The sequence below is a fragment of the Brevibacillus sp. NSP2.1 genome (assembly GCF_000470975.2).
In the GTDB taxonomy this organism is placed as follows: domain Bacteria; phylum Bacillota; class Bacilli; order Brevibacillales; family Brevibacillaceae; genus Brevibacillus; species Brevibacillus agri.
In genome coordinates, this window is sequence record NZ_CP048274.1 from 57,672 (window position 1) to 172,327 (window position 114,656).

Genomic DNA, 114,656 nt, shown 5'->3' on the forward strand with positions numbered 1-114,656 from the left:
TCGCTTTGCATGTCTCACATTGATTGCACGGCTCGCCATCAATCGGCTGCTCGCAGTTCACTGCCTTGGCCATAATTTTGGCCGCACTTGTCTTTCCCGTACCTCGGGGACCGTTGAACAAATAAGCATGAGAAAGCCTATTTTCGCGTAAAGCATTACGCAAGGTTATCGTCACATGTTCTTGTCCGACTACATCCTGAAACGTCTGCGGCCGGTATACGCGGTATAGCGCGGTATAAGCCATGTTCGTGTGACACTCCCCATCTGCACAGTCCTCTTCCATATCCTATTCATTATACACGATTGGTACCGTTCATACAAAGAAAACGCCCCGTTCACAAGTGTGCGGGACGCTTTTGTCGAGACTGGACCTTTACAGATACGGCAGCATGATGTGGAAGGTCGTCCCGTACCCTTTGGACGACACGCGAATCTGGCCGCCGATGTCGTGGATGATTTTTTGACAGACAGACAAGCCAAGCCCTGTCCCTTCTTCTTTTGTCGTAAAAAACGGATCGAAAATCTTGTCGATAATGTAGAGCGGAATACCCGGCCCTGTATCGTGGATGTCGATGCTCATCTTGTCTCCGTCCTGGTCGAGATGATGGGAAATTTGCAAAGTTCCCTGCTCGCCCATCGCTTCGATTCCGTTTTTGCATATGTTGATGAATACTTGCTTCAGCAGCTCGGTATCGCCCACTACCATCGGAAGCTTGCCGCGAGAGGTGAACCGAACTTCGATTCCGTACAGGAGTGCCTGCGATTCGACAATCGGCATGATTTCATCAAAAACCGTATTGAGGTCGACCATGGCATATTGAATATCACGCGGCTTGCTCAGGAGCAAAAACTCGCTGACCAGCGAATTGATCCGATTGATTTCCGTCAGCATGATTTCCGTATAAGTCTTTTCCCGATCCATGCCGCTGTCGGTAAAAGACTTGAGAAACATCTGCAAAAACCCTTTGATGGAGGTCAGCGGATTGCGAATTTCATGGGCCGTGCCAGCGGCAATCTGCCCGATCATCGCCAACCGCTCGTTCCGCTCGATTTTTTGCTCAAAAGAACGCAGGTTGGTAATGTCTTTAAACAGGATAAAAGCTCCGACCGTTTTGCCCGACTCGTCCTGCAGCGTATTGGCGTCGACGATCAGCTCATAGCGCTGATTGTCATTCGTCCAGGACGTCGCGACGTTTTGCAGCTTCACGCCTTCCAGAAGCTCTTTTTTAATCAGCCGATGCGGCTCCGGAATCCCGCTGAATACTTCATCCACGTGCTTGTTGATGACATTGAGCCGCTCCATCCCCAAAAGCTTGCAGGCTGTCTGACTGGCCTCGACAATGCGCGAACGCTCATCGAGAATAAACAGCCCTATGCTCGTATCGTAGGTCAGCTTGGTCATGAGCCGCTGAGACAAGACCTGATCGGTTTCTTTAGCCAATTGGTAAAAATGAACCAAGTACAAGGGATTCTCTGCTTGCTGAACCAGTATCATCACAGGCGTTTTCCTGCTTTTCCCCTGTTTGTCACGCCATTCTACTTCCACATTCGCTCCCGTCTCCTCTTCTCTTTGCAAAAGCTCCTCGTACATCTGCTCCATGGAGCCCTGATAAGGGAGAATGGTCGCTACGGGTTGCTTGATAAGCTGATCGCGTGAATATCCGGTAACACGAAGCAGTTGTTCGTTTACTTCCACGATACTACCCGATTGATTCACCAATAAAACGGCAGTAGGCAGTTGATGCATGAACCGCTGCAATCGTCCGGACGAGCCAACGAGATGTAACGAAAAAGGTGCACTCACAGCTTGTCCCTCCTGGCCTATGACGTACTTCATGAGCAAAGAAACCCATGTCATTTCTCAACTATTATGAAACTTCGTGAAAAAAAGCTCAACACCTGCCCTCCAAGGCAAACCTCTCCAGAGAAATGTTTCGCTAGTTATCGTCAAATTCCAACAAAAAATATATGGATCGGCAAATAAAAATAGCATGCTTCCCGCAGGAAACATGCTATTGAACGTTCGTATAGGTACCGTGCACCTATCTTCGATAATTCTTATCCAAGCGTTACTCATGGTAGCAGCTCAGAGCAGGCTACCCTGCGGCACACGCGATGATCCACTTATGGCTGCTTCCTTCCGGACCTGACCAGGTTCATGGGTTCGCGTTGCACAGGACCCGCTCCTCAACACCGCCGCCATAAGGCAGCCTCACATAAGAAAACCTAGGATAGGAATTCAACCCTGCTATTGCGGATTGCAGGTTACAGGGCACCGCAACCTCCCCGTCTAGCACGGTACGATTAGAATACCAAAGATACGAGCCGATAGCAAGGTGAAAAGCCATCCAATACTAGGTAGCGGCTTTTTCCTTGACAATACTGTCACTGTTTTCGGTCGGCTGTGGCACCTGAATGGCGCCGCTCAAATACGCCCTTTGAAAAATGGCGACGATCTCCGGATCAAACTGGGTTCCTTTGCAGCGCATGATTTCCTCGTACGCCTCTTTTCCCGACATGGCATTGCGGTAGGAACGGGTGGAGGTCATGGCATCAAACGTATCGGCGACTGCCAGTATTCGGCCGATCAGGGGAATATTTTCTCCCTTCAACTGGTACGGATAGCCTTTTCCGTCCCAGCGCTCATGATGGTGCCTGATGCCCGGACTGACATGAGCCAGGCTCTCTATCTGCTCCACGATATCGGCCCCAATCGACGGATGCCGCTTCATAAATTCGTATTCCTCGTAGGTGAGCTTGCCCGTTTTCAGCAGCACGTGATCGGGAATCGCCACTTTGCCAATATCGTGCATCAGACCGGCATAGCGCAAATCATCACGGGTAAATCCAAGCTGCTCCTTGTCCAGCATTTGATCGTAAATAATGAGTGCGTACTGGGTCACCCTCTCTGTGTGCCCGGCTGTATAAGGGTCCTTCATCTCCACCGCCAAGTAAAAGCTGCGGACAATCTGATCGAGCCCTTTTTGGGAGTATTCCCGCTCCCGTTCGATCAGCGACTGTATCTGGGCCGCCATCATGTTGAACTTCTTTTCCAAAAACGTGATCTCGCGCATGCCTTCAATCGGTACGCGTATGGAAAAGTCGCCCTTTAACAAAGCATCGGTTGCGTCAACCAGCGTGTAGATCGGCTTGCTAATCCAGCGGGAAATGCGGTGGGCCACATAACCGGAGAAGATGACCACGAGACAGATCGTGAACCACAAAATGAATTTCATCCGTTCCAGCCGATTGGCGATATCCTGGTCGGGCAGCCATTCCACATAGGTGATCCCGCTCGTTGGCGACGTCTGATGGTACGCGTACACACTCTCGTTGCGAAGGTGGACAGCAAACACTTTTTTCTCCTCGGATTCGAGCAAGTGCTTGCTCAGGCTTCCGTACTCGGGCGCTACGGAAACGTTTTTCCCGATCAGCTCCATATCCGGGTGAACCAATATTTTCCCGGAAGGCATCAGCACCATCAGGTTGTTGTACTTGGCGATCGGGCTGTTGTTCACCCAACTGGCCAGCTCGTCTAGCTTGATCTCAACGAACAAGAGTCCTGACACCTCTTCGCTGTGGCCTTCCACGCGCTGCGAAACAAACAGCGATTTCGGGTTCCCTTGTTCATCTGTGCGGCTGAGCAGCCAAATCTGGCTCTCTCCGGTCCCCCACGCCTCTTTTTTCAACTCCGACGGCTGTCGCTTCTCCTCCCAGCCATCCTCCGGCTGCAAGGAAATGACTTGCTTATCATCGCGCACAAAATGTACGTTGCGGATCAGATTGCGAAAGTATGTAAAATTTTCGAAGGCATCCCGTACCTTGCTTCGTTGAGCTTCCCGATCGCTTGCGGCGAGAGGGTCCTCCAGTCGATTCTCCTGAGACTTGGGTATTGACATTCGCAAGACCGGATCGTTTGCCAACTGATTCGTGTCGTGTTGGATCGTCTGAAAAATCGTGTTCAGCCGCCTGTCAACAGAATCGAGATGCCCCCCGATGCTCGTTTCGTATTGCTCAAAAACTGCCTTCTGGGCTTCCTTGTAGAAGAGAAAACAGATGAGCAGGATGGGGAACAGGCTCAGCAATAAAAAGGTTGCAAATAATCGGTCTTTCAACTTCAATAACACAAGCCTCCCCCTTTTTCTTCTGGTTGATCGCGCTCACAAAGCTATACCTTCTGCTGTTGGGTATGCTTATTTTGTGTCCTTATCCCTATTACCGCGTTAGCACGAAACGTAAACCTTTAATTTACCAGATTTGGCTTCTTTTCTTCACACAAATAGACAAAGCTGTCTCATGCATATTATCCTAGCTAAGAATTACTGTCTAATAGTAAGGAGATCCATCCCATGCGATATATTTTTCTTGTTTTTCTGGGGGCATGCAGCTACGGCATTTTGTCGACAATCGTCAAGCTTGCCTACGGTCAAGGGTATTCCCCGGCAGAAGTCATCGGCGGCCAGATGTTCTTCGGCTTCGTCCTCACCTGGATACCCGCTCTCTTTTTCCTGCGGACAAAACCGGGAAAAAAACAACTGCTGCTTCTGGTCGGCGTCGGCTTGGCTGTCGGCTCCACGGGCATTTTGTACTACAATGCCTTGCGCTTCATTCCGGCCTCGATTGCGATCGTCCTGCTGTTTCAGTTCACCTGGATGGGAGTGCTGGCCGAGGCGATTTTGACCAAGCGGATTCCGGATAAGCCCACGCTGTTTTCGCTTGTCCTGCTGCTGTTCGGAACATTGCTTGCCGGCGGAGTATGGGAAACAGGCGGAATCGCCCAATTTCACATCATGGGTGTGGTGCTCGGACTGCTGTCTGGCGTCTCCTACACGCTGTTTTTGCTGTTCAGCGGCAAAGCTGCGGTCAGCGTCAATCTATGGGTGCGCAGCGCGAGCATGTCTACCGGGTCGTTTTTGCTGGCGGCGCTCGTCTACACGCCTGTGTTTCTCTGGAACGGCTCGCTTTTGGACGGATTGTTTCCGTACGTATTTTTACTGGCCCTTTTCGGCATCTTCATTCCGACAGTCTGCTTCAACTTCGGCATTCCGCATACCGGACCGGGGATGGCTGCGATCCTCGGTGCGGCCGAGCTGCCTATGGCAGTATTTTCTTCGTACATCATCCTGCATGAGTCCGTATCGGCGCTGCAGGTGGCAGGCGTCGCCGTCATCCTGCTCGGAATCGTGCTCCCGGAGTGGCTGCGCCAGCGCCAAAGGCAAAAACAGCGCAGTTCCTCCCTCCGCTGAATACGCAAAAAACCCATCCTGTGCAGAAAAATCTGCGCGGGATGGGTTTCTTTATTCGGTTCCTTCGCGTTTTACCGTCAGCGAGGCCGCACCTGGAGCCTGGCTCCTTTGTCTTTTCCATAGCGAATATCCGTAATAGCTGATGGCAGCCAAAATAAGCAGACCTGCCGCTGCCACGATCATCGTTTGATTGAACATGCCCACAAATGCGTTGAGATGCTCGACGTTGTTGCCCAGCAGGTTGCCGGCGAAAAACAAAACCAGCGTCCAGACAAGTCCCGTCGTGTAGGAAAACAGAGCGTAACGGCGGAACGTCATTTTTCCGATGCCCACCAAATACGGCACCACATGCCGGACGACAGGCAAAAAGTAGCTGATGCACAAGGCGTAGCTGCCGTAACGGTCCAGCAGCACCTGCGCCCGGTCCACGTACTTGTGCATCCCTTTTTTCTTGCCGATCCAGTTCAGCGCCGGAGCGCCGAGCCATCTCCCCAGCACGTATCCGAGCGACAGACCGGAGACAACCCCCAGATAGGTCGCTACAAAAGCCGGAAACACATTCAAGATTCCGAGCGAGGTCAATACGCCCGCCGACAGCACAATCACTTCATCCGGAATCGGCATTCCGACAATCCCTAGCCATAACATGAAAAAAAGGGCAAAATAGCCAAACTGACCAACCGATTCGGTCAGCATCTCCACAATCATCGCTTGTCCTCCTATCCGGCTGCTACTCGTGCCCTTTGCGGCAGACGTAGACAAATGCCGGCGGCAGATTGAGCGGAACGAGCTTCACGGTCATGTTTTCAAACACGCTGGACAGTTGCTTTTTCATCTGGAGCGAATATTGAAAGGTGACAAATACCCCGCCCGGCTTCAACGCAGCATATACTTCATCCATAATTTGATCGCGCAGCTCCTGCGGGAAGTTGGCAAACGGCAGCCCCGACACAATACAGTCAGCCTTGCCCAAACCGGCTTCACCCAGCACGCGGGTCAGATCGACCGCATCTTCATGAAAAAGCACGTTGGGGAATTGCTGCTCTAGCTTTTCGCGCATTTTGTTTTCTTTTTCAAAGGAAACCAGTGTCGCCTCCGGCCGCTTCATCTGCTCGATCCAGGTAGTAAAAATCCCTGTACCCGCGCCCAGCTCTACAATCGTATGGGCCTGGCTCCAGTCAATCGGCTTCATCATCTGCTTTGCCAACGCTCGGGAGCTAGGTGTAATGCTACCTACTTGCCCGGGTGACTGTAAAAAATTATAGAAAAACATCAGCCGGTCCTTGATGCTAACCGGATGATGACAATCGATCATCATGTAAGACGCTCCCTTCGTCGTTTCCTTACCTCTCATCATATCCAGAAAACATTTAGAATTATCTTTCCAAAAACGAAAGATTTTCTTAATACTATAACAGTAAACGTTTGGAAATCAAAACGCCTCCGTCTGGGGTCGGAGTTACAGATCACGCTTTTGATGGTTACGATCGGATCGACATGTGCGTTACAATAAGGTCAACAAGATCATTCGTCACACAAGACGAGGAGGACTATTCCATGGATTATAGAGGGGTAAAAGCAATCACTCACGCCAGCGCATTTTTCGCACCGTTTCTGGTGCCCATCGTCGTCTGGGTGCTCATGCAAGAACGCGACGCGAAAAATATGGCTCTCCAAGCCTTGCTGTTCCATCTGTTCATGAGTATTCTCATCAGCATTTCCTGGGTTCTCTCCTTCGTGCTGATCGGGATTCCGTTTTTGATCGTGTTTGGCTTGATGGCGATTTACTACCCGATCAAAGGGATCATCTATTCGTTGCAAGGCCGACCGTTCCGTTACCCGGTCATCGGTTCGATCGTGGGGTAAGCCTAGTCCGTGTCAAACGCAAAAATGCCAGCGCCCGTCTTAGGGTCGCTGGTCTTTTTGCTGTGCTGCCTGCTTGTCTTTTATTATTTGGAACCGACTGTGAAACGTTGGTTCAGATGCTGCGGATTTTCGATTTCATCGAGTACCGCAATCGCGTAGTCCGCGTAGCTCACATAGCTTTGTCCGCTGCTGTTGACCAGCAGGTGGTCTTTTCCGAGCTGGTACGTGCCTGTTCGCTCGCCCTCAGGATCGAAGAAGGCGGAAGGACTGATGAAGGTCCATTGAATCCCTTCCGTTGCTTGCAGGATGCGAAGGTTCTCTCCCTGATTTTGCGCAGTCGCCAGGTACGCCTCTGGAAAATCAGGCGCTTCCATCACGCGCGTCGTTTTCGCTTCGTCGACGAACAAGCTGCCTGCGCCGCCAACTACGAGCAAGCGAGTCGCCGGAGCGCCCTTCATCGCTTCGATCAAAACATTGCCAGCCTCGACATGCAGATGTTCTTTGCCAGCAGGAGCGCCGAACGCGTTCACCACTGCGTCAAAGTCCTTCAAGTCTGCTGCTGTCAGCGCGAAAATATCTTTTTCCACAACGGCTGCTTTTGGCTCGTCGATTTTGGACGCGTCACGGACGATCGCCTTTACTTCATGCCCGCGATCCAATGCTTCCTTCATAATCAGCTTACCAGCTTTACCGCTTGCGCCTACAATTGCAATTTTCATCGTTTTGTTCCCTCCATTGAAATAGAATGAGTGGTCATGCGTGCGAATATAAGCGATTGGCCGCTTTTTGTTGTAACTAAAACAGTTACAGCATGCACAAAAAAATTTGCGGCCTGGACTTGCTTGTCTTGTTGTAATCATTTTAGTTACAACAAAATCATCTGTCAATACTGTTTTTTCCCGCCTGTACGCCTGTATGTAAAAGCATCTGCCTTACCCGGAAATGCGGCTGCTGAATGTTGCTTACAGCCTCACTTTTTGCCCGGATGCGGCAGATGCCCTGATTCGTAGCGTCACTTTTGTTTTGTCGGCCCCTGCCAGGTAATCAGCCCGCCCTGGAGGTGCGCCATTTGCGTAAAGCCGTGTTTCTTCAAAATTTTTGCCGCCTGCTTGCTGCGCAGCCCGCTGCGGCAGTAGAGGAGAATGTCGTTTTTCGGAGAAATCTCCTTCACTCTGTTGTTCAACTGGGAGAGGGGAATATTAACAGCCGTAGGGATATGCCCGTTTTTAAATTCATGCGGCTCGCGCACATCAATCAGCATTACTCTGCTTTTTTGGTTTACCCGTTCCTTGAATTGCTCTGCCCGCAAATTTTCCAGCCCTTTGACGGGCATGAAGCGGGAGATCAAATACCAGGTTGTCAAAGCATACGCGATAATAAGCAAAATCGTCGTGAAGTCCATGTGAACATCCTTCCTAATGAATTAGCGACTTTTCACCAAAAGCTCAACCGCTTCTTTTACCATCTTGCTCGTGTCGCCGCCGTTCGCCTGCTCCTCCAGCAGACAGCGCTGCAAGTTCTCTGCTACGATCTGCGCGATGGCCTTGTCAGACGCGTTGCGGACTGCAGACAACTGAGCGACTACTTCCTTGCAGCTTTTCTGCTCGTCCATCATTTTCAACACGCCGCGGATTTGTCCTTCAATTTTGCGCAAACGTCTTTTGATATCGTCACCGTAGTTGTAATCCATGTGAAGTCCTCCTCCTGTTTTTAGGATCGCGGATACATATACAGGTATCTTATGCGAAAAGCAGGCTTTGTCAAGCGAGCGCGCATGCTTTGTCCCTTCGAATTGTCCGTTCAAATAAACAGATTGACTTTTGCCTGTGTCGCATCGCCCAGGTAGGCTGCCACGCCCGCGTACTCCATCCCGTCGATCAGCTCCTCCTGCTTCAACCCCAACAGGTCCATCGTCATCGTGCAGGCGACCAGCTTGACTCCTTGCTCCTGTGCAAGCTCAATGAGCTGGGGCAGCGTCAGGGCGTTGTGCTTTTTCATGACATGCTTAATCATTTCCGGGCCCATCCCGAGCATATTCATTTTGGACAGCCCCAGCTTCTTCGCCCCTCTCGGCATCATCCAGCCAAACATTTTCTCCAAAAAGCCCTTTTTGACCTTGACGATCTCGTTCTTGCGCATCGTGTTCAAGCCCCAGAAGGTAAAGAAAATCGTCACGTCGTGGTCGTAGGCGGCTGCCCCGTTTGCGATGATAAACGCTGCGATCGCTTTGTCCAAATCGCCGCTGAACAGAACAATCGTCGTTTTTTCTTTCTGGTTTTGGTTTTCCATCATTGCAGAATCCTCCCTTATACTATTACTCCTATAGGTATTCAAGCGGACAAAAAGAAGCTTCCTTAAAAAGAAAGACCTCTTCTTCGCGTTACAAAATATCGCTCCAAACCTTGATGGCCGTCGCAGCAATCAGCACGATCAAGCCATAGCGCAAATATTTGACGTCCATATTGGCGCTGACCATACTGCCAAGCGGCGCTCCGAGGATGCTGCCAATGACCGTGAACAACACCGGAAGCAACGGGATGTGCCCCGCGTACAGCTTGCCTGCGACACCACCGATGGCAGAAATGAATACGATAGCCAGTGACGAAGCGATGGTGACGCGTGTAGGAATCTTGAGAACCGTCAGCATGATCGGAATGAGGATGAAGGCGCCGCCCGCTCCCACAATTCCGGAGACAATTCCCACGACGAAGGCTGCCGGAATCGCTACGGCGCGATTGTATTCGATCTCATCCGCTTGTTCCTGCGTCCCCTTGTTCTTTTTCAGCATCAAAATGACGGCGACGACAGCCAAAATCCCGTACACCAGGTTGATACTGTCGCCTGACATGTACTTGGAAGTCAGGCCGCCCAGGAGGCTTCCGACCAAAATGCTGATTCCCATGTCTCTGACAAGTCCTTTGTGCACCAGAGGCGAGCCTTTGCCGTTGCGCTTGCGAAAAGCAATAACCCCGGACAGGGACGCGAAAAACACCTGGAACATCGAGATGGACGATACCTCCTGCGCGGAGAAATGAGCGAGTCCAAGCCCTGCCGGAACGAACAGAAGCAATGGATAGTTGATGATCGCTCCGCCAATCCCCAGCATCCCGGAGAAAAAGGAACCGACAAAGCCAAGAGTAATCATGAGTAAAAACAGCAAGATGTCCATAAGTCCTCCCCGCATTCCACGCAAAAATGACACGGGAATGCCCTAGCCACTTTTCAAATGCTCACTCGTCAGGTAAAATAAAACCAAGTAAATAACTGTGATTAAGGTGATATAAATGGTCCGTTATTTAAAAACCATTTTTCAGCATCGCTGCCCCACTTGCAAAGAACCGCTGCGCTCCCAGCGCAACAACCTGCTTTGCGAAAAAATTTGCCCCAACGGCCATTTTCGCGAGGAAGTCTACCCTCACCTCGGCGTTCGCATTGTCTATGAAAATAAGGACTAAGCGAACACTTCTTGCGCGTGCCCGCTTAGTCTTTTCGCTTACAGCTTTTTCACCAAAAACTTGTACACCCCGTTCTCTACTTCATGAGCCACCAGCTCGTTATTGGTCTGCTTCACCCATGCGGTAAAGTCCTGGAGCGATCCTTTGTCCGTCGAAAGCACTTCCATGGTTTGCCCCGGCTTCAGCGTATCGAGCGCCTTTTTCGCTCTCACAATCGGCATTGGGCAAGCGAGACCTTTTGTATCTACAACGATATCTGCCATGTCTGTTTTCCCCCTTATTTATCGTGAACGGCGCAACGATTCGGCCCCGTTTCCATCTCGCGCTGCTCTTCTTCGTCCGGCTGCAATCTGCCCATGTTGACTTGACGGATTTCCTGATAGGCGTTAGGCTGCGGCGGCAACTGCTCGGTAACGACGCGCCGGAACTCGGCTTCATTCGCAATGTTCAAGCCTGGATTGTCTCGGTACAAATCGCCCAAGCGCGCTGATACGACTCCATCCGGCCCCAGCTCGACATAGCTGCCAAAATGAGCGGGCAAAACCAGCAGCTCTTTGGACAGCTCTTGATAACGATTATACAAGGTGTCGCGCAGGTCTCCTACCCAATCTTGCGCTTTGCCAGCCAAATCGGGCCGCCCGATTGATGCCACGAACAAAATGTCGCCTGTGAGAAAGTACGTGTCGTCTACAAGCAAGGACGTGCTGCCGATTGTATGTCCCGGGGAATAGATCGGCAAAATCGAAATGCTGGTCGTGCCGACCTGAATGATTTTTCCTTCCTCCAGCTTTTCATAGGAAAAGGTGACTTCTTCCGCGTCTTTTTCCGGGAGCCAGTAGGTTGCGCCTGTGCTTGTAGCGAGCTTCCTGCCGCCTGATATATGGTCGGCGTGCAAATGCGTGTCAATCGTATGGGTGATGGTCAGGTTGCGCTCTTTGGCAAACGCTTTATAGACGCCTGTCATGCGCACCGAATCGACAATGGCTGCTTCCTGGCCGGAGACGATCATATAGGACAGGCACCCTTTTCCGATGCGGACAAATTGATAAATCTCCCCGCCATCGCGCAAGTCGCCCACTTTGACAGGCTCCAGATGCTCGCTCCACTCCTTCATCCCGCCTTGCAGGTAGTACACGTCGTCCAGTCCCGCTTCCGCCAGTTGCTCCGCCACGAAAACGGACGAGCCTTCCTTGGCGCAGACCACGAGTATTTTTTGATTCACCGGGAGCTTGCCGACGATCTCTTCCACTCCGTCCATCAGCTCGAAATACGGGGCATTGACGCTCTCGACCCGGTGGCCTTCGATGCGCCAGTTTTCATAATCCTCTCTGTTGCGCACGTCGAGAATGAATAGCTCCTCCTGCGCAAAAAGCAGCCGGGTCAATTCGTGCGCGGTCATTTTTTTCACTTTTGTTTGTTGGTGTTGCAGGTTGCTCATGCCAATCTCCCCCTCACTGGCTTTCTACCGGGCCACCCCAACCAGCCATGCCCGGAACGACGTTTTTGACACGGGAAAAGCCTTTGCCCGCAAGCAACTGGCACGCCAGATCGCTGCGGTTGCCAGAACGGCAGATGACAAACATGTCGCGGTCCGTCGGCAGCTCATCGAGATGCTGCTCCAATACCCCTAGGGGTATTGATTTGGCCGCAGGAATCCGTTGGAACGCGTATTCGGCAGGTTCACGCACGTCTATCAGCAGAAACGGTTCCGGGGATTGCAGCCTGGCATGCAGCTCTTCGTTCGTGATCGTGTGCGGGTATTTCGTCTCTGCCTTCGTCTCCTGGGGACTGGCTTTTCTGAGAAAATGCCTCATAACATCACCCTCCTGGATCGAACCTAAATAGTGGTGCCCGGTATTGTTTGCCCAGCCCTTCATGTCAGCGAGCGAACCTTTGTCAGTAGCTTGCACCTCAATGACCTGGCCTGGAGCGATTTGTTCCATCGCTTTTTTGGTGCGGACGACAGGCATCGGGCAAGCCAGCCCTTTGCAGTCCAAAACCTTATCGACAGAAAAATTCGGTCGTGCTTGTGCAGACATGCTGTGTTTCCTCCTTGCGTTTTGAATGGGGTTTTTGGTTGAAAGACAGGTTTCGGTTTACAGCGTCTGTTTTATACATATACCCCTATGGGTATTATAATATGTGCAGAGGTTTTCTTTGTCAACAGGGATTCGCTTTGTTTTTGGCAAGGGGGTGTTGTCCGGTGCAAGGGTGACAGGTGACGGCTGGCGGGCTGTTGCTGGCGGCTGTCACGAATCCGTCCATTCCGGCATTTTGTTGATTTGTCTGCGGAGGAAACGGATGTGTACGTGGTAGACAAACAGTTTGCGTGAACGTATGTGCGGACGCATGAGGCGGGATGGTGTGGGCCTTATTTTTGCAGGAGGTGAGGAAACAAAAAAGACAGCTTTCGTTCACTGTCCTTTTGACATTCATTTGATGCTGGATTTGTTCGGCAATAAGTAAAACAAAAATATGCCCTCGACAATGGAGAACAAGTCATTGTAATAATAATTAGGGAATCGGGTTTGATGCTGTTTATTAAGCTTTTCCGTTACATATAATCTGGAGTTGTCGGAAAAGACAATGGTTGCTCGTTGGGCGAATATCGAGCTTCGCATGCCTGTGCCGTCCGTGTCATGTATAAATTGTATCGCATGTCCAAAAGTCTTTTTCAAAACCTCCAAATTTGTGGCAGGGTTGCCGATCATAAATCACCAATCTCTTTAAGAAGGGATTTCCATTCCTTTCCTTCCCTCGCCCAAATCCAATCCTCGGAGTCATCCGGATTTCCTTTTTCGCTTACGACCTCTTGATATGGCTTCGCATAGCGTTTTTCAAAGTAATTTATCGTCTCTACTATGAAGCGGATACGACTTAAATTCCCGCCATGAGAAGGAGAAGACAATTCCCCCATTTTCTCTTTTTGTTCATAGATTTCAACTATTTCACGAACCGGGATTCTTTCTTCTGTCGGTGAGATCCACAACGTATTTTCACATATTCGCGCTTGCTTGTTTCTCCGGGAGCGCTCTACTCCAACAAAAAATGACCCAACGGATTTATCCGTTGAGCCACTTTGTAAGCGGAGAGAGTGGGATTCGAACCCACGCACGCCTCACGACGCCTAACGCATTTCGAGTGCGTCCCCTTATGACCACTTGGGTATCTCTCCATATTTGTTTGTCAGAAACATCACTAACTATAGCAAATCCGAGAAAAAAGTGCAAGAGCTAACTTCTGTGCTTCCCCTTGATTTGCTCGCCGCATTAGGCCAAACTAATAACAACACCTAGTATGGGGATTTTTGACCAGAAGAAAAGCGAGGAACATACATGAAACGAGAACGTTTGGACAAGGTGCTGGCAAATATGGCGTTCGGCACACGCAAGGAAGTGAAGGCGCTGGTGAAGCAAGGACTGGTCGTCGTGGACGGCGTGGTCGCGACCGATCCTGGCATGCACGTCATTGCCGAAGAGCAGGATATCACCGTAGACGGGGAGCCGCTCAACTTCAAGCGCTGGGTTTACGTCCTGTTAAACAAACCCCCTGGGGTAGTTTCCGCGACCGAAGACAATGTGCATCAAACCGTAGTCGACCTGCTTCCTTATGAATGGGCGGTCAAGGTGCACCCGGTAGGCAGGCTGGACATCGACACAGAAGGGCTGCTGCTTTTGACCAACGACGGCCAGCTTTCACACAGCCTGCTGTCCCCGAAAAAGAAAGTGGACAAGGAGTATTTTGCCCGCATCGACGGCCCGGTCACAGAGCGGCATGTACAAGAGTTCGCCAAAGGGGTGGAACTGGAGGATTTCACCACGCTGCCTGCAAAGCTGGAGATTTTGTCTTCGGGAGAAACTTCCGAGGTACGCGTGACGATTATGGAAGGAAAGTTCCACCAGGTAAAACGGATGTTTGCCGCCTTCGGTCTGCATGTCACCTACCTCCAACGCATCCGCATGGGCCCGCTCCACCTCGACCCGGCACTCGCTCCCGGTGAATACCGCGAGCTGACCGAGGAAGAGCTGCACCTGCTGCAAAACGTAAACAAATAATTAGGCGCCAGATGCCCGGCATGCTGCCTGCAAGCGAGCCGGACGGCGCCCGCGACAGTCGGATCAGCACTTTTCCGACTGTCTTTTTTTGCGCAAACCGCGGAAAAAGTCTTTGAGCATCTGGGCACATTCCTCCGCCAAAACGCCCGCCAAAACAGGCACCTGGTGATTGAAGCGCGGCTCGGCCAGCAGATTCATCAATGTCCCGGCACACCCTGCCTTTGGATCGCCCGCTCCGTACACTACCTGCTCGATGCGGCTTTGCACGATCGCCCCGGCGCACATCGGACAAGGCTCTAGTGTGACGTACAGCGTGCAGCCGATCAGCCGCCAGCCGCCCAGCCGTTCGCTGGCCTCGCGGATCGCGATCATTTCCGCGTGCAGCGTAGGGTCTTTTTGCGTTTCCCGCAAATTGTAGCCGCGCCCGACAATTACCCCGTCGCGGACGATGACAGCGCCAATCGGCACCTCGCCGAGCGCCGCCGCCTTTTGCGCCTCTTCCATGGCGGCTCGCATGTATGCTTCGTGTTTGTTTGCTTCCATCACGATGGTTAAAACTCCTTTATAGACATTTTCAAATTACGGTCAGAGAACAGCCTGCCTTTTCCCGGTCGATTGTGCGCTTGTATGCGCTTGCCGGCAGCATGGCATTCGATCACTTGAAGCGCTAAGAACGCTTCATATGACCAGCCAATCCCCGCATAAATCAGCAGCAATCCGGGCAAATTGTGGCATCGCGAAGTTTTTGTCCATACCTGCTCACATACTCTCTGCGAGATTACATACATTAATGATGTACGGAAGATGTTTGTAATTCACAGATAGCCTCTATCTGGAGGGATGCGAGTGGGCTTAACCTCTGCAAGCACTTTGTTTGATCGTTTTCACAGTCCGACGAGAGGGCAACTGGCCAAAGAAGACGTGTTTTCCCACATTGAACAAACTCTCTCTTCAATGAATGGACCGTTTGAGATTATTGTGGGAGCCGATTCCCAGTTGAAAAGTCGCGGAACGTTTTTCGCCTTGGTCATTACGGTGATTCGCCCCGGACATGGTGGGACCTTCTTTTATCACAAGTTTCAGGAACGGCGCTATTCATCCTTGCAGCAGCGGATTTTTCAAGAGGCCATGTACGCGGTAGGTCTGGCTACGGAGGTTCGGCAATATTTGCGCGATCATCAGCTCGATGCCCCCATCCGCTTGCACTTTGACATCGGCAGGAATGGCCCTACCCGTAAGTTTATCCAGTCGCTTCTGAGCCTAGCAGAAACCAACCACTTCCGGGCGGAAATCAAACCAAACTCCTTCTGTGCGTCTACGATTGCTGACAAGTTCACGAAGTAATGAAGAGCATCCATTCTTCCTTGAACAAAGCGTGCAGGCGGATTGCTGTTGGACGCATCCGCCCGCTTTGTTTGGATTCTTCGCTCATCGGGTCACGTACTTCTGGACAAGCAGGCGAAAATCCTTCTGCCAGGTCCATAATCGGATACATAGACTGTTTTTTGGTACACATCCTGTATAAAACAGGGTGATTGACAACGCTCGGGCATGTAAGCTATTATAAGCATTAATTGAAGCGTTTTCACAAGGCGTGTTACTGGTAATGCAGGCATGAGCCGAGAAGATCTTTTTCTTGAAAAAGGTTTTTTCGGCTCTTTTTTGTCTAAAGGTGGTGGAATTACGTGTCCCGTGAACAGGAAAAAACATATGCGATTACGCGTGTGTTGAACCATAACGTCGTACTGGTGGAAGAACCCGGCACCAAGCTGGAAATTGTGCTGTTCGGAAAAGGAATCGGTTTTGGCGCAAAGCCTGGGAACACGATCCCCGCCCATGACCCTCGTGTGGAGAAGCGCTTCAGGCTGGAAAATGAAAGCCACCAAAAACAGTACCAAACCATACTCAGTCAGGTCGATCCTGCTGTGGTAGGGATCGCGGAAGAAATTATCGCGCTCATCGCCAGTGAAATTACACCGCAGCTCAACGAACACGTCCACGTCGCTCTGCCCGACCATATCCAGTTCGCGATTTACCGCTTGCGCAACGGCATGGAGATCGTGAATCCGTTCCTGTTTGAAATCCAGACGCTCTACACAAAAGAGTACACGCTGGCAAAACGGGCAGCGGACATGATTAAAAAGGCATTCGATCTGGATATTCCAGATAGCGAAATCGGTTTTCTCGCCTTGCACATTCACTCGGCGATCAGTTACTTGCCTGTCAAAAAGGCGGTACAGTTTACGAACGTCATCAGCGAATTGGTCAGCATGATCGAGCAGCGGACAGACAGAACCATCGAACGAAGCACCGTCGACTACGTCCGGCTCATTACCCATCTGCGTTTTGCTGTGGAGCGCATCCGCCAGCAAAAGACCATTCACAACCCGCTTCTCGACCGGGTCAAAACGACGATTCCGGAAGCCTACGAGCTGGCGTCCGAGCTGGCTGCCTATATTTCCAACCGGCTGGAGGTCACTGTCCCGGAAGACGAGGTCGGCTACATGGCCTTGCATGTTTATCGCTTGTTGCAGCAACAACCGTAATCCCACAAATTCAAATTGATGATAATCCTGCGTGTTACTAGTTCGACTAGGCATGAGCGGTGAGATCATACGGACATAGTAAGTATGTCGTCGTATGGATCAGACCGTATCATGCCTATTTTCGTTCAGACGCAAAAGGAGGAACTTATGCTACGCAGTCTGTTTTCCCGTAAAAAACAACAACAAGAAATCACTTTCCTCGCTCCTTTGACCGGGAGTGTTGTCCCTTTGTCGGAAGTGCCCGATCCCGTCTTTGCCGGGAAGGTCGTAGGCGACGGCGCTGCGATTCTGCCTGCGGAGGGCGTCTTGTACGCTCCTGTCGACGCAAAGGTCACTCATCTGTTCCCTACCCATCACGCCATTGGCTTGTCGACAGACAGCGGCGTGGAGCTGCTCATGCATATCGGGATTGATACCGTGAAATTGCAGGGCAAAGGCTTTACCCCGTTCGTCTCGGTAGGTGACCAGGTGAAAGCAGGCGACAAGCTGATTCAGTTCGATATCGCCGTCTTGCAGGAGGCAGGATGCCCGATCGTCACCCCGATCGTCATTACCAACGGCGATGTCGTCGCGGAAAAAAACGTGGTAGCACAAGGCAATGTCGCGGCAGGCCAGGAGCCGCTGATGACTGTCGTCCTGAAATAGAAGAAGCACCTGTTGGGGGAGGTACACCATGATTCAATTCGAAGTAACGGTCACGGTTGAAGGCGGGCTGCACGCTCGCCCGGCCGCTCTTTTGGTAAATCGCTCGGCGCAATCCCAAGCGAAAATCACCTTGAGCAAAGGTGACAAGCAAGCGGACGGCCGCAGCATTTTGGGGATCATGACCTTGGGCGTGACCCAAGGCGACAAGCTGATCGTCTCGGTGGAGGGAGAAGATGAGGAAAAAGTAGCTTCCTCGCTCCAGCAATTTTTTGAACAGTCTTTTGAGAGCGAATGAGCGGTGAAAGAAGGTGAAACAGGCATGTTAAAAGGAATCCCGGTTTCTTCTGGCATCGCGATCGCTCCTGTCGTCATTTTGGCACACGATGCTCCGGCTGCTTCGGCTGTGACCGCGCAAGGCGCGCCGACAGACACAAGCAAAGAGCTGGAACTGCTCGCCAGAAGCGTGGAGCAGTCGCGCGAACAGTTGGAAAAGTTGAGAGAGCAAACAGAGGAGCAATTAGGCGCAGAAAAAGCAGCGATTCTCTCCGCGCATATTGCTTTTCTGGAGGACCCCGCTTTTGTCGGGGAAATGACCTCTCTGATCGAAAACAGGCAGGTGGCCGCTGCTGCTGCCGTACAGCAAGTGTCCGACCAGTTTGTCGCCCTGTTTGAAAGCATGGACGACGCCTATATGAAAGAACGGGCGGACGATATTCGCGATGTGAGCCGCCGCCTGATTCGCAACCTCTCCGGCACAGGACAGGAGGCAGTCTTCCCGGAAGAACCGTTTATTTTGGCCGCGTGGGATGTCACTCCTTCGGAAACGCTGCAGCTTCCGCTCGCATTTGTGCGGGGCATTGTCACGGCAAAAGGCGGCGCGACCTCGCACGCAGCGATTTTGGCCCTTTCTCTGGGGATTCCGGCTGTCATGGGCGCCGGGGAACAACTGCTGGAAAAAGTAGCTGCTGGCAGCCTGCTGATTCTCGATGGCGCTACAGGCGAGCTGATCGCAGCGCCAGACGCGAAAACATTGGCACGCTACGAGGAAAAAGCCGCCAAGGAAGCCGCTGAGCGTGCAGCCTACGCGGTATTGAAGGAATTGCCCGCCGAAACGATCGACGGCCATCGCGTTCATTTAATGGCCAACATGGCGGTTCCCGAAGAGGCAGCAGCGCTCGCCGCTTCCGGCGTAGAAGGAATCGGTTTGTTCCGCTCCGAGTTTTTGTTCATGGACCGCAGCACGCTGCCAGACGAGGAAGAACAGTTTGCGGCCTACAAGCAGGTCGCTACAGCCTTTGGCGAAAAACCTGTCATCATTCGCACGCTCGACGTCGGCGGCGACAAGCATTTGCCGGCTCTCGAACTGCCGCAGGAAGATAATCCGTTCCTCGGCTTTCGGGCGATGCGCATTTCCCTGGCCCGGCCAGAGCTGTTCCTCGTTCAGTTACGGGCGCTATTGCGCGCCAGTGCCTTTGGACGCCTGCTCATCATGTTCCCGATGATTTCCCACCTGGAGCAGTTGCGGCAAGCCAAGCAATTGTTCGAACAGGCAAAAGCGGAGCTGCGGGAAAAAGGGATCGCTTTTGACGAACAGATCGCAGTCGGCATGATGATGGAGATTCCGGGCGCTTGCCTGCAAGCGGACGCCTTTGCCAAAGAGGTAGACTTCTTCAGCATCGGGACCAACGATCTCGTGCAATACACGCTCGCCGTAGACCGAATGAACGCGAACGTAGCCAGCCTCTACAGCTACTACCACCCTGCGGTGCTGCGCCTCATCTCGCACGTCATCGAAGCCTCTCACCGCGCGGGAATATGGACCGGGCTATGCGGAGAGATGGCGGGCGATTCGCTCGCGACCGAGCTTTTGCTTGGCCTGGGCCTCGACGAGTTCAGCGGTGCGGCCTCGGTAATGCCAAAGGTCAAGGAGCGCATTCGTGCCACAAGCATGGAAAAAGCGAAGCGACTCGCAGAGTACGCTCTGACGCTTTCGACCGTGGAAGAGGTCGTGCAGTTTTTGCGAGACAAAACCGAATAAATGGTTTTGTCCCTCATTGTTTGTAAGCGATTTCACCGTTCTTTTTCCGATCAAAACAGTTTCTCTCCGGCCTGTTTGTTATGTCCTCATCTCTTGTACTCATCCGGAGAGCAGCTTTTTTGATAGACATCTCATTCCAAGGAGGTTTTACTTATGCTTGCCTTTTTGCAACGGATTGGGAAAGCACTCATGCTTCCCGTCGCCACCTTGCCAGCAGCGGCGCTTTTGCTCCGCTTTGGCGCCATCAACTACGTGACTGAATTTCGTCTCGGCGAATCTGTTGGCGGTTTTTTGAATCAGTACATCGCGCCCTTTTTGTTCGCAGGCGGATCGGCCATCTTTGACAACCTGCCGCTGATTTTCGCCGTCGGTGTCGCGATCGGGCTTGCCGGGGATGCCGTCGCCGCACTGGCTGCCGTGATCGCCTACATGGTGTTAACCTCGGTGCTTTCCAAAGTTCCCGCTGCCATGCCGTTTATCGCGGACGACGTCAAGCTGAACATGGGAGTGCTTGGCGGTATTTTGGCGGGCGGAGTCGCTTCCTACTGCTACAACCGCTACCATAACATCAAGCTACCGGAGTGGCTCGGATTTTTCGGCGGCAAACGATTCGTACCGATCATCACTTCGCTTAGCATGGTTATCATCGGTCTGTTGTTCGGGATCATCTGGGGTCCGATCCAGGACGCGCTCAACAATATGGGGAACTGGATTGTCAGCCTTGGCGCTCTTGGAGCAGGTCTGTTCGGCTTCTTTAACCGTTTGCTCATTCCATTCGGTCTGCACCACGTGCTCAACGCAATTGCCTGGTTCCAGATTGGCGATTTTACCGACACGACCGGGAAAGTCGTACACGGCGACCTGCACCGCTTCTTCGCTGGCGACAAATCAGCAGGCATGTTCATGACAGGCTTCTTCCCGATCATGATGTTCGCGCTGCCAGCGGCCGCCTTGGCCATCATTCACTCAGCCAAGCCGGAAAAACGCCAAGCAATCGCTTCTGTGTTCATCGGTACCGCGCTCGCTTCCTTCCTGACCGGGATTACCGAGCCGTTGGAGTTCGCGTTCATGTTCGCCGCTCCGCTGCTGTATGTGCTGCATGCGATTTTGACCGGGGTTTCCGGGTATATCGTGACCGCGATGGGCATCAAGCACGGATTTGGCTTCTCCGCGGGTCTGATTGACTACGGACTGAACTTCCCGCTCTCCACAAACGCATGGTGGATCATTCCGATCGGTCTGGCGTTTGCCGTCGTTTACTACTTCCTGTTCCGTATCCTGATCGTCAAGTTCAACATCAAAACGCCGGGGCGCGAAGACGATGAAGTAGTGGAAAGCGCAGCTTCCGGCAGCAACTCCACGCAGGAAAAGGCGCTAAAAGTGCTCGCCCTCATCGGCGGAAAAGAAAACATCGTCAGCGTCGACGCGTGCATTACCCGCCTGCGCCTCGTGCTGAAAAACGACAAGATCGTCAATGAAAAAGGGTTGAAAGACCTGGGGGCAGCAGGAGTCATGAAGCTCGGCCAGGGCAGCGTGCAGGTCGTCTTCGGGACGCAGTCCGAGCTGTTGAAGGACGAAATCAAAAAGCTGTAGGCTTTGCTTTTCCCCAATAAATATGCCCGGTATTGGCAACAGCCGTACCGGGCTTTTTCGTATTGGCATAGAGTCCCCTCGTTCGAATGAGATGCTTGGTTTTGCCTGCCTCATGAACCCGGAAAAAATGACGCAGCTTCTCTAAAAATGCCGGGCATTGGAGCCAACGAGCGCCCGTTCTGACGGGAACAGCTCCTTTTGCTCCAACTCGGTTTCAAACCGCATGAGCCGATCCAAAAACCCTGCGCATGCCGATTCGCTGTATGGCGCCATCATCTCGATTTCGTAGGATAATGTTTTTTTCCATAATTCAAGCTGTCTCCTATTCGCCTCCCATGCTTCCAATTCCACCCACCCCTTATCTGATATACCTTTGCTAAAACAACAAAAACAAACTCATAAAAAGTTCATTCAGGCTACATTTCAGCTTCTTTGCTAAAATCGGCAGATGGTTTGCCTTGAAATCGTACTCTCCCTTCTCGTACTTCAAGTATGTGGAAGCATTGCGAAAACCGAGTGACTCCGCCATTTCCTGCAGCGTGAGCTTGCACTCACTCCTACGTTTTGCGATAAATGGGAGGTTTAGACGTTCCATATTCAGTTTCCCTCTTCCTTTGCAGAAATGGCAAATATTTATAGTTACATGATATCGTTTCAATTTCAGCAAAGTCAACACATTATTTGTCGTTTTAGCAATCTTGTTTTTTCCGTTATGGAAAATTGTTAGAATGATATTGCCAAAACGAAAAAGGTGGTTTCACGATGTCCATAGTCGGTCAAAGGATAAAATGGCTGCGCGAGCAAAAGCAGTGGTCACAAATCCAATTAGCTGAAAAGCTTGGCATTCACAACACAGTTTTGTCGCGAATTGAATCGGGCGAAAAGAAAGGCGTAGATTCCCAGTTGATCTCCAAAGTCGCCGACCTGTTTGACGTATCGACCGATTACCTTCATGGAAGAACAGATAACCCCACGCCATTTTGGCGGCAAGCATCTGTGCGGGAAACACCTATTCCCTTCTTGGACATAGACGGGTTAACGGAAGAGGAACTTACCGAAATCAAGCGGCATATCGAATTTGTAAAATGGAAATCGAGACAGAACGGGTCGCAAGAAGACAACTAGAGAACCGTGAAAACCTCTCTCCAACCTGATCGTGGAGGGGCAAACGGACGCTGAAGCGCTTCGTCATCGCGTTCAAATGGTATAGGCATTAGAAAACCCCTGGGCCACAGGGGTTTTTGCGTGGAATGAAATACGTACAACACAGGCTCCGTCAACAGCCCGGCGAAGCCTTTTTTTCATGTATGTTCTGCTTTACTCTGCGCTGTCGTCTGGTCCAGCTCAATCCAGCTCTGGGCCCATGATTCGATCCCCTTGATTACTGGCTCCAGAGCCTTCCCCATCTCTGTCAAAGAATATTCTACCCGTACAGGCGCCGAGTCTGTAAACACTTGCCGATGCACAAGCCCTTCTTTTTCGAGGTCTTTCAGCCGTTCAGAAAGTAGCCTTCCGCTTACCGGCAGGGCCCCTTCCAACGCACAGAAACGCTGTGGTCCAGAAAGCAACTGGTACAAGATTAACCCTGTCCATCGTTTTCCCAGCAGTTGCATGCCTTTTTCAAACTTCGGACAGAGGGAAGACTGTTTCATTCGTATCACCTCATTCTCCTTTCAGTATACCGCTCTTTCTTCAATCCATCAAAATGAATGATTACTTTGTGCCTAATAATTCGCACTTTCCAGCGTTTGTAAATTTTCCATAACGTATTGACATATACAATAATTAATATATACTTACTAACGAAAAGTAACTATGTTACTGATATAAACTGATTCGGAGGTAATCATACATGGAAAATCGTTTTGAATGGAGCGCTCTTGTTTTGCGCATCGTCGTTGGCCTTACGTTTGCCATCCACGGCGTCGCCAAATTTCAGATGGGACTCGAAAACGTGGCCGGATTCTTTGGCACGCTGGGACTGCCTGCATTTATCGCCTATCTGGTTGCTTTCCTGGAGGTTGTCGGCGGGATCGCCCTGATCGCCGGACTTGGCACTCGCGTCTTTTCCGCCGCGCTGGCTGTCGTCATGATTGGTGCCGTTGCCAAAGCAAAGCTGGCAGCCGGCTTCATGGGTGGAGAAAGCGGCGCTGGCTATGAGCTGGAGCTTGCGCTGTTCGCCATCCTGCTCGCGCTCAGCATTAGCGGCAGCTCCAAGTTTGGACTCGATCAAATTTTGTTTGGAAAAAGATCGGGTAAGGTGTAGCGTAGCCTCTTGATCCCACGCAAAAAAGCCAGTGAGCAAAAGGCGGTGTGTCTGCCTTCTCCACTGGCTTTTTCACAATGGGCCGGAACCGGGGAGCCATTAAAATTTTTGCGGGAACTCATCCAGCATTTTTTTGTTGATGATCCTGATCTTTTCTGGCGGCGAGTTCTTGTTTTCCGCACTGATAAACACCGAGTTGTCCCCCGCTTCATACAGAAGCAGATACTCCCCGTCTACCATGCTTTCGCCTTCATCTACAGGCGTACCCCATCCCTGCTGAATCGCTTCCAGTGTGGCCGTCCCCAAGCGACTGCCTTCCAAGTCAATCGCATATACGCGATCCGCCCCGTCAAAAAAGACGATGCCATCGTCCAGTTTTTCCAGGACAGCATACTGCCCGCCATCCAAGAAGTCTTTCTTGACCACCGCGCCGTACCGCTTGACGACTTCTTCCTTTTTCATTCCGATCGCAATATCGAAGCCGTTGATTTCGTTATTTGCGAGCAGCTTTAAAAAGTTGTCGTCTAAAATCAGTTGCGCTGTTAAACCCGGCTGCTCTGCTGGCAATGGCTTCTCGTTGTTCGCTTCGTTTTGCCCCGCTCCGTTGTTCTCGTTTTGGACAGGGGACTCTGGTTTTGGCTGCTGCCCGTCTGTCGGTTTGGCCTCCGGGGGCACGGGAACACTCGCCTCGGGGGAACAGCCGATTGCAAGTATGCTCGCTGTCATTACGGCCATTGCCATACATACTAATCGTCTCATGGGTCATGCCTCCTGCTTTATCTTTTCATTGCTGCAACATTTTTACATTTTTAGAGTCGAACTAATAAGAACGGAGGTGCTAGCTATGCCTGTCTGGTTACTGGTCACAATCATTTGCGTGGGTCTTTTGCTGATTGGGAGCTTAGTCGATTGGAGAGCGAAAAGGAAGAAGCAAACATTGCTCATCGACAATAACAATCGCAATTCGCTCGATGAAGGATATGATTCAAGAGGGCGGGATGATTTTCACTAATGTTAGTACGTTGTTTGATGATGTTTTGTTTCCAAAAAAAAAACGATTTTTCTGAACGTTACTTTGTTTTCAATTGGCTAAAAAACGGAGTGATCCACAAAGGTATTTTCGTCCATTAGCATTTAGAATTCTAGATGATCTGTATATAAATGTCAGTCAAGCAGACGAGACTACTTTTGACTCCCGAGTGATTCCTTCCTTGAAATCACTCGGGTTAATCTTAATCAAGACTTTTTCTGTAAATATCCTTGTACCTGGTTTCATACTCGCAAACAATGGATAGTTCTTTTGCATGAAATGACGTAGAAATCCCATATTCAATAAGATAGGAGAAATATTCCTTAGCTAGTGAAAACAGATTATCTATCAATTCTTTCTCTGGTAGTTCAACCTGTACAATCCTGTTTCCGTCTCTTGTTGCTGTCAACAACAGCTTATTTTCACCTGTTTTCCTCAAACCAATTGTGATTACACTTAACCCGTAAACGTTATCGCTAATTGCTTTTTCAGCACTTAGGTAGTAATCCTCAACCAATGCAATCAGTTGCGTGAGCAGCCTGGCTTCGCAAAACCGGAAATCAGATACTTGTTTACCCTGACTCGTAATCACCAGTGCTTCCATAAAATTGCTATCGCTTGGATCAATAGCTCTCTGAATTTCAGTTTTGTTTTGAATAGGGATAAGAACTTTTTCGATACAGCGAAAATCGATGTTATCTGAGGGGAGAGTAATGTATAGCTTCATATCAATCATATTCATAGGAACTCCCTTATCTTATTTTTCGTTATATTCCACACTATAGTACGGTATTTTCGCGATATTTTTCGTGAAATGTGAGAAAGAAGCCTTATCCATTCTAGATAAAGGCTTTCTTTTCGTTGGGATTTGTTATCTATTCCGCTTGATTATAACTAATAGGGAATACAGAAACCACACGCTCACCTGACATGATGACTCTGTATACCTTGCCTTTATGATATCCATCATATGGGATTACTTTTTTGTTATTGATGTTTTTCGCCATTTCCTTCCCGTTAAACGAATAATCAATCACGCTTTCAATAACATCTTCAACGTAAGAGAATTCAGTACCCGGATTAAAAAATGAATTTTTTGCCTTTTGATATGTACTAAATGTCGACCAGTACTCTGGGAAGTGTCTCGTAACAATGTGCAGCATTCCCATAGTTACGTCCCCATAGGCTAAGTACACTTGTTCTGAACTATTCGGTAAATCATAAAACCTAATGATAGCCGAAGATTTTGGTAATCCTTCTCCTCGATCACGAATGTCTCCTCTATCAAAAGTGCCATTGTCCAGATAGTACTCTTTTAGAGCCTCACCCGCTTTATCTGGATCTTCTTGGTCAAAGAAAAGTTCATCTCCATTTTTTAATATGAATTTTATACGTTTTGAATACAGGATACTCCTGGCAACTGTGCTTATGACTCCTCCTCTTCTTAGTTCGTTTTTACTTTCAGATTGATTTACGCCAATATCTTCTGTTCTTTCGTTCAACTTAATTAAAGACTCGTCGGACTCTTCGTTCAAGTGCTTGACACCCTTGTACGCTTCGGCCTGAACTTGTGTTTCGCTTGTTATTGCTGTTTGACTTTTGCTTGCTGAAACTGGTGTGACAGCAAGCGCAAGCATAGAAAAAGCAAGGAATGCAGAAAGGAATTTTTTCATTTTGTACAACCCTTCTAAAAATGTAATTTTTTACAAGGCAAAATATAACATATTGTATTTTGTGAAGCAATAAAATTATATAATAATAAACTTATATAAAATCTCGTTAGTGTTGGATAAACGACTATACTTGCAGAAAATTGATTTTTCTAAATGTTATTCACAAATTATTAATATCACTTTATTAATATCACTATGCATACATCATTATGGTCCCATTCTGTTGAGGCATAGTACATAAAATGAGTTCCACTAATGATTACTTGCAACACCAACTGGCTTCGTAAAAAACCACTCGTCAAACTCATTTGAAAGTACATTGTATTTCACAAGCTTATCGAAGTACATTTCTTCATGTCCAATGTTTTTGCGCACCAGAAAAACTATACGATCCTCTAGACTTAGCATTGACGGAACAATATTATCGTTTTCAAATCCCCGTACAGGTAACTACTCTAATCATCATTTCTCCTCCAAATGATAAATTCGACACCTCGTTGGACAATTACACCAACAGTTTCATGCCGATTGAAACCACAGTAAACCTCATTTCAAAACATAAACTGCTGATTTTCAATCGCCCCATAAAAATAGAAAAAAGCCTTGATAGCTCAAGGCTTTTTCATGTATGGCGTCCCCGAGAGGATTCGAACCTCCGACCTACAGTTTAGGAAACCGTTGCTCTATCCTGCTGAGCTACGGGGACATATATCGTTAGTGGCGTGGCAAAAGCATTCGGCTGACGCTTCACCCACCTTCTTATTATATGCACCCGACTACTTTTTGGCAAATCCAGCGGCCATCTTCGCAGCCTACTGCAACACGATTACACCACACGCCACCACAACCAAAAACATCAAGACACTACCAACACCTTCCCGGTTACGATTTATCGCCATGCCCATAGCAATTGTACTTGGTTGGGCGCCAGATCACGGGAAGGTTCCAAAAGCGAAATCACCGCCAACGCCAAAAGCCTTGGAATCCCCGAATCCCAAGGCTTTTGGCATCAAAAAATACACCTGCCCAAATCAAACTACTTCCCCTATCCAGCCCACACAAACCGCCAATCCAATCTGGCCAAACAATCACAGCAACAGCCAGGCCCCCGCTCCACCCAGCACCTACAACCGGCTAACCGGCTCTACCGAATCGACTTCATAACCCGTTGACGACCAGAAAAAGTAGCAACCTCCGCCACCCCAAGCGCACGAATCGTCTCCAAATTCGCCGCCACATACCTCCCGATATCGTCGGGAAAATGCGCATCCGACGAGAGCGTCAGCGGAACGCCATGGGCCACGAGAACGTCCAGAAAAGCCGGGCTGGGGCACATCTCCTGTACGGGATAGCGGTAATACAGCCCCGCGTTGATCTCGGTCGCCGTATCCGTTTCTTTCAAAGCGGCGGCGATTCTGTAGTAATACGAAACAAGCTCCGACTCCGCAGGGCGATAGGAGAACACTTTCAGATTGTCCAGATGGGCGACAAAGTCGAACAGCCCGCTTTTGACCATGCATTCGACCGTGTGGAAAAAGTCCGCGTATAGCTGCTTCAGGTCATGCTGCTCAAACAGATGGCGCGTCTCGGGATTGTCGAAGCCCCATCCGTGCAAAAAGTGAACAGAGCCGATTACATAATCCCACGAAGCGCCTGTCAGCAAACGCTGCAATTCCGCTTCCCCGCCGACGAAGTAATCCGCTTCGATCCCCAGCCGCAGCTCCACGCCGCTTGCCGCCCAGCGCGGCTTTGCTGCCTCGATGGCGGCGCAAAAGTCGCCGAGGCTCTCGGTACACACTTGATTGAGCCAGGTGCGCTGCAAACGGCCCAAATCAGTGTCGCCAAGCTCCATAAACTGCTCAAAGTACGGACGGGCTTCGCGAAAGCGGTATAAATGATCGACAATCCCCACTTCCTTCAAGCCTTTGTGCAGCGCCTCCCGCAAATACAGATCGAGCCAGGACGGATCGTATGCGCCCAGAGACAAACGGTTATTTAATCGCGCCAGACTGTCCTGCAGCCAGGCGCGGGTATGTCGAGGTTCAGTCAACGGGTAAAAGTAGTCGAGAGCCGCATTGGTACGCTCGAGCCAACGCAACGAATAAGGCCCTTCTTCCAGATGAAGATGGTAGTCGATCAGCATGGGAAGTCTCTCCTTCGCGGATGTTCGCTTATCCATGTGGTTTGCATGCCCGACGAGAGCCATTCATCCGGCATCGGCTGGTCACAGACGACCGCGCTGACATCCGCCCAGCCGCAAATGCGGAAAAATTGCGTTTGGCCGATCTTGGAGGCGTCCCCCAATACGTAGACTTGCTCGGCGCGTTGCACCATCATGGTGGAGCACAACGTTTCTTCCATGTCGTAGTCGGTAAAGCCGTCAGCCGTCATTCCTCCGCAGGAAATAAACGCTTTGTCAAAATGAAAGCGCGAGAGCAGCTCGCACGTAAACGCCCCGGCGACGGATTGTTGCGCGGGATGGGTCAGGCCGCCCAGCATAATTACCTGCCCGTTGAATTGGTTTGCTTCCAACAGCTCGTTTAACAAAGAAGCAGCAGGCAGCGAATTGGTGACAATCGTCAACTGGTTTAGACCCTTGATCGCACGCGCCAGCTCCAGTGTCGTCGTCCCGACGTCGAGCGCGATCGTGTCTCCGTCAGATAAAAGCTCAGCCGCGATTTGCCCGATTTTCGTTTTCGCCGCCTGTTGAATCGCCTGTTTCTTTTCAAAGTGCGGCTCCCGATTCGCCAAATGATAAGGGATGGCTCCTCCGTACACTCGCTTTAGCATGCGCTGCTGTTCCAGTTGGTCCAGATCGCGCCGAATAGTCTCCGGCGTCACTGCCAGGCTTTTGGCCAGATTCATCACCTGAATTTTACCGTGGCGGTTCAGTTCGTCCAAAATCACTTGCTGTCGTTCTTCAGGCAATAGTGTCATAAAGCGGAATCACATCCTTGGGACATAAGTACAATGTTTTGGTTGCGCCTGCCTGCTCCGGCTCATAGGACAGGTGCAGGGAGTCCACCAGCACGGGAACTTCGCCAATGTTCAGCTCGTAACGGGTAACGTTGCCGAGCATGGTTACATGGGCAATATTTCCGGTCAAGCGGATGTCCTCCGCAGCCATCCGCTGTTCGCGAAACGTCTCCGGACGGATGGCGAAGCGTTCGGCTGCCGGAGCGGCCAGATCAGGCGCGATTCGGTTCAACTGCTCGGCGGTCAGTACGTTGTAATTCCCGATAAAACGGGCGACAAATTCCGAGCGTGGCTGGGTGTATATCTCATGCGGACTGCCGTGCTGAACGATTCGTCCGCCATTCATGATGTAGATGCGGTCACTGACAGCCATGGCCTCTTCCTGATCGTGCGTCACCAGCACCGTCGTCATGTTCAGCTCGCGTTGAATCGTGCGCAGTTGCTTTTGCAAATTTTTGCGAATCTGCGCATCCAGCGCACTGAGCGGCTCGTCCAGCAGAAGCACCTTGGGCCGCGTGACCAGAGAACGGGCGAGTGCCACGCGCTGCTGCTGACCGCCAGACAATTCACGCGGATAGTTTTGCTCTTTTCCCGTAAGCCCCACCAGTTCGATCATTTCCTGCACGCGCTGCCGAATGTCCGCCTTCGGGATTTTGTTCATTTCCAGGCCAAAGGCAATGTTTTGACTGACCGTCAGATTGGGAAAAAGCGCATACGATTGGAACACCATGCCGATCTCCCTGTTTTTGGGCGACACGTCTGTCACGTCTTTGCCGTCAATGTAGATCGTGCCCGTATCAGGGGCAGTCAGACCGCTGAGGATGCGGAGCAACGTACTTTTGCCGCACCCGCTGGGGCCAAGCAAGGTAACCAGCTCGCCTTTTTCAATGGCAAGCTCGAGCTGCTTCAGCACGTTTTGGCCGTGAAAGGTTTTGGACAGATGTTCGATTTGGACGTAACTCATCAAGAAACCTCCTTGCGTGCGAAACTTCGGCGCGTGAATTTTACAATCAGCCCGGTGATGACAGCCATCAGGGCAAAATAAGTGACGGTAATCGCGCTGGCGATATGCCCGCTTGTCGATAGCTTGGCGTACAAATACAACTGCAAGGTTTCGAATCTGCCGCCCACCAAAATGTTAATCAGGACAAATTCCCCGAACAAAATAGAGAACGACAAGAGCGCAGACACGAGAATCCCGGACATGATATCCGGAACGATAATCCGCACGAACGCCTGCCAGCGGCTCGCGCCCAGCAGCTCGGCCGCCTCCATCAACGAACGGGCTTGCAGAGCAAGCAGGCTGTTCCGCGTTCCTTGATACAGATACGGCAGCAGACCGACCAGATACGCTCCGGCCGTGATGAAAATCATCGGAATCCCGCTGCCTGAATAAGTGCGAATCAGGCCGACCGCCATAATGACACCCGGAACGGCGTAGGTGAGCATGACAAAAAGCTGAACGAGCCTCTCCAGCCGGGGAGCGTAGACGACGATTGAAAAAACAGCCGGAACGATAATGACGACGGCAGCGACAGTCGTCAGGGAGCTAAGCAAAAAGGAGCGTCCGAATGCCTGCAAAAACCGCGGGTCGCCATACAGCTCCGCGAACCATTTTCCCGTAAGCCCTTCCGGCAAAACCGTGCTGTTCCACTCGGTTGCCAGCGAATACAGCACGGTAGCCGCTACAGGCAAAAACAAATACAGCATGACCAACGCAAACGACAAGGACGGCAAACCAATCCGCTTCAAGACAAATCCCTCCGTATCTTCCGCGTCAGCCACTCGTTCACGAGCAGGGCTGCGGCAAGCGTCAGGCCGAGCAGGACAGCAAGCGCGCTACCAAGCTCGGGTCTGGCAAAAATGTCGCCGGAGACGAGCGCGCCAATCCGAATCGGCACGAGATTGTAGTTGCTCCCGGTGAGCGCGTAAGCCGAAGCATAGGCCCCCATCGCGTTGGCAAACAAAATGCTGAATGTGCCGACGATGCCTGGCAGCAGTACCGGGAAACCGATCCGCAGCCAAAAATTCCAGGGGCTTGCCCCAAGCAGCTCGGCCGCTTCCATCCACTGCTTCTGAATGGCGTGGTACAGAGGATACAGCAGCATCACTGCCAAAGGCAGTTGAAAGTAAATATAAACAAGCGTCAACCCGCTCCACGAATAAAGCGTAAACGATTGTCCGAAATCAATCCCCAGTTGCTTCGCGAGCAAAACAAACAGGCCACTGTTGCCCAACAGGACAATGAAGGCAAAAGCGAGCGGGATACCTGCAAAATTGGAGGTCAGGTTCGTAATGACGAGCACTCGCTGTTGCAGAGACTGCGGGAAGCGGGTAATCGCATAGGTAGCGAAAACAGCAGCGACGATTCCGATGAGCGAAGACAAGAGCGAGATGAGCACGCTGTTTTCAAATGCCTGCAAGTAGTACGGATTGGCAAAAATCTCGCGATAGTGACTGAATGTAAAACCGCCGTCCCCTTCGGCCTGAAAGCTCCCACCGATCATGGAAAGCAACGGGGCGAGCAGAAACAGCGCGATCATCGCAAAAAACGGAATCGTCGTGACCAAAAGCATGCTGACAAATCGTTTCATCGCAAAAGCTCCTTTCTGAGCGGAAAAGACGCCCCCTCAGGGAGACGTCTTGCTCTGCCCGGATACCGTCAATGGCTGCATCGCTTCCGAGGGGGAGATGCCGAGCAGTTGGCAGGCAAACGGAGCCACCTGCAATTGCGGGATCGCCACCTCGCGTATCCCCGGAGATACCCGGTTGCTGATGACAAACAGGGGAACGTCCCGGTCAGCGCTAGACGTACCGCCGTGATTTCCGTCCGCTGTCATTCCGTGATCGGCTGTTACGATTATTTGATAGCCCGCGTCGATCCACTCGGGAAGCACGTTTGCCAGGATCGAATCTGCCGCCAGAACGCGGTTGCGATAGCGCGCGGAATCCGCCGTATGCTTGTGGCCGTCATCGTCAATGTTCATGGAGTGGACGTAAAGAAAATCCGGATTGAATCCATGCAACAAAAAGTTGGCGTCGGCAAACAGGTGAGTATCCGGATAGTGATCTTCCCAGTAAAACATCCCGTGTTGTATCGGCTTGTCCGTGTTCAACTGGATGCGGTCGTGAAACGGGCTGAACGGAGCCTTGTTGTACAGCTCGCTCACCCAGCAATAAGCGGCAGCAGCGTTGGACATCCCGTTTTTGCGCGTCAGGTGGAACAGACTCTCCTGATGCGAAAGCCGCACCGCCTGATTGCTGGAAATCCCGTTTTTCCACGCAGGGGTTCCCGTCAAAAGAACCTCGTACAAAGGCCGGGAGAGACTGGGCAATTCCGAGCGCACCTGGAAGCGGGCAGCGAAGCCGTACTCGACCAGATGATGCATGTACCCCATGTGCGAGACAGCCGTGTCGAATCTCAATCCGTCGAGCACAATCATGGCGAGCTTGTTAGCGGACATGGATCAACACCTGCTCTTGCCATAGCTGCGGCAATTTTTTCGCTGTCTCTTCCCATGCATTCAAATCGCCAACCGGACGCGCATTTTTGTACATTTCTTCCGGGAGCAGCTTGGCCTTGGCAGACTCGTCAAGCTTGGCATTCGCGCGAATGGGTCTGGCATAGCCGCGAGCCAGATTGGACTGTCCGGCATCGGAGAGGATGTATTCACGTGCCAGCATCGCGGCGTGCGGATGCTTGGCGTACTTGTTGATAAGCGTAGCGTACCCGCTGCTGACCGATGCTTCTTCCGGGATGATGACGTCAAAGCGGTTTTTGTCGATTTTGTCACGGTAGCCGAGCGCGTTGAAGTCCCACACGATGGCGACTTCGATTTCGCCCTTTTCCAGATTGGCAAGGCTCGGGTCGCTCGTGCTGAGTCGCTTGTTTTTCGCCAGGTCAGCAAAAAAGTCAACGCCGGGCTGAATATTTTTCTCGTCTCCCCCGTGGGCATAAGCGGCGGCCAGAACGGCAAACTGCGCCTGATTCGCTTTCATGACGTCGCCAATCGCGATCTTGTAGCTTCCGCTTTTCAGATCAGCCCACGACTTGGGAGGATTTTGCACTTTGGTCTTGTCGGTGAGAAAAGCGAGCGTTCCAGTATAGCCGAGCACCCAGTGCCCTTCATCGTCCTTTGCCCAGTCGGGAATGTCGTTCCAGTAGGAGGTTTTGTAAGGCAGCGTCAGCCCTTTTTGTTTGGCTAACGGTCCAAATGCGATGCCCACGTCGCCGATATCTGCTGTGGCGTCTTCTTTTTCTGCTTCAAACTTGGCCAATTCCTCTGCGCTCGACATGTCGGTGTCCGTATGCTTCAAGCCGTATTCCTTCTGGAGATTGCCCCATGTCTCTCCCCAGTTTGCCCACGTGTCCGGCATCCCTACAGAGTTGACTTCGCCCTCCTGCTTCGCTTTTTCCACGATTTGCTCCAGGGTCAATTGCGACGTATCCAGAGTAGCGTCTGATTTCGTCTCGGTGGCACATCCGGCAAGCAGTAAAACGGATGTTACGACAGCAACGGTTCGTTTCCAGCCCAACTGGTTCCCTCTCATCTTTTAAGGCCCCTTTTCGTTTTTATTTGTGTTTGATCGTTTTGTTTTTTCGTCTATCATCGTAAACAACCAAAATGAAACTGATATAAATGGGTTGTAAAGAAGCGATTAAGACTCTGTGAAAAAAAGAAAAGCGGCCCTCTGCTGCCAGAGAACCGCGTCGCGTCCGAAAAAAAGCGATGATCGTTTTCACTCTTGTTGAAAAACGAAGAAGAACTAGGGGTAGTCGCACCCCTAGTCCGTTTATCGTGCTTCTTCTGTTTAGTTGTGAGCGAACTGCTCTTCTTCTGTCGACCCGGTCAAAGCTGTGGTCGAAGAAGTTCCGCCAGCGATCACTTGCGCTACTTCATCGAAATAGCCAGTGCCAACTTCACGCTGATGGCGAGTCGCGGTATAGCCGTGAACCTCGCTTGCAAATTCAGCCTGCTGCAATTCGGAGTAAGCAGCCATTCCGCGATCGCGGTAGCCGCGCGCCAGCTCGAACATGCCGTAGTTCAGGGCGTGGAAGCCTGCGAGCGTTACGAACTGGAACTTGTAGCCCATCTCTCCCAGCTCCTCCTGGAAGCGAGCGATCGATTCCTCGTCGAGCTTTTTCTTCCAGTTGAAGGACGGGGAGCAGTTGTAGGCCAGCAGCTTGCCTGGATATTGGGCATGGATCGCTTCTGCAAAGCGGCGTGCTTCCTCCAGGTTTGGCTCGGAAGTTTCACACCAGATCAGGTCTGCATACGGAGCGTAAGCGAGTCCGCGGGCAATCGCCGCGTCCAGCCCCCCGCGGAGGCGGAAAAAGCCTTCTGGAGTGCGCTCGCCGGTGAGAAACGGCTGGTCTTGCGGATCGACGTCGCTCGTAATCAGGAAAGCGCCGTTTGCGTCTGTACGCGCTACGATGATGGTCGGAACGCCCATGACGTCAGCAGCCAAGCGAGCGGAAATCAGGTTGCGGACAGCAGCCTGCGTCGGGATCAGCACTTTCCCGCCCATGTGGCCGCATTTTTTCTCGGAAGCGAGCTGGTCTTCAAAATGCACGCCGGCAGCTCCCGCTTCGATCATGCTTTTCATCAGCTCAAACACGTTCAGTGGCCCGCCGAAGCCCGCTTCCGCGTCAGCGACAATCGGAGCAAACCAGTACGTATCTGTACCGCCTTCGGATTGGTCGATCTGGTCTGCACGCTGCAGAGCCTGGTTGATTCTTTTTACGACATGAGGAACGCTGTTTGCCGGGTAGAGGCTTTGATCGGGATACATTTGACCGGAGAGGTTCGCGTCTGCCGCCACTTGCCAGCCGCTCAAGTAAATCGCCTTCAGTCCCGCTTTTACTTGCTGGATGGCCTGATTCCCGGTCAAAGCCCCCAACGCTTTGATGTGATGCTCGGTATGCAGCAGGTTCCACAGTCGCTCCGCACCCAACCGAGCCAACGTATGCTCGATTTGCACAGACCCGCGCAGACGGTAAACGTCCTCAGCCGAATACGTCCGGGTAATTCCCTGGAAACGCTCGGTTTGCCAGCTTTGTTCAATCTGTTGAATCGCTTCCTGCTTTGTTTGTTTGCTCATTTTCTTTTTCCCCCACTCGTTTTTTTATGATTGTTATTAAAGATAGCGATAGCCCGGTACAGTCAGAAAATCTTCGAAGTCGTCCTCTGTCACCAGCTTCAGGAACAGCTCGCCGGCAACCTGAAATTTGCTGTTTTCATAACGCTCCTGGCCAATCGCTTGTTTCAATGCCTGCAATTCCTCGCTCAGCCATTGCTTGACCAGACCCTCGGTGATCTTTCGGCCATCCTGGAGCACACCTTGTCGATGGCGAATCCAGTGCCACACCTGAGCCCGGGAAATTTCCGCGGTCGCCGCATCCTCCATCAGATTGTGGATCGGCACTGCGCCATACCCGCGCAGCCACGCTTCGATGTACTGCAAGCCTACGCTGATGTTGGTGCGCACGCCTTCTTCTGTGATGACGCCCTCTGGTACAGCCAGCAGGTCGCTTGCCGACACCTGCACATCCTCGCGTTTATACCAGATTTGGTTCGGCTCTCTCATCAAACGGTTGAAAACTTCCATTGCCACCGGCACCAGTGCGGGATGGGCTACCCACGTGCCGTCGTGCCCGTCGTAAGCTTCCCGCTCCTTGTCAGCGCGTACTTTGGCGAGCGCTTCTTCATTTTTGACCGGGTCGTTTTTCACCGGAATCTGGGCCGCCATCCCGCCGATGCAAGGAGCCTGGCGTTTATGGCACGTTTTCACCGCCAAAGTGGTGTAGGCCCTCATAAACGGAACCGTCATCGTCACTTGCGCCCGGTCAGGGGTGATGACATCCGGCTGATTCCGCAGCTTTTTAATGTAGCTGAAAATGTAATCCCAACGCCCGCAATTCAGGCCTGCACTATGCTCCCGCAGCTCATACAAAATCTCATCCATCTCAAAGGCAGCGAGAATCGTTTCGATCAGAACCGTCGCCCGAATCGTCCCGCGCGGAATATTCAGCTCCTCCTGAGCGAACACAAATACATCGTTCCAGAGGCGCGCTTCCAGGTGGCTTTCCAGCTTCGGCAAGTAGAAGTACGGGGCTGTCTTGTTCGCGATCAAGGCATCGACGTTGTGGTAAAAGTAGAGGCCAAAGTCGAGCAGGCTGCCGGAAATCGGCTTTTGATCGAGAAGGATGTGTTTTTCGTCGAGGTGCCAGCCACGCGGCCGTACGATCAATACCGCTGTCTTCTCATTGAGGGTGTATTGCTTTCCTTCCGGGCTGGTGTATGAGATGTTGCGGCGGACAGCGTCCTTCATGTTGATCTGGCCTTGAATCGTATTTTCCCAAGTAGGCGAGTTTGCGTCCTCAAAGTCTGCCATGAAGAGACGTGCGCCCGAATTGAGTGCGTTGATAACCATTTTGCGGTCGCCGGACGGCCCGGTAATCTCCACTCGGCGATCCAGCAGATCATGCGGAAGCGGAGCTACCGTCCAATCTCCGTTGCGAATCTCGGCTGTTTCCGGCAAAAAGTCGGGCAGTTGCCCCGCATCTATTTTCAATTGGCGTTCCTCGCGAGCGGCAAGCAATTGCTGCCTTCTGTCGCCGAATTTTTGCTCCAGCTTGATGACGAACTGGATCGCTTCCGGTGTGAGAATATCCTCGAAGCCGGAGCGCATCTCGCCGGTAATCTGAATTTCCAGCGGATATGGATTGGTTGGAATCGTAGTCAAACCTGTTCACCTTCCCTTGATAACATCTGAATTATTATGGTACAGATCGAATTTTGTCCAATTATTATAGTACAGAAGATTCAAAAAAATGGCTTAATCCTGATATCCGCTGCCACTGCAATGACTGCAGCTCACATGTCCGTCCCCCAAGCAATGATGGCAAGCCGCTCCGTTGTCATCATGACCAACGCCTCCGCATCGTGGGCAATTCTGTTCGCCGTTTCCTTCACACCGATAGCAGTCCATTTCCCATTCCCTCCATATCTGTATTAAAACAATGTTCTTTTGATTTGTTTTTATTATATAACAGAGATTAGTACAGTGCAACACAATTTTCTAAAAATTATAACTGTATTAGAACACATTTTCCAAGCTGCCTTTTCCCCCTGCTCTCTCGCCTTTTCGCCGCCCAAAAAGAAAGCAGCCTCTGATCCAAACAAAGATCAAAGGCTGCTGTGCTTATTTATGGGGTTCTTCCCCCCGCTTATTTCGGCTCGATTTTTGCTACTCCGCCCATGTACGGACGCAGCACTTCCGGAATGGTGATGCTTCCGTCCGCTTCCTGGTAGTTTTCCAAAATCGCCGCTACTGTACGGCCGATGGCGAGGCCCGAGCCGTTCAGTGTATGCACGAATTCCGGCTTCGATTTGGTGTCGCGGCGGAAACGAATATTGGCGCGGCGAGCCTGGAAGTCTTCGAAGTTCGAGCAAGACGAGATTTCGCGGTACGTATTCGAGCTTGGAATCCATACCTCCAGATCGAATTTCTTCGCTGCCGTAAATCCGAGGTCGCCCGTGCACATGCTCATGACACGGTACGGAAGTCCAAGCAGTTGCAGTACCTTCTCTGCGTTTTTCACCAGCTTATCCAGCTCATCATACGAATCTTCCGGTTTGACGAATTTCACCAACTCCACTTTGTTGAATTGGTGCTGGCGAATCAGCCCGCGTGTATCGCGACCAGCCGATCCCGCTTCCGAACGGAAACAAGCGCTGAAAGCAGCATAGTATCGCGGCAAATCTGCTCCATCCATAATTTCATCCCGGTGCATGTTGGTGACAGGCACCTCTGCGGTAGGAATCAGGAAGTAGTCTGGTCCCTCCAGCTTGAAAGCATCTTCCTCAAACTTCGGCAACTGTCCGGTTCCGGTCATGCTTGCGCGGTTTACGATGTATGGCGGGATGACTTCCTCGTATCCGTGCTCGGTGGCATGCAGGTCCATCATGAAGTTCATCAATGCGCGCTCCAGGCGAGCTCCCAGTCCTTTGTAAAAGACAAAGCGGCTTCCGGTTACTTTTGCAGCCGTCTCAAAATCGAGAATCCCTGCCTGGCTGGCCAGCTCCCAATGCGGTTTGGTCTCGAAGCCAAAGCTGCGCGGCTCGCCCCACGTCCATGCCACCACGTTGTCGTCTTCAGAAGTCCCAATCGGCGTGCTTTCGTGCGGCAGGTTTGGCAAGCTCAGCAAAATGAATTCCAACTGCTCATCCAGCTTGCGCAGCTCTTCGTCCAGCTTCTTGATGCGTTCGTTTACTTCTTTCATTTCCGCGATCAGGTGGTCGGCATTCTCTTTGTTCCGCTTCATGACTGCTACTTGCTCAGACACGGTATTCCGTTTATTTTTCAGCGCCTCTGCTTCCTGAATCACTTGGCGGCGTTTTTCATCGACCTCTGCAAATTGATCCAGAGCGGAAATATCTTCATTGCGATGCGCCAAACGGCGTTTTACTTCCTCCAAATCTTGCCGCAGTACTTTTACGTCCAACATGTTCGAATCCCTCCGAATCCATAATAAAAATGCAAAAAACACCCGTCCCCTAATAAGGGACGAGTGTTGTGTACCCGCGTTGCCACCCTCGTTGATACATGCCCAACCCTGGCGCATCTATCCACTCCATCCGTCATAACGGGACGGTTCCGGGCAAAGTTCATTCCTTTGCCACTCCGAGATGGATTCCCTCACATACCGGATCGGTTCGCACCTACCACCGACTCTCTACACCAGGTTGATGTGAAGTACTTGTTCTCATCATCGCATTCTCATTCATACATACTTCTATTGTTAACTGTACTACAGGTTCTATACGTATGTAAAGGGCGCTCCGCCATCATCTTGTACCAAAAAGAAAAGACCGGCATTTTGTCAATGCCGATCTTTTCATGCAAGCTTGGCTTTTATTAGCTTCTGTATTCTTTCACCATGTCGAGGAAGTATTTGTGCAGTCTTGCATCTTCCGTCAATTCCGGGTGAAAGGCGGCCGCCAGATAGTGGCCTTCTCGTGCTACCACGATCTTTTCTTCGTACTTGGCCAGCACTTCTGCGTTTTCTCCGACTTCCATAATATATGGCGCCCGGATGAACACTGCCGGGTAATCTGCACCCACACCAGCCACAGGCATTGTCACCTCGAAGCTCTCCTTTTGGCGGCCAAACGCGTTGCGCTCCACCTTGATAGCCATCAGCCCGAGATGGCAATCATCTTGCCCCTCGATCTGTTTGGCCAAAAGAATCGCGCCTGCACAAGTGCCGAAGATCGGCTTTCCTGCTTTTCCGAACTCTTGGAGCGCCTCCATGAATCCGTACTTGTGCATCAGCTTGCTGATCGTCGTGCTTTCTCCGCCTGGGAGAACCAATCCGTCCAGCTCGTCCAGTTCTTCCACCTTTTTTACGGGAACGGCTGTCGCCCCTGCTTCTTCCAGCATGCGCAAGTGTTCTGCTACAGCCCCTTGCAAAGCGAGTACACCGATTTTCATTCTGCTCACCTTACCAGCCGCGCTCTTGCATGCGGTCTGCTTCGCGAATTTTGGAAATCTCGATTCCCGTCATGGCGCTTCCCAGACCTTTGGATACGCGAGCGATCAGTTCGTAGTCTGTGTAGTGCGTAGTCGCTTCAACAATCGCGCGGGCGAATTTCTCCGGGTTTTCCGATTTGAAAATCCCCGAGCCGACAAACACGCCGTCAGAACCGAGCTGCATCATCAGCGCCGCGTCTGCCGGAGTCGCTACGCCACCAGCCGCGAAGTTCACTACAGGCAGCTTGCCGGTTTTGTGTACTTGTTCCAGCAGCTCGTATGGGGCACCCAGATTTTTCGCTTCTGCCATCAGCTCATCGTAAGACATCGCTTGCACTTTGCGGATTTGAGCCATCATCGTGCGCATGTGGCGAACGGCTTCTACGATGTTTCCGGTTCCTGGCTCGCCTTTGGTACGAATCATGGACGCCCCTTCACCGATACGGCGAAGCGCTTCGCCCAGATCACGCGCGCCACATACGAACGGCACGGTAAATTCTTTTTTATTGATGTGGTACAAATCATCTGCCGGGGTCAAAACTTCGCTCTCGTCCAGATAGTCGACACCCATTGATTCCAGTACGCGCGCTTCGACAAAGTGTCCGATACGAGCTTTTGCCATAACAGGGATCGAAACAGCGTTCAGTACTTCCTCCACAATGCTGAGATCAGCCATACGAGCTACTCCACCGGCTGCACGAATGTCAGAAGGTACGCGTTCCAATGCCATGACAGCTACGGCACCGGCAGCTTCAGCAATTTTTGCCTGCTCAGCGTTTACGACGTCCATGATGACACCGCCTTTTTGCATCTCAGCCATACCTTTTTTTACGCGGGACGTTCCTACTTGTACCATGTGAAAATTCCCCCTACATCATGAAGTCAGAACCGTAACTGTTATGCTCTGTTATGGTTCCTTGTTATCGTCATTGTAAACGATAGATGAGGGGGAAAACAACCATTATTTAATTTCCTGTTCCGCTACTGAACAAATTGCTGAAAAATTGAATGATGCTGCGGAAGAACAAACGAATCCAGCTCGCCTCTTCGACTTCCTGGCTGGCTACTATATCTGCGCCTGCTTTTGCCGCGTCTTCCGGCTGCAGGTAGTCGGCGTCTTTCGCTCCTTCTTCTTTCAGTACGAGCTTACCGACCACCTGGCCTTGCTTGATTGGTGCGGTCAGCTCTTGATACGTAACGGTTGGCGTGAATTTTGTCTCTGCTCCGATTTTGGTCAGCATGTTTACTTCGGTGGCAGTTACTGCGGGTACGTTGAGTTCTACTCCGTTCGTTACAGGTGCAGTTTCAAAACCTTTTACAGAAACATTTTTGTCCAATTGCTTCGTTAATTTGAAATTGCTGAATCCATAGTCATAAAGCTTTTTTGTTTCCACGAAGCGTTTTGTTTTGCTGTCTGTTCCCATTACAACAGAAATCAAGCGCATGTTATCACGAACTGCAGTACCAGTAAAGCAATTACCTGCTGCTTGTGTATAACCTGTTTTTAATCCGTCTACACCCGGATAGTAATTGGGGAGGTCAGGCAACATCCAGTTGTTGTTCGCCATTTTCAATTCATTTTTAGAACCGGGACGGAAGGTAAAACGCGGGATCTTCGATACTTCCAACGCTTCCGGGAAATCACGAATCAGGTTTCTGGCGAGGATGGCCGAATCACGAGCGGACATTAGATTTTCCACTTGATCGGTCTTGATGGAGTACGGCCCCAGTTCATTCGCTGGCAAGCCACTGGATGTGACGAAAGAGGTGTTTTTCATACCAAACTCGGCAGCTTTTTTGTTCATCATCTGCACGAAATTCGCTTCATTGCCCGCTATCTTTTCAGCAAGCAGTACAGTTGCGTCGTTGGCAGAAACGACAGCCATGGCATTGTACAGCTCCCTAACCGTGAAGGACTCCCCTAGATTCAGGTACACTCCAGAGGTATCCGAGATTCTTGCCACATAGAAGGCATATTCACTAACAGGTACCTTCTCATCCCAACTGATTTTTTTCTCCTTAACCGCTTCTAGTACAAGGTATTCTGCCATCATCTTGCTCATGCTAGCAGGAGGCAGAGGGGCATCTGGATTCATGCTGTATAGTATTTTTCCTGTCGATGCCTCTAACAGAATGGCAGATTTGGCTGCCAGTTGTAGATCAGTTGCAGGTGCTGCTTCCACCTTCGTCGCTGCTCCTCCCATTCCGGTTGCAAACATTGCGACAGAAAGGATAAAACCTGTCAGTCGTTTTTTCCAAGTAGTTCGCTTCATAGTTTCTTCTCACTCTCCAGTTTCTGTCATTAGTTCATAAGGTAATTGCGCACCAAGTGTAAGTTTAACATACCATTACGATCGCATTGAAGTCCAAATAGGCTCATTAATAGGTAATTGATTGGATATATAATATATAATTGAAACTCAAATATTTTATGGTAAAATTGGTAATATATTGAATGAATCAAGGAGGCTTATCTCATGAAGAAAGTGCTATTTAGTTTTGCTTCACTCGTTCTTGGTTTGGCTGTTATCAATCCAGTCTCTGCTCATGCAACAGTTGAAAAAAGTGATAACGCTTCCCTTGTGGAACAACAAATTAAAAAGGACATTGGTACGATGAGCATTGAGCTTGACTGGAGAGCTTTTAGTGTAACACAGGGAGGCACATATATTGGTCGCGACACCTTCCAACTCTTTGGAAAAGCTAACGCTGGATTATCTGCTTCAAAAAGTAATTGTGACATAACGGTTTACATCGAAAAATTAAGCGAAAATGGCAAAGTAGAAAAAACAATTAAATTAGGCAAATTAGCTGCTCCAAAAGGTAACACTGATTATACAGACCCGGTTTCCGTGGATCCAGGAAACTATCGCCTGAAAATAATAGGAAATATTTCCTCCGAGGGTGAAATTGCTGTTTATAGAAGATAGTGTACGTTCACCGTGGCTTGTATGAATTTTGCTTGCCACTAGTTGCCTTTTAAACTAAACCCCCCTTTCTCTCCAGAAAGGGGGGTAGTTCCTTTTAACCTATGAAATCGAGTAGTTTGGCGATTCCTTCGTAATTTGCACGTCGTGCGGATGGCTTTCGCGCAAGCCCGCACCTGTGATACGGATAAACTGCGAGTTTTGAATCAAGTCTTCAATCGTTTTCGCTCCGCAGTAGCCCATACCTGCGCGCAGCCCGCCAATCAACTGGTAGGTCACGTCTGCCAATGGCCCCTTGTAAGGAACGCGGCCCTCGATTCCTTCTGGAACAAGCTTTTGCTCGTTCTCCTGGAAATAACGGTCCTTGCTGCCCGCTTTCATCGCGCCAATCGAGCCCATTCCGCGGTACACCTTGAAGCGGCGGCCTTGGAAAATCTCGAACTCGCCCGGGCTTTCCTCTGTTCCGGCAAACAGGCTGCCGATCATAATCGCCGAAGCGCCTGCCCCGATTGCTTTTGGCAAATCGCCGGAGTATTTAATGCCGCCGTCGGCAATAATTGGAATATTGTACTCGCGAGCTACTTGCGCGCAATCGTAAATGGCAGTGATTTGCGGAACACCGATACCGGCTACGACACGCGTTGTACAAATGGAGCCTGGACCGATCCCGACTTTGACAACGGATGCCCCTGCTTCGATCAGGTCGCGGGTAGCTTCTCCTGTCGCAACATTTCCTGCCACGATTGTCAGGTTTGGATATTCCTTGCGAAGTGCTTTTACTGTCTCGATAACACCTTTGGAATGCCCATGCGCTGTATCGACGACAAGCACGTCTACACCTGCCTGTACGAGCGCCGCCGCACGATCAAACGTATCTGCGGAAACCCCTACTGCCGCCCCACACAGCAAGCGTCCTTGCGGGTCCTTGGCTGCTTGCGGGTATTGAATCGCTTTTTCAATATCCTTAATGGTAATAAGACCACGCAAAATGTTATTTTCATCGACCAGCGGCAGCTTTTCGATTTTATGCTTTTGGAGGATCGCTTCGGCTTGCTGGAGTGTTGTTCCTACTGATGCTGTAACCAGATTGTCTTTTGTCATGACTTCCTTGATCGGTGTCGAGTAGTCATGCACAAAACGCAAGTCGCGGTTGGTCAAAATCCCAATGAGATGCTTTTCTTCATCGACAATCGGCACGCCGGAAATGCGGTATTTGCCCATCAGCGCATCCGCTTCTGCCACGGTGTGATCCTGGGTCAAAGAAAACGGGTTGGTAATGACGCCACTTTCCGAGCGCTTCACGCGGTCTACTTCACTCGCCTGCTGCTCGATCGTCATGTTTTTGTGGATGATACCAATCCCACCTTGACGGGCCATAGCAATCGCCATGGCTGATTCCGTTACCGTGTCCATTCCGGCACTAATCAGAGGGATATTCAGGCGGACAGTCTCGCTCAGTTTTACGCGAACGTCCACATCCCTTGGCAAAACTTCTGATTTTGCTGGAATGAGCAGCACGTCATCAAATGTTAGCCCTTCTTTGACAAATTTATCTTCCCGCACGGTAGAAAGCCCCTCTCGGCAAATATTTTTAAGACAGTTTAACAAACGGCATAATTTACTGTCAAGGAATGAGTAAAATGTTCGGTTATGGAGTTTATTAGACAGATAAATCAAAAAAATTACTAGCAAAAGCAACCAGATCACGAAAGTTATTGAAAGGTGGTTACGATGAATTCTGCCTGGAAAATGTTCCGTTTTTTCGAGACGGAGCCTACTGCCCGTAAATATTTGACGTCCTGCTACGACAGCATGGGCTTGGAGCATGCTGAGCGCCTGGCTTTTCAGCAAAGTTCCCGTTTTCTTTTTTTATGGAAGCAAGCGAGGCAGTTTTATACGACAGCAGCTACTGCGGACTTGTCGATCCAGCCGTTGCTGCTCTTCTATGGATGCTCCCATCTGCTGAAGGGAATGCTTCTTACGCGCGATCCGTCCTATCCGCAAAACAGCCGGGTGCTCCAGCACGGGGTCACCACGCGGAAGCTGAAGCGAAACACCTACTTGCTGCTAGAGGATGAGGTCCGGCCGCAAAAAGAAGGCTTTTTTGCTCTATTGGCCCAGCTTTTTCATCTTTCCCCTATGCAGGATCGCTATTCGATGCATGATTTGTTTGCTTCCATACCGGCAATCAGCGATGTCTACGCCGCTCTGTCCGAAAAGCCACAGCATTGGCTGCAAGTACACTGGAGCAAAACTCATACAGCCGATCAAGCTTCCTCTGACACCCAATCGTGGGCCGAGATTGCTTTTCCGGAAAAAATGGACGGGCCGTTGGCATACTCAGCGGAAACCTTCGTTCAATACATCAACAGGGTCGCGCCAGATAGCTCGCGTTTACAATTAAGCTGGCGAGAAGGGAATGCAAAGCGAATACTTCTTCCTGAAACTGCTCTGTCCGCACTAGATCAACACCCTTTATTTCGCTGGCAAGAGCACCGGCTTTTCTTTTGGAACGGCTCGTCGGATTCGCTTCCTCTTCCCGAGTGGGCAAGCCACTTCTTGCTGCTGTATTTGCTGAGCATGCTTTGCAGATATGAAACAGAGTGGTGGGGAGAGCTGGTCTTATCCCACGGCCTTGCTGAACGCTATCTTGTGGAGCTTTTTTTGGAGCACCATATGTCTAGCTATCCCACTGTTATTATGAGACAGATCCAGCAAAAAAACTCTTCGCTCCCGCATGGCCTTCCCTTTTGTGACGGCTAAGCTGTGTTCGATTTTCCTTGTGGGTACGTCCTTGTGTTCCAAGGTACACAAAAAAAGCTGCATTCTCCATTACTCGCAAAAGTAATCGGGAATACAGCTTTTCTTCTTATTCCTTCAAAACTGAATACGCATGTTTGCTAAGAAATGTGTGGATAAGTCCTCGACCGATTAGTATTCGTCAGCTCCACGCGTTGCCGCGCTTCCACACCGAACCTATCAACCTCATCGTCTATGAGGGGTCTTACCAGCTTAACGCTGTGGGAAATCTCATCTTAAGGGGGGCTTCACGCTTAGATGCTTTCAGCGCTTATCCCTTCCATACATAGCTACCCAGCCGTGCTTCTGGCGAAACAACTGGTGCACCAGCGGTATGTCCAACCCGGTCCTCTCGTACTAAGGGCAGCTCCTTTCAAATTTCCTACGCCCGCGACAGATAGGGACCGAACTGTCGCGGGCGTAGGAAATTTGAAAGGAGCTGCCCTTAGTACGAGAGGACCGGGGTGGACATACCGCTGGTGCACCAGTTGTTTCGCCAGAAGCACGGCTGGGTAGCTATGTATGGAAGGGATAAGCGCTGAAAGCATCTAAGCGTGAAGCCCCCCTTAAGATGAGATTTCCCACAGCGTTAAGCTGGTAAGACCCCTCATAGACGATGAGGTTGATAGGTTCGGTGTGGAAGCGCGGCAACGCGTGGAGCTGACGAATACTAATCGGTCGAGGACTTATCCACACACTCTTAGCAAACATGCAGATCCAGTTTTCAGGGAATGAAATAAGCCTCTTTACCTCACAATGGGTGGTATTATCCCCTCATGGTAGACAGTGAAAAAAGACCTCATGGTATGATGAGATAAACACTGTTGACCGGAGGGGATTTTCTTATGCCGCCACGTAAAGGGCAAAAACAGCAGCAATATGACGAAGCAACGAAGAGCGAAGCAGTACGTTTGCGGGTTGAGGAGCATTGGAGCTACCCAATGATAATGGAGAAATTAGGCATTAAAAGTAAGACGCAGATTCGGGAGTGGGTACAGAAACGGCAAAACGGTGAAACGTTTGAAGACTATAGAGGGCGATGGATCAAGAAGTATTTCAGCAGTCTAGAGGAAGAGAACAACTACTTGAAAGCGCAGGTCGAATACCTAAAAAAGCTCAATCCAAATCTACACGGGGAGGGAAGTTGGATAAGCAAACCCGGTTTAGGACGATCGAAGAAATGAGTCGCAAGTACGCTGTGGTCATGCTATGCGAAATAGCGGAGGTCTCCCGGGCGGGCTACTACAAGTGGAAGGCGACGGAGAAGGTTCGTAAGGTACGTGTAGAGCAGGATGCCGACCTAAAGGAACATATACTGGCAATTCACCGCATTCGCCCATACTTTGGGTATAAACGAATGCGCACGGCTCTACGCAAAGAGGGACTACAAGTAAATACGAAGAAAGTTCGCCGACTGATGCGAGAATTGGGCATCCGCTCAGTGATCCGCAAAAAGCGTCCATTTGCCGGCCGCAAGCCCTCCATCGTGGATAATGATAATCAGCTTGTCGCCGCTTCTTGTTTCCACCTGGTACTTTCGTCCGATTCCTGGCAAATCTGATTCCCTGATAGTGAACATGGAAACGCCTCCTAAAAAGTGGAATCCACCTGTTTTTCGACAAACAAATAATTGTTTGCTAATATCATCATATACTTAAATGATGCGAAAAGTCTATATTTCGAAACAGTTTGCAAAAAATATGACACACTTTGTCTGATTTCTGAATGGGCAGAAAAGTACAAAAAAAGACCGCCTCTGCGAGTAGTCCAGGTAAACGATCTTTAACTTGGGTTGAACACTATGATTGTCTTTTTTTGATGTCTTCCAGCAGCTTGATGATTCGTTCGTTTTGCTCGACTTGCATGAGAATGTTCGCGTTGATTTTCCGCAGGGCGTCGTACAGGGCAGCCAAAGCAGCAACGGCAACGACGGCAACCAAAACCAGCATCGGATCGCTCCTTTTACATTTTCTGCTAATCTATCTAATAGAAAGAATTGTACCATATTTACCAGATTTGGCGTGCGCAAGGCCCATAGCTTTGCACAGATTCTCCCGGGCAAATGCCGCTTTTCATTGAACTATGAACAAATCGTCTCTATACTTGAATCATAAGCATCGGTTGATATAAAAGAGGGGTAGTATGCAAAACTGGCTGACGCATTTCATTGAACAATACAGCTATCTGGGCATTTTTTTGATGATGGCGCTGGAAAACGTATTTCCACCGATTCCTTCTGAAGTGATCCTGACATTTGGCGGTTTTATGACCACACACTCGGCGTTGACCGTGCCGGGTGTCATTTTGTCGGCCACGTTCGGGTCCGTACTCGGCGCGATTTTGCTTTACGGGATCGGCTACTATTTGGACGTAGGAAAAATCGAGAAGGTCGTAGAGCGCTGGGGACATCTGCTGCGGGTCAAGCAGACAGACATCGAGAGAGCGCATGCCTGGTTTGACAAATACGGCTACTGGACGATTTTGTTTTGCCGGATGATTCCGTTGGTGCGCAGCCTCATTTCCATTCCGGCGGGGATGACCCGGATGAATCTCCCGCTGTTTTTGCTGTTTACGAGCATCGGGACGCTGCTGTGGAACATTGCCCTGGTGTGGATCGGGGCGTTTCTCGGCGAATCGTGGCAAGATGTTTTGCACGTGATGGACGTCTACTCCCACTTTGTCTACGGGGTGATCGCTGTCGCTGCTCTTGTTTTTCTCATCGTTTTCCTGCGCAAGCGCAGAACCCATCCATAAAGCGTTGCCCGCTGTCAGCCATCCGCCATCTTTCCGTTTGGGAAAGGTGGTTTTTTCAGCTAGGGAGCCTTTTGACAAAATCGTATCGGCATACAGGCAGCGAAAGCGTCGCCAAAAGCGGGCAGGCAGGCGAAACAGGTAAAGATCGTGAAAAAAGTCGTAATACTCTTGCAAATACAACGGCATTGCTTTTCGTTATCGTGTAGGGTAGGGGACCGCAGCACGCTTTTTCCCTCATGCACAAAAAGACAGGGAGGCGATTGCCAATGATCGATGTATTGCTCGTAAACGGCGTGGTCATCACGATGGACAAGGACAGACGGGTGATTGCGGACGGCGCAGTTGCGATTGACGACGGGCGGATCGTGGAGGTCGGGGATACTGCCCAGTTGACGGAGAAATACACGGCCGAGCGCGTGATCGACTGTGCCCGCCACTGTGTGTTGCCGGGCTTTATCGACGCGCACGGGCACGGCGGACACTCGCTGTTCAAGACGATTGCCACCGACAACATCAACGACTGGATGCCGATTATCACCAACGTGTACAAGCATGAGGTCACCGACGATTTCTGGTACTACGAGGGCAAGCTGTCCGCCCTGGAACGGCTCAAGGCGGGGATTACGACAGGAGTCAGCGTGCTCGGCTCCATGCCGCGCTCCGACGATCCGGTTGTTGCCTTGAACCATGCGCAGGCGTACGCGGAGGTCGGGGTGCGGGAGATCGTTTGCACAGGGCCGTGCAACCCGCCGTGGCCGCATCCGTTCAGCCGCTGGGTCGACGGGAAAAAGGTGACGAAGGAAGTGACCTACGAAGAAGTGCTGGCGGGAGCCGAAGCGGTGATCGAGGCGCTGCACCATGCCAACTCGGACAGGACGCGGGCGTACATCACGCCGTTTGTCATCGTCACGTCGATCAACCCGTCGGCTCCGACCCAGGCCGATCAGTTGTTTGGCCCCACCGATTTTGACCGTTACCAGGCGCGAAAAATCCGGGAAATTGCCCGCAAGTACGACACGCGGATTCACTCTGACGCGTTTGGCGGCATGATTCATCTGGCTGTGCAAGACAAAGAGTACGCCTTGCTCGGCCCAGACGTCCATTTGCAGCATTGCCGCGGCATTTCGTTTGACGAAGCGAAAATTTTGGAGGAGACGGGGACGAATGTGAGTGCTTCGCCCGGTTTCGGGCAAATCAACGCCCGGACGCCGATCACCGAGCTATTGGAAATGGGGGCGACCGTCGCCATCACGACGGACGGCACTTCGCCGATGACGCCGTTTGACATGTTTCAGGCGATGCGCAGAATGCAGCTTTTGCAGCAGGCGGCTCTGCGCGATTACTTTTACCTGCCGCCCGGCAAGCTGCTGGAAATGGTGACGATTGATGCGGCGCGCTGCGTGGGCTGGGACGACGAGCTGGGCTCGCTCGAAGCAGGGAAAAAGGCCGATGTGATTACGGTGAACATGCAGCAGGCTCATTTGACGCCGGAAACGATGCACGTCCAACGCTTGGTGTACCAGGCCGTTGGCGGCGATGTGAACCACGTGATCGTCGACGGACAGTTGGTCATGGATCAGCGGCAGGTGCTGACTGTGGATGAGCAGCGCATTTTGACGGAGGCGAATGAAGAGGCGGCACGCACGATTGCGCGGGCGGGGCTTGCCGCTTACATGCAGCCGGGCAAGTACTTCTGGGGGCATGCGCGGGCCTACCTGGATGAAGGGCGGGCGCGGCCGTTGTTTTCGTAGCGACTAAGGCTGCGCCAATGGCTTGTTGGCGTAGCCATGTTATCGAACGGTTCGCCAAGGGGACTGAGAAGCCATGGCTTGCAACGGCGGGGCAAGGAGCCGACATCCTTGCCCTTTTCCTCTGGGGCGGCCATGTTCACGGAGAAAATGCAGGCGGACAAGAACCGAACAGCAGGAACTGTGCAGGGCGGCAAGGAATTAATACGTAAAGCCAGTACGCGCCCAGTAATGTAAGCGCATACATATCGTCTGCATGAAACGGAAAAAGGAGGCCGACCACAGATGAATCCCCATCCGCATGGAAGCAACGAACCGGACAAGTCCTCGCTGGAACACGATATCCATACCGATTTCAAGAAGGAAATGACGTATGGCGACTACCTGCATCTGGACAAAATTTTGGCAAGCCAGCAGCGGCTGTCGACTCATCACGATGAGATGCTGTTCATCATTATTCACCAGGTGAGCGAGCTGTGGATGAAGCAGATTTTGCACGAGCTTGCCGCGGCGATGGACTGTATTGCCAATCACGAGCTGGAGCTAATGATAGACTCATCAACGCTTTCGCTGTTCAGTTTTCAAAGAGCATTTTTCACTCGCCTCTCAAGGCGACTTTCCTAGTATATCATGCCGTCCAAGCTTTTGCAAGATGTTTTTTAAAACTCCTTTTCGCTCAGCAGCGACAATTCAATACTCTATCAGATAAGAATCCTGAAGTCAACACTTTCATTTTCTTATTTGATGTCTGCTTCAATTGAAGCGACAAGAAGTATCTTACCATGTATTGAAATACAGTACAAGCAATTTTTAAAATGAAATTAAACTTTTTCACTAAAAATAAAAGAGAGGCGTAATTACCGCCTCTCCCCCTGCTCTAAGACTGCTCCAAGACACGAATAATCGACAAATGTCTGGCATCCACCAGGTTTACAATCTTGCCCCCGGTCTCCACCATTGGCCGGGTAGGATGGTTCCGATCTGTAAATACAATCTTTCCTATCGTCCCGTCACTCAGCTCGACAATCGTACCGATCGTAAATTGAGTAATCCCATCCACAAATTTGCGTACAATAGTCGGGTCAAGCTTGCCAAAGCTGTCTCGAACCAATTGCTCTACCACCACGTATGGGGAAAGTGCCTTTTGATAAATCCGATCCGAGCACATCGCATGATACACATCCGCTACAGCAACAATCTTGCTGTACAGGTGCAATTTTGAGCCAGGCAGCCCTAACGGATATCCCGAGCCATCCTCCCGCTCATGATGCTGCAGGGCGGCCAGCGCGACTCCCTCGCTCAAACCATGGGAAGCTTTGATGATTTGGTATCCATAAACGGTGTGCTTTTTCATCTCTTCGAATTCTTCTTCTGTGAGCTTGCCGGGTTTTTGCAAAATTCTGCGGTCGATCTTGGTTTTTCCTATATCGAGCAAGGTGCCTGCCAATGCAACCTGCATCCATTCCTTTTCCGGAACCTTGATCCACTTTGCAATCATATAAGAAATGATCCCAACTGCAATCGCATGCTCGTACGTATAGCTGTCCATCCGTGCAAAACGGCGCAGTGACAGCAATACTTGCGGCTGCTGCTGGAACTCCGTAATAATCGGAGTAACCACCTCACGCACTTCCATCACCGGGATGTTATTTCCGCCCTGTACCCGAACCATCAAATTTTTCAGCGTTGATACTGCCTTTTCAAAGGTCTCCTGAATCGCTGGCTTGACAGGGATCAGCTTGTCCGAAGCTTTTGCCTGCTCGTCCGCTGGCGCTTCTGCTTGCCCCGTGGTATTGCCAGCGCTGGCTTCCTCAATATGTACCTTTTTAACCATAAAAGCTTCGAGGAATTCGATTTCTTTCTCAGACAAAAGGGTTCCTTTTGAAAACAAAACTCCCCCTAATGCTGAATATACTTCCTCTGCCAATCTCGCTCCACTGTTCAGTTGCTTCACATCCACGATGGGCAACTTGGTCACCACCCGATCCAACTTGTTAATCATAATAGTTTTCTTTTCCCAATTTTACTCCAATTTCAAACCATTTGCAGGAATAAAGTAACAAATCACTCTAACTTTCTGCTCAAAAAAAGAAACGCCCCTTGATTTTTCGGGGCGCTTCTCTCGATATTTTGCTTTATTCCTCAGTCGGCTCGTCCGGTTCAACATTGGTTGGAGCGTCACCATCACCAACAGTGTCGACAGGCTCACCATGCTCTTGCTCCTCAGAGTCGACCTCATCGTCCTCTTCGTTCGGCGGGCATTTCGCTACTGAACCTACCTGCTCATTTTCCGACAGGCGAATCAGCTTCACACCTTGCGTATAGCGACCCATGACAGAAATACCCTTCATTTCTGTCCGAATGATGATGCCGGAAGTCGTGATAATCATCAGGTCTTCCTCTGGCTCAACCACTTTCAGGCCGACCACAGGACCACTGCGTTCCGTGACATTGTGGGTCTTGATCCCTTTACCGCCGCGAGACTGGATGCGGTATTCGTCAACAGGAGTGCGTTTTCCGTAGCCGTTTGCAGTTACGATCAGAACTTCCGCGTTCGGCTTGATGACGTCCATATCAATGACATTATCGTCATCGTCGAGGGTAATCCCTTTTACGCCGGTTGCGTTGCGTCCCATCGTCCGCACATCGCTTTCGCTGAAGCGAACGGACATCCCTTTTTGCGTACCCATGATGATCTCTTGCTGGCCGTCAGTCAAACGAACCCCGATCAGCTCGTCATCTTCGCGCAGATTGACTGCAATCAGCCCGCCTTTGCGAATGTTTTCATAGGACTCGAGCGTCGTCTTCTTGATAATCCCTTTCTTGGTCGCAAAGAACAGGAAGCGCTCATGGTCGAACTCTTTGACCGGGATTACCGCACTGACCCGCTCGCCCTTTTCGATCTGAATCAGGTTGATGATCGGCGTGCCTTTTGCCGTCCGGCTGAGATCAGGAATCTCAAAGCCTTTCAGGCGGTACACCTTGCCCTTGCTCGTGAAGAACATGATGTAATCATGCGAATTGGTAATGTACAGATGCTCAACGAAGTCGTCATCCTTGGTTCCCAATCCTTGGACTCCCCGGCCACCACGTTTTTGCGAACGGTAGGTGGATACAGGCAGACGCTTGATGTAGCCGTCGTGGGTCAAAGTAATGACGACATCCTCTTCTGGAATCAAGTCAGCATCTTCAATGTGATCCTCGTCAAACGTAATCGCTGTGCGGCGCTCATCGCCAAACTTCTCCTTAATTTCGCCCAGCTCTTCACGAATGATCGCGTAGATTTTGGCTTCGTCAGCGAGAATTGCACGCAGCTCGGCAATTTTCGCGAGCAGCTCCTGGTACTCATTCTCGATTTTCTCCCGCTCCAAGCCGGTCAGACGTTGCAGGCGCATGTCGAGAATCGCTTGTGCCTGCTCGTAGCTTAGGGAGTAGTTTGTCATCAGTCCTTCGCGCGCTTCTTCCGTTGTTTGCGAAGAGCGAATGAGGCTGATAATCTCATCAATATGATCGAGCGCAATCCGCAAGCCCTCCAAAATATGAGCGCGCGCTTCTGCCTGCTTCAGATCGTATTCGGTTCTTCTGCGGATAATGACGCGCTGGTGCTGCAAATAGTAATACAGCATATCGCGCAGATTGAGCACGCGCGGACGGCCGTCAACCAAGGCCAGCATGTTGACGCCAAACGTCGTCTGCATTTGCGTATGCTTGAACAGATTGTTCAACACGACTTTTGGAATGACGTCGCGGCGGAGCTCCATCACGATGCGCATCCCTTTACGGTCGGACTCGTCGCGCAGATCGGTAATGCCCTCGATTTTCTTTTCGCGGACAAGCTCTGCGATTTTTTCTACGAGTCTTGCCTTATTCACCTGGTAAGGAATTTCCGTCACAATGATGCGCGGTTTTCCTTTATCCTCTTCGATTTGGGTTTTCGCCCGCATAATAATAGAGCCGCGGCCCGTTTCGTAGGCACGACGAATCCCGCTAAAGCCGAGAATTTCTCCGGCTGTAGGGAAATCCGGCCCTTTGATGATCTTCATCAGATCTTGAATCGTAATATCCGGGTTGTCGATCATGGCAATGACGCCATCAATGACTTCCGTCAAGTTATGCGGAGGAATATTGGTCGCCATCCCGACGGCAATCCCCGAAGCTCCGTTCAAAAGCAGGTTCGGGAAGCGAGAAGGCAAGACAACCGGCTCTTCCTTGCGCCCGTCGTAGTTGGGCGTGAAATCAACTGTTTCTTTATCAATATCGCGCAGAAGCTCCAGCGCGAGCTTGGAAAAGCGCGACTCTGTATAACGCATGGCCGCTGCCGGGTCGCCGTCTACAGAACCGAAGTTTCCTTGCCCTTCCACGAGCATATAACGCATATTAAAATCTTGTGCCATACGTACCATCGCTTCATAGATGGAAGAGTCCCCATGCGGATGGTAGTTCGCCATAACTTCCCCGACTACGTTTGCCGATTTACGGAACGCTTTGTCAGGAGTAAGTCCCATGTCGTGCATGGCATACAAAATACGCCTGTGAACAGGCTTCAACCCATCGCGAACATCAGGCAATGCGCGACTGACGATAACGCTCATCGCGTAGCTGATGAACGATTCTCTCATTTCCTGGCTAATATCGACTTTGGGAAACCGAGCAGTTTCTTCTGCCATAAACGGTAAACCTCCAACTGGTTATCACAATACGTTATTATACCATATAGAAAGAGGACACGTCCAAAAATTCCAGTCGAATCAATCGATTCCCCTTGGTTTTGCTCCGCTTTTGGCCCCGAATTTTCCCAAAAGCACGTTCCCTATTTATTCCAGTCCTGTTTTGCATTCACTTATGATTTGCCGTTTTCGCCTTCCCTATTCACAAAAGGAAAAACCCGAAACGATTTTAGGAGGAAATCGATTCGGGCACAGATGTCTTTTTGCCTTGCCGGGCCAAATAAACGATGTAGACAAGCAAATACAGCCCAAGTGCAACCAACGAATAACGATACATCGCCGCAAAACTGGTCATTTTGGCGACTGCCCCCAGAATCATTGCCCCTCCGCCGATCCCAAGGTCGAACGCAGAGAAAAATGTCCCGGTAGCTGCCCCTCTTCTCGACGGGTCTACCCGCTTGATCGTCCACGCCTGCAAAGAAGGCTGCACGCCGCCCACACCGACGCCAAACAAGATCGCAGCAAAGATCAGTTGCCATTCGCTCGTGCTGTACGACAACAGCAACAGTCCGCCGCCAAGGATAAATCCACCCGGCAGCAAAATCCAGGCAGGTCCTCTGCGATCAAACAGCCTTCCCGCCAGAGGCCGAACAGCCATAAGCGCAATCGCATTGAACAGGAAAAACAGACCAATATTCGCGATGCCAACCTCAAGGCCAAACAAAGTAATAAAACTGAATATCCCTCCGTAAATAATCCCGATCAGCAAATTCAGCAGAGAGGGAAACAGCGCTGCCTTTTCAATCAGCCCACTCAACACGCTGCCATTCGGCTTTTGCCCAGCAACGATTGGCTTGATTTTTACCAGCCTGGACAAGATCATCGCCAGAGCAGTCAAGCCTGCGGAGATGGCAAACAGCCAACCGTATCCCCAGTTTTGCGATACCCACAAGCCCAATAGAGGCCCGAAAGCCATCGCCAAGTTGCTGAACATCCCGAAGTACCCCATTCCTTCCCCGCTTCTTTCCCGAGGAATGATATCGGACACGATCGTTCCGTAGGTGGTAGTGACAATTCCCCAGCCGATCCCGTGCAAAAAGCGAATCGCCAACACCAGCGCCACACTGACCATCCAGTAATATCCGGCGACGGCCAGCAAAAAGATGGCCAATCCAATCAGCAAAACAGGCTTCCTCCCGATGGTGTCCAGCGCTTTCCCGGTAAAAGGACGCACAAGCAGGGCTGACACGGTGAAAAGGCTAATGACCAGCCCCACCGCCAACTGATCTCCGCCCATGTCTGTCACATAGACCGGAAGCGTCGGAAGCAACATCTGGAACGCAACGAACAGCATAAAGTTGGAGAGTGCCAGGATCACAAAATCTTTCGTCCACAACGCCGTTTTTTCTGACATCAATATTCACTCCCCCTATCAAACCCGCGTATCTTTTCAATACAATAATATATGTAAAGTATAAAAAGTCAACCCATCGAGCCATCCATTATGCACTTTATGGTGCAATGCCTCCCCTTTCCCAGAAAAAAAGACGCCGGGTCAGCGCCGGCGCCTTGCTACAGCTTCACGATCATTTCCAAATCGGAGGTGCGAATCATTGTTTTGGTGTCGATCAGCAGCCCGATAAAAAGCACGGTCATCTTCATCCATTTTCTCATGGCGTATCCCCCTCCGTTTGTGTTGTTACCTTGATTGTACAAGGGGCGCAGTCGTTCTCCTATCGAATTGCCTTGCACGATTCTTACAAAGCTGTAAGAGTCGCAAAAAGTGTGTACTGCATGGCACAAGAGCTCGACCGCTTTCATGAAATCCAGCGTCAATTTTTGCAAAATGCTTCCCATGAACAGGATCGAAGCTGAAAACGGTCCATTGTGCAGTGCTATTTTCCGTATCAGTTTGCCGCTATCCCACTCCACTCAAAGCTAACACCCAAGGCAATATGAGCCTTGGGTGCTTTCCTTTTTTCCGCTATACATTCCGGGAAACATTTGCACTGAGCGCGTTCCTGCCAATTCGCATAACCATGAAGGAAGCGAGCAGGCAAAACGCTCCTGCAGCTATGAACATGAAGAAGTAGCTGTTCAGTATTGTATAGACCACGCCACCACCGTAGGCAGCTACCGCAGCCCCCAATTGATGGGCTGTTAATATCCAGCCAAACAAAATTCCTGCCTGCTGTTTGCCAAAAATGTCTGTCGTCAGCCTCAATGTAGGAGGAACCGTCGCGACCCAATCCAAACCGTAGAACACGATGAACAACCCAAGGCTAAATGTAGAGGTGGACAAAGCCGTAGGCAGAAACATCAAGGAGAGCCCGCGCAGTCCGTAGTACCAGAATAGCAGCCAGCGGTTATTGTAGCGATCAGACAGCCATCCGGAAAGCGTCGTTCCAATAATGTCAAAAACACCAATCAGGGCGAGCAGGCTGGCAGCAGTTACTGCTGGAATCCCGTGCTCCATGCACGCCGCAATAAAATGCGTCCCGATCAAACCGTTTGTAGACAAACCGCAAATAAAAAAGCTGCCGGCCAACAACCAAAAGTCGAAGGATCGAAGGCCAGTGAACAACCCATTCATTGCCGCACGGAATGGATTTTGTACAGGAGCCGCAAGTTCTTGGTCTGTGACTGTCGCTCCGTACGCTGAGAGCCCTTTATCGCTCGGGCGATCACGCATCAAAGCTGCCACGATCGGCACCATCACGAGCGCTACGGAAGCTATCACCCAGGAGGCTGTACGCCAGCCTTCCGTTTCAGCCAGGCTGGCGAGAAGAGGCAGAAACACAAGCTGTCCCGTAGCACCGCTCGCCGTCAAAATTCCCATGACCAGCCCTCGCTGTTGTACAAACCACCGATTGGCGATCATCGCCCCTAATACCGATGCTGTACAGCCTGATCCAAGGCCGACAACCACTCCCCATAACACAGTCAGTTGCCATGATGCCTGCATCCATGTTGTCAGTGCAGCCCCTAAGGCCAACATCAGCAAAGCAATCATCGTGATCCGCCTAATCCCGAACCGATCCATGACCGCTGCTGCAAACGGCCCAACCAATCCGTATAACAGCAAATTGATAGACAGCGCAAAGGAGATTGAAGAACGACTCCACCCAAATTCTTGTTCCACAGGCACCATGAATACACCAGGTGCGGAGCGAATCCCAGCCCCTATCAAGAGGATGAAAAAGGTCACTGCGGCAATCACCCAGGCATAGTGGAAACGCACAGAAGCAGCCTGTTTCATGAAAACTCCTTTCCTGTCCACAAACATCAGAAATTTCAGTATGTAATTCTGTTACTCATTACTATAGTGGAGCCAGACCGCAATTTAAAAATAAACTTTTCCATCCCACTCATCAATAATTTCAATGAATCGAATAGGGAAGACCAGGTAAAAAACAGGGCAGCGAAGCGCTGGCAACAAAACATTCTTGCTCGTATTTAGCCAAAAACTCTTCCTCCCGCATGGCCATCCCTTTTTGTGACGGCTAAGCTGTGTTCGATTTTCCTTGTGGGTACGTCCATGTGTTCCAAGGTACACAAAAAAAGCTGCATTCTCCATTACTCGCAAAAGTAATCGGGAATACAGCTTTTCTTCTTATTCCTTCAAAACTGAATACGCATGTTTGCTAAGAAATGTGTGGATAAGTCCTCGACCGATTAGTATTCGTCAGCTCCACGCGTTGCCGCGCTTCCACACCGAACCTATCAACCTCATCGTCTATGAGGGGTCTTACCAGCTTAACGCTGTGGGAAATCTCATCTTAAGGGGGGCTTCACGCTTAGATGCTTTCAGCGCTTATCCCTTCCATACATAGCTACCCAGCCGTGCTTCTGGCGAAACAACTGGTGCACCAGCGGTATGTCCAACCCGGTCCTCTCGTACTAAGGGCAGCTCCTTTCAAATTTCCTACGCCCGCGACAGATAGGGACCGAACTGTCGCGGGCGTAGGAAATTTGAAAGGAGCTGCCCTTAGTACGAGAGGACCGGGGTGGACATACCGCTGGTGCACCAGTTGTTTCGCCAGAAGCACGGCTGGGTAGCTATGTATGGAAGGGATAAGCGCTGAAAGCATCTAAGCGTGAAGCCCCCCTTAAGATGAGATTTCCCACAGCGTTAAGCTGGTAAGACCCCTCATAGACGATGAGGTTGATAGGTTCGGTGTGGAAGCGCGGCAACGCGTGGAGCTGACGAATACTAATCGGTCGAGGACTTATCCACACACTCTTAGCAAACATGCAGATCCAGTTTTCAGGGAATGAAATAAGCCTCTTTACCTCACAATGGGTGGTATTATCCCCTCATGGTAGACAGTGAAAAAAGACCTCATGGTATGATGAGATAAACACTGTTGACCGGAGGGGATTTTCTTATGCCGCCACGTAAAGGGCAAAAACAGCAGCAATATGACGAAGCAACGAAGAGCGAAGCAGTACGTTTGCGGGTTGAGGAGCATTGGAGCTACCCAATGATAATGGAGAAATTAGGCATTAAAAGTAAGACGCAGATTCGGGAGTGGGTACAGAAACGGCAAAACGGTGAAACGTTTGAAGACTATAGAGGGCGATGGATCAAGAAGTATTTCAGCAGTCTAGAGGAAGAGAACAACTACTTGAAAGCGCAGGTCGAATACCTAAAAAAGCTCAATCCAAATCTACACGGGGAGGGAAGTTGGATAAGCAAACCCGGTTTAGGACGATCGAAGAAATGAGTCGCAAGTACGCTGTGGTCATGCTATGCGAAATAGCGGAGGTCTCCCGGGCGGGCTACTACAAGTGGAAGGCGACGGAGAAGGTTCGTAAGGTACGTGTAGAGCAGGATGCCGACCTAAAGGAACATATACTGGCAATTCACCGCATTCGCCCATACTTTGGGTATAAACGAATGCGCACGGCTCTACGCAAAGAGGGACTACAAGTAAATACGAAGAAAGTTCGCCGACTGATGCGAGAATTGGGCATCCGCTCAGTGATCCGCAAAAAGCGTCCATTTGCCGGCCGCAAGCCCTCCATCGTGGATAATGATAATCAGCTTGTCGCCGCTTCTTGTTTCCACCTGGTACTTTCGTCCGATTCCTGGCAAATCTGATTCCCTGATAGTGAACATGGAAACGCCTCCTAAAAAGTGGAATCCACCTGTTTTTCGACAAACAAATAATTGTTTGCTAATATCATCATATACTTAAATGATGCGAAAAGTCTATATTTCGAAACAGTTTGCAAAAAATATGACACACTTTGTCTGATTTCTGAATGGGCAGAAAAGTACAAAAAAAGACCGCCTCTGCGAGTAGTCCAGGTAAACGATCTTTAACTTGGGTTGAACACTATGATTGTCTTTTTTTGATGTCTTCCAGCAGCTTGATGATTCGTTCGTTTTGCTCGACTTGCATGAGAATGTTCGCGTTGATTTTCCGCAGGGCGTCGTACAGGGCAGCCAAAGCAGCAACGGCAACGACGGCAACCAAAACCAGCATCGGATCGCTCCTTTTACATTTTCTGCTAATCTATCTAATAGAAAGAATTGTACCATATTTACCAGATTTGGCGTGCGCAAGGCCCATAGCTTTGCACAGATTCTCCCGGGCAAATGCCGCTTTTCATTGAACTATGAACAAATCGTCTCTATACTTGAATCATAAGCATCGGTTGATATAAAAGAGGGGTAGTATGCAAAACTGGCTGACGCATTTCATTGAACAATACAGCTATCTGGGCATTTTTTTGATGATGGCGCTGGAAAACGTATTTCCACCGATTCCTTCTGAAGTGATCCTGACATTTGGCGGTTTTATGACCACACACTCGGCGTTGACCGTGCCGGGTGTCATTTTGTCGGCCACGTTCGGGTCCGTACTCGGCGCGATTTTGCTTTACGGGATCGGCTACTATTTGGACGTAGGAAAAATCGAGAAGGTCGTAGAGCGCTGGGGACATCTGCTGCGGGTCAAGCAGACAGACATCGAGAGAGCGCATGCCTGGTTTGACAAATACGGCTACTGGACGATTTTGTTTTGCCGGATGATTCCGTTGGTGCGCAGCCTCATTTCCATTCCGGCGGGGATGACCCGGATGAATCTCCCGCTGTTTTTGCTGTTTACGAGCATCGGGACGCTGCTGTGGAACATTGCCCTGGTGTGGATCGGGGCGTTTCTCGGCGAATCGTGGCAAGATGTTTTGCACGTGATGGACGTCTACTCCCACTTTGTCTACGGGGTGATCGCTGTCGCTGCTCTTGTTTTTCTCATCGTTTTCCTGCGCAAGCGCAGAACCCATCCATAAAGCGTTGCCCGCTGTCAGCCATCCGCCATCTTTCCGTTTGGGAAAGGTGGTTTTTTCAGCTAGGGAGCCTTTTGACAAAATCGTATCGGCATACAGGCAGCGAAAGCGTCGCCAAAAGCGGGCAGGCAGGCGAAACAGGTAAAGATCGTGAAAAAAGTCGTAATACTCTTGCAAATACAACGGCATTGCTTTTCGTTATCGTGTAGGGTAGGGGACCGCAGCACGCTTTTTCCCTCATGCACAAAAAGACAGGGAGGCGATTGCCAATGATCGATGTATTGCTCGTAAACGGCGTGGTCATCACGATGGACAAGGACAGACGGGTGATTGCGGACGGCGCAGTTGCGATTGACGACGGGCGGATCGTGGAGGTCGGGGATACTGCCCAGTTGACGGAGAAATACACGGCCGAGCGCGTGATCGACTGTGCCCGCCACTGTGTGTTGCCGGGCTTTATCGACGCGCACGGGCACGGCGGACACTCGCTGTTCAAGACGATTGCCACCGACAACATCAACGACTGGATGCCGATTATCACCAACGTGTACAAGCATGAGGTCACCGACGATTTCTGGTACTACGAGGGCAAGCTGTCCGCCCTGGAACGGCTCAAGGCGGGGATTACGACAGGAGTCAGCGTGCTCGGCTCCATGCCGCGCTCCGACGATCCGGTTGTTGCCTTGAACCATGCGCAGGCGTACGCGGAGGTCGGGGTGCGGGAGATCGTTTGCACAGGGCCGTGCAACCCGCCGTGGCCGCATCCGTTCAGCCGCTGGGTCGACGGGAAAAAGGTGACGAAGGAAGTGACCTACGAAGAAGTGCTGGCGGGAGCCGAAGCGGTGATCGAGGCGCTGCACCATGCCAACTCGGACAGGACGCGGGCGTACATCACGCCGTTTGTCATCGTCACGTCGATCAACCCGTCGGCTCCGACCCAGGCCGATCAGTTGTTTGGCCCCACCGATTTTGACCGTTACCAGGCGCGAAAAATCCGGGAAATTGCCCGCAAGTACGACACGCGGATTCACTCTGACGCGTTTGGCGGCATGATTCATCTGGCTGTGCAAGACAAAGAGTACGCCTTGCTCGGCCCAGACGTCCATTTGCAGCATTGCCGCGGCATTTCGTTTGACGAAGCGAAAATTTTGGAGGAGACGGGGACGAATGTGAGTGCTTCGCCCGGTTTCGGGCAAATCAACGCCCGGACGCCGATCACCGAGCTATTGGAAATGGGGGCGACCGTCGCCATCACGACGGACGGCACTTCGCCGATGACGCCGTTTGACATGTTTCAGGCGATGCGCAGAATGCAGCTTTTGCAGCAGGCGGCTCTGCGCGATTACTTTTACCTGCCGCCCGGCAAGCTGCTGGAAATGGTGACGATTGATGCGGCGCGCTGCGTGGGCTGGGACGACGAGCTGGGCTCGCTCGAAGCAGGGAAAAAGGCCGATGTGATTACGGTGAACATGCAGCAGGCTCATTTGACGCCGGAAACGATGCACGTCCAACGCTTGGTGTACCAGGCCGTTGGCGGCGATGTGAACCACGTGATCGTCGACGGACAGTTGGTCATGGATCAGCGGCAGGTGCTGACTGTGGATGAGCAGCGCATTTTGACGGAGGCGAATGAAGAGGCGGCACGCACGATTGCGCGGGCGGGGCTTGCCGCTTACATGCAGCCGGGCAAGTACTTCTGGGGGCATGCGCGGGCCTACCTGGATGAAGGGCGGGCGCGGCCGTTGTTTTCGTAGCGACTAAGGCTGCGCCAATGGCTTGTTGGCGTAGCCATGTTATCGAACGGTTCGCCAAGGGGACTGAGAAGCCATGGCTTGCAACGGCGGGGCAAGGAGCCGACATCCTTGCCCTTTTCCTCTGGGGCGGCCATGTTCACGGAGAAAATGCAGGCGGACAAGAACCGAACAGCAGGAACTGTGCAGGGCGGCAAGGAATTAATACGTAAAGCCAGTACGCGCCCAGTAATGTAAGCGCATACATATCGTCTGCATGAAACGGAAAAAGGAGGCCGACCACAGATGAATCCCCATCCGCATGGAAGCAACGAACCGGACAAGTCCTCGCTGGAACACGATATCCATACCGATTTCAAGAAGGAAATGACGTATGGCGACTACCTGCATCTGGACAAAATTTTGGCAAGCCAGCAGCGGCTGTCGACTCATCACGCTCTCCAATAAAGTTTGTTACTGGTTCAAAGCTGGCAAATCATTTAATGATAGACTCATCAACGCTTTCGCTGTTCAGTTTTCAAAGAGCATTTTCGATTGCGTCCACTCAGCGGAGCGGATCTTCATCTTATCATGTCCACCTATCAAAGTCAAGAGCTTTTTTAGGTGACATTTACTTTTGTTCACTCGCCTTAAATCTAGCAATCGCGAGCGGACTTTTAATATATCATGTTCACTTCGTAATTTCAAGAGCTTTTTTGAAAACTCATTGAAATTATTTAGTGGTGCGGTCGGCGAGACTCGAACTCGCACGGGTCGCCCCGCCACCCCCTCAAGATGGTGTGTCTGCCAATTCCACCACGACCGCATGTAAAAACGTCTCAGGAGAGGTTCGAACTCCCGACCGTCCGCTTAGAAGGCGGATGCTCTATCCAGCTGAGCTACTGAGACATATATCGTTAGTTAAAATAAAAATGGGGCGATCGATGGGACTTGAACCCACGAGTGCCGGAGCCACAATCCGGTGCGTTAACCCCTTCGCCACGACCGCCATGAATAGTAACTATACACTTTTGGCAGGGGCAGTAGGAATCGAACCCACACCAAAGGTTTTGGAGACCTTCGTTCTACCGTTAAACTATGCCCCTATGGTAGCGGTGGAGGGGATCGAACCCCCGACCTTTCGGGTATGAACCGAACGCTCTAGCCATCTGAGCTACGCCGCCACGAACATCAGGTAGGAATGAGAATGGCGGAGGGAGAGGGATTCGAACCCCCGTGGGCTTGCACCCTAACGGTTTTCAAGACCGCCCCGTTATGACCACTTCGGTATCCCTCCGCAAAAAATGGAGCGGGTGATGGGAATCGAACCCACGCGACCAGCTTGGAAGGCTGGAGTTCTACCATTGAACTACACCCGCAAAATATGGTGCCGGTGAAGGGACTTGAACCCCCACGGTTTCCCTCACGATTTTGAGTCGCGCGCGTCTGCCATTCCGCCACACCGGCATATCAAATTGGAAAAACTGGTCGGGAAGACAGGATTCGAACCTGCGACCCCTTGGTCCCAAGCCAAGTACTCTACCAAGCTGAGCTACTTCCCGACTATATAAAGAAAAGCGTGCCCTGAGAGATTCGAACTCCCGACCTTTTGATTCGTAGTCAAACGCTCTATCCGGCTGAGCTAAGGGCACATGATAATGGAGCGGACGACGGGTCTCGCTTCTTTCTGGCGCTGCTGCGTCAAAACGCTGCCTGCAAAGCCAGATCGGAAGTGCCCGTGACACTCTTCCTTGATGTTCTGCGAGGGTAAACCCGGAACGGGCGAGAGACCCGAGAACATTGATGGAGCGGACGACGGGTCTCGAACCCGCGACCTTCGCCTTGGCAAGGCGACGCTCTACCAATTGAGCTACGTCCGCATTTTCATCCATCATAGGATGGGTTGGTGCGGTCGAGAGGACTTGAACCTCCACGGTGTTGCCACCACTAGAACCTGAATCTAGCGCGTCTGCCAATTCCGCCACGACCGCATATCTACTTGTCAAAAATACTGGTGAGCCATGAAGGACTCGAACCTTCGACCCTCTGATTAAAAGTCAGATGCTCTACCAACTGAGCTAATGGCTCTCATTATGGCTGGGGTACTAGGATTTGAACCTAGGAATGACGGAGTCAAAGTCCGTTGCCTTACCGCTTGGCTATACCCCAATAGCCATGAAGTAAAGATGGTGGGGAGAGACGGATTCGAACCGCCGAACCCGGAGGGAGCAGATTTACAGTCTGCCGTGTTTAGCCACTTCACTATCTCCCCAGCTTGTCCTTCGTAAGCACGGATTGCTCTTTGCTCGAAAGGATGAAAATGGTGCCGGCAATAGGACTTGAACCCACAACCCCCTGATTACAAGTCAGGTGCTCTACCAATTGAGCTATACCGGCATGTTCAGTTTATTTCATGGTGGCTCGGGACGGAATCGAACCGCCGACACGAGGATTTTCAGTCCTCTGCTCTACCGACTGAGCTACCGAGCCTCGTGTATGTGAGTCCACCATTACTTTTTGAATAATGGCGGAGCTGACGGGACTCGAACCCGCGACCTCCGGTGTGACAGACCGGCGTGAACTCCAACTTCACCACAGCTCCATGGTTTTGTCATTCGTGAAAATGGTGGAGGCTGACGGGATCGAACCGCCGACCCTCTGCTTGTAAGGCAGATGCTCTCCCAGCTGAGCTAAGCCTCCAAAGTACCCCACAAAGTGAAGAGATTGCGTTATAGCAACACCGAGTACTTTGCGGGGACCCCAACAACTAGTTGGGTGTATAAGTGACCCGTAGGGGATTCGAACCCCTGTATGACAGCGTGAAAGGCTGCTGTGTTAAACCGCTTCACCAACGGGCCATGTTTGTAATCATTTCTGGTGCTCCCGACAGGAATCGAACCTGCGACCTCTTCCTTACCATGGAAACGCTCTACCGACTGAGCTACAGGAGCGTGATATGGCTCCTCGGGACGGACTCGAACCGCCGACCGATCGGTTAACAGCCGATTGCTCTACCAACTGAGCTACCGAGGAACATTAGGACATCCAGGCCAATTGCCTATAGGAGTATATTGGTGGAGCTGAACGGGATCGAACCGATGACCTCCTGCTTGCAAGGCAGGCGCTCTCCCAACTGAGCTACAGCCCCATTTTCCAAAAATGGATAAGCGATGTCGCATCCGGCGCTATCGCCTTGTATAAGTGGTGGGCCTAGGCTGACTCGAACAGCCGACCTCACGCTTATCAGGCGTGCGCTCTAACCAACTGAGCTATAGGCCCGTATCACTTCCTGGATCTTTAATCTAGCATACATTTTAATTCATTGCAATAGAATTTTTGATTTTTTTATCGTGCGGCAGTGAATTTTTTTGCAAGAAGGCAGACTCAGCTATCCAAAGCTCAGCAAAATAATAGCTTCGTTCAGTGCAAACCGCCTGTTGAAGCCATTTTCATACCGCCTGGATCGCTGAGCCTTCTTGCCATATACCGAATCTATTTCAAAGCTTAAATGTCCAAATCCCTTACAGATGCCGCGTGTTGCTCGATAAACTCCCTGCGCGGCTCTACTTCGTCGCCCATGAGCGTCTCAAACACCATGTCTGCTTCCATGGCGTCTTCCAGGTTCACTTGCAGGAGCGTGCGCATGGCAGGGTCCATTGTCGTCTCCCACAATTGGTCAGCATTCATCTCGCCCAACCCTTTGTAGCGCTGGACGCTTGGCTTCGGTGTAGCCTTGAGGGTCGCGAGTATTTCATCGCGCTGCTTGTCGTTATACGCGTAATGCAGCGTCTTGCCTTGCTTGATGCTGTAGAGCGGCGGCTGCGCGATATAAATGTACCCCGCTTCGATGAGCTGACGCATGTAACGGTAGAAGAACGTCAGCAGCAGCGTGCGAATATGCGAGCCGTCCACGTCCGCGTCCGTCATAATCACAACTTTGTGGTAGCGCGCTTTTGAAATGTCAAAATCTTCGCCTACCCCGGTGCCGAGCGCAGTAATAATCATGCGAATCTCGTTGTTGCCGAGAATTTTGTCCAAGCGCGCTTTCTCTACGTTCAGCACTTTTCCACGCAAAGGAAGAATGGCCTGGAAATGGCGATCGCGGCCGGACTTCGCAGAACCGCCCGCGGAGTCCCCCTCAACGATGAACAGTTCGGATTCCGAAGCGTCCTTCGAAGAGCAGTCCGCCAATTTACCCGGCAAAGCGCTGACTTCGAGCGCACTTTTACGGCGAGTCATTTCACGGGCTTTCCGCGCTGCTTCACGAGCACGGGAAGCCATCAGGGCTTTCTCCACCACTTTTTTCGCTACGCCCGGATTTTCCTCCATAAAGGTGCTGAAGCGATCGCCAAAGACAGATTCGGTAATGCTGCGCGCTTCCGAATTGCCGAGCTTGGTTTTCGTCTGCCCTTCAAACTGCGGCTCCTGAATCTTCACGGAAATGATCGCCGTAATCCCTTCGCGCACGTCATCGCCGGAGAGGTTCGGATCTTTTTCCTTCAGGAGATTGAATTTGCGGCTGTAGTCGTTAATGACACGGGTAAGAGCTGTCTTGAAGCCTGTTTCGTGCGTTCCGCCCTCATGCGTGTTGATGTTGTTGGCGAACGAGTAGATGTTGCTCACATAGCTGTCGTTGTACTGCAGAGCAACCTCAACGAAAAGGCCGTCTTTTTCGCCCTCGCAGTAAATGACCTCTTCGTGCAACGGTTCCCGGTTTTTATTCAAGTATTCCACGAACTGTACGATACCGCCCTCATAGTGGAACGATTCTTCCCGCTCCTGGTCCGGGCGCGTATCCTTCAGCGTAATGCGCAGCCCTTTGTTGAGGAAGGCGAGCTCGCGAATACGTTTTTGCAAAACGTCGTATTCAAAAACAGTCGTTTCCGTAAAAATCGTCGGATCTGGCTTGAAGGTGACTTTTGTTCCCGTCTCCTCTGTCTCGCCAATGACGGCAAGATCAGCATCAGGCGTTCCGACTGTAAAGCGCATATAGTGAATTTTGTTGTTTTGCTTTACTTCTACTTCCATCCATTCAGATAGCGCGTTCACTACCGAGCTACCTACCCCGTGCAGACCGCCGGAGACTTTGTATCCGCCACCGCCGAATTTTCCGCCGGCGTGCAGGACAGTCAAAACCGTCTCAACGGTTGATTTTCCGGTTTTTTCATGGATGCCGGTCGGGATTCCCCGGCCGTTATCAGTTACAGATACGGAGTTGTCCGGATGAATGACCACCAAGATGTTGTCGCAATAACCGGCAAGCGCTTCGTCGATAGCATTGTCGACAATCTCCCATACCAGGTGATGCAAACCGCGGCTGCTGGTCGAGCCGATATACATGCCGGGACGTTTCCGAACAGCTTCCAGACCTTCCAGAACCTGAATCTGACTCGCATCATAGTTTGTATCGTTCGTCGTCACTTGATCCACTACTCTGTCAACTCCTCCACTTCAGCTTGTACAAAGGGAAACTGATCCAAGCTGTCCACGAACTGAGCGCGTCGCTTTAGCGTCAGAGAAGAAATAGGTGAACAGTAAATGGCGTCCTGGGTGATTACATAAGATTTTGTTTCTTCCACGCTGTGATCGACAATCGTTTTCCGCTTTTCCTCCAGGAAAGCCTTGTTGACCTTCGAGGATTTCACGGTTTGATGGTCGAGGATGGAAATAACTTCCTTAGTGCTCACCACAGTATCTCCACCAATGTGAATAAACATCCCTGACCCCTACCTTTCTCCCGAGATTGTCCCTTCCTTCACGTAAAACCGAGAGGCTTGCTGGAGAACCTGATGCTTTAAGCCTTCCACACCTGTCGTGCTTACAAACGTCTGAACCCGATCCTGAATGGTTTCGAGCAGCAGGGTTTGCCGATGTTCATCCAACTCTGACAAGACATCATCCAACAAAAGAACGGGGTATTCCCCGACTTCTTCTTTAATCAGCTCAATTTCGGCCAATTTGATGGACAGGGCGCTCGTGCGCTGCTGCCCTTGCGAACCGTACGTCTGGACATCCATGTTGTTCACTTTGAGTGAAAAATCATCGCGGTGCGGTCCGATCAGCGTGCTTCCGCGCATAATTTCCCGGTCGCGAACCTCTTCATAGGCAGCCAGCATTTTTTCAACCGCTTGCTCTGCCGACATTTCATCCGTAACGGGCGATGAGTTCACGTAATGCAAAGAAAGCATTTCCCTGCCGTTGGTAATGCCGGTGTGGATCTCCTGCGCCCACACCTCCAGCTTGCGCAGAAACTCAAATCGCTTCCTCAACAATTTTACCGCTAAATCGGCCAGTTGGGTATTCCAAATTGCCAGCATTTCCAGCGAATGGCTTTTTTTCATCGCCAAGTCCTTCAGCAGTTGGTTCCGCTGAGCCAGCACCTTGTTGTAGTTGCTCAAATAATACAGATAGGTGGGCGAAACTTGGCCAATTTCCATGTCAATGAAACGCCTACGCTGGGCAGGCGCTCCTTTTACAATGGACAGGTCCTCCGGCGCAAACATGACTACGTTCAAAGCTCCCACGTAGGCGCTCAGCTTTTGCTGCTCCATTCCGTTGATTTTGGCCCGCTTTCCCTTGGTTGTCAACTGCAGCTCCAAACGAACAGAACCGTAGCGACGAAGAACATCGCTACGGATCGTGGCGTAATCGGCATCCCACGCAATCAGCTCCTTGTCTCGGGGCGTGCGGTGGGATTTGGCCAGAGCCAGAACGTATATCGACTCGAGTGCATTGGTTTTCCCTTGGGCGTTGTTCCCGATGAACAACTGGATCGGTCCGTCAAAATCCAAGGACAAGGACTGGTAGTTGCGATAGTTGGTTAGCGACAGGTTCTTGAGAAACAAGAATCACGCTCTCCTCTCAGCGGCGTACCACTTGAAAGCGGCCATGGCCTTCAATCGCCACTTCATCGCCAGGATATAGCTTGCGGCCGCGCCGGTTGTCCAACTCGCCATTGATCTTGATCGGCACTTCTGCCAAAAACGCTTTAGCCATGCCGCCTGTGTCAATGACGTCAGCCAGCTTCAAAAATTGGCCGAGCGCAATGTATTCGGTGTTGATGGAAACCTCACGCATGGTTTGGCTCCTTTCTTTTACGAAAAAGAACTTTTTTACGAAAAAGACCTAGTAAGTACGGACTGGCAGGATCAAATGCAGCATCCAGTCGTGGTCTGTCGGACGAATCACGAACGGACTCATCGGGCCGGTAAAGCTGGCTTTGATCTCGGCGCTGTCGATCGCACGCAAGGCGTCAATCATGTACTTCGCGTTGAAGGAAATCTTCAGCTCTTCGCCGTTCGTGGCTTTTGGCGTCAAAATGTCCGTAACTTTACCGATTTCCGGTGCGTTGGAAGTGATCTCCACGCTGCCGTCCGGCAATGTAACCAGCTTGACCACGTTCGATTTGCCTTCGCGGCTGAGCAAGGAAGCGCGCTCAATTGATTGCAAAAATTCCTTGGTGCTGACGGTAATCTCGGTTTTGCTGCCTTGCGGGATGATTCTGGTCGTGTCCGGGTAAGTTCCTTCCAGCAGACGGGAATAGAACAGAATGTGCTTGGACTTCACCAAAATCTGATTGTCGGCTACGACGATGTCGGCCGGGTTTTGGTCGTCATCGAGAATTTTCACCAGTTCGTTGCAGCTTTTTCCTGGCACGACTACGTTGTGGAAGGACAAGTCTTCCGGGCATTCTACCATCGCAGTACGGCTGGCCAGACGGTGACTGTCAGTAGCGACAAAGCGCAGCTTGCCTTGTTCCAGGGACCACATGAGTCCAGTCAAGATCGGACGCATTTCGGAAGTAGAGACGCCAAAAACGGTTTGCCGGATCATGGCTTTCAGCAAGTCACAGGGAACGCTGAAAACTTTGTCTTCTTCCAGATGCGGCAGTTGAGGATACTCGCTGGCATCCATTCCGTTAATGGTGAATTCGGCTTGTCCCGAACGGATTTGCGTAACGAGACGGTCGTCTACCTGAATGTGAATCTCATTGCTTGGCAGCTTGCGCACGATTTCGCTGAAAATGCGCGCTGTCAAAACAATGCTCCCATGCTGATGGATCGTTACTCCCCATTCTCCCGCTTCTTCCAAAGGAATCTGCACCTCGATGGATACATCCGAATCGCTTGCAGTCAGAGTAAGTCCCTCATCATCCGTCTTTATCTTAATCCCAGTCAAAATCGGAATGGTGGTTCTGCTGGAAACCGCTTTGCTGACATGTGACACGGCGTTAGACAGCTTGTCTCGCTGAACGGTAATATGCATCAACGTGATCCTCCCTCTATCTGCGCCATTTTTTAAGTGGTTATGCATAATGGCTGCGTCTTTATCATATCTTATTAGGATAAGTCTTTTTAAACAGAAGTAGTAATAGAGCCTGTGGATATGTGGATATGTGGATTGATAACGTAAAAGATAGCCTATACACATGTGGGTAAGTTGTGTATAGGCTTTTTGCGTTATGCACAGGTTTAATGGTTTGCTTTTAACTTTTCAATGAGCGACTGAATCGTAGTCTGCATCTGCGGGTCGCTTGCCAGCGCCCGAGAGATTTTTTCGTGTGCGTGAATGACGGTCGTATGGTCGCGTCCGCCAAATTCGTCCCCGATTTTCGGCAAAGAGGCATCTGTCAGCTCGCGAGACAAATACATGGCAATTTGCCGCGGAAAAGCGACGGTTTTGGTTCGCTTTTTCGCCTTGAAGTCTTCCAGTTTGAGGCTAAAGGCTTCTCCGACTGCGCGCTGGATGTCCATGATCGTAATGACGCGAGGGCGAGAAGACGGAATGATGTCTTTCAGCGCTTCAGCGGCCAACTGCGTATCAATGTCGCGATTAATCAGCGAAGAGTAAGCCACGACGCGGATCAGGGCGCCTTCCAGCTCGCGGATGTTGCTGTCGATCTGGTTCGCGATGTACGCCATTACCTCATTCGGGATGTCGAGATTCTCCGCTTTTGCCTTTTTGCGCAAAATGGCAATCCGCGTTTCCAAATCTGGCGGCTGAATGTCGGTAATGAGTCCCCATTCAAAGCGGGAGCGCAGACGATCCTCCAGAGTCGGAATCTCCTTGGGAGGCCGGTCAGAGGAGATAATGATCTGCTTGCTTTCTTCGTGCAGGGCATTAAACGTATGGAAAAACTCTTCCTGCGTCGATTCCTTGCCTGCCAAAAACTGAATATCATCAATTAAAAGAACGTCTACACTCCGGTACTTATTGCGGAATTCGACGGCCTTGTTGTCGCGAATAGAGTTGATGAATTCATTGGTGAACTTCTCTGACGACAAATAGACCACTTTCGCCGATGGATTGTGTTGAATGACATAATGGCCAATTGCGTGCATCAAGTGGGTTTTGCCAAGTCCGACTCCTCCGTAAATGAAGAGAGGATTGTAAGCTTTAGCAGGAGCTTCAGCGACCGCAAGCGAAGCGGCGTGAGCGAATCGGTTCCCGGCACCGATGACGAAGGTGTCAAAGGTGTACTTGGGATTTAAAATGCTGGGTGGCTGGTCATCCGCTGCTGAGGGCGGAGCGCTCATTTTCACCCGCGGGGCTGGTTGTTCTTCGGCAAATGCGGCGTCCTGATTTTGCAGGGCGACGAATTTTACCTTCATATTGATACCTGTCACTTCATATAGTGTATCGGTAATCAGTTGAGCGTACCTGGTTTCAAGCCAATCCCTCGCAAAGTCGTTGGGCGCGACGACGATCAGTGCATCTTCTTCCAAGGTTGTTGCTCTCGTCGCTTTGAGCCAGGTATCAAAACTTGGTTTGCTTAGCGATTTTTCTATCTTGGCGAGAACTTTGCGCCATAGTTCGCTAATCGCTGCATCCAACCAGAATCCCTCCTTTTGGGCCGTCCGAAAAATAAAATCACCGATAAGAAACAAACGATAGCAATTGCAAAAAACCTCATATGTGTGACCCAATTGTCAACACGGTCGTTTACAGCGACTGTGGATAAAAAAAGTCGAAAAATAGGGATTCCGCTCGTAGAAGAGAAAAAAAGCAGACGGTTATCCGCATCCCTGTGAGTAACGACATACACATAGGAAGGAATCTGTCCACAAACTTATCCACACCCTGTGGAAAAACCGATTAGCCTATCGGAGTTATTCACGCTTCAAAACAAAAACATAATAACAGATATAAGGCATGGCATCAATGGTTTTTTCATACTTATCCACAAACACAACCACTGGTACCAGGCACATATTCACATATCTATATTTTGTGTACAAGCTGTAGATAAACTTGTCGAAATCTGCTTTTGTGGATAAGATGATATCCACAGATCCGGGAAATAGTTTTATGGGGATATTTGCCTTGGTAACGAAATTCCACTGTCGCTTGACTTTTTTACTATATGTCCTTATAATGCAAAAGAATGTCTGTGCGAGACGGAGGTGTAATACGAAATGAAACCATCTTTTAATCCTAACAATCGCAAGCGCAAAAAGGATCATGGATTCCGTAAGCGCATGAGCACAAAAAACGGCCGTAAAATTTTGGCTGCTCGTCGTCAAAAAGGTAGAAAAGTTCTTTCCGCGTAAGGCCACATTTCCAGTGGCCTTTTTGTTTGCGCAATGATGTCGGAAAATTCTTTTTAAGGTGTGAAGAGGATGTCTAACCGCGATGTGGAACCTTTCTTGGGGGAGAATCATTACCTAGCTATGGAAAGGCTCTTGCAGCATAGCAAAGAGCGGGAGGAACCGATGAATCCTTATAAGGATGAAACCGACTTTTTTATTGAGTTGGGCCGTGACTTTGTCGAGCAGCTATCGCTTTCGGGGATGGTATGCGCCTATGCGGGCGGTTCGGTCGGGAGGGGGGAGGCAGACGCCTTCAGCGATCTCGACCTGAATGTGTTCATGGAGGGAGCCTCTGAACATCGAAGTGAAAACCGCCAGTTTCGCGGGCAACTGATTGAGCTTCACGTGCATTCAGTGCCGACGATAGAGGACGTGCGTGCCAACCCGTGGGCGTGGCGGTATTTGCAGGAGGCCCGGCTGATTGCCGATCCCACGGCTCGTTTTGCGGGCTGGTTTGTGCAGATGCAAGATTACCTCGAATCGGAAGAGGCTCGGCAAAAGATGATTGGCCAGGTGAAGGCGGCGATTGCGGCGTATGAGCGGAGCGGAGATGAGGCGCTTGCAGAAGGACGCTTTTATTCAGTTGCCCTGCTTGAGTGGGCCGGCTGGTTGGAAGCTTTGCAACTGATCGCTTGCGTTTCGCATGGAAAGCTCAGCGATCGTGCGCTGTATCAGTTGCTGCGGGAGCTGGGCGAATGGACAGCGCTTGAGCAGTGTTTTGCGGAGACGTATCAGACAAAAGAGGCGCTCATGGATGGGCTGGCGGTGCTTGCGGCCTATCGTGCCCATTTGAAAACGCGCCGCGGTCAGGAGACGTTTTCGCTGGGAGCAGAGAATGACGTTCTATTGAAGCGAAAGATCGACAGGCTGCTGCGACAAGGCCAGTACGTAGAGGCGGGCTTTCTGCTGTTTTCCGAGGCCGTGTGGCTGTATTCCAGCACGGACGAGGGCAACTGGTGGGAGGAGCATTGGGGAGAGCTGCCGCCCGAGTTGGGCGAGGCGCTTTTGGAACTTGGTTTTTTCCAGATGGATGAGCCGGGAGTCTCTGAGCTGCGCAGGGCAAAGGCCGAGCTGATCGCAAAAATAGACTAATTTTCCCTGATTTTCCCTGGTGTTTTTTGATTTTCGCACAAAGTGCGCAGACTTTGGGAAAAAAGTGGACGAAACAAGGATATACTGGTAGATGCTGTTTACGTTTTCTACTATAATTGTGATGTTAGGGGTTGTTTACCTTGCATCGTTCACACCGGCTCAAAAAAAATGAGCACTTTCAAGCAGTGTTTCAACGAGGAACTTCGGCTGCCAACAAGCAATTTGTCCTGTATTCAGCCAAACAAGAGGGACAGGCTGCTTTTCGCGCCGGAATTTCTGTCAGCAAAAAAATTGGTAACGCTGTTATCCGCAACAGAGTCAAACGGCTGATTCGCGAAGCGGTAGCGCGGCTGGAGTCAGACATTCCACTCGGCCTCGATCTTGTCATCATCGCCCGTCCGGGAGTGGAAGCCATGTCGCTTGAAGCCATTGAGCAATCTCTGTTGCACGTGATGAAGCGCGCCAAAGTAATCAAACGGGCACCCGTACATAATGGAAAAAGAGGGTGAAACGATGATTGCGAAAGTCATGGTTTGGTTGATCCGCGGATACCAGTTGTTTATTTCTCCGCTGAAACCTCCTACATGCAGATTCGCGCCCACCTGCTCGCACTACGCTATCGAATCGGTTCGTCGGTTTGGGGCGTGGCGTGGAGGCTGGCTGGCTCTTCGTCGCATCCTGAAATGTCATCCGTTCCACCCGGGCGGGTTTGATCCAGTTCCGGATCAACGCAAATAAGCATACCTCATTGAAGCGGGGAAAAGGAGGATCACCCTTGAGTAGACGTACCCTCAGCATGCTAATGCTGACTATGCTGGTTCTTGTGCTGTCAGGCTGTAACCCGGCGACTGCTGAGCCTATCGGCCCTGACGCAACCGGCTTCTGGGACAAGTATCTCGTATATCCCTTGTCCTGGTTGATTAAAGAAAGCGCTTTGGTGCTTGGAGACAACTACGGTTTCGGTATCCTGGTAGCGACAGTCATCATCCGTTTGATTGTGCTGCCATTGATGGTCAAGCAAATCAAGAGCTCCAAGAAAATGCAAGAGCTTCAACCGGAGATGCAAAAAATTCGTGAGAAGTATAAAAACGATCCGCAAAAAGCGCAACAGGAAACAATGGCTGTCTTCCAGAAAAACGGCGTCAATCCACTCGCGGGTTGCTTGCCGATGCTGGTGCAAATGCCTATCCTGATCGCCTTTTACCATGCCATCATCCGGACGGAGGAAATCAAGACGCAAACGTTCCTCTGGCTGACTTTGGGTGAAAAAGACCCGTACTACATCTTGCCGATCATCGCTGCGATTACGACGTACTTGCAGTCGAAAATGATGGGACAAGCGACACAGGGCAACCCGCAAATGCAAATGATGCTGGTCATGATGCCGCTGATGATTTTGGCCATCGCCGTCACATTGCCATCTGCGCTGTCTCTGTACTGGGTTTACGGCAACCTGTTTACCATCGTACAAACGTACTTCCTGTATCGTGATAAAGGCAATAAGCTTACTCCCAAGGAGGGAACCTCCAAGTGAAAAAGGTGGTAGCTACGGCAAAAACGATAGACGATGCTGTGCAAAAAGCTTTGCTGGAATTGGGTGTACCGCGTGAAAAGGCGAGTATTCGCGTTCTGGAGGAGCCGAGCAGGGGCCTTTTTGGACTGATTGGGGCCAAGGACGCCAAAGTGGAAGTGGAATTTCATTTTGACCCGGTTGCACAGGGACGTGACTTTCTTCAAGATGTTTTGTCTAACATGAAGGTGAACGCCAAAGTGGAGACTCGTACTAATGAAGAGGGCATCCTGTTTGATATCCAGGGCAGCAACCTGGGAATTATCATTGGCCGCAGAGGGCAAACTCTGGATTCCTTACAGTATCTCGTAAACGTCGTAGCGAACCGTCATGCGGACAAACATGTACGCATCACCTTGGATGCGGAAAATTACAGGATGCGCCGCAAGGAAACATTGGAGCAGCTCGCTGACCGTGTCGCGAAAAAGGCTCTGTCGACCAGGCGGGACGTGCGGCTGGAGCCGATGTCAGCCGCGGAGCGCAAAGTAATTCACGCCTTCCTGCAAAAAAGAGCGGATGTCGTCACCTTCAGCGAAGGAGACGAGCCAAACCGATATATCGTCATTGCACCGAAAGAAGCCTCTCGTTAGGCTTCTTTTTTTGGCTTCGCTCGAAATAGACGGAGAACGGTTCGCCAGTTGGAGCGGGCGCGAGAGCGAGGAAAATCGACAAATTGCGACGTGCGCGCTTGCAGCGTGGCCGCCAAAAACAGTTGTCCACTGTGGATAAGCGCGGGAAGGGTTGAGCTTTTCGCAAAAAGATCATACTGTGGATAACGAGAACGGACAGCAACCTTGGACGGCGGGGTTGCTTTTTCTGGTTGGGGAAGGAGAGCGTGCAAAATTTGCACTTTCATTTGGAATTTTTCAGGGCGATCTGTTAAGCTAGTAAGTTAGTGGCTGACTTGTCTGATTGGAAAGCTTGAGGTGAAGGTCATGAAATTCGATACAATAGCAGCGGTTGCGACACCGATGGGCGAAGGCGGCATCGCCGTCATTCGGGTAAGCGGTGCGGAAGCGATCGACGTTGTGGATAAGATATATAAAGGAAAACAGCGGTTGTCCACAGTGGATAGCCATACGATCCACTACGGTCACCTGTACGATCCAGAAACGGGTGAACGGGTGGAAGAGGTGCTTGTGTCTGTGATGAAGGCTCCGCGTACGTTCACGCGAGAGGATGTAGTGGAGGTAAACTGCCACGGAGGAATCGTGTCCGTTGAAAAGGTGTTGGAGCTGATTCTGGATAACGGCGCCAGACTGGCGGAGCCGGGCGAATTTACGAAGCGTGCGTTTTTAAACGGACGCGTCGATTTGTCTCAGGCTGAGGCCGTGATTGATTTGATCCGGGCGAAAACAGACAGAGCGATGAAGGTGGCTTTGAACCAGGTAGAGGGCAAGCTGTCGCGGCTCATTCGACAGTTGCGCCAAAATTTGATTGAAGCCATGGCGCATATAGAAGTAACGCTGGACTATCCCGAGCATGACGTCGAGGAGTTTACGCAAAACTTCCTGCGCGGAAAATGCCAGGAGGTAAAAGGCGAGATTCAGCGGCTTTTGCAGACAGCCAAGCAAGGGAAAATATTGCGCGAAGGCTTGTCTACGGCGATTATCGGGCGGCCGAATGTAGGAAAGTCCTCTCTTCTGAACAGTCTCGTTCAGGAGGAAAAAGCAATCGTCACCGATGTGGCCGGAACGACTCGTGACGTGATTGAAGAGTACGTCAACGTGCGCGGGGTTCCTCTGCGTCTCATTGATACGGCAGGGATTCGCGATACGGAAGATATCGTGGAGAAAATCGGGGTGGAAAAATCGCGTCAGCTTTTGCAAAAGGCTGATCTTGTTCTGCTCGTCGTCAATTACAATGAGCCGCTCACGGCTGACGACTATGCGATTTTTGAAGCGGCAAAAGGCTTTCAGGTCATCGTGATCGTAAACAAGTTCGACTTGCCGCAAAAAGTGGACCTGGAAGAGATCAAGCGTCATTTCCCGCAGCAGCCGCTTATCATGACCTCAGCGCGTGAGGAGAAGGGGATCGACTTGCTGGAGCAGGCGATCGGAGACATTTTCTTCAGTGGACGCGTGCAGCAGGATGATTTGACCTATGTGAGCAATGCCCGTCATATTCAACTGCTTCGCCAGGCTGAAAAAGCGATTGACGAGGCGCTGGCCGGAATTGATGATTTGATGCCTGTCGACATGATCCAGATCGACATCAAAAAGTCGTGGGAGCTGCTCGGCGAAGTGATTGGGGAGAGTGTCGGCGAAGATTTGATCGACCAGATTTTCTCTCAGTTTTGTCTGGGCAAGTAATCGAAGCGAAATGGACGCAGCATAGAAGTATTTGGAGGACACATCGTCCTGTTTAAAAGGAAGTCGTGTGCGAGAGAGTCACTCACGAGTAAGGGGGAAAACAAAAATGAACGTTGTACCTGCGTATGAAGCGGGCTCGTTTGACGTCATCGTAATCGGGGCAGGTCATGCCGGCTGTGAAGCGGCTTTGGCGGCGGCGCGCATGGGCTGCAGCACGTTGCTTTTGACGATCAACCTGGACGCTGTTGCGTACATGCCGTGCAACCCGTCGGTAGGTGGACCGGCAAAAGGCCACGTCGTGCGGGAGCTGGATGCCCTCGGCGGCGAAATGGGACGCAATACCGATAAAACGCACATTCAAATGCGCATGCTCAATACGGGAAAAGGTCCTGCTGTACATGCTTTGCGCGCGCAGGCGGACAAATTCGCCTATCAGCATGAAATGAAAAAAACGATTGAAAATACGCCAAATTTGATCCTCCGTCAAGCGATGGTAGAGGAGCTGCTCGTCGAGGACGGTGTCTGTGTAGGGGTTATCACCCAGACAGGGGCGCGGTACAAGGCAAAATCGGTTGTTTTGACGACCGGAACGTATTTGCGCGGAAAAATCATTCTCGGCGATTTGCAGTACGAGAGCGGCCCGAACAACATGCGTCCGTCGATTCGCCTGGCCCATCATCTGAAAGAACTCGGCTTTGAAATGACGCGCTTCAAGACAGGTACGCCTCCGCGCGTGCACAAAAACAGCGTCGATTTTTCCAAAATGGAGATTCAGCCTGGAGACTCGGTGCCACGCGCCTTTTCGTATGAAACAACGGAGTTTATCATGGACCAGTTGCCTTGCTGGCTGACATATACCAATGAGGAGACGCACGGGCTCATCAATTCGAACCTGCACCGTGCTCCGATGTACTCGGGCATGATCGAAGGGACCGGACCGCGTTACTGCCCGTCTATTGAGGACAAAGTCGTGCGCTTTAACGACAAACCGCGCCATCAAATCTTCCTGGAGCCGGAAGGGCGGAATACGGAAGAAATGTACGTGCAGGGCTTGTCTACAAGCTTGCCGGAAGACGTGCAATTGTCGATGCTGCGTTCGATGGCGGGGATGGAAGAAGTCAAAATGATGCGCCCAGGCTATGCGATCGAGTACGATTCGATTGTGCCGACGCAACTGTGGCCGTCTTTGGAAACGAAAAAATTGCCTGGCCTGTTTACGGCCGGTCAAATCAACGGAACTTCGGGGTATGAAGAGGCAGCGGGCCAAGGGCTGATGGCGGGCATCAACGCAGCGCGCCGGGTTCAGGGCAAACCGCCAGTCATTTTGGGCCGGGAAGAGGCGTACATTGGCGTTTTGATCGACGACCTGGTGACAAAAGGGACACATGAGCCTTATCGTCTGCTTACTTCCCGCGCCGAGTATCGTCTGCTTTTGCGTCATGACAATGCCGACCTGCGTCTGACCGACATCGGCTACGAAATCGGCTTGATTAGCGAAGAACGCTACAAGCGTTTTACCGAAAAACGCCGCTTGATCGAGCAGGAAAAGGAGCGCGTGGAAAATACGCGCGTGCGTCCCGACATGGAGCATGTACAGGAAGTGTTGCGTGCAGCGGGCTCGCCAGAACTGACAGAAGTGATTGAGCTGGCGCAACTGCTGCGCCGCCCGGAGCTGACTTATAGCCATATCGAAGCGATGGTTCCCGCGCCGCAAGCGTTGCCGGAGGAAGTGAAAGAGCAGGTAGAAATCCAGATCAAATACGACGGCTACATTAAAAAGTCTTTGCAGCAGGTCGAACGGATGAAAAAGATGGAGGAACGCCGCATTCCGGCAGACATCGACTACCATCAGATTTCCGGCTTGTCCAAAGAGTCCCGGGAAAATATGTCCAAAATCCGCCCTTTGAACATCGGGCAAGCGGCGCGCATCGCAGGGGTAACTCCTGCAGACATTTCCGTTTTGATGGTGTATCTGGAGTATAAACGCGCAGGTGCAGCGGAGTAAGGAGATCAGCTAAATGACCAAAGAACAGTTTGCCGAGGCTCTCGCAGCGCAAGGCATTTCGTTAACGGATCGTCAGAAGGAGCAGTTTGACCAATTTTTCCGTCTGCTTGTGGAATGGAACGAGAAAATGAATCTGACGGGCATTACCGAAGAGGGGCAAGTGTACATCAAGCACTTTTACGATTCGATCACGCCTGCCTTTTACTTCCCTTTTGACCAGGTAAAGTCGGTCGTAGATATTGGCGGCGGTGCCGGCTTCCCGAGCATCCCGCTGAAAATTTGCTTCCCGCATCTGAAAATGACGATTATTGATTCGCTGAACAAGCGCATGAGCTTTTTGCAGCATGTGGCGAGCGAATTGGGGCTGGCAGACGTTCATCCCGTCCATGGACGGGCAGAGGATCGCGGACAAGAGGCCGGCTATCGCGAGCAGTTCGATCTCGTAGTTGCCCGCGCTGTGGCACGGCTGAACTTGCTGGCTGAATTTTGTCTGCCATTTGCCCAGCCGAAGGGCCATTTTATCGCTCTCAAAGGGGCAGATATTACGACTGAGCTGAACGAAGCGAAAAAGGCGATCAAAACGTTGGGCGGCAAAACGCGAAAGGTGGAGACGTTCCAACTGCTGGAGGGCGCAGGGGAGCGCAACATCGTCATCATTGAAAAAATAGAGGCGACGCCGAAAAACTATCCGCGCAAGGCGGGGGTTCCGGCTAAGAAGCCGTTGGTATAGTAAGAGGATTGGAGAAGATCGCAGAGCGGGGCTGCGGTCTTTTTTTGTTTTGGGAAGTGGAGAGAGAGTTAGGGGAAGATGAGCGGGGATAAGGTGGTTTTTATTGTTTTAGGGGGCTAAGGGAGTTAAAGGGTTTTTGGTGGAGTTTTTTTGCTATCGGTCGTTATTGGTCGGGAGAGCGTAAGTCGGTATTGGTGGGATTGGAACGGAGGGGGTGGGCATGTGTTGTAAGTGGGGAGGTGTTTTTGAGCGAGGCGGGCGTGGTCTTGGGGAGTTAGAGTGGCTAGCGGCCTGGGGAACAGGCTGAAAAGCGGTCTGAAAAGCAGCCTGAAAACTTTTGGGGCTTTTTTGCTTAGGTCAAAGTTCTTTTTCTTATATGGCTATGGTGCGCGAGGAACGATTAGCGCGAGGTTAAAGGGGATATGTGTGTGTAGAGAGGAAAATTGGAGTGTAGGTGGTTGTGGGGTGGGCGAGCAGGCAGACAGACAGGCAGACAGGCAGGCAGGTGGACAGCCAGCCAGACACCAGCCAGACATTCGGACCCATAAGCTGTTTTGGCTTGGTTGGCGAAGTTTTCTTTTCTCACGGCAGAACGTTTGGAACGAAGCGACTTACTCTCGTGAGCAGAGGCGAGTTCGGGTGGAGGTAGTCGTGGCCTGCGCGAGCGGACAGTCGACCTCCAAAGCTTCTTCGGTCCTTTATGAGAAGTCCTTTTACCCGCGACCAACCAACATTCGAGTCCTTACACGCCAAAATGAATCTACCGCTTAGGCGCATGCAGCTCTCTCAGGGCGCATATACATACGAGTAACAGTGACGATAACGATTACCGTTCTGAGAGGATGATAGATATGGAAGAAGCGTGGACTTCCCTTTTTCCACCGGAGCTTCCGACTATTTTGTTGCGGCTGTTCCTTGCCTTTTTGGCGGGAGCCATCATGGGGTGGGAGCGGGAGCGTTTTATTAAAGACGTGAGCAGGCAACGAGGAGCTGGCTTTCGGACTTACAGCCTCGTTTGTTTCGGATCTTGTCTGTTTGGACTGGCCTCCATTTACGGCTTTCAATCCAGCGGGGTGAACAACGATCCCGGCAGGGTAGCTGCACAGGTGGTTACGGGCATGGGTTTTTTGGGGGCGGGGGCGATCATCAAATTCAACGGCTCAGTGAAAGGCTTGACGACTGCGGCCGGGATGTGGGTGGCGTCGGCGATCGGACTGATGTTTAGTGCAGGCATGTACATAACGGCGATTGTAGCTGCATTTTTTGCCTACCTGACTCTGGACTTCCATCGGTTGTTTCCCAAGCTCTTTTCTGTCACCAAGATTTCACATCCTACCGATGAGAGCATAGGTGGGGAAGAGCGGGGAAAACACAGTGGCAAAGCCAATTTCTATGACCACGATCACGATTGATGTTTCACGTGAAACGTTTTTCCCAAGCAGGAATTGGGCGAAGCTTGCAGAATTACTAATATAAAAGAAAACTAAGTCATTTACAGAGAAAATGGCAATAGGTCAAAGGGGATTTTTCAAAACGATCGGATAGGCAATACGAGTCTGGCAGGAAGTGCATCGTGTAGTGCTTGGGAACCTTGTTCGCGGGTGTTGACCGCAATTCTCCAATGAAAATGGGGGAATGCAAGGAAGGGGGCATTTCTGCGTTAAGTGGCTAACGATCTGAAAGGCGAGGGGGACGGAAACTAGCTCTGAAGAACTAGCCTCGTTTCACAGTGGACACCGGACAGCAGCATCCACTTAACGGTATAGGGAAGACTCGATCAGTCCCATGCAACTCTGAGCGGCTGCTGGCAGCATAGCGGAGGGTTTTTAGCGAAAAAATGCCTGAAGCGGGCGCTGATGCACTTCGTCATGCCTGACAAAATGGCAAGGCGCGCGGACTAGCGAATGTGTATATGTTTTAACAGTCAATTCCAGCCGATATTTACACCAGAAAGACAAATAGCTTTTTGCCGAGATTCTGCCATGTGAATGGACAGGACCTTTTTTTCACGTGGAGGGATGTTTTTCGTTTTCACCACGCAAAAATTTGTACAGGATTGCCTGTTTAAGCAAAACGGTTGATTACAGACAGCTTTTGGCGTCGCAGGATTACTTTTTGCAGGTGATGATGCAAAGGCAGCGCAGCTAGTCGCGTCGACTTGGCGGCGAGGCTTGGAATGACTGATGAAGAAGCCCGTGCCGCTTGGCATTCAGTTCTTCGGCAGATGCTTAGAGAGCTGGAGTCTCGAAAGCTTTACGCACAGAGCAGCAGTGGTTTTACATTAGCGCGATGGAACGGGTAGAAGTGGGGGATTTTTCTATGGCAGTGAAGGATTCATTTTCTCGGATTTTTGGATTGACAGACAAGACAGATAATGAAGAAATCAGGCAGCTTCCAGTCGAAGAGATTGTGCCAAATCCATATCAGCCTCGAACGGTTTTTGATGACGAGAAAATCGACGAGCTGTGTCAAACGATTCGCACTCATGGGCTGATTCAACCGATCGTTGTCCGGGTGAGAGACGGCCGCTACGAGTTGATTGCCGGAGAACGGCGTTTGCGCGCAACAAAAAAGTTAGGCATGGAGAAAATTCCTGCGATCATCAAAGATTTCAACGATGCACAAACAGCTTCGATTGCCTTGATTGAAAATCTTCAGCGCGAAGGACTGACGGCGATTGAAGAGGCTGTTGCCTATCAGAAGCTGATCGATTTGCACGATTTGACGCAGGAGAGTCTGGCGCAGCGTCTGGGAAAAGGGCAGTCGACCATCGCCAACAAGCTGCGACTTTTGCATTTGCCGCAGGAGGTGCAAGATGCGCTGTTGACTCGCCAGGTGACAGAGCGCCATGCGCGAGCATTGATTCCACTCAAGGACGCGGAACTGCAAGTAAAAGTGCTGGCAGAAATCCTGGAGCGAGAGTGGAATGTCAAGCAGACAGAGGTGCGCGTCAAGCAGCTTCTGGAAGCGGCGGAAAATCCAAAGGCGGAAAAAGAGTCAAAACCGCGCTGGAAAGCATTCTCCAGAGATGCCCGCATCGCGATCAATACAGTGCGCCAGTCGATTGACATGGTCATGCAGACGGGCTTGCCAGTAGAGACGAACGAGGAAGACCATGATGAATTTTATCAATTCACCATTCGAATTCCGAAAAATAACAAGTAGGAAGCAAGTGTACATGAAGTATGGTAGGCGAAGGGCTTAGCTGCCTTCTCTTCTATGAGAAGGGCTGTTTTTGCAAGAAGGGCGTAGTCGATTTCGGGTAGTGGCTTTTGGGCGAGATGGGCTTCGTCATGAGTTGTGGGCATGGTGAATCGTGTCCTAGCGAAAGCCTACGAGTTGAACACGTATTGAGAATCGCGGCCTTGCAAAAAGTCTGCGATTTGAAGGCGGTTTTGATCGTTGCCTTGCGCAAAGCTTGTGAGTTGAAGTTGCGTTGTGAATGGTGGACTTGGGAAACAGCTTGCGAGTTGAAGTTGCGTTGTGAATGGTGGACTTGGGAAACAGCTTGCGAGTTGAATAGCGTCAAAAATCGTAGACTTGGGAAAAGCTCGCCAGTTGAAGTGATATTCCGAATCGTGCCCTTGCGCTAAGCCTGCGATTTAAGGGCGGAGCGTTGCAAAAGTTGTCGAGTTAAAAGGGCGGCGAGAATGAAGGCTGTGAGAAAAGATTGTGGGTTGAAGTGCCGTCGTGAATGGTGATCTTACGAATAGATTTCGAATAGAAGCAGCGCTGTGAACCGTGGCTTGCCAAATGGTTACGAGCTGAAATGGCGTGTGAATCATAGCATTGCCAAAAGTTGACGAGTTGAAATGGCGTGCGAATCATGGCATTGCCAAAAGCTTGCGAGAAATGGCGTTGTGAATCGTGTCCTCGCGAAAGCCTACGAGTTGAAATGCCGTTGTAAATCTGGCATTGCCAAAAGCCTACGAGCGATAGTACCGTTGAAAACGATGTCCTTACAAAAACCTAACGAGTTGAAGTGACGCTGCGGATCATGCTTTTGCAAAAGCTTACGAACTAAAGTGCCGTCGTGCCCGCCCGCGTGACCTCGCGAAATCCATGCGAGTTGAAATCAAATCGTGTCCCGTACCCTTTAGAAAGCCAACAGTCCGAAAAAACGCCAAGAATCGCAACATAAGAGCATGAACGGCAACACCTGCCCCACTATACCTCTGTCTCTATAATAATAGATAATAGAGAACAGAAAGCCACTCCCATAAAAAAAGAACATATCAAAACATAAAACGAAAAAACGGCAAGGGCGTGGCGACAGGGTCGCCTTTCTTTTTGGGCAAATCCGAATGAGAAAAGTAATAGATCGGAGCAGCGAGCACTTACGACTGTGCCCGACTACCTGCACGACCGATTCTTTTTGGGAGTTTGCATGCGCGGCCTTGACCGTTTTTTCCAAGCTTTGCTTGCGCAAGAAGCATCTTTTTCTGGCAAAAAGGGGACAATCGGAACTGTTCGGACAAAATTAAGGACAAATTGTCTCAATATCAAAAAAACAGCGTACGGGCAAGCAATAAATCTGGTAACATGGGTAGTACCAAGCTTTTTTTACGTTTTGGAGTAGTCGTTGTTTCTCGATGAGGTTTCGTTTTGTGTATAACAGGCAAGCTAGCGCAGCTTTTTGCTTCAGAAGGGGAAGTTTGGAACGGATGGAAGCCTGAAAAAGCTGTCCGAAAGCTTCTTCCTGGTTGGAAACAACAACCGCCATCCCGCAAAAAGCTTTTCCATAACGCTACCTGATACACACATTTCAGAGGCAACGTCACAGGCCCCACATTGAAAAGTTCTTAGATAGTTAAAGAATCTGCCCGGGTCCAGCCGGATCAGGCAGAGCATAGGCAGTTGAAGATAACCGATCACGAGTCTTTTGGCACAAACCAGATATTCTTGAAGGCGTTCCGGAAAGCTGGCGATTGTATCTTGCTAGGCAAAATCACAAGCTTTCCTACACGAGAAAAATGAGGTGGAGAAGTTGGGTAAAATCATTGCGGTTGCGAACCAGAAAGGCGGCGTCGGGAAAACGACTACGTCCGTCAATCTAAGTGCTTGTCTGGCCGCATTGGGGAAAAAGGTGCTGCTGGTGGATATTGATCCACAAGGGAACGCAACCAGTGGTATCGGAGTAAACAAAGCCGATGTCCGCTATTGTATTTATGATGTTCTCATTAACGACATCAGCCCCGTAGATGCGACTCTGCCTACCGAGATTGAAGGATTGATGATTATTCCGGCGACGATTCAATTGGCGGGAGCAGAAATTGAATTGGTTCCAACGATATCCCGGGAGGTTCGTCTGAAAAAAGCCTTGGAGGTTGTGAAGGACAAATACGACTTTGTCATTATCGATTGCCCGCCTTCCTTGGGAATTTTGACAGTCAACTCCCTGACTGCTGCTGACTCGGTCTTGATCCCGATTCAATGTGAATACTACGCATTGGAAGGATTGAGCCAACTGTTGAACACAATTCGCCTGGTACAAAAGCATCTCAATTCGCAATTGGCGATTGAAGGCGTCGTGCTGACCATGCTGGATGCACGCACGAATTTGGGGCTGCAAGTGATTGAGGAAGTGAAAAAGTACTTCCAGGAGAAAGTGTACAAAACGATTATTCCGCGAAATGTTCGTTTGAGCGAAGCGCCATCACATGGACAAGCCATTATAACGTACGATCCACGCTCGCGTGGTGCAGAAGTTTATTCTGACTTGGCGAAGGAAGTGGTAGGGGTATGAGTAGAGGTTTGGGAAAAGGGCTGAATGCACTTATTACGTCCAATCTCATTGAAGAAGGGGAGCAAGTAAAAGAGGTTTCCTTCAGTGAGATTCGTCCCAACCCGTATCAGCCCCGTAAAGAATTCGAACAATCGGCTATTGATGAATTGGCAAACTCGATACGGGAACATGGCATTATCCAGCCGCTGATTGTCCGGAAAAGCATCAAGGGTTACGAGCTGGTAGCGGGAGAAAGACGCTTGCGTGCAGCGAAGCTCGCGGGCTTGAAGCAGGTTCCGGTAGTCGTCAAAGCCTACACCGATCAGCAGTTGATGGAAATTGCGCTGATTGAAAATCTGCAGCGGGAAAACCTCAATCCGTTGGAAGAAGCGGAAGCATATGAAAAGCTGATCGCGCACCACGATTATACCCAAGAGCAGCTTGCTCAGCGAATCGGAAAAAGCAGACCGCATGTAGCGAACATGCTGCGGCTGTTGCAACTTCCGGAAAGCATTCGAAAAATGGTTTCAGCAGCAGAGTTGTCCATGGGCCACGCTCGGGCGCTTTTGGGTGTCTCAGATGAGAAAGTGCAAAAGCAGCTTGCGAAGGATGTAGTGGAAAAAGGGCTGAACGTGCGACAACTGGAAGAGTTGGTCAAACAGTTGAGTGTTTCACGTGAAACAAAGAAGAAAAAGCCGGCAAAAAGCGAGCCGATTTTGATTGAGCTGGAAGAACGGCTGCGCAGTCGCTTTGGAACCGCCGTGAAAATTAAAAAAGGCGCGAAACGCGGCAAGATCGAAATTGACTTTTATTCGCAGGAAGATTTGCAGCGGATCATTGAGATACTGAATGATGAGAAGTAAGTCCAGGAGGTAGTCATGGCGATCATCTATTTGGATAACGCAGCTTCAACTTGGCCGAAGCCACCCGGCGTGAAAGAGCGGATGGCTGAAGTCATCGAAGATTTTGCCGCCAACCCTGGCCGGGGTGGACATACCTTGGCGATGAAAGCGAGCAAGACCGTGTTTCGGACACGAGTGCAGTTATCGCGGTTGTTTGGGATTCAAAACCCGAATAACCTCTTTTTTTATCTAAATGCGACACAAGCACTCAACCAGGCGATCAAAGGGTTTCTAAAGCCGGGCGATCATGTGATTTCTTCGTCAGTGGAGCATAATTCAGTGAGACGTCCTATTGAATATATGCGCCGCGTCCATCAGGTAGAAGCTACTTTTGTCGAGCCTAGAGGCGATCATCTTTTTCATGTTGACGATTTTGCCAAGGCGATCCAGCCAAACACGCGTCTGCTGGTCGTAAGCCACGCTTCCAACCTGACAGGTGTTATTTTGCCGATTGCAGAGTTGGGCAAACTGGCCAAAGAGAAGGGTATCACGTTTCTGGTAGACGCCTCGCAGTCGGCGGGAGTGCTGCCTATTCACGTCGAAGAAATGAATATTGGCATGCTGGCGTTTCCCGGGCACAAAGGGCTGTATGGTCCACAAGGGACAGGCGGATTGTATGTGCACAGCGACATTGATCTGGAGCCGTTGCTGCATGGGGGTACTGGCAGTCAGTCAGAAGCGATTGAGCAACCGACTACACGGCCGGACCGCTACGAGAGCGGGACGTTGAATACAGTCGGTTTGGCAGGATTACTGGCCGGGGTCGAATTTGTCCTGGAAAAAGGCGTGGAAAACATTCGCCAGCATGAATGGGAGCTTGCCAAGCAAACGATCACAGGTCTGCAGCAAATTCCTGGAGTAGAGGTGTACGGTCCGGGAATTGAAACAGAGCGGGTCGCAGTAATCGCGTTCAACATCGGGCAGGTGGATGCATCGGAGGTTTCCTTTATTCTCGATCAACAATACGGAATCGCAACGAGATCGGGCTATCATTGCACGCCGCTGGGGCACCATACGGCAGGGACCGAGCAGCGGGGAGCGGTGCGGGCCAGTTTTGGGATGTTCAATACAGAGAAAGACGTAGAAGCTCTTATGAACGCTGTTAGAGAGATAGCATCGGCGTTTTCGTAAGGTAGCGGTAGGAGGACACACACGTGATCTTGTTAGGAACCCTGGTAAACGCTGGCGCCATCATAGTAGGAGCTTTGTTGGGGAGGCTCTTGACGAGGATTCCCGATTCGATCCGACATACAGTCATGCAAGGAATCGGGCTGGCTGTGATGATTTTGGGCGTCAAGATGAGCCTTGGATCGGGCAACTTCTTATTGGTGATCGTCAGCATTGTTTTGGGGGCAATTATCGGGGAATTGATGGGGATTGAAAAAGGCTTGAATCGTCTGGGGCACTGGCTGGAGCGGAAGGTTGGCGGCGGAAAAGGCAGTATTGCCACCGGGTTTGTAACAGCTACTCTGGTCTATTGTATCGGCGCAATGGCTGTTTTGGGAGCGATGGACAGCGGGTTGCGAAACAACCACGACATTTTGTTCACCAAAGCGCTTCTGGACGGCTTTTCCGCGATTATTTTCACTTCGACGCTAGGGATTGGCGTCATATTTTCAGCAGTACCTGTGTTTTTGTACCAAAGTGTGCTGACGTTGCTGGCTACCCAAATTTACAGTGTGGTGAGCCAAACGATGCTCGATGCGATGCTGGCAGAAGTAACGGCAGTGGGTGGCTTGATGATTATCGCGATTGGGATCAACATTTTGGAGATCAAAAATATCAATGTAGCGAACATGCTGCCCGCACTGGTGATTGCAGCATTGGGAGTTCCGATTAGCCAGTGGTTGTCCAGTTTTTTATAAGATGGCAAGATAGCGGGAAAAGACTTTTTCTGTGCGCGGGTAGCGTGCAGGAGGGGTCTTTTTTTCATGCAGGGCGATGGGGCGCGTAGAACTCAGGGCGGACATTTTAAAGATGGGAGCAGGCAAAGGCAAAGCTGTAGGGGGAGTCGGGGGTTCGGAGTAAAAGCTAGGGAGCAAGTAGGAAGAGTGGGGAAAGAGAAATGAAGCAGGACAAAGGGAAAAGGCAGAAAGAAGAAACCAGAAACCAGAAACCAGAGAGCATGACAGGTAGCCGTGCGCTGTGCCGTTTGAAATGACCTACTGCAAAAGGCACACACATAGCCATTTGATTTCAAGGGACTGTCCACAACAACTCGCAATAATAGTGTGAGACCAAGTAAACAGTAAACGGAGCTGCTGAGACTTACTTTTTTTGACGCGACGAACGGGCCATGCCACTGTAAACCATACAGCGAGGAACAACGGAGCGAAAGGAATGCGACATGTAAGTTTGGCATAAAAAAAACCGCTATCATCAAAAGAAAATGTCGTGCGATAATGACCATTAGAACGGAAAGCGTCTTGTGGGGAGAGAAAGTCAATGGTGGGTTTTATCGTCAATCCCGTGGCGGGAAATGGCAAAGGGAAGAGAGTATGGGAGAGGATAGAGCCTGCTGTAAATGGCTTAGGAGCGGTTTTTTCCGTGAGGGAGACATCGGGAGAGGGAGACGCGGAAAAGCTGGCAAAAGAGTTGATTCAAAAAGAGGGAGTAAATAAAATCATTGCAATAGGGGGAGACGGAACCGTTCATGGCGTGTTGAACGGGATCTATCAGTCCGGACAAGCATGCAAGTTTGGCTTGGTGCCGGCTGGATCAGGGAACGACTTTGCCCGGGCGCACGGCATTGTCAACGATCCGAGCGAGGCAGTGGAGCGAATTTTGTCAGAAAAAGCAGAAAGACGGATTGATCTGATGCTGATGAACGGGCGAATTGCTGCAAATTCGATTGGAGCAGGCTTTGATGCGCAAGTAGCGAAAGCGACCGATGCAGCGCAATATAAAGCGTGGCTGAACCGATACGGACTGGGTGGACTGGCTTATGTCATTTCCGTTTTACGGGAGCTGCGCAACTTCAAGCCGGGCCATCTGAGCTTGCAGGTCGACGGGCAAACGATCGACAAGTCGGGAGTTTGGCTTGTGACAGCAGCCAATATTCCGAATTACGGCGGGGGAATGAAAATTTGCCCTATGGCGGTCGCCGACGATGGCCTGACGGATATTTGCGTCGTCAGCAATGCAAGCCGGGGAGAGCTGCTGCGCGCCTTTTTGAAAATATACACAGGCACCCATGTCACGCATCCGAAAGTTTCCTTTTTCCGCGGGAGCCAGGTCACGATTGAAACGGCTGTGCCGCTCATGGTTCATGCCGATGGCGAATTGATGGGGGAAACCCCCGTTCAGGTGAAAATGCTTCCCGGTCAACAGGTGATTTTCGTCTAAAAAAAGAGACTTGCCATCCGCAGAGGGACCGGGCAAGTCAAAGAAAATGGCTATTGATTTGAAAAGGTCGAGGGAAGATGGTCAGTCGTGCAAAACACTATCCAAACGGTTCGGCGCAGCAGCGAGTGTCGCGGCTTTGGCCAAACCAGAGGCAATAATCTCGGCCATGTTCATGACGACGGCAAGTCGCGTGTTTTGGAGTACGAAATACTCCATGAAGCCGCCGACATTGACGATTCCAGTAATGTGAAACGTACCGACAGGCGGCAACTCCTTTTTGACCCCGGCACCTGGCTTTAGCGGACCGCTGATGACATTGATGTTGCCGACGTGGCTGAATTGGCCCAGACAGGCGTCTACGGCAATCAGTGTAGCGCTGGGGTGGTTCGTTTGGATGGAATCGAGTTTTTCCTTGAGATTCATCGCATGCACCGGATCGTCCAGCGTTCCGTACACTTGCAAATGACTGGGCGCGGCAGTTTGCAGCTTGGTTCCGACGAGCGGCCCAAGCGCGTCGCCTGTCGAACGGTCTGTGCCGATACATATAATTACAATGTCTTCATCATACGGTTTTAAGCGAAAGCGCTGCGCAAGGTGTCTAGCCAGATGATCGTCTGCGTTTTCACTGCGGTATTCCACTTTAAAAGGTGGCAAAGAACAGTTTTTGAGATTTTCAAATGTACTCATGGCTACCCCCACTCTTGCGGACTTGGCCTAAACGTTATAGAAGAGTATTCACAGTATAGTACCGGGAAGTCATTTTTATACCTGCTAATGGGAAGGTTGTGGAGGTTTTGAAAAATCAGCGAAGCTGGCAAGCCGGAAATTGAACGGGTAAAATAAGAGAAGCACGTCAGCAAAGCCTTGTGAAAAAGAAAACAAGGACACGAAGGAGGGAGAGGGATGGAAGGAGAGACTGTACTGATTGCATTTGATTCCACACAGCAAGCTTTGCGTGCAGAAATGCTGCTGGAGTACGAAGATATTGATATCGACACAAGACCGACGCCAAAAGAGATAACGGCTGGCTGTGCCCTTTCCATTGAGTTTCCTTTGCCTGACTATTCTCGCGCGAAAACGATCATGGAAGAGCAGCAAGTAGTCATTCGAGGATATTTTCGTCAGTTTGCTGGCCGATACCAGGAGGTTGACGAATACGGCAGACAGAAGGAGAGGACAGAATGAATACTACAAATGCAGAAGGCTTTTTTCAAAAGCTGTACAACCAAATTTACGACTATCTCACAGATGCCGACATGTGGGTAACTGTAGGGATGGTGCTGGCGAAAATTTTGGCGATCATCGTTGCCTCGCGTATCGTTGTTTCGTTGTTGCACGCGACAGTCAACCGCATTTTTCATCATCGCCACGGAGGCGGCAAGCTCCAACTGGATCAACGCCGTGTCGATACGATGCGCGTGCTCGTTAACAATATCATTCAGTACACGATTTATTTCCTGGCGATTTTGATGATCTTGCAACTGATCGGGATCGACTTGCGGCCTGTGTTGGTGAGCGCAGGGGTGCTCGGGCTGGCTGTCGGCTTTGGGGCGCAAAGTCTCGTGCGCGATATTATCACTGGTTTCTTTATCATTTTTGAAGACCAGTTTGCTGTAGGGGATGTCGTGACGATCAATAACATGACCGGGACCGTACAGGAGATTGGCCTGCGGATCACACGCGTGCGCAGTTGGACGGGAGAAGTATTTATTTTCCCGAACGGAACCATTACGCAAGTGACCAATTTTTCGCTGCAAAATACGTTGGCTGTTGTGGATGTCTCGGTAGCGTACGAGGAAAATCTGGGTCAGGTTGAAGAAGTGCTGAAAGAAGTGCTGGCAAAAGCGCAAGCCGAGCTGACAGATATCGTGGCGGAGCCACAAATTTTGGGCGTACAAGCATTGGGGCCGTCTGAGGTCGTCATGCGGGTGACTGCCGAGTGCAAGCCGAACACCCACCACGGCGTCAATCGCAACCTGCGGGCGATGATTCGCACCGAGTTTACCAAACGGGGCATTCAGATTCCGTATCCGAAAATCGTCGCGATGTCGGGCAAGGCACAAGGCCAAGCATAGAGTAGAGGGGAGAAGAGAGATGGAAAGGAAGCAATTTGGGCTGGGGGACATCGTACAAATGAAAAAGCCGCATCCATGCGGAACAAATGCGTGGAAAGTCATTCGCATGGGCATGGACGTGCGAATCAAATGTACGGGCTGCGACCACAGTGTCATGATCGGTCGTCTTGAATTTGAACGCAAACTGAAAAAAATATTGGTGCGCGCAGAGGAAGAGCCGAAAGAGTAAAGCAAAAAACTTTTGAAGGAACCGTCTGTCTTTTTCTACACTGTCCGTAAACAGTGGTGGAGCTGACCAAAAGCTTTCGCCACGCAGACGAAAGGGATGGTTAGGATGAGTGCCAGACGGTTGTGGATGCAATGGATCGCTGTGCTGGGGATGCTACTTGCGTTTTCACAGGCGGCATGGGCGAAGGACGCAAGCAACTGGAAGATAAGCGTCTCGCCGACGGACAAAGCGACAGAGGTAGCAGCAGACGCTGTCATTACGCTGACGTTTTCCGGGACGGTCCGTTTGGCAAATTCGCGTGACATCACGGACAAGTCGTTGCTGTCCATCGTGCAGCTTGTGGACGAAAAGAAAAAGAAAGTCCCGTTCACAGCCAAGTGGAACAAGACAGCGAAAAGCATCGTGATCGACCCTGTGGGTAACCTGGAGGCGGGAAAAGCGTATCGCGTCACACTGCTCGCCAAAAAGCTGAAGGATGCGCGAGGGGAGCTGAACCCGGAGCTGTCCGCTGCGTTCACGACAAAAAAGCCCGTGGATAACATTGCTCCGCAGGCGATTATTTTGCCTGGTCATGGCGCCAAGCAGGTGAAGCTGGAGGAGAAAGTGACGCTGCAGTTTGCGGAGGAAGTGACTCTGGCAAGCGGAGGAGCACTCTCCAGCAAAACGGCGGCAGGACTTGTGCGCTTGACAGATGAAAAAGGCCAGGCTGTCCCGCATACCGTCACCTGGAACAAGAGCAAGCGAATGCTGTCGATCAAGCCAAAAGGAAAATGGCAGCCGCATACGAGCTATCAGGTCAGTCTCGCTGGCGGCCTGCTGCAAGATCAGGCGGGCAATGTGAATAAGTCACAATGGTCGAGTTTCACGAGTGGCGCGAAGTAATGGAAGTTTGGTTGTGGATAAAAAAAGGATGCAACCCGTAGCAAGCGGCGCATCCTTTTTTCCTTTTTGTACGATCAGATGTATCTCCCGGTGATTGTACTTTAAGGTTATGACCGATCATTTTCCGTCGGCTGCGTAGCCAGTCAATGATCTATGTGGAATGGGGAAGGTAAGATGCATGGTCGTGCAAGCTTACCTTCAGATAGGCCGGATGGCAGCGGGAAGCTTAGTCGCAGTCACAACCTACGATTACGAGAAGGATGAAAAGAACCAGGATCAGCGCGAAATCGTCGAAGCCGTTAAAGAGACCCACTTGCTAACACCTCCTACCCTAGTTTCAATACTCATGCTATGTAGGAACATGAAAATGGGTATGGGCGAATGCCCTGGTTCCGACGAAAATAAGTTATTCACACTCTATCCACAGAAAATGTGGACAACTTTTTGTCGAAAAATGCAAAACGGAAAAGGGGGTTGGGAATAAACAAGCTGTGGATAGACAGTTATCCACAAAATTATCCACAAATCTGAATTTTCTCTGGATAAATTGACTGTTGTTAGTAAATATTTAAAATATTTTTCTTAATAAGAAGGAATTTGGACGTGCAACAACGTAATTACACTAACTAGAAATTGGAAAAGATAAAGAGTAAGGAAAAGGGGCGATTGAGATTTGAAAAAGCAAGTGTTTGCATCAGTTACAGCTTTGGCTATTGCGTTTTCGGCCGTATCGGTACCATTTATTCCGTACAGCACGCCGGCAGTCGCTTTTGCTGCGGAAAAGCCAAATTATCAGACCCGCGCTGAAATTCCAGACCAATATAAGTGGAAACTGAATCATATTTACCCGACTGTTCAGGATTGGGAAAAAGACGTAGTCAAGGTGGAGGCTTTGGCGAATGCTTTTACCAAGCACCAGGGCAAGCTGGGGACTTCTGCTGCGGCGATGCTCGCTGCTTTCGATGATTACGTGGACATGATGCGGCTCAACGACAAGGCGTATGTGTACGCCAACATGTCGCTGGACGTAAACTCGGCCAACTCTGAGCTGCAGAAGCTGGCAGACCGCGCCGAGAAAATGTACACGCTTGTTTCGGAAAAAACGGCATGGCTCCAGCCAGAAATCGTTGCCATTCCGGATGAGAAAATGAAGAGCTTGCTCGCTGACAAGTCTTTGGCGCCGTACAAGCTTTTCATTGAGGACATGCTGAGAACCAAGCCGCATTCGCTCTCCACAGAGATGGAGGAGCTGCTGGCAAAATCCTCTCCGCTGGGCAATGCGCCAACCAACATTTACAGCATGCTGTCCAAAGATGTGAAGTTCCCGAAAATCAAGGATGAACAAGGCAAGGAAGTCCAACTGACGCGTGCCAACTTCATTTCGTATATGGAAAGCAAGGACCAGCGTGTGAGAAGGGATGCTTTCAAGGCATACTACAGCGCCTTGATTGACTTCCAGGATTCGTTCGCACAGACACTGGCAGCAAAAGTGAAGGCAGACAATTTCTACGCGCAGGCACGCAACTACAACTCTGCGCTGGAAGCGAGCCTGACGCCGAACAACATCCCGACCAAGGTGTACGATGAGCTGATCGACACGGTCAACGACAACTTGCCGCTGCTGCACCGCTATATTGCCTTGAAGAAAAAAATGCTCGGAGTGAAGGAGCTGCACATGTACGACATCTATGTGCCGATCGTTCCATCCGACGACAAATACATTTCCTTCGAGGAAGGGAAAAAAATCGTCACCGAAGGTTTGAAAGCAATGGGCGACGATTACGTGAAGGTGCTGGCGGAAGGACTGGATGGCGGCTGGGTAGACGTCTATTCGACCGACGACAAACGCACCGGCGCTTACCAGTGGGGAGCCTACGACACGCATCCGTACGTGCTTTTGAACCATCAGGGCACACTCGATGACGTGTACACCATCGCCCACGAGATGGGGCATGCGATGCAGTCGTACTACACGAACAAAAACCAGCCGTACATTTCGTCGAACTATCCGACCTTTACGGCGGAAGTGGCTTCCACGATGAATGAGACGCTGCTGTTCAAGAGCATGTACGCGCAGGCGAAGACGAAGGAAGAGAAAATGTATCTCCTGAACCACTACCTGGAGAACTTCCGCTCGACCTTGTTCCGCCAAACGCAATTTGCCGAGTTTGAAAAAGCGATTCACGACAAGGAGCAGGCAGGAGAATCGCTCAACGCCGAGGCGATCAAAAAAATCTACCTCGACATCAACAAAAAGTACTACGGCAAAGACATGGTTTCCGACGAGGAAATCGCGATGGAATGGGCGCGCGTTTCCCATTTCTTCAACTATAAGTACTACGTGTACCAATACTCTACGAGCTTTGCGGCGTCCCAGGCGCTGGCGAAACAAATCCTGGATGAAGGACAGCCGGCAGTTGACCGTATCCGCAAAAACTTCCTTGAAGCGGGCAGCTCTGCTCCGCCAATCGAAGTGCTGAAGGCAGCGGGCGTAGACATGTCTACATCGAAGCCGATCGAGCAGGCCATGGAGATTTTCGAAGAGACGTTGAATGAGCTGGAAAAACTGGTGAACGAAAAGTAAAGCGTTTAGCACTGCATAAACAAAGCAAAGGCTCCCTGTCTTCAAGCGGCAGGGAGTCTTTTTTGCAAACAAACAAGAGCTTACATTAAAGTAGTTTAACTTAATTAGTAGTAAAATGAGATTGGTTAACAAGGAAAATGCGACCCGACACATAGGAATTACGTTAAGGTTCATCGAGAAAATCAGAATACTTTGAGTTCCGTGGTGACGGTCCCGTTTCCGGGATTGTAAACAAGCAAGAAGAACGTTCACTTCTATAGGGAAGTGAACGTTCTTCCTTGTTAGGACAGTATTTTAGGTGACATTGATGTACGTCTAGCATCAAAAAATAAAACAAAGAAAATTAATGCACTACAAATAAATCCGGTAATAGCAATTATCGTATCGTATTGGTGATAGTTGTAAATTAATGATTGAGTCATGGAAAAGCCCCAAAGAAGTGTAGGAAAGATAAGAAAGTAATATAACTTGTTGTCAGGAGTGAGTTTAACGTAAAAGATCGTAATGGCTGTAGAAACGAGAATTGTAAGAGTTGAACTTTTCATCTCATCATAACTGATGTTTATAGGAATATCACTGGAAAGCAGCATCATGTTGCACCAAAGTAAAAAGAACCATATTGCTATGATGCTGTTAGCACAAAATATCAAAAGTTTTTTCATCATTTTCCCTCCAGATAAAGTTACACCATAATTTTGAGAAACCACCTATTTGATATGAAGAAAAAAAAGGAAAAAGGTTTCTTGTGTAATTATTGAACCACTGCCAATAGATTGGACACATAAAATCGAGAGAATTACACCACACATCGGTACATATGTTCGTATTGATTGGGCGTGAAGTACCCAATGGATGAATGGATGCGTTTTCCATTATAAAAGCAAGTGATATACTCAAATATCGCTCTTTTCGCTTGTTCTCTCGTTTTGAATTTTTCTAGATAAACGAGTTCTTTCTTCAGTACGCTGTGGAAAGACTCGATGCAGGCGTTATCGTAACAGTTTCCTTTGCGGCTCATGCTTCCGATCATCTGGTATTTCTCCAGACGCTTCTGGTACTCAGTCGAGGCATACTGGCTGCCGCGATCAGAGTGGTGTAAAAGCCCCGGAGCTGGTCGCTGGCGGTTGTAGGCTTGATCTAGCGCGGCGATCACGAGTTCTTTTGTCATCCGCTCCCCCATGTGAAAGCCTACGATCTTACGCGTATACAAGTCCATCACACTGGCTAAATACAACCAGCCTTCGTCTGTCGGGATATAAGTGATATCCGTCATCCAGACCTTCCCCGGCGCGTTTGCGGTGAACGTTTGGTTTAGCACGTTTTCGGCCACAGGCAAATGGTGCTTCGAATTCGTTGTCACCTTGTATTACATCACCGTACGGGATTTCAGCCCGAGCCTTTTCATCGTACGAGCGACGGTTTTCTCGGAAACCTGAACCCCTTCCTTTTTCAGTGCTTCCAAGACCTTCTTACTGCCGTACAAACGTCTCGAATCCAGGAAGACCCGCCGGATTTGTTGCTCCAGCTTTTCTCGACGCTTCGCCCGATCGTTCTTCTTACGCCGGGTCCAATCGTAATAACCGCTTCGAGAAACTTGAAACACCTCGCACATCTTCGCGACTCGGAGCTTGGAGCGGTGATCGTGGATGAAAGGGTAGATCAGCGCCGGTCTTTTGCGAAGTAGTGCATCGCCTTTTTTAAGATTTCGTTCTCCTCTTCCAGATCACGAATTCGCTTTTGAAGGTCGCGTAGGGCTTTGTCTTCCGGCTTCAGTTGTCCACTGCCTGGAAAGGCTTGATTGCCGTCTTGCTTGAATTCAGCGACCCACCGATAGATGGTATTTTCATGAAGCCCCATTTCCCGGGCTACCTGCGCCACCGATTTCCCTTCTTCTTGGATGAGTCGAACGGTTTGAAGTTTGAATTCCCTGTCGTACTTTTTCGTCATGTTGGACACCTCGATTATGAACGCTTTTATTGTCGCACTCTCGATTCTCCGTGTCCAATGTAAAGTCTAGCATCATTATTGTATTAACGAAGCTAGAGGGATATCCAAACTTCATGTTTTCCCCAAACAACAACTAATAAGCAATCCCTACCCGTACACGCAAATAATCAGAACTGCCGAGCTGCCTGTACGTAAACTCCGCCGTATCGGGAACGGAAATTTGCATGCCATCTGCAGGCAAGTAATCGGCCTCGACCCGGTAATTGCCTGTGTAGCTGCCGTCAGGCAAATAGGTCGGGCACACAATCGTCCAGTCCAGTCCGGATTGTTGCAGGAGCAAGTACGCCTTGTGGTGCTCCTCGGCGGCCCTGGTCAGCTTTTGCCGCGATTCGCTGGACTGGTAGCGGAGCAAATCGGGGGAGACTCTGCTTTGCAAAATTCCCGCTGTGCCTACTGTGACAATTCGGGAGACGCCTTCCTGCTTCATGGCATGCAGGATGAGCGGCATGCCCTCCGACAGTGTGGTCGTGCCATCTGTGCCAAGGGCGCTGATAACGGCATCGACGCCCTGCATCGCCAGTTTGACGTCCTGTTCATTCAAGACGTTTCCCGTAAGCACGCGCACGTTTTCGGGCAAAGGCTGGGGGAGTTTGTCCGCAGAGCGCACCAAAATCGTAGCTTCATGGCCATCTGCCAGCGCGTGCCATAAAATATGGCTGCCGACGCGGCCGGTGGCGCCGAAAAGCAAAAGCTTCATTATGTATTCACCTCATGAACATGAATGAGTGATCGGGTCAACAGTTTTTTTGCTAGTGTAAGTCTAGCATTTCTTTTTTTGTCCCACCACCATCAGCTATCGTGGAAGTGGAAAGGGGGACATTCCGACAGCACGGTGAGCTTCCTGTCAGGGCCCAAAGTTGCCACAAGGAGACAATTGTATTCTTAAATCCAAATCTATATACTTAAAAGGATGTTAGGACGATGACAAGGGAGTGTATATAGATGGGTGCATCTTGCGGTATTGTTGGGCTTCCCAACGTGGGGAAATCAACACTGTTCAATGCCATTACACAAGCGGGTGCGGAGTCGGCGAACTACCCGTTCTGTACGATTGACCCGAACGTGGGGATCGTAGAAGTTCCGGATCCGCGTCTCACAAAGCTGACAGAGATCGTAGTGCCGAACAAAGTCGTTCCGACGGCATTTGAGTTCGTGGACATTGCCGGCCTGGTAAAAGGCGCGAGCAAAGGCGAGGGGCTTGGCAACCAGTTCCTCGGACATATCCGGGAAGTAGACGCGATCGCGCATGTCGTTCGCTGCTTCGAGGATGAAAACATCACGCACGTGGCAGGCCGTGTCGATCCACTGAGCGATATCGAAACGATCAATCTGGAGCTGATTTTTGCCGATCTGGATTCAGTCGAGCGCCGTATCGACCGTATCGCGCGCAAGGTGAAATCCGGCGACAAGGAGTCCAAGCAGGAGTTGGACGTGCTGGAAAAACTGAAGGCTGCATTCGAAGAAGGCCAGTCCGCGCGCAGCGTGGAGTTGGACGACGAAGAGCGCAAATGGATTCGCGACCTGCACCTTTTGACGATCAAGCCGATGCTGTACGTGTGCAACGTGGCAGAGGACGGAATCAATGACGCAGACAACAATCCTCACGTGCAGGCTGTTCGCGAGCATGCGGCGAAGGAAGGAGCAGAGGTCGTTGTCATCAGCGCCAAGGTCGAGGCAGAAATTGCTGAACTGGAAGGCGAAGACAAAGAAATGTTCCTGCAAGAGCTCGGTTTGGCCGAGTCCGGTCTGGACCGCCTGATTCGCGCTGCTTACAAGCTGCTCGGTCTGGTTACCTACTTTACGGCAGGGGTACAGGAAGTGCGCGCGTGGACCATTCGCAAGGGCACAAAGGCTCCAGGTGCGGCAGGCGTGATTCATACCGATTTCGAGCGCGGCTTTATTCGCGCAGAGGTTATTGCTTACGACGACCTGATAGATGCTGGATCAGTTGCGGCAGCCAGAGAGCGCGGGAAGTACCGTCTTGAAGGGAAAGAGTACGTTGTGGCTGACGGAGATGTCATGCATTTCCGCTTCAATGTTTAGTACGAAATAGTTGCTTCACTATAGGCGTTTTGCTATAATACGATAATGCGAGTATTTATGGAGTGCATGTTTTGTGCGTTTCGTTTTAGCACTCGCTCCTTGCCCGTACAGGGCCGCAAAGTCCATAAGGAGGTGAAAAGGTATGCGTCAATACGAAGTTATGTATGTATTGCGTCCAGACCTTGAAGAAGAGAAAGTAAAATCCAATGTAGCTCGTTACAGTGAAATTGTGACCAACTACGGTGGCGAAATCTCTAAGCTTCAAGAAATGGGTAAACGTCGTCTTGCGTACGAGATCAATAAGTTCCGTGAAGGTTACTACGTTCTGATGAACTTCAAAGCGAACGCTGATGCTGTTGCGGAAGCTGAGCGTCTGATGAAAATCAACGACGACGTAATCCGCTTCATGTTCGTTCGTGATGAGAAGTAATCATTGTCGCGGTCAGAGGGGGAACCAAGATGAATAAAGTTATTCTCATCGGCAACCTGACGAAAGATCCTGAACTTCGCTACACGCCGAATGGCGTTGCCGTTGCTACTTTTACCGTGGCTGTCAATCGTCCTCGCACCAATCAGGCAGGCGAGAGAGAAGCCGATTTCATTAATATTGTCGCTTGGCAAAAACTTGCCGATCTTTGTGCAAGCTACTTGCGCAAAGGAAGACAAGCTGCCATCGAAGGACGCATTCAAACGCGCTCCTACGATAATAAAGAAGGAAAACGCGTATATGTAACAGAGGTCGTTGCGGAGAACGTTCAATTTTTGGGCGGTCGAGGCAATGAAGGCGGCGGAGACAACGCAGGATACGATCCAGGACCAGGATTTGGTGGCGGAAACAAGCCATCCGGTCAGAGAAACAATGACTTTGATCCGTTTGGTGATCCCTTCGCGAGTGCAGGCAAGCCGATCAACATTTCTGATGACGACTTGCCGTTCTAAGAATCGTAAAACTTTCACATTCCTAAGAAGGAGGGACTATCATGGCACGCAAAGGACGTCCTAATAAGCGTCGTAAAGTATGCTTCTTTAAAGTGAACAAAATCAAGCACATCGACTATAAAGATGTAGACTTGCTCAAAAAATTCATCAGCGAACGCGGCAAAATCTTGCCACGTCGTGTAACTGGTACTTCTGCGAAGTATCAACGTGCTTTGACAATTGCGATCAAACGCGCTCGTCAAGTAGCACTGCTGCCTTACACGGCTGAATAATTTACACAAGCGATAAAAAGGGGGACACAATTGCGTGGCCCTCTTTTTTCCATATTTTTCGCTACTCGCAAATGAGGTGCTGACATGCCTTCCAAAACGAAGCAATTGGCTGAAAATGCCCTGATGCTGGGTATTGCACTGGTACTGTTGTTCCTTAGTACATATACCGTACTGGGAGCACTGGTCAGTTTCCTTTTACCGCTGCCGTTTATTTTCCTGGCCGTAAGCCGCAACGTGTCGATTATGGTGTGGATCTCTGTCGTGTACACGTTCCTTGGCTGGATCATCGCAGGACCGATCGCTGCTGCGATCGCCTTGAGCGGAGCGGTTTGGGGCTCTGCCATGGGAATTGTTTATGCGAAAAGAGGGAAGGCACTTCCGGCGATTGTAGCCGGAGCTGGTGTTGTGTTTCTCAGCACCGTTTTCGGGCTTGCCTTCATGGCATTTGGAATGAACCTGAATTTCCAGACCATGCTGGAACAGACCGCTCAAATGCGCCCTTCCTTCGTGACAAAAGAGCAATTTGACCAGACGGTTGCTCTTATCAAAATGGTACTGCCTACGAGCATCGTGATGTTCAGCTTTATCTCCAGCGCGATCACACATGGATTGGCCAGCCTGATTGGAAAACGGATCAAAAAGCCGATTCCGGCGTTGAAGCCAATCCGGGAGTGGAGTTTCCCGCGATCTTTGCTGTACTATTATTTCCTCGCCATGATTAGCATTCTGGTGTTTGGCGGCAGCATGCAGGGAACGTTCTGGGAGACCGCCATCATGAACGTAAAAGTCATGCTGGACGGGATTTTTACACTCCAAGGTTTGAGCTTCTGCCTGTTTGCAGCGTACCTGTACGGGTGGAAGAGATTGACTCCAGTGCTTGTTGTCTGTCTATTTATTTTTCCGTTCTTAAGCACTATACTTAGTCTGGTAGGGATATTTGACTTAGGGCTTCGTTTGCGTGAAAAACTGGAAACAAGAGTGAAGAGGGGCTGAGGAGATGCCCAAATTCCTGTTAAAGCGTTGGTACGGGATGCACATGGTCCTGGCACTCAGCTTTAGCTTGCTGTTGTTGGGGATTTTGACCCTGCACCATTGGATGTACGGGGCGATCGGCATTGTTTGCTTGATTGGCCTGGTTCTATACGCCCTTCAAGCAGAAAAAGGATTTCAGCGGGACTTGCGCCTGTATTTGGCGACAGTTACTCACCGCGTGAAAAAAGCCGGAGAAGGCGTTATTCAGGAGCTGCCGATCGGAATTCTCTTATACAACGAGGAAAAGGCAATCGAGTGGGTCAACCCGTTCATGACACATATGTCCGGGGATGAGTCGATGATCGGGAAGAGCCTTCAAGAGGTATTCCCCCAACTCGTGTGGAAGCCGGAACAAAAACGGCTCGAATTTACTTACAATGAGCGGGTTTACGAAGTCATGGTTCGGTCCGATGAGCGTCTTTTGTATTTCAAGGACATTACGGACTTCAAAGAATTGACGACGCGTTACCATCGCGAAAAGGCTGCTCTCGCCATTATTCACCTCGACAACCTGGACGAGGTTGGACAAGTCATGGACGATCAGAGCCGTACGCTTTTGTCGACAAGCGTGGCTGGTGTGATTACAGAGTGGGCCAACAAACATGGCATATACCTTCGCCGAATCACGGCTGACAAATTTTTGGCGCTGATGGAACGGGAAGCCCTTGATAAATTGGAAGAAACGCGTTTTGACATTCTCGATGTGGTTCGGGAAATGACGGCTGACAACAAAATTCCGATTACGCTCAGTATCGGGGTTGGGGCAGCGGCGACGACGTACATCGAGCTGGGGCAAATGGCCCAATCGAGCTTGGACATTGCGCTGGGCCGCGGTGGCGACCAGTGCGCGATCAAGATCGGTAACAAGCTCACCTTCTACGGTGGCAAATCAAATGCGGTAGAAAAACGGACGCGCGTTCGGGCACGGGTGATCGCCCATGCGCTGCGCGATTTGATCCACGAGGCTGAGCATGTGATCGTAATGGGCCACAAACAGCCAGATATGGACTCCATCGGTGCTTCGCTTGGTGTATTGAAGGCCGTGCAGTTGCACAACAAGGCAGCCTATATCGTCATGGATGAAGGCAACAACTCTGTCGAACGCTTGATGCGGGAGATTTACGCCAATGAGGAATTGGCTGAAACATTTATTACGCCGGAGCAGGCGATCAGACTGGTGACGGGCCGCACGTTGCTCGTGGTTGTCGATACGCACCGTCCTTCGCTGGTCATTGAGCCGAAGTTGCTCGGTGAGACAAGCCGGATCGTCGTCATTGACCACCATCGACGCTCCGAAGAGTTTATCGAGCCGGTTCTGTTGTACCTCGAACCGTATGCGTCTTCGACATCTGAGCTGGTCACAGAGCTTTTGCAATATCAGAGCGAGCGCTTGAATATCGACAATCTGATTGCCACCGCACTGTTGGCAGGGATTGTGGTAGACACGAAAAGCTTTGCGTTCCGTACAGGCTCGCGCACGTTTGAAGCGGCGTCCTTCCTGCGGCGCAACGGGGCCGATACGGCTGCTGTTCAACGTTTGCTGAAGGAAGATTTGACGCAGTATGTGAAGCGGGCACGCATCATTATGAACACGGAAACGTACAGAGATAATATGGCGATTGCCATTGGGGATCCTACCGAGAACTACACGCAAGTCCAGGTGGCCCAGGCGGCCGAGCAGTTGCTTACGCTCTCGGGCATCCAGGCATCTTTTGTCATTGCCGAGCGGGGAGACGATACGATCCTGATTAGCGGACGCTCTTTGGGCGACATCAACGTGCAAGCGATCATGGAGCTCTTGGGCGGTGGCGGACACCTGACAGGAGCCGCCACGCAAATTCAGGGCATTTCCGTGAAGGAAGCGACTCGACGTTTGAAAGAAGCGATTGATTCGGTCGTGTAGGCCAATTTGAAAAGGGGGAAACGATGATGAAAGTCATTTTTCTTCAAGATGTAAAAGGCCAAGGCAAAAAAGGCGAAATCAAAGACCTGTCTGAAGGCTACGTACGCAACTTCCTGCTGCCGCGCAAGCTGGCGAAGGAAGCTACAGATAGCAACATAAAAACGCTGGATGCGCAAAAGCGCAGCGAAGAGAAGCGCAAGGAGCAGGAAAAGCTGGAAGCACAAGCGCTGGGCGCGAAGCTGAGCGAGCTGACAGTAAAAGTAACAGGAAAAGCCGGCGAGGGCGGACGACTGTTTGGCGCAATTTCGAGCAAACAAGTGGCACAAGCGCTGGAAGAGCAGTTCAAAATCAAGCTGGACAAACGCAAGCTGGAGATGGACGCCATCCGCGCGCTTGGCGTAACGCAAATCAAAGTCAAGCTGCACAACGAAGTAACTGCGACACTCAAAGTTCACGTGGTAGAAGAATAATGACGCAATCCTGGAGGGTGTGACGTGAGCGACCTGTTTTTGGATCGTGTGCCGCCGCAGAACAAGGAAGCGGAACAATCAGTGCTGGGTGCCGTGTTCTTGTCTAAGGAAGCTTTAATCACGGCCATTGAGATTCTCCGTCCGGAGGATTTTTACAAGACAGCGCATCAGCGCATCTTTCAAACCATGGTGGACCTGTACGAAAAGGGCGAGCCAGTCGATCTGGTTACCGTAACCGCTGAGCTGCAGGACCACAAGCTGTTAGATGAAGTCGGCGGCGTCACGTATTTAACCGAAATCGCCAGCTCGGTTCCGACCGCGGCCAATATCGAATACTACGCCAAAATTGTAGAAGAAAAAGCGCTGCTACGGCGCTTGATTCATACGGCAACAAAAATTGCGAATGACGGTTACTCTCGCGAGGACGACGTAACGGAGATCATTGCGGATGCCGAGAAGTACATCATGGAGATCGGGCAAAACCGCAACAGCGGCGGTTTTACGCCAATCCGAGACGCGCTTCTGGAAACGTATGAACGGATCGAGTTTTTGAGTCAACGGCGTGGAGACATTACCGGGATTCCTTCCGGATATACCGATTTGGATAAAATGACCGCCGGATTTCAGCGCAGTGACCTCATCATTCTGGCAGCCCGTCCCTCTGTCGGGAAGACGGCTTTTGCCTTGAATGTCGCGCAAAACGTCGCTGCACGAGCTGGAGAGACTGTCGCCATCTTCTCTCTGGAGATGGGTGCTTCCCAGTTGGTACAGCGTATGATCTGTGCCGAGGGCAATCTGGATGCCTCGCGGATGCGTTCCGGTACGCTGGAGGAAGACGACTGGCAGAAGCTGACGATGGCGATTGGTACGTTGGCGAAGGCACCGATTTTTATTGATGATACGCCAGGCGTAACCGTGCAGGACATTCGCGCAAAATGCCGCAGATTGCAGGCTGAACGCGGCCTGGGCATGATTCTCATCGACTACCTGCAATTGATTCACGGCCGCGGCAAGGGAGACAACCGCCAGCAGGAAGTATCGGAAATCTCCCGTACGCTCAAAGGAATCGCCCGTGAGCTGAATGTTCCCGTAATCGCTTTGTCCCAGTTGAGCCGTGGCGTAGAGCAGCGGCAGGACAAGCGCCCGATGATGTCCGACATCCGCGAGTCCGGTTCGATCGAGCAGGACGCCGATATCGTTGCGTTCCTGTACCGTGATGACTACTACGACAAGGAAACGGAAAACAAAAACGTCATCGAGGTCATCATCGCCAAACAGCGTAACGGCCCGACCGGGACGGTAGAGCTGGCATTCCTCAAAGAATTTAACAAATTCGTAAGCTTGGATCAGCGCTTTCGAAATCAGGCTGGATAATAGAGCAAATGGAGAAAAAGCCGGAGCAATTCCGGCTTTTTTTTCTTGCTTGAATTGCCGAACATATAATCTTTGCACTATTTAAATGTTCGTATTTTCCGTTGACATGCAAGAAATGGTTTAGTACACTTAGATTGTTTCAGGCCCAAAAGGACATGATGATATCAGGAGGTGTTTTTCGATGTCAACAGTCGTTGTCGTCGGAACCCAGTGGGGCGATGAAGGTAAAGGTAAAATTACAGACTATTTGGCTGAAAGCGCAGAGGTAGTGGCACGTTACCAAGGGGGTAACAACGCCGGCCATACCATTATTTTTGATGGTAACAAATATAAGCTGCACCTGATTCCATCCGGAATTTTCTATACTGACAAGACCTGCGTAATCGGAAACGGTATGGTAATCGATCCGAAGGCATTGGTAAAAGAGCTGGAGTACATTCACAGCTTCGGTTTTTCCACTAGCAATCTGAAAATCAGCGATCGCGCGCATGTCATCATGCCGTACCACATCAAGCTGGATGGCGTGGAAGAAGACAGCCGCGGTGCAAATAAAATCGGTACGACCCGCAAAGGGATCGGCCCGGCATACATGGACAAAGCAGCTCGCATCGGCATCCGCATTGCCGATCTATTGGATCGCGATGAGTTTGCCCGCAAGCTGGAACGCAACCTGGCAGAGAAAAACATGCTGCTGGAGAAAATGTACAATACGACTGGCTTTGACCTGCAAGAAGTGCTGGATGAGTACCTCGCTCTGGCAGAAATCATTCGTCCATACGTAACCGACACATCTGTTGTGCTCAACGATGCGATTGACAACGGAAACCGTGTTCTTTTTGAAGGGGCCCAAGGCGTACTGCTCGACATCGACCAAGGGACGTATCCTTATGTCACCTCCTCCAACCCGATTGCGGGTGGCGTGACTATCGGTTCCGGCGTGGGACCAACCAAAATCAATCAAGTAATCGGTGTAGCGAAGGCGTACACCACTCGCGTAGGTGACGGTCCGTTCCTGACTGAGCTGACTGACGCTACTGGCGATCACATCCGCGAGGTTGGCTTCGAGTACGGTACGACAACCGGCCGTGCCCGCCGCGTAGGCTGGTTTGACAGCGTAGTCGTTCGTCATGCCCGTCGCGTGAGCGGTATCACTGGTCTGGCTATCACCAAGCTGGATACGCTCTCTGGTGTTGAGACTCTGCGCATTTGCACAGCGTATAAATACAATGGCGAAATCATTGAATCGTTCCCGGCAAACCTCAACCTGCTGGCAAAATGCGAGCCTGTTTACGAAGAACTGCCAGGCTGGACCGAGGACATCACCGGTGTTCGCAATCTGAACGACCTGCCAGAAAACGCTCGCCACTACATCGAGCGCATCACACAACTGACAGGTATCCCAATGTCGATCTTCTCCGTAGGGCCAGATCGCGAGCAAACCGTTGTTGTGCGCGGCATCTGGGGATAAGCCTAGTTCCAACGTCGTAGCAGAAAAGTCGGCCTGACCATTTTCATGGGCAAGCCGTATGAAAAAAGCTGTCGATAATTCGGCAGCTTTTCCTTTTTTTACGGACAGACAAGAAACGGCACCCTCTGGGCATAAGGTTAGACATAAGGAGAAATGGAGAGGTGATCGTGATGATGGGGTTTGACCAAAAAGCCAAGAAGCTGCTGGGGAAAAACGTACAGGTGAAAATGATTAACGGCGTCGTTATCAAGGGGACCATGACTCATTTCAACAACGGTTACCTTTGCTTCATCACCACTTACAAGCAGCAAAACGACGCAGAGAAAACGACGATTCGCAGACTCGCCCTGAAAGACGTGACATCAATGCAAGAGGTGTAAGCCTGGATGCCTGAGACGAAATAAGCCATCTTTCCTCCAAAAAGGGAAAGATGGCTGTTTATTGTGTTTCACATTTCAGATCAGGCCGCCATGAGAGCGGATGATGGCGATCGCTTCGTCCCCCCGTTCTTCCGCAACGACTGCAGTCAGCAGCACCGTACGGGTCAGATTATCGTCACCGCGATCGGACAGCCCGCTGGCATCCGGATTCGCCGCTGCCAGGATGCGTGCATCCGGTCCGCTTGGAAAATCGCCAGCCAGTGTCAGCACCCCTACCCCCGGAAAATCGCCGGAGAGCGGGGTGGTGATCTGTTCTAATCCGTCCCCTGGAAATTGGCCGATTTTGTCGATTTGAATGGTCGTAAAGCCGGCTTGTCGAAGCGCATTTTCTGCCTGTTTCGCCTCATCCTCGGTATGGAATCCAGCCAAAATGTTGCGTTCTTTCACGTAATCAGCCTCCCAGTAATGAAAAAAACCCCCAATTGTATGTCCATATGGTGACGCTTCGTCATATTTTTTATTCGACAGCAATTTACACTTGATGTTGTCGTGAAATTTATGGTAAAGTCGACATAGTTGGTTTCTTTAGGCATTTTGGCAGATAATTGGTAACTAAATATTGGGATATATGACCTAGTCGGTATATTTAAAATTTTCAGGAAATGGAACGAGATAGCTGTATCTGTTTTCAGGAGGGACAAGTTATGCAATGGTCTGAGTGGAAGGCCAAGCTGCAGGAACGGTCCGAACGCATCGTTCGGGATTGCAGCGATCTGGCGAAACGTGCAATGAAACGTACAAGCTCGTACATCCAGGGACATAAAAAGCAAACGGTTTCCATCGCAGCGGGATTGCTGGTGACGGTGGCCGCCGGAGCTTCGGCGCAATATTACTATACGAGCAATGTCACATCGGTCTATCACGTCATCGTAAACGGACAGGAAATCGGTGTGGTGAACGATCCTAAGGTCATTCAGGATTGGACGGCAGCAAAGCTGGCAGAAGAAAAAGCCAAAAAAGGGCTGAATCTGACGCTGGCGGATTACATCACCTTCAAGGAAGAGCGCCAGTTCAAGGCTCCTTTTGACAACGATGCCGCAGTCAAAGCGCTGGCTTCCGTGGCAGACATCAAGGTTCAGGCAGTGAAGCTGGTGATCGACGGCAAAGTGGTTGGCTACTTGCCCGATCAACAATCGGCTGAAGAAGTGCTGGCCGAAGTGAAGCAAAAATATTCCGGCGTGCCTATTCTCACTGGCAAAAAAGCCGCAGTAGCGGCGGCGTCCATGGCGGAGATGAAGGCAACCCCGGTAAAAGAAGTGACTTTCAAAGAAAACGTAGAGTTGCAGACGGAAACAGTACCTGCAGCTCAAATTTTGCCTGCCGAAAAAGTCGAAGAGCTTTTGGTCAAGGGCACCTTCAAGGAACTGAAGCACACGGTAGTTGAGGGCGATTGCATCGGCTGTATTGCCAAAAAGTACGGAATTACCACAAAAGACATTTATGCCAATAACCCTGGCATTACGGAAAACACGCTTTTGCAGCTAGGACAGGAAATCAACGTCACAGCGATTCGCCCGTTGGTTACGGTACGGGTGAAGGAAGACGTTTCGCAGCAAGAAGTCATTGCATTCCCTACCCAGATCAACAACAATGACAAGCTTCCCAAAGGGGAAACAAAAGTTGTTCAAGAAGGCAAAAACGGTACGAAGCTCGTTCAGTATGAAGTCGTGAAAGAAAATGGACAAGTTGTCGAGCGCAAGGTTGTCAAACAAGAAGTCATTGCACAGCCAGTCGCAAAAATCATGGAGCGCGGAACAAAGGTTATTCCTTCGCGTGGGACAGGCCGTCTGAGCTGGCCTGCAAGCGGATATATCAGCAGCGGATTCGGCTCTCGCTGGGGCCGACTGCACAAAGGAATCGACATTGCCGGATCAGGGTCTGTCATGGCGGCAGACAACGGCCGCGTCAAATTCGCGGGCTGGGACGGCGATTACGGAAAAGCGATCATCATCGACCATGGAAACGGGATGGAAACGCTGTATGGCCACTTGAGCACGATCAGCGTGAAGGTCGGCGATGTAGTTGAACAAGGGAAGAAAATTGGCGTAAAAGGTTCGACCGGAGACTCTACCGGTGTCCATCTCCATTTTGAGGTTCATCAAAATGGACGAGTTCAGAACCCGATGCGTTTCTTAAAATAGACATGTAATTTTTGGATAGAAAAGGGCGACTCTTTGGAGGAGCCCTTTTTGCTATGTCGGCACTTTGACGATGCGAAAGGCAGGGAGTGGCTGGCAGGGGCTTCTATGCCGGGTGGACATGGTGTATTGTAGAGGAATAGCGATGTTCGAAGTGGAATCCTTATAGAGAAAAGGAGGGAGCGGGATGGCAAAACTCCTCGTGGTAGACGATGAAAAGCCGATTGCAGATATATTGAAGTTCACGTTTGAAAAAGAAGGGTATCAGGTCGTGTGCGCCTACGATGGCGACGAAGCGCTTGTTGTCGTTCAGGATGAGCGGCCGGATTTGATTTTGCTCGATGTCATGCTGCCGGGCAGGGACGGAATGGACGTCTGTCGGGCTGTCCGGCAAACGCACGACGTGCCGATCATCATGCTGACGGCAAAGGACTCGGAGCTGGATAAAGTGCTGGGGCTGGAGCTGGGAGCGGATGATTACGTGACCAAGCCTTTCAGTACCCGTGAGCTGGTGGCGCGGGTCAAAGCGCATTTGCGCCGCCACCGCCCAAGAGCCGAGGAAAAAGACAGCCAGCATCTGCTGCGTGTGCACGAGCTGGAAATTGATTTGAACTCGTACACGGTGGAGAAGGCGGGAGAACCGCTGGATCTGACGCACCGCGAGTTTGAGCTGCTGATGTACTTGGCCCGTCATCAGGGACAAGTTTTGACGCGGGAGCACCTGCTTCAGTCGGTGTGGGGCTTCGACTATTTTGGCGATGTACGGACGGTGGACGTCACGATCCGCCGCTTGCGCGAAAAGATCGAGGACGACCCGAGCCAGCCGAAGTACATTATTACGCGGCGCGGATTAGGCTACACCATGCGCAATCCCGGGGTGGGAGGCACGCCTGGATGATGAGGCGGCTGTTCAAAACGATCCAGTGGAAAATGGTCGTCATCTACATGCTGCTGATTCTGCTCGCCATGCAGTTCATCGGCGCTTATTTTGCCAGGGAAGTGGAGAGCTATTACATCAATAACTTTTCAGAGGCGCTCAATGCCCAGGCGAGCCTTTTGGCGAGTTTGCTGGAGAGCGATCTGCGGCCGCGCGACGGGAAGGAGCCGAGCGCGGAGCAAAACCGCCAGGACATCGACAACCTCATTAACAACCTGGTGAAAATAAACGGCGCCAATGTGCAGGTCATCGACCAGACCGGAACAGTGGTCAGCACGACAGAGGACAAGAGCACGATTGGTCAGCGCACCTCGCAGCCGGAGGTCACAGTAGCTTTGCTCGGAACGCGCAGTGAGTCGATGCGGATTGACCCGCGCACCGGAGCAAGGGTAAAGGTGCTGGTGCTGCCCGTAAAAGGCGACCAGATCGTCTATGGCGCAGTCTACATGATGGCTTCGATGGAAGGCACCTACACGACGATTCGTAAAATGAACGGGATTTTGGCGACGGGCACGATGTTTGCGCTCGTCATTACGGCGGGCCTGGGGGTCGTGCTCGCGCGAACGATTACCAAGCCGATCAAGGAAATGACCAAACAGGCAAGGCTCGTTGCCGACGGCGATTTCAACAGCAGCGTGCGGGTGTACAGCGACGACGAGATCGGCCAACTGGGAATGGCCTTTAACCACATGACGCTGCGGCTGCAGGAAGCGATTTTGCAGCAGGAGGAAGAACGGGAAAAGCTCGCGGGTATTTTGAGCAACATGACGGACGGCGTGATCGCGGCCAATCGCAACGGGCAGATTATTTTGTTCAACCGCGCAGCGGAAGAGATGCTGCAAGTGCGCATGGCAGATGTTTTGCGAAAAAAAAGGACGCTGGCCGATCTGCTCAGCCTGCCTCCCGAGGAAGAGATGTCTTTGTACGCGCAGGAGGAGCCGCTGTTTATTGAAATGCGCCTCCCGAATCAGGAAGAAGTCATTTTGCGCGTGACGTTTACGCCTTTGCAGCACGACAGCGGAAAAAAGGGCGGGATCATCGCGGTAGTCGCGGATGTAACCGAGCAGCAGCGACTGGAGCAGCAGCGCAGGGAGTTTGTCGCCAATGTCTCGCATGAGCTGCGCACTCCGCTGACGACGATCAAAAGCTACGTGGAAGCCTTGCTGGACGGTGCAGTAGATGAGCCGGAGCTGTCCAATCGCTTTTTGAAGGTGACCATGTCCGAGACAGAGCGGATGATTCGCCTGGTCAATGACTTGCTGCAGCTTAGCCGCTTCGATTCGCAGGGCGTGCGTCTGCACTGCAAGGAGGCGGACATCAGCCGGCTTTTGCGCTATGCGGCCGATCGCTTTTCCATGTTCAGCGAGCAGCAGGAGGTACAGCTTACTGTTGATGTGCCAAACAAGTTGCCGCCTGTGTACATTGATTTGGATGCGATCAACCAGGTGCTGGACAATTTGCTGTCCAATGCGATCAAATATACGTCCCAAGGCGGCACGGTCGTGCTGTCCGCCAAAGAAAACCGCAGTCAGAAGCGGGTGCAAATCTCGATTAGCGATACAGGGATCGGGATACCGGCCCGTGATTTGAAGCGAATTTTTGAACGGTTTTACCGGGTAGACAAAGCGCGCTCGCGTGGACAAGGCGGCACAGGTTTGGGACTGGCTATCGCCCGCGAACTGGTTCAGGCTCACGGCGCAGATATCGAGATTACCAGCGAATGGAACGTGGGGACGACGGTGACGTTCTGGGTCCCATTTGCCCAAGGAGGTAATGCGGGATGAAGCGGATGCTGGAGCCTGCCAAGACCGTCTTGCTGATCCTGCTGGTCGTGGCCAGCTTTTGCCTGACAGCTATGCTGTGGTCGAACCAGCCCAATTTGCAGTTCATCGAGCCCGCACAATACACAGAGTCCAAACCGGTTAAGGAAAAGACGCTGGAGCAATTGGTGACCCCGGAGTCGGTCGTGTTTCATTACGGGGAAGAGCGCCATACGCGTGCAATAGCGACAGATGCGCCTTACAGCCTGATCGTAAGCGAGATGTCGAAATGGATTTTCCTCGATTTCTCCCCGTTTGCGCTGTCCAATGAAAAGTGGGGGGAAATTGCCCGGGAAAAGTTGGGGCTGGAGGTCCGGTTTCGCAGTACAGTACCGCTGTCGATCGTATCGCGACTGGTCACGTTTCGCGACGAGTATGACAGCGGCATCAAGGGCATTGACCGCTTGTGGCTGTACTACGAAAAAGACGAGGACGTCGTCTATGCGCTGTTTCTCTCGACAGAGGAAGGTCGCATGATGCGTTCGCGTACTTCGATCAGCCCAAAAGATTTGCGGGAGTCGTACTTGGCTTCCGGCAGTTCTATGCCGGAGCAAATCATGAAGGTCGTCAGGCCGGAGCGGACTTATTCGGTACTCGAAGGCCCGGCGCCGATCTGGAGCATGTATTACTTGCCGAAAAACCAGATGCGGATGCAGCAGTTCCGCTACAGCTATGTGCCTGTCACCAACGAGCGGCTGATGGAGGCGTATTTTATCGACCAGTCGCTGGTCAGACAAATCATGGAGCGGGACAAAACAGTCATTTTCACAGACGGCAGCAGATCCATCCAGTTGAGGGCAGAGCAGCAGGCGATCACCTTCACAGACCCAGCTTACCAGCAGCGGGCGCAGGAGCTGTCTGACGAGGAAAAAGTCCAGAGTGCGGTTACGTTTATCAACAAGCATCTCGGTTGGCTGGACGATTTTCAT

The 114,656-nt window shown here is 50.9% G+C and carries 104 protein-coding genes, 26 tRNA genes, 1 other RNA gene, 7 pseudogenes and 5 other annotated features (2 of these 143 cut by a window edge); of the genes and pseudogenes, 57 read left to right on the forward strand and 81 right to left on the reverse strand.

The features are described 5' to 3' along the window. The 4 genes from dnaX to M655_RS00315 form a co-directional block, all read right to left on the reverse strand. Positions 1-244: the 5' end (the start) of a DNA polymerase III subunit gamma/tau gene (gene dnaX / locus M655_RS00300; RefSeq protein ID WP_007776318.1), read on the reverse strand. It extends 1,466 nt beyond the left edge of the window; 244 of the gene's 1,710 nt are visible here — the first part of the coding sequence; its start codon is at positions 242-244; the stop codon falls past the left edge of the window. 129 nt (positions 245-373) lie between these two features. Next, entirely contained in the window at positions 374-1,804 is a 1,431-nt protein-coding gene (locus M655_RS00305) for a PAS domain-containing sensor histidine kinase (protein ID WP_007776315.1), read from the reverse strand. A gap of 230 nt (positions 1,805-2,034) precedes the next feature. Continuing rightward, positions 2,035-2,299, reverse strand: an RNA gene (ffs, locus tag M655_RS00310) — signal recognition particle sRNA large type. 55 nt (positions 2,300-2,354) lie between these two features. Next, entirely contained in the window at positions 2,355-4,127 is a 1,773-nt protein-coding gene (locus M655_RS00315) for an HD domain-containing phosphohydrolase (protein ID WP_025848821.1), read from the reverse strand. A 222-nt stretch (positions 4,128-4,349) separates the two neighbouring features. Between M655_RS00315 and M655_RS00320 the strand changes: the two genes are divergently transcribed. Further along, the gene (locus M655_RS00320) at positions 4,350-5,246 is read left to right on the forward strand and encodes an EamA family transporter (RefSeq protein ID WP_005830535.1); all 897 of its coding nucleotides are present in this window, start codon (positions 4,350-4,352) and stop codon (positions 5,244-5,246) included. A gap of 51 nt (positions 5,247-5,297) precedes the next feature. On the opposite strand, the gene M655_RS00325 is transcribed toward M655_RS00320, so the two are convergent. Beyond that, the gene (locus tag M655_RS00325; RefSeq protein ID WP_005830537.1) at positions 5,298-5,954 is read right to left on the reverse strand and encodes a DedA family protein; all 657 of its coding nucleotides are present in this window, start codon (positions 5,952-5,954) and stop codon (positions 5,298-5,300) included. 22 nt (positions 5,955-5,976) lie between these two features. Further along, complete coding sequence (locus M655_RS00330) at positions 5,977-6,564, reverse strand: class I SAM-dependent methyltransferase (RefSeq protein ID WP_026556974.1); 588 nt, start codon at positions 6,562-6,564, stop codon at positions 5,977-5,979. Between the two features lie 239 nt (positions 6,565-6,803). Between M655_RS00330 and M655_RS00335 the strand changes: the two genes are divergently transcribed. Further along, positions 6,804-7,112 carry a DUF4870 domain-containing protein gene (locus M655_RS00335; RefSeq protein ID WP_005830541.1) on the forward strand — a complete coding sequence of 103 codons (309 nt, stop codon included), beginning with the start codon at positions 6,804-6,806 and terminating at the stop codon, positions 7,110-7,112. A gap of 83 nt (positions 7,113-7,195) precedes the next feature. On the opposite strand, the gene M655_RS00340 is transcribed toward M655_RS00335, so the two are convergent. From M655_RS00340 to M655_RS00385, 10 genes are all read right to left on the reverse strand, one after another. Continuing rightward, positions 7,196-7,831 (reverse strand): NAD(P)-dependent oxidoreductase, encoded by a 636-nt coding sequence (locus M655_RS00340; RefSeq protein ID WP_026556975.1) that lies wholly within the window; start codon positions 7,829-7,831, stop codon positions 7,196-7,198. Positions 7,832-8,124: 293 nt separating this feature from the next. Next, complete coding sequence (locus M655_RS00345; RefSeq protein ID WP_005830545.1) at positions 8,125-8,514, reverse strand: rhodanese-like domain-containing protein; 390 nt, start codon at positions 8,512-8,514, stop codon at positions 8,125-8,127. 21 nt (positions 8,515-8,535) lie between these two features. Continuing rightward, positions 8,536-8,802, reverse strand: a complete 267-nt coding sequence (locus M655_RS00350; RefSeq protein ID WP_005830547.1) for a metal-sensitive transcriptional regulator — start codon at positions 8,800-8,802, stop codon at positions 8,536-8,538. 110 nt (positions 8,803-8,912) lie between these two features. Further along, a complete protein-coding gene (locus M655_RS00355) occupies positions 8,913-9,404 on the reverse strand; it encodes a DsrE/DsrF/DrsH-like family protein (RefSeq protein WP_005830548.1) in 492 nt (163 codons plus the stop codon). A gap of 88 nt (positions 9,405-9,492) precedes the next feature. Next, entirely contained in the window at positions 9,493-10,281 is a 789-nt protein-coding gene (locus M655_RS00360; protein WP_005830550.1) for a sulfite exporter TauE/SafE family protein, read from the reverse strand. 324 nt (positions 10,282-10,605) lie between these two features. Continuing rightward, positions 10,606-10,830: a sulfurtransferase TusA family protein gene (locus M655_RS00365; protein WP_005830554.1), complete on the reverse strand. Its 225-nt coding sequence runs from the start codon at positions 10,828-10,830 to the stop codon at positions 10,606-10,608. 14 nt (positions 10,831-10,844) lie between these two features. Further along, entirely contained in the window at positions 10,845-12,005 is a 1,161-nt protein-coding gene (locus M655_RS00370; RefSeq protein ID WP_026556976.1) for an MBL fold metallo-hydrolase, read from the reverse strand. A 13-nt stretch (positions 12,006-12,018) separates the two neighbouring features. Beyond that, on the reverse strand, positions 12,019-12,606 hold the full coding sequence (locus M655_RS00375; RefSeq protein ID WP_026556977.1) for a sulfurtransferase TusA family protein: 588 nt from the start codon (positions 12,604-12,606) through the stop codon (positions 12,019-12,021). A gap of 668 nt (positions 12,607-13,274) precedes the next feature. Next, entirely contained in the window at positions 13,275-13,682 is a 408-nt protein-coding gene (locus M655_RS00380; protein ID WP_005830562.1) for a hypothetical protein, read from the reverse strand. Then, positions 13,654-13,742, reverse strand: a tRNA-Ser gene (locus M655_RS00385). The genes M655_RS00380 and M655_RS00385 overlap by 29 nt, the downstream gene beginning before the upstream one ends. Before the next feature lie 160 nt (positions 13,743-13,902). On the opposite strand from M655_RS00385, the gene M655_RS00390 reads away from it, so the two are divergent. Next, entirely contained in the window at positions 13,903-14,622 is a 720-nt protein-coding gene (locus M655_RS00390) for a pseudouridine synthase (protein WP_005830564.1), read from the forward strand. Positions 14,623-14,685: 63 nt separating this feature from the next. Here M655_RS00390 and tadA read toward each other — a convergent pair whose 3' ends face one another. Next, positions 14,686-15,165, reverse strand: a complete 480-nt coding sequence (gene tadA / locus M655_RS00395; protein ID WP_005830567.1) for a tRNA adenosine(34) deaminase TadA — start codon at positions 15,163-15,165, stop codon at positions 14,686-14,688. A 297-nt stretch (positions 15,166-15,462) separates the two neighbouring features. Here tadA and M655_RS00400 point away from each other — a divergent pair, with 297 nt between their 5' ends. From M655_RS00400 to nagE, 6 genes are all read left to right on the forward strand, one after another. Further along, positions 15,463-15,966, forward strand: a complete 504-nt coding sequence (locus tag M655_RS00400; protein ID WP_206699257.1) for a ribonuclease H-like YkuK family protein — start codon at positions 15,463-15,465, stop codon at positions 15,964-15,966. Between the two features lie 341 nt (positions 15,967-16,307). Then, positions 16,308-17,168: a glucose PTS transporter transcription antiterminator GlcT gene (glcT, locus tag M655_RS00405; protein WP_005830572.1), complete on the forward strand. Its 861-nt coding sequence runs from the start codon at positions 16,308-16,310 to the stop codon at positions 17,166-17,168. 147 nt (positions 17,169-17,315) lie between these two features. Then, the gene (locus tag M655_RS00410; protein ID WP_007776262.1) at positions 17,316-17,813 is read left to right on the forward strand and encodes a PTS sugar transporter subunit IIA; all 498 of its coding nucleotides are present in this window, start codon (positions 17,316-17,318) and stop codon (positions 17,811-17,813) included. Positions 17,814-17,841: 28 nt separating this feature from the next. Next, positions 17,842-18,108 (forward strand): HPr family phosphocarrier protein, encoded by a 267-nt coding sequence (locus tag M655_RS00415; RefSeq protein WP_005830576.1) that lies wholly within the window; start codon positions 17,842-17,844, stop codon positions 18,106-18,108. Positions 18,109-18,132: 24 nt separating this feature from the next. Continuing rightward, positions 18,133-19,851 (forward strand): phosphoenolpyruvate--protein phosphotransferase, encoded by a 1,719-nt coding sequence (ptsP, locus tag M655_RS00420; protein WP_026556979.1) that lies wholly within the window; start codon positions 18,133-18,135, stop codon positions 19,849-19,851. A gap of 153 nt (positions 19,852-20,004) precedes the next feature. Further along, complete coding sequence (gene nagE, locus M655_RS00425) at positions 20,005-21,444, forward strand: N-acetylglucosamine-specific PTS transporter subunit IIBC (RefSeq protein ID WP_026556980.1); 1,440 nt, start codon at positions 20,005-20,007, stop codon at positions 21,442-21,444. A gap of 141 nt (positions 21,445-21,585) precedes the next feature. On the opposite strand, the gene M655_RS00430 is transcribed toward nagE, so the two are convergent. Both M655_RS00430 and M655_RS00435 read right to left on the reverse strand, forming a co-directional pair. Next, positions 21,586-21,789, reverse strand: a complete 204-nt coding sequence (locus M655_RS00430; protein ID WP_005830582.1) for a hypothetical protein — start codon at positions 21,787-21,789, stop codon at positions 21,586-21,588. Positions 21,790-21,820: 31 nt separating this feature from the next. Beyond that, a complete protein-coding gene (locus tag M655_RS00435; RefSeq protein WP_005830585.1) occupies positions 21,821-22,039 on the reverse strand; it encodes a helix-turn-helix domain-containing protein in 219 nt (72 codons plus the stop codon). Positions 22,040-22,206: 167 nt separating this feature from the next. Between M655_RS00435 and M655_RS00440 the strand changes: the two genes are divergently transcribed. Next, positions 22,207-22,569, forward strand: coding sequence for a helix-turn-helix domain-containing protein (locus M655_RS00440; RefSeq protein WP_005830587.1), 363 nt, complete (start codon positions 22,207-22,209; stop codon positions 22,567-22,569). Positions 22,570-22,745: 176 nt separating this feature from the next. On the opposite strand, the gene M655_RS00445 is transcribed toward M655_RS00440, so the two are convergent. Then, the gene (locus M655_RS00445; RefSeq protein WP_005830589.1) at positions 22,746-23,096 is read right to left on the reverse strand and encodes a winged helix-turn-helix transcriptional regulator; all 351 of its coding nucleotides are present in this window, start codon (positions 23,094-23,096) and stop codon (positions 22,746-22,748) included. A 200-nt stretch (positions 23,097-23,296) separates the two neighbouring features. Between M655_RS00445 and M655_RS00450 the strand changes: the two genes are divergently transcribed. Beyond that, positions 23,297-23,710: a DoxX family protein gene (locus M655_RS00450; RefSeq protein WP_005830591.1), complete on the forward strand. Its 414-nt coding sequence runs from the start codon at positions 23,297-23,299 to the stop codon at positions 23,708-23,710. A gap of 99 nt (positions 23,711-23,809) precedes the next feature. Here M655_RS00450 and M655_RS00455 read toward each other — a convergent pair whose 3' ends face one another. The 17 genes from M655_RS00455 to M655_RS00535 form a co-directional block, all read right to left on the reverse strand. After that, complete coding sequence (locus M655_RS00455) at positions 23,810-24,469, reverse strand: hypothetical protein (RefSeq protein WP_007776252.1); 660 nt, start codon at positions 24,467-24,469, stop codon at positions 23,810-23,812. 473 nt (positions 24,470-24,942) lie between these two features. Continuing rightward, complete coding sequence (locus M655_RS00460; RefSeq protein WP_005830599.1) at positions 24,943-25,476, reverse strand: hypothetical protein; 534 nt, start codon at positions 25,474-25,476, stop codon at positions 24,943-24,945. Positions 25,477-25,615: 139 nt separating this feature from the next. After that, positions 25,616-26,413 carry a hypothetical protein gene (locus tag M655_RS00465; protein WP_026556981.1) on the reverse strand — a complete coding sequence of 266 codons (798 nt, stop codon included), beginning with the start codon at positions 26,411-26,413 and terminating at the stop codon, positions 25,616-25,618. A gap of 629 nt (positions 26,414-27,042) precedes the next feature. Further along, positions 27,043-27,119 (reverse strand) — tRNA-Arg (locus M655_RS00470). A gap of 438 nt (positions 27,120-27,557) precedes the next feature. After that, positions 27,558-28,556, reverse strand: coding sequence for a histidinol phosphate phosphatase domain-containing protein (locus M655_RS00475; protein WP_005833568.1), 999 nt, complete (start codon positions 28,554-28,556; stop codon positions 27,558-27,560). Beyond that, the gene (locus tag M655_RS00480) at positions 28,550-29,350 is read right to left on the reverse strand and encodes a DeoR/GlpR family DNA-binding transcription regulator (RefSeq protein ID WP_005833566.1); all 801 of its coding nucleotides are present in this window, start codon (positions 29,348-29,350) and stop codon (positions 28,550-28,552) included. Before M655_RS00480 ends, M655_RS00475 begins: the two co-directional genes overlap by 7 nt. Further along, a complete protein-coding gene (locus M655_RS00485) occupies positions 29,334-30,353 on the reverse strand; it encodes an ABC transporter ATP-binding protein (protein WP_007776224.1) in 1,020 nt (339 codons plus the stop codon). The genes M655_RS00480 and M655_RS00485 overlap by 17 nt, the downstream gene beginning before the upstream one ends. Next, positions 30,353-31,141 (reverse strand): ABC transporter permease, encoded by a 789-nt coding sequence (locus tag M655_RS00490; protein WP_005833565.1) that lies wholly within the window; start codon positions 31,139-31,141, stop codon positions 30,353-30,355. Before M655_RS00490 ends, M655_RS00485 begins: the two co-directional genes overlap by 1 nt. After that, positions 31,138-31,983, reverse strand: a complete 846-nt coding sequence (locus tag M655_RS00495) for an ABC transporter permease (RefSeq protein ID WP_005833563.1) — start codon at positions 31,981-31,983, stop codon at positions 31,138-31,140. The genes M655_RS00490 and M655_RS00495 overlap by 4 nt, the downstream gene beginning before the upstream one ends. 36 nt (positions 31,984-32,019) lie before the next feature. Then, positions 32,020-32,853 (reverse strand): alkaline phosphatase family protein, encoded by an 834-nt coding sequence (locus tag M655_RS00500; RefSeq protein ID WP_005833562.1) that lies wholly within the window; start codon positions 32,851-32,853, stop codon positions 32,020-32,022. Further along, the gene (locus M655_RS00505) at positions 32,843-33,940 is read right to left on the reverse strand and encodes an ABC transporter substrate-binding protein (RefSeq protein ID WP_005833560.1); all 1,098 of its coding nucleotides are present in this window, start codon (positions 33,938-33,940) and stop codon (positions 32,843-32,845) included. The genes M655_RS00500 and M655_RS00505 overlap by 11 nt, the downstream gene beginning before the upstream one ends. Before the next feature lie 261 nt (positions 33,941-34,201). After that, positions 34,202-35,491, reverse strand: coding sequence for an isocitrate lyase (gene aceA, locus M655_RS00510; RefSeq protein ID WP_005833559.1), 1,290 nt, complete (start codon positions 35,489-35,491; stop codon positions 34,202-34,204). A gap of 36 nt (positions 35,492-35,527) precedes the next feature. Next, a complete protein-coding gene (gene aceB, locus M655_RS00515; RefSeq protein ID WP_005833558.1) occupies positions 35,528-37,135 on the reverse strand; it encodes a malate synthase A in 1,608 nt (535 codons plus the stop codon). Between the two features lie 484 nt (positions 37,136-37,619). Continuing rightward, a complete protein-coding gene (serS, locus tag M655_RS00520) occupies positions 37,620-38,900 on the reverse strand; it encodes a serine--tRNA ligase (protein ID WP_005833557.1) in 1,281 nt (426 codons plus the stop codon). A 52-nt stretch (positions 38,901-38,952) separates the two neighbouring features. Further along, positions 38,953-39,174, reverse strand: a binding site (T-box leader). Positions 39,175-39,310: 136 nt separating this feature from the next. Then, entirely contained in the window at positions 39,311-39,886 is a 576-nt protein-coding gene (pdxT, locus tag M655_RS00525) for a pyridoxal 5'-phosphate synthase glutaminase subunit PdxT (protein WP_005833556.1), read from the reverse strand. Between the two features lie 10 nt (positions 39,887-39,896). Next, entirely contained in the window at positions 39,897-40,781 is an 885-nt protein-coding gene (pdxS, locus tag M655_RS00530) for a pyridoxal 5'-phosphate synthase lyase subunit PdxS (protein WP_005833554.1), read from the reverse strand. A gap of 109 nt (positions 40,782-40,890) precedes the next feature. Further along, complete coding sequence (locus tag M655_RS00535) at positions 40,891-42,198, reverse strand: D-alanyl-D-alanine carboxypeptidase family protein (RefSeq protein ID WP_025844407.1); 1,308 nt, start codon at positions 42,196-42,198, stop codon at positions 40,891-40,893. Positions 42,199-42,402: 204 nt separating this feature from the next. Here M655_RS00535 and M655_RS00540 point away from each other — a divergent pair, with 204 nt between their 5' ends. After that, complete coding sequence (locus M655_RS00540; protein ID WP_026556983.1) at positions 42,403-42,855, forward strand: hypothetical protein; 453 nt, start codon at positions 42,403-42,405, stop codon at positions 42,853-42,855. Between the two features lie 99 nt (positions 42,856-42,954). Here the strand turns inward: M655_RS00540 and guaB are convergent, their stop codons facing one another. Next, complete coding sequence (gene guaB / locus M655_RS00545; RefSeq protein WP_026556984.1) at positions 42,955-44,415, reverse strand: IMP dehydrogenase; 1,461 nt, start codon at positions 44,413-44,415, stop codon at positions 42,955-42,957. Positions 44,416-44,583: 168 nt separating this feature from the next. Here guaB and M655_RS00550 point away from each other — a divergent pair, with 168 nt between their 5' ends. Together M655_RS00550 and M655_RS28225 are read left to right on the forward strand one after the other, a co-directional pair. Beyond that, positions 44,584-45,615 (forward strand): YaaC family protein, encoded by a 1,032-nt coding sequence (locus M655_RS00550; protein ID WP_026556985.1) that lies wholly within the window; start codon positions 44,584-44,586, stop codon positions 45,613-45,615. A 160-nt stretch (positions 45,616-45,775) separates the two neighbouring features. Beyond that, positions 45,776-46,038 (reverse strand) — a sequence feature (23S ribosomal RNA rRNA prediction is too short). Between the two features lie 32 nt (positions 46,039-46,070). Continuing rightward, positions 46,071-46,333 (forward strand) — a sequence feature (23S ribosomal RNA rRNA prediction is too short). A 163-nt stretch (positions 46,334-46,496) separates the two neighbouring features. Continuing rightward, a pseudogene (locus M655_RS28225) lies at positions 46,497-47,140 on the forward strand (IS3 family transposase); the annotation flags it as partial. On the opposite strand, the pseudogene M655_RS00565 reads toward M655_RS28225, so the two are convergent. Both M655_RS00565 and M655_RS00570 read right to left on the reverse strand, forming a co-directional pair. Continuing rightward, positions 47,129-47,230: pseudogene (locus M655_RS00565) on the reverse strand (cation:proton antiporter regulatory subunit); the annotation flags it as partial. The pseudogenes M655_RS28225 and M655_RS00565 sit on opposite strands and share 12 nt — an antisense overlap. Positions 47,231-47,450: 220 nt before the next feature. Then, positions 47,451-47,600, reverse strand: a complete 150-nt coding sequence (locus M655_RS00570; RefSeq protein WP_167333261.1) for a hypothetical protein — start codon at positions 47,598-47,600, stop codon at positions 47,451-47,453. Between the two features lie 193 nt (positions 47,601-47,793). Between M655_RS00570 and M655_RS00575 the strand changes: the two genes are divergently transcribed. From M655_RS00575 to M655_RS00585, 3 genes and pseudogenes are all read left to right on the forward strand, one after another. Continuing rightward, complete coding sequence (locus tag M655_RS00575; protein WP_005829594.1) at positions 47,794-48,405, forward strand: DedA family protein; 612 nt, start codon at positions 47,794-47,796, stop codon at positions 48,403-48,405. Between the two features lie 266 nt (positions 48,406-48,671). Next, positions 48,672-50,156 carry an amidohydrolase family protein gene (locus tag M655_RS00580; protein WP_026557151.1) on the forward strand — a complete coding sequence of 495 codons (1,485 nt, stop codon included), beginning with the start codon at positions 48,672-48,674 and terminating at the stop codon, positions 50,154-50,156. A 282-nt stretch (positions 50,157-50,438) separates the two neighbouring features. Continuing rightward, positions 50,439-50,696, forward strand: a pseudogene (locus tag M655_RS00585) (tryptophan 2,3-dioxygenase family protein); the annotation flags it as partial. Positions 50,697-51,030: 334 nt separating this feature from the next. On the opposite strand, the gene M655_RS00590 reads toward M655_RS00585, so the two are convergent. The 4 genes from M655_RS00590 to M655_RS00605 all read right to left on the reverse strand — a co-directional run bounded on the left by M655_RS00590 (position 51,031) and on the right by M655_RS00605 (position 58,079). After that, positions 51,031-52,155 (reverse strand): HD-GYP domain-containing protein, encoded by a 1,125-nt coding sequence (locus tag M655_RS00590; protein ID WP_007786454.1) that lies wholly within the window; start codon positions 52,153-52,155, stop codon positions 51,031-51,033. Positions 52,156-52,288: 133 nt separating this feature from the next. Beyond that, a complete protein-coding gene (gyrA, locus tag M655_RS00595; RefSeq protein ID WP_007786452.1) occupies positions 52,289-54,820 on the reverse strand; it encodes a DNA gyrase subunit A in 2,532 nt (843 codons plus the stop codon). A 229-nt stretch (positions 54,821-55,049) separates the two neighbouring features. Continuing rightward, positions 55,050-56,234 carry an MFS transporter gene (locus tag M655_RS00600; protein ID WP_007786449.1) on the reverse strand — a complete coding sequence of 395 codons (1,185 nt, stop codon included), beginning with the start codon at positions 56,232-56,234 and terminating at the stop codon, positions 55,050-55,052. 570 nt (positions 56,235-56,804) lie between these two features. Further along, positions 56,805-58,079 (reverse strand): MFS transporter, encoded by a 1,275-nt coding sequence (locus M655_RS00605; RefSeq protein WP_007786444.1) that lies wholly within the window; start codon positions 58,077-58,079, stop codon positions 56,805-56,807. A gap of 408 nt (positions 58,080-58,487) precedes the next feature. Then, positions 58,488-58,750, reverse strand: a sequence feature (23S ribosomal RNA rRNA prediction is too short). Positions 58,751-58,782: 32 nt separating this feature from the next. Continuing rightward, positions 58,783-59,045 (forward strand) — a sequence feature (23S ribosomal RNA rRNA prediction is too short). 163 nt (positions 59,046-59,208) lie between these two features. On the opposite strand from M655_RS00605, the pseudogene M655_RS28230 reads away from it, so the two are divergent. Beyond that, positions 59,209-59,852, forward strand: a pseudogene (locus tag M655_RS28230) (IS3 family transposase); the annotation flags it as partial. On the opposite strand, the pseudogene M655_RS00620 reads toward M655_RS28230, so the two are convergent. Beyond that, positions 59,841-59,942, reverse strand: a pseudogene (locus tag M655_RS00620) (cation:proton antiporter regulatory subunit); the annotation flags it as partial. The pseudogenes M655_RS28230 and M655_RS00620 overlap by 12 nt on opposite strands. Positions 59,943-60,162: 220 nt before the next feature. After that, entirely contained in the window at positions 60,163-60,312 is a 150-nt protein-coding gene (locus M655_RS00625) for a hypothetical protein (protein ID WP_167333261.1), read from the reverse strand. Positions 60,313-60,505: 193 nt separating this feature from the next. On the opposite strand from M655_RS00625, the gene M655_RS00630 reads away from it, so the two are divergent. From M655_RS00630 to M655_RS00640, 3 genes and pseudogenes are all read left to right on the forward strand, one after another. Further along, the gene (locus tag M655_RS00630) at positions 60,506-61,117 is read left to right on the forward strand and encodes a DedA family protein (RefSeq protein ID WP_005829594.1); all 612 of its coding nucleotides are present in this window, start codon (positions 60,506-60,508) and stop codon (positions 61,115-61,117) included. A 266-nt stretch (positions 61,118-61,383) separates the two neighbouring features. Continuing rightward, positions 61,384-62,868 carry an amidohydrolase family protein gene (locus M655_RS00635; RefSeq protein WP_026557151.1) on the forward strand — a complete coding sequence of 495 codons (1,485 nt, stop codon included), beginning with the start codon at positions 61,384-61,386 and terminating at the stop codon, positions 62,866-62,868. Between the two features lie 282 nt (positions 62,869-63,150). Beyond that, positions 63,151-63,300, forward strand: a pseudogene (locus tag M655_RS00640) (tryptophan 2,3-dioxygenase); the annotation flags it as partial. A 285-nt stretch (positions 63,301-63,585) separates the two neighbouring features. Here the strand turns inward: M655_RS00640 and M655_RS00645 are convergent. The 30 genes from M655_RS00645 to dnaA all read right to left on the reverse strand — a co-directional run bounded on the left by M655_RS00645 (position 63,586) and on the right by dnaA (position 72,677). Further along, positions 63,586-63,670: transfer RNA gene (locus tag M655_RS00645), tRNA-Leu, on the reverse strand. 9 nt (positions 63,671-63,679) lie between these two features. Beyond that, a tRNA-Arg gene (locus M655_RS00650) sits at positions 63,680-63,753 on the reverse strand. A 24-nt stretch (positions 63,754-63,777) separates the two neighbouring features. Next, positions 63,778-63,853, reverse strand: a tRNA-His gene (locus M655_RS00655). A gap of 23 nt (positions 63,854-63,876) precedes the next feature. Continuing rightward, a tRNA-Trp gene (locus tag M655_RS00660) sits at positions 63,877-63,950 on the reverse strand. A gap of 1 nt (position 63,951) precedes the next feature. After that, a tRNA-Met gene (locus M655_RS00665) sits at positions 63,952-64,028 on the reverse strand. Positions 64,029-64,052: 24 nt separating this feature from the next. After that, positions 64,053-64,141 (reverse strand) — tRNA-Ser (locus tag M655_RS00670). A gap of 8 nt (positions 64,142-64,149) precedes the next feature. Beyond that, positions 64,150-64,223, reverse strand: a tRNA-Gly gene (locus M655_RS00675). 6 nt (positions 64,224-64,229) lie between these two features. Further along, positions 64,230-64,311: transfer RNA gene (locus M655_RS00680), tRNA-Leu, on the reverse strand. An 18-nt stretch (positions 64,312-64,329) separates the two neighbouring features. Further along, positions 64,330-64,406, reverse strand: a tRNA-Pro gene (locus M655_RS00685). Between the two features lie 16 nt (positions 64,407-64,422). Continuing rightward, positions 64,423-64,496: transfer RNA gene (locus M655_RS00690), tRNA-Arg, on the reverse strand. 152 nt (positions 64,497-64,648) lie between these two features. Then, positions 64,649-64,724: transfer RNA gene (locus M655_RS00695), tRNA-Gly, on the reverse strand. Between the two features lie 24 nt (positions 64,725-64,748). Then, positions 64,749-64,835 (reverse strand) — tRNA-Leu (locus M655_RS00700). Between the two features lie 21 nt (positions 64,836-64,856). Beyond that, positions 64,857-64,932 (reverse strand) — tRNA-Lys (locus M655_RS00705). 6 nt (positions 64,933-64,938) lie between these two features. Further along, a tRNA-Gln gene (locus tag M655_RS00710) sits at positions 64,939-65,013 on the reverse strand. Positions 65,014-65,031: 18 nt separating this feature from the next. Then, positions 65,032-65,116: transfer RNA gene (locus M655_RS00715), tRNA-Tyr, on the reverse strand. A gap of 49 nt (positions 65,117-65,165) precedes the next feature. Then, positions 65,166-65,241, reverse strand: a tRNA-Thr gene (locus M655_RS00720). A 17-nt stretch (positions 65,242-65,258) separates the two neighbouring features. Further along, a tRNA-Phe gene (locus M655_RS00725) sits at positions 65,259-65,334 on the reverse strand. A gap of 35 nt (positions 65,335-65,369) precedes the next feature. Beyond that, a tRNA-Asp gene (locus M655_RS00730) sits at positions 65,370-65,446 on the reverse strand. Between the two features lie 22 nt (positions 65,447-65,468). Next, positions 65,469-65,544, reverse strand: a tRNA-Val gene (locus tag M655_RS00735). 84 nt (positions 65,545-65,628) lie between these two features. Next, positions 65,629-65,702: transfer RNA gene (locus M655_RS00740), tRNA-Glu, on the reverse strand. A 17-nt stretch (positions 65,703-65,719) separates the two neighbouring features. Beyond that, positions 65,720-65,795, reverse strand: a tRNA-Thr gene (locus M655_RS00745). A gap of 6 nt (positions 65,796-65,801) precedes the next feature. Next, a tRNA-Asn gene (locus M655_RS00750) sits at positions 65,802-65,877 on the reverse strand. A 39-nt stretch (positions 65,878-65,916) separates the two neighbouring features. Further along, positions 65,917-65,992: transfer RNA gene (locus tag M655_RS00755), tRNA-Ala, on the reverse strand. Between the two features lie 54 nt (positions 65,993-66,046). Next, positions 66,047-66,123 (reverse strand) — tRNA-Ile (locus M655_RS00760). Between the two features lie 225 nt (positions 66,124-66,348). Further along, positions 66,349-68,265, reverse strand: coding sequence for a DNA topoisomerase (ATP-hydrolyzing) subunit B (gene gyrB, locus M655_RS00765; protein ID WP_412679388.1), 1,917 nt, complete (start codon positions 68,263-68,265; stop codon positions 66,349-66,351). Positions 68,266-68,273: 8 nt separating this feature from the next. After that, the gene (remB, locus tag M655_RS00770; RefSeq protein ID WP_005828313.1) at positions 68,274-68,561 is read right to left on the reverse strand and encodes an extracellular matrix regulator RemB; all 288 of its coding nucleotides are present in this window, start codon (positions 68,559-68,561) and stop codon (positions 68,274-68,276) included. A 9-nt stretch (positions 68,562-68,570) separates the two neighbouring features. Then, positions 68,571-69,689, reverse strand: a complete 1,119-nt coding sequence (gene recF, locus M655_RS00775) for a DNA replication/repair protein RecF (protein ID WP_005828315.1) — start codon at positions 69,687-69,689, stop codon at positions 68,571-68,573. Positions 69,690-69,705: 16 nt separating this feature from the next. After that, entirely contained in the window at positions 69,706-69,921 is a 216-nt protein-coding gene (gene yaaA, locus M655_RS00780) for a S4 domain-containing protein YaaA (RefSeq protein ID WP_005828317.1), read from the reverse strand. A 48-nt stretch (positions 69,922-69,969) separates the two neighbouring features. Continuing rightward, the gene (gene dnaN / locus M655_RS00785; protein ID WP_005828319.1) at positions 69,970-71,109 is read right to left on the reverse strand and encodes a DNA polymerase III subunit beta; all 1,140 of its coding nucleotides are present in this window, start codon (positions 71,107-71,109) and stop codon (positions 69,970-69,972) included. A 206-nt stretch (positions 71,110-71,315) separates the two neighbouring features. Then, a complete protein-coding gene (gene dnaA / locus M655_RS00790) occupies positions 71,316-72,677 on the reverse strand; it encodes a chromosomal replication initiator protein DnaA (protein ID WP_005828320.1) in 1,362 nt (453 codons plus the stop codon). Positions 72,678-73,259: 582 nt separating this feature from the next. On the opposite strand from dnaA, the gene rpmH reads away from it, so the two are divergent. From rpmH to M655_RS00870, 16 genes are all read left to right on the forward strand, one after another. Then, positions 73,260-73,394 carry a 50S ribosomal protein L34 gene (gene rpmH, locus M655_RS00795; protein WP_005828322.1) on the forward strand — a complete coding sequence of 45 codons (135 nt, stop codon included), beginning with the start codon at positions 73,260-73,262 and terminating at the stop codon, positions 73,392-73,394. Between the two features lie 162 nt (positions 73,395-73,556). Beyond that, positions 73,557-74,525: a nucleotidyltransferase domain-containing protein gene (locus tag M655_RS00800; protein ID WP_026557682.1), complete on the forward strand. Its 969-nt coding sequence runs from the start codon at positions 73,557-73,559 to the stop codon at positions 74,523-74,525. Positions 74,526-74,665: 140 nt separating this feature from the next. Continuing rightward, complete coding sequence (gene rnpA / locus M655_RS00805; RefSeq protein WP_005828326.1) at positions 74,666-75,034, forward strand: ribonuclease P protein component; 369 nt, start codon at positions 74,666-74,668, stop codon at positions 75,032-75,034. 4 nt (positions 75,035-75,038) lie between these two features. After that, positions 75,039-75,263 (forward strand): membrane protein insertion efficiency factor YidD, encoded by a 225-nt coding sequence (gene yidD / locus M655_RS00810; protein WP_005828328.1) that lies wholly within the window; start codon positions 75,039-75,041, stop codon positions 75,261-75,263. A 37-nt stretch (positions 75,264-75,300) separates the two neighbouring features. Beyond that, positions 75,301-76,059: a membrane protein insertase YidC gene (yidC, locus tag M655_RS00815; RefSeq protein WP_007779807.1), complete on the forward strand. Its 759-nt coding sequence runs from the start codon at positions 75,301-75,303 to the stop codon at positions 76,057-76,059. After that, on the forward strand, positions 76,056-76,685 hold the full coding sequence (jag, locus tag M655_RS00820; protein WP_005828332.1) for an RNA-binding cell elongation regulator Jag/EloR: 630 nt from the start codon (positions 76,056-76,058) through the stop codon (positions 76,683-76,685). The genes yidC and jag overlap by 4 nt, the downstream gene beginning before the upstream one ends. A gap of 345 nt (positions 76,686-77,030) precedes the next feature. Further along, positions 77,031-78,407 carry a tRNA uridine-5-carboxymethylaminomethyl(34) synthesis GTPase MnmE gene (gene mnmE, locus M655_RS00825; RefSeq protein WP_005828334.1) on the forward strand — a complete coding sequence of 459 codons (1,377 nt, stop codon included), beginning with the start codon at positions 77,031-77,033 and terminating at the stop codon, positions 78,405-78,407. 106 nt (positions 78,408-78,513) lie between these two features. Beyond that, positions 78,514-80,412, forward strand: coding sequence for a tRNA uridine-5-carboxymethylaminomethyl(34) synthesis enzyme MnmG (gene mnmG / locus M655_RS00830; RefSeq protein ID WP_005828336.1), 1,899 nt, complete (start codon positions 78,514-78,516; stop codon positions 80,410-80,412). A gap of 13 nt (positions 80,413-80,425) precedes the next feature. Further along, positions 80,426-81,142 carry a 16S rRNA (guanine(527)-N(7))-methyltransferase RsmG gene (gene rsmG / locus M655_RS00835; RefSeq protein WP_026557681.1) on the forward strand — a complete coding sequence of 239 codons (717 nt, stop codon included), beginning with the start codon at positions 80,426-80,428 and terminating at the stop codon, positions 81,140-81,142. Positions 81,143-81,993: 851 nt separating this feature from the next. After that, a complete protein-coding gene (locus M655_RS00840; protein WP_005828340.1) occupies positions 81,994-82,554 on the forward strand; it encodes an MgtC/SapB family protein in 561 nt (186 codons plus the stop codon). Between the two features lie 907 nt (positions 82,555-83,461). Then, positions 83,462-84,307 carry a nucleoid occlusion protein gene (gene noc, locus M655_RS00845; protein ID WP_007779796.1) on the forward strand — a complete coding sequence of 282 codons (846 nt, stop codon included), beginning with the start codon at positions 83,462-83,464 and terminating at the stop codon, positions 84,305-84,307. Positions 84,308-86,129: 1,822 nt separating this feature from the next. Then, positions 86,130-86,888 carry a ParA family protein gene (locus M655_RS00850; RefSeq protein ID WP_007779793.1) on the forward strand — a complete coding sequence of 253 codons (759 nt, stop codon included), beginning with the start codon at positions 86,130-86,132 and terminating at the stop codon, positions 86,886-86,888. Continuing rightward, positions 86,885-87,730, forward strand: a complete 846-nt coding sequence (locus tag M655_RS00855; protein WP_026557680.1) for a ParB/RepB/Spo0J family partition protein — start codon at positions 86,885-86,887, stop codon at positions 87,728-87,730. The genes M655_RS00850 and M655_RS00855 overlap by 4 nt, the downstream gene beginning before the upstream one ends. A gap of 15 nt (positions 87,731-87,745) precedes the next feature. Then, positions 87,746-88,900, forward strand: a complete 1,155-nt coding sequence (locus tag M655_RS00860) for an aminotransferase class V-fold PLP-dependent enzyme (RefSeq protein ID WP_005828345.1) — start codon at positions 87,746-87,748, stop codon at positions 88,898-88,900. Positions 88,901-88,923: 23 nt separating this feature from the next. Then, on the forward strand, positions 88,924-89,634 hold the full coding sequence (locus M655_RS00865) for a DUF554 domain-containing protein (RefSeq protein ID WP_005828347.1): 711 nt from the start codon (positions 88,924-88,926) through the stop codon (positions 89,632-89,634). Positions 89,635-90,214: 580 nt separating this feature from the next. Then, complete coding sequence (locus M655_RS00870) at positions 90,215-91,114, forward strand: diacylglycerol/lipid kinase family protein (protein ID WP_026557679.1); 900 nt, start codon at positions 90,215-90,217, stop codon at positions 91,112-91,114. Positions 91,115-91,195: 81 nt separating this feature from the next. On the opposite strand, the gene yyaC is transcribed toward M655_RS00870, so the two are convergent. Further along, positions 91,196-91,801 (reverse strand): spore protease YyaC, encoded by a 606-nt coding sequence (yyaC, locus tag M655_RS00875; protein ID WP_005828352.1) that lies wholly within the window; start codon positions 91,799-91,801, stop codon positions 91,196-91,198. A 216-nt stretch (positions 91,802-92,017) separates the two neighbouring features. Here yyaC and M655_RS00880 point away from each other — a divergent pair, with 216 nt between their 5' ends. From M655_RS00880 to pepF, 6 genes are all read left to right on the forward strand, one after another. Continuing rightward, entirely contained in the window at positions 92,018-92,299 is a 282-nt protein-coding gene (locus tag M655_RS00880; protein WP_005828354.1) for a putative Se/S carrier protein, read from the forward strand. After that, positions 92,296-93,189, forward strand: coding sequence for a mechanosensitive ion channel family protein (locus tag M655_RS00885; protein WP_005828356.1), 894 nt, complete (start codon positions 92,296-92,298; stop codon positions 93,187-93,189). Before M655_RS00880 ends, M655_RS00885 begins: the two co-directional genes overlap by 4 nt. Positions 93,190-93,208: 19 nt before the next feature. Then, positions 93,209-93,418 carry a DUF951 domain-containing protein gene (locus tag M655_RS00890; protein ID WP_005828358.1) on the forward strand — a complete coding sequence of 70 codons (210 nt, stop codon included), beginning with the start codon at positions 93,209-93,211 and terminating at the stop codon, positions 93,416-93,418. Between the two features lie 105 nt (positions 93,419-93,523). Then, complete coding sequence (locus M655_RS00895; RefSeq protein ID WP_007779775.1) at positions 93,524-94,300, forward strand: Ig-like domain-containing domain; 777 nt, start codon at positions 93,524-93,526, stop codon at positions 94,298-94,300. A gap of 178 nt (positions 94,301-94,478) precedes the next feature. Then, entirely contained in the window at positions 94,479-94,784 is a 306-nt protein-coding gene (locus tag M655_RS28235; RefSeq protein WP_025846312.1) for a hypothetical protein, read from the forward strand. Positions 94,785-94,973: 189 nt separating this feature from the next. Then, entirely contained in the window at positions 94,974-96,884 is a 1,911-nt protein-coding gene (pepF, locus tag M655_RS00905; RefSeq protein WP_005828363.1) for an oligoendopeptidase F, read from the forward strand. Between the two features lie 281 nt (positions 96,885-97,165). Here pepF and M655_RS00910 read toward each other — a convergent pair whose 3' ends face one another. The 3 genes and pseudogenes from M655_RS00910 to M655_RS00920 form a co-directional block, all read right to left on the reverse strand. Then, entirely contained in the window at positions 97,166-97,546 is a 381-nt protein-coding gene (locus tag M655_RS00910) for a hypothetical protein (protein WP_283858487.1), read from the reverse strand. 134 nt (positions 97,547-97,680) lie between these two features. Beyond that, positions 97,681-98,831, reverse strand: a pseudogene (locus M655_RS00915) (IS3 family transposase). Between the two features lie 133 nt (positions 98,832-98,964). Next, on the reverse strand, positions 98,965-99,588 hold the full coding sequence (locus M655_RS00920) for an NAD(P)-dependent oxidoreductase (RefSeq protein WP_026557677.1): 624 nt from the start codon (positions 99,586-99,588) through the stop codon (positions 98,965-98,967). Between the two features lie 245 nt (positions 99,589-99,833). On the opposite strand from M655_RS00920, the gene ychF reads away from it, so the two are divergent. From ychF to M655_RS00970, 10 genes are all read left to right on the forward strand, one after another. Then, complete coding sequence (ychF, locus tag M655_RS00925; RefSeq protein WP_025846307.1) at positions 99,834-100,934, forward strand: redox-regulated ATPase YchF; 1,101 nt, start codon at positions 99,834-99,836, stop codon at positions 100,932-100,934. A 142-nt stretch (positions 100,935-101,076) separates the two neighbouring features. Then, positions 101,077-101,364, forward strand: a complete 288-nt coding sequence (gene rpsF, locus M655_RS00930; RefSeq protein ID WP_005828370.1) for a 30S ribosomal protein S6 — start codon at positions 101,077-101,079, stop codon at positions 101,362-101,364. A gap of 29 nt (positions 101,365-101,393) precedes the next feature. Continuing rightward, complete coding sequence (locus tag M655_RS00935; RefSeq protein WP_007779761.1) at positions 101,394-101,873, forward strand: single-stranded DNA-binding protein; 480 nt, start codon at positions 101,394-101,396, stop codon at positions 101,871-101,873. Positions 101,874-101,914: 41 nt separating this feature from the next. Beyond that, the gene (gene rpsR / locus M655_RS00940; protein ID WP_005831740.1) at positions 101,915-102,145 is read left to right on the forward strand and encodes a 30S ribosomal protein S18; all 231 of its coding nucleotides are present in this window, start codon (positions 101,915-101,917) and stop codon (positions 102,143-102,145) included. Between the two features lie 84 nt (positions 102,146-102,229). Next, positions 102,230-103,138 (forward strand): DUF2232 domain-containing protein, encoded by a 909-nt coding sequence (locus M655_RS00945; protein ID WP_005831738.1) that lies wholly within the window; start codon positions 102,230-102,232, stop codon positions 103,136-103,138. A gap of 4 nt (positions 103,139-103,142) precedes the next feature. After that, entirely contained in the window at positions 103,143-105,080 is a 1,938-nt protein-coding gene (locus M655_RS00950; RefSeq protein ID WP_007780468.1) for a DHH family phosphoesterase, read from the forward strand. Between the two features lie 26 nt (positions 105,081-105,106). Further along, positions 105,107-105,550, forward strand: coding sequence for a 50S ribosomal protein L9 (gene rplI, locus M655_RS00955; RefSeq protein WP_025846303.1), 444 nt, complete (start codon positions 105,107-105,109; stop codon positions 105,548-105,550). A 24-nt stretch (positions 105,551-105,574) separates the two neighbouring features. Then, positions 105,575-106,924, forward strand: coding sequence for a replicative DNA helicase (gene dnaB, locus M655_RS00960; protein WP_005831733.1), 1,350 nt, complete (start codon positions 105,575-105,577; stop codon positions 106,922-106,924). Positions 106,925-107,105: 181 nt separating this feature from the next. After that, the gene (locus M655_RS00965) at positions 107,106-108,392 is read left to right on the forward strand and encodes an adenylosuccinate synthase (protein ID WP_005831731.1); all 1,287 of its coding nucleotides are present in this window, start codon (positions 107,106-107,108) and stop codon (positions 108,390-108,392) included. Between the two features lie 170 nt (positions 108,393-108,562). Then, the gene (locus M655_RS00970; protein ID WP_007780462.1) at positions 108,563-108,772 is read left to right on the forward strand and encodes a hypothetical protein; all 210 of its coding nucleotides are present in this window, start codon (positions 108,563-108,565) and stop codon (positions 108,770-108,772) included. Positions 108,773-108,847: 75 nt separating this feature from the next. Here the strand turns inward: M655_RS00970 and M655_RS00975 are convergent, their stop codons facing one another. Continuing rightward, positions 108,848-109,219 carry a hypothetical protein gene (locus M655_RS00975; protein ID WP_005831726.1) on the reverse strand — a complete coding sequence of 124 codons (372 nt, stop codon included), beginning with the start codon at positions 109,217-109,219 and terminating at the stop codon, positions 108,848-108,850. A gap of 257 nt (positions 109,220-109,476) precedes the next feature. Between M655_RS00975 and M655_RS00980 the strand changes: the two genes are divergently transcribed. The 4 genes from M655_RS00980 to M655_RS00995 all read left to right on the forward strand — a co-directional run. After that, positions 109,477-110,973, forward strand: a complete 1,497-nt coding sequence (locus tag M655_RS00980; protein WP_005831724.1) for a LysM peptidoglycan-binding domain-containing M23 family metallopeptidase — start codon at positions 109,477-109,479, stop codon at positions 110,971-110,973. Positions 110,974-111,157: 184 nt separating this feature from the next. Further along, positions 111,158-111,868 (forward strand): response regulator YycF, encoded by a 711-nt coding sequence (yycF, locus tag M655_RS00985; protein WP_005831723.1) that lies wholly within the window; start codon positions 111,158-111,160, stop codon positions 111,866-111,868. Beyond that, positions 111,868-113,691: a cell wall metabolism sensor histidine kinase WalK gene (gene walK / locus M655_RS00990; protein ID WP_025846297.1), complete on the forward strand. Its 1,824-nt coding sequence runs from the start codon at positions 111,868-111,870 to the stop codon at positions 113,689-113,691. The genes yycF and walK overlap by 1 nt, the downstream gene beginning before the upstream one ends. Further along, positions 113,688-114,656, forward strand: the 5' portion of a protein-coding gene (locus tag M655_RS00995) for a YycH family regulatory protein (RefSeq protein ID WP_007780450.1). The gene runs 414 nt beyond the window's last position; the window shows 969 of its 1,383 coding nt (coding positions 1-969); its start codon is at positions 113,688-113,690; the stop codon falls past the right edge of the window. The genes walK and M655_RS00995 overlap by 4 nt, the downstream gene beginning before the upstream one ends.

What these genes read in the sequence shown, in the direction of transcription:
- M655_RS00320 (WP_005830535.1), top strand. Translation starts at nt 4,350, where the DNA reads ATGCGATATATTTTTCTTGTTTTTCTGGGGGCATGCAGCTACGGCATT.
- M655_RS00325 (WP_005830537.1), bottom strand. Translation starts at nt 5,954, where the DNA reads ATGATTGTGGAGATGCTGACCGAATCGGTTGGTCAGTTTGGCTATTTT.
- M655_RS00330 (WP_026556974.1), bottom strand. Translation starts at nt 6,564, where the DNA reads ATGATGATCGATTGTCATCATCCGGTTAGCATCAAGGACCGGCTGATG.
- M655_RS00335 (WP_005830541.1), top strand. Translation starts at nt 6,804, where the DNA reads ATGGATTATAGAGGGGTAAAAGCAATCACTCACGCCAGCGCATTTTTC.
- M655_RS00340 (WP_026556975.1), bottom strand. Translation starts at nt 7,831, where the DNA reads ATGAAAATTGCAATTGTAGGCGCAAGCGGTAAAGCTGGTAAGCTGATT.
- M655_RS00345 (WP_005830545.1), bottom strand. Translation starts at nt 8,514, where the DNA reads ATGGACTTCACGACGATTTTGCTTATTATCGCGTATGCTTTGACAACC.
- M655_RS00350 (WP_005830547.1), bottom strand. Translation starts at nt 8,802, where the DNA reads ATGGATTACAACTACGGTGACGATATCAAAAGACGTTTGCGCAAAATT.
- M655_RS00355 (WP_005830548.1), bottom strand. Translation starts at nt 9,404, where the DNA reads ATGATGGAAAACCAAAACCAGAAAGAAAAAACGACGATTGTTCTGTTC.
- M655_RS00360 (WP_005830550.1), bottom strand. Translation starts at nt 10,281, where the DNA reads ATGGACATCTTGCTGTTTTTACTCATGATTACTCTTGGCTTTGTCGGT.
- M655_RS00365 (WP_005830554.1), bottom strand. Translation starts at nt 10,830, where the DNA reads ATGGCAGATATCGTTGTAGATACAAAAGGTCTCGCTTGCCCAATGCCG.
- M655_RS00370 (WP_026556976.1), bottom strand. Translation starts at nt 12,005, where the DNA reads ATGAGCAACCTGCAACACCAACAAACAAAAGTGAAAAAAATGACCGCG.
- M655_RS00375 (WP_026556977.1), bottom strand. Translation starts at nt 12,606, where the DNA reads ATGTCTGCACAAGCACGACCGAATTTTTCTGTCGATAAGGTTTTGGAC.
- M655_RS00390 (WP_005830564.1), top strand. Translation starts at nt 13,903, where the DNA reads ATGAAACGAGAACGTTTGGACAAGGTGCTGGCAAATATGGCGTTCGGC.
- tadA (WP_005830567.1), bottom strand. Translation starts at nt 15,165, where the DNA reads ATGGAAGCAAACAAACACGAAGCATACATGCGAGCCGCCATGGAAGAG.
- M655_RS00400 (WP_206699257.1), top strand. Translation starts at nt 15,463, where the DNA reads ATGCGAGTGGGCTTAACCTCTGCAAGCACTTTGTTTGATCGTTTTCAC.
- M655_RS00410 (WP_007776262.1), top strand. Translation starts at nt 17,316, where the DNA reads ATGCTACGCAGTCTGTTTTCCCGTAAAAAACAACAACAAGAAATCACT.
- M655_RS00415 (WP_005830576.1), top strand. Translation starts at nt 17,842, where the DNA reads ATGATTCAATTCGAAGTAACGGTCACGGTTGAAGGCGGGCTGCACGCT.
- ptsP (WP_026556979.1), top strand. Translation starts at nt 18,133, where the DNA reads ATGTTAAAAGGAATCCCGGTTTCTTCTGGCATCGCGATCGCTCCTGTC.
- nagE (WP_026556980.1), top strand. Translation starts at nt 20,005, where the DNA reads ATGCTTGCCTTTTTGCAACGGATTGGGAAAGCACTCATGCTTCCCGTC.
- M655_RS00435 (WP_005830585.1), bottom strand. Translation starts at nt 22,039, where the DNA reads ATGGAACGTCTAAACCTCCCATTTATCGCAAAACGTAGGAGTGAGTGC.
- M655_RS00440 (WP_005830587.1), top strand. Translation starts at nt 22,207, where the DNA reads ATGTCCATAGTCGGTCAAAGGATAAAATGGCTGCGCGAGCAAAAGCAG.
- M655_RS00445 (WP_005830589.1), bottom strand. Translation starts at nt 23,096, where the DNA reads ATGAAACAGTCTTCCCTCTGTCCGAAGTTTGAAAAAGGCATGCAACTG.
- M655_RS00450 (WP_005830591.1), top strand. Translation starts at nt 23,297, where the DNA reads ATGGAAAATCGTTTTGAATGGAGCGCTCTTGTTTTGCGCATCGTCGTT.
- M655_RS00455 (WP_007776252.1), bottom strand. Translation starts at nt 24,469, where the DNA reads ATGAGACGATTAGTATGTATGGCAATGGCCGTAATGACAGCGAGCATA.
- M655_RS00460 (WP_005830599.1), bottom strand. Translation starts at nt 25,476, where the DNA reads ATGATTGATATGAAGCTATACATTACTCTCCCCTCAGATAACATCGAT.
- M655_RS00465 (WP_026556981.1), bottom strand. Translation starts at nt 26,413, where the DNA reads ATGAAAAAATTCCTTTCTGCATTCCTTGCTTTTTCTATGCTTGCGCTT.
- M655_RS00475 (WP_005833568.1), bottom strand. Translation starts at nt 28,556, where the DNA reads ATGCTGATCGACTACCATCTTCATCTGGAAGAAGGGCCTTATTCGTTG.
- M655_RS00480 (WP_005833566.1), bottom strand. Translation starts at nt 29,350, where the DNA reads ATGACACTATTGCCTGAAGAACGACAGCAAGTGATTTTGGACGAACTG.
- M655_RS00485 (WP_007776224.1), bottom strand. Translation starts at nt 30,353, where the DNA reads ATGAGTTACGTCCAAATCGAACATCTGTCCAAAACCTTTCACGGCCAA.
- M655_RS00495 (WP_005833563.1), bottom strand. Translation starts at nt 31,983, where the DNA reads ATGAAACGATTTGTCAGCATGCTTTTGGTCACGACGATTCCGTTTTTT.
- M655_RS00500 (WP_005833562.1), bottom strand. Translation starts at nt 32,853, where the DNA reads ATGTCCGCTAACAAGCTCGCCATGATTGTGCTCGACGGATTGAGATTC.
- M655_RS00505 (WP_005833560.1), bottom strand. Translation starts at nt 33,940, where the DNA reads ATGAGAGGGAACCAGTTGGGCTGGAAACGAACCGTTGCTGTCGTAACA.
- aceA (WP_005833559.1), bottom strand. Translation starts at nt 35,491, where the DNA reads ATGAGCAAACAAACAAAGCAGGAAGCGATTCAACAGATTGAACAAAGC.
- serS (WP_005833557.1), bottom strand. Translation starts at nt 38,900, where the DNA reads ATGTTGGACGTAAAAGTACTGCGGCAAGATTTGGAGGAAGTAAAACGC.
- pdxT (WP_005833556.1), bottom strand. Translation starts at nt 39,886, where the DNA reads ATGAAAATCGGTGTACTCGCTTTGCAAGGGGCTGTAGCAGAACACTTG.
- pdxS (WP_005833554.1), bottom strand. Translation starts at nt 40,781, where the DNA reads ATGGTACAAGTAGGAACGTCCCGCGTAAAAAAAGGTATGGCTGAGATG.
- M655_RS00535 (WP_025844407.1), bottom strand. Translation starts at nt 42,198, where the DNA reads ATGAAGCGAACTACTTGGAAAAAACGACTGACAGGTTTTATCCTTTCT.
- M655_RS00540 (WP_026556983.1), top strand. Translation starts at nt 42,403, where the DNA reads ATGAAGAAAGTGCTATTTAGTTTTGCTTCACTCGTTCTTGGTTTGGCT.
- M655_RS00550 (WP_026556985.1), top strand. Translation starts at nt 44,584, where the DNA reads ATGAATTCTGCCTGGAAAATGTTCCGTTTTTTCGAGACGGAGCCTACT.
- M655_RS00570 (WP_167333261.1), bottom strand. Translation starts at nt 47,600, where the DNA reads ATGCTGGTTTTGGTTGCCGTCGTTGCCGTTGCTGCTTTGGCTGCCCTG.
- M655_RS00575 (WP_005829594.1), top strand. Translation starts at nt 47,794, where the DNA reads ATGCAAAACTGGCTGACGCATTTCATTGAACAATACAGCTATCTGGGC.
- M655_RS00580 (WP_026557151.1), top strand. Translation starts at nt 48,672, where the DNA reads ATGATCGATGTATTGCTCGTAAACGGCGTGGTCATCACGATGGACAAG.
- M655_RS00590 (WP_007786454.1), bottom strand. Translation starts at nt 52,155, where the DNA reads ATGATTAACAAGTTGGATCGGGTGGTGACCAAGTTGCCCATCGTGGAT.
- gyrA (WP_007786452.1), bottom strand. Translation starts at nt 54,820, where the DNA reads ATGGCAGAAGAAACTGCTCGGTTTCCCAAAGTCGATATTAGCCAGGAA.
- M655_RS00600 (WP_007786449.1), bottom strand. Translation starts at nt 56,234, where the DNA reads ATGTCAGAAAAAACGGCGTTGTGGACGAAAGATTTTGTGATCCTGGCA.
- M655_RS00605 (WP_007786444.1), bottom strand. Translation starts at nt 58,079, where the DNA reads ATGAAACAGGCTGCTTCTGTGCGTTTCCACTATGCCTGGGTGATTGCC.
- M655_RS00625 (WP_167333261.1), bottom strand. Translation starts at nt 60,312, where the DNA reads ATGCTGGTTTTGGTTGCCGTCGTTGCCGTTGCTGCTTTGGCTGCCCTG.
- M655_RS00630 (WP_005829594.1), top strand. Translation starts at nt 60,506, where the DNA reads ATGCAAAACTGGCTGACGCATTTCATTGAACAATACAGCTATCTGGGC.
- M655_RS00635 (WP_026557151.1), top strand. Translation starts at nt 61,384, where the DNA reads ATGATCGATGTATTGCTCGTAAACGGCGTGGTCATCACGATGGACAAG.
- remB (WP_005828313.1), bottom strand. Translation starts at nt 68,561, where the DNA reads ATGTTTATTCACATTGGTGGAGATACTGTGGTGAGCACTAAGGAAGTT.
- yaaA (WP_005828317.1), bottom strand. Translation starts at nt 69,921, where the DNA reads ATGCGTGAGGTTTCCATCAACACCGAATACATTGCGCTCGGCCAATTT.
- dnaN (WP_005828319.1), bottom strand. Translation starts at nt 71,109, where the DNA reads ATGCATATTACCGTTCAGCGAGACAAGCTGTCTAACGCCGTGTCACAT.
- rpmH (WP_005828322.1), top strand. Translation starts at nt 73,260, where the DNA reads ATGAAACCATCTTTTAATCCTAACAATCGCAAGCGCAAAAAGGATCAT.
- M655_RS00800 (WP_026557682.1), top strand. Translation starts at nt 73,557, where the DNA reads ATGAATCCTTATAAGGATGAAACCGACTTTTTTATTGAGTTGGGCCGT.
- yidD (WP_005828328.1), top strand. Translation starts at nt 75,039, where the DNA reads ATGATTGCGAAAGTCATGGTTTGGTTGATCCGCGGATACCAGTTGTTT.
- mnmE (WP_005828334.1), top strand. Translation starts at nt 77,031, where the DNA reads ATGAAATTCGATACAATAGCAGCGGTTGCGACACCGATGGGCGAAGGC.
- mnmG (WP_005828336.1), top strand. Translation starts at nt 78,514, where the DNA reads ATGAACGTTGTACCTGCGTATGAAGCGGGCTCGTTTGACGTCATCGTA.
- rsmG (WP_026557681.1), top strand. Translation starts at nt 80,426, where the DNA reads ATGACCAAAGAACAGTTTGCCGAGGCTCTCGCAGCGCAAGGCATTTCG.
- M655_RS00840 (WP_005828340.1), top strand. Translation starts at nt 81,994, where the DNA reads ATGGAAGAAGCGTGGACTTCCCTTTTTCCACCGGAGCTTCCGACTATT.
- noc (WP_007779796.1), top strand. Translation starts at nt 83,462, where the DNA reads ATGGCAGTGAAGGATTCATTTTCTCGGATTTTTGGATTGACAGACAAG.
- M655_RS00855 (WP_026557680.1), top strand. Translation starts at nt 86,885, where the DNA reads ATGAGTAGAGGTTTGGGAAAAGGGCTGAATGCACTTATTACGTCCAAT.
- M655_RS00860 (WP_005828345.1), top strand. Translation starts at nt 87,746, where the DNA reads ATGGCGATCATCTATTTGGATAACGCAGCTTCAACTTGGCCGAAGCCA.
- M655_RS00870 (WP_026557679.1), top strand. Translation starts at nt 90,215, where the DNA reads ATGGTGGGTTTTATCGTCAATCCCGTGGCGGGAAATGGCAAAGGGAAG.
- yyaC (WP_005828352.1), bottom strand. Translation starts at nt 91,801, where the DNA reads ATGAGTACATTTGAAAATCTCAAAAACTGTTCTTTGCCACCTTTTAAA.
- M655_RS00880 (WP_005828354.1), top strand. Translation starts at nt 92,018, where the DNA reads ATGGAAGGAGAGACTGTACTGATTGCATTTGATTCCACACAGCAAGCT.
- M655_RS00885 (WP_005828356.1), top strand. Translation starts at nt 92,296, where the DNA reads ATGAATACTACAAATGCAGAAGGCTTTTTTCAAAAGCTGTACAACCAA.
- M655_RS00890 (WP_005828358.1), top strand. Translation starts at nt 93,209, where the DNA reads ATGGAAAGGAAGCAATTTGGGCTGGGGGACATCGTACAAATGAAAAAG.
- M655_RS00895 (WP_007779775.1), top strand. Translation starts at nt 93,524, where the DNA reads ATGAGTGCCAGACGGTTGTGGATGCAATGGATCGCTGTGCTGGGGATG.
- M655_RS28235 (WP_025846312.1), top strand. Translation starts at nt 94,479, where the DNA reads ATGGTCGTGCAAGCTTACCTTCAGATAGGCCGGATGGCAGCGGGAAGC.
- M655_RS00910 (WP_283858487.1), bottom strand. Translation starts at nt 97,546, where the DNA reads ATGAAAAAACTTTTGATATTTTGTGCTAACAGCATCATAGCAATATGG.
- M655_RS00920 (WP_026557677.1), bottom strand. Translation starts at nt 99,588, where the DNA reads ATGAAGCTTTTGCTTTTCGGCGCCACCGGCCGCGTCGGCAGCCATATT.
- ychF (WP_025846307.1), top strand. Translation starts at nt 99,834, where the DNA reads ATGGGTGCATCTTGCGGTATTGTTGGGCTTCCCAACGTGGGGAAATCA.
- rpsF (WP_005828370.1), top strand. Translation starts at nt 101,077, where the DNA reads ATGCGTCAATACGAAGTTATGTATGTATTGCGTCCAGACCTTGAAGAA.
- M655_RS00935 (WP_007779761.1), top strand. Translation starts at nt 101,394, where the DNA reads ATGAATAAAGTTATTCTCATCGGCAACCTGACGAAAGATCCTGAACTT.
- rpsR (WP_005831740.1), top strand. Translation starts at nt 101,915, where the DNA reads ATGGCACGCAAAGGACGTCCTAATAAGCGTCGTAAAGTATGCTTCTTT.
- M655_RS00945 (WP_005831738.1), top strand. Translation starts at nt 102,230, where the DNA reads ATGCCTTCCAAAACGAAGCAATTGGCTGAAAATGCCCTGATGCTGGGT.
- M655_RS00950 (WP_007780468.1), top strand. Translation starts at nt 103,143, where the DNA reads ATGCCCAAATTCCTGTTAAAGCGTTGGTACGGGATGCACATGGTCCTG.
- rplI (WP_025846303.1), top strand. Translation starts at nt 105,107, where the DNA reads ATGAAAGTCATTTTTCTTCAAGATGTAAAAGGCCAAGGCAAAAAAGGC.
- M655_RS00965 (WP_005831731.1), top strand. Translation starts at nt 107,106, where the DNA reads ATGTCAACAGTCGTTGTCGTCGGAACCCAGTGGGGCGATGAAGGTAAA.
- M655_RS00970 (WP_007780462.1), top strand. Translation starts at nt 108,563, where the DNA reads ATGATGGGGTTTGACCAAAAAGCCAAGAAGCTGCTGGGGAAAAACGTA.
- M655_RS00980 (WP_005831724.1), top strand. Translation starts at nt 109,477, where the DNA reads ATGCAATGGTCTGAGTGGAAGGCCAAGCTGCAGGAACGGTCCGAACGC.
- yycF (WP_005831723.1), top strand. Translation starts at nt 111,158, where the DNA reads ATGGCAAAACTCCTCGTGGTAGACGATGAAAAGCCGATTGCAGATATA.
- walK (WP_025846297.1), top strand. Translation starts at nt 111,868, where the DNA reads ATGAGGCGGCTGTTCAAAACGATCCAGTGGAAAATGGTCGTCATCTAC.